96 protein-coding genes (2 of these 96 only partly in view) are annotated in these 115,343 nt (G+C 43.5%); 58 read left to right on the forward strand and 38 right to left on the reverse strand.

Features of this window, described 5'->3' with window-relative positions; translation table 11 throughout:
* The 15 genes from KI659_RS01320 to KI659_RS01390 all read left to right on the forward strand — a co-directional run.
* Nucleotides 1-649, forward strand: partial view of a COX15/CtaA family protein gene (locus KI659_RS01320; RefSeq protein ID WP_213943536.1) — the 3' portion only. Its footprint begins 428 nt before the window's first position; 649 of the gene's 1,077 nt are visible here — the last part of the coding sequence; its start codon lies beyond the left edge, outside the window; its stop codon occupies nt 647-649.
* On the forward strand, nt 646-1,551 hold the full coding sequence (gene cyoE / locus KI659_RS01325; RefSeq protein ID WP_213943537.1) for a heme o synthase: 906 nt from the start codon (nt 646-648) through the stop codon (nt 1,549-1,551). The genes KI659_RS01320 and cyoE overlap by 4 nt, the downstream gene beginning before the upstream one ends.
* Nucleotides 1,551-2,132: a cytochrome c oxidase subunit 3 gene (locus tag KI659_RS01330; RefSeq protein ID WP_213943538.1), complete on the forward strand. Its 582-nt coding sequence runs from the start codon at nt 1,551-1,553 to the stop codon at nt 2,130-2,132. Before cyoE ends, KI659_RS01330 begins: the two co-directional genes overlap by 1 nt.
* Before the next feature lie 28 nt (nt 2,133-2,160).
* Entirely contained in the window at nt 2,161-2,937 is a 777-nt protein-coding gene (locus tag KI659_RS01335) for a cytochrome c oxidase subunit 3 (RefSeq protein ID WP_213943539.1), read from the forward strand.
* A gap of 20 nt (nt 2,938-2,957) precedes the next feature.
* Nucleotides 2,958-3,287: a cytochrome C oxidase subunit IV family protein gene (locus KI659_RS01340; protein WP_213943540.1), complete on the forward strand. Its 330-nt coding sequence runs from the start codon at nt 2,958-2,960 to the stop codon at nt 3,285-3,287.
* Between the two features lie 98 nt (nt 3,288-3,385).
* On the forward strand, nt 3,386-4,051 hold the full coding sequence (locus KI659_RS01345; protein WP_213943541.1) for an SCO family protein: 666 nt from the start codon (nt 3,386-3,388) through the stop codon (nt 4,049-4,051).
* Nucleotides 4,038-4,592 carry a DUF420 domain-containing protein gene (locus KI659_RS01350; protein ID WP_213943542.1) on the forward strand — a complete coding sequence of 185 codons (555 nt, stop codon included), beginning with the start codon at nt 4,038-4,040 and terminating at the stop codon, nt 4,590-4,592. Before KI659_RS01345 ends, KI659_RS01350 begins: the two co-directional genes overlap by 14 nt.
* Before the next feature lie 49 nt (nt 4,593-4,641).
* A complete protein-coding gene (locus KI659_RS01355) occupies nt 4,642-4,908 on the forward strand; it encodes a hypothetical protein (RefSeq protein WP_246535248.1) in 267 nt (88 codons plus the stop codon).
* Between the two features lie 67 nt (nt 4,909-4,975).
* Complete coding sequence (locus KI659_RS01360) at nt 4,976-8,692, forward strand: sensor histidine kinase (RefSeq protein WP_213943543.1); 3,717 nt, start codon at nt 4,976-4,978, stop codon at nt 8,690-8,692.
* Nucleotides 8,693-8,712: 20 nt separating this feature from the next.
* Complete coding sequence (locus tag KI659_RS01365) at nt 8,713-12,171, forward strand: hypothetical protein (RefSeq protein ID WP_213943544.1); 3,459 nt, start codon at nt 8,713-8,715, stop codon at nt 12,169-12,171.
* Between the two features lie 125 nt (nt 12,172-12,296).
* The gene (locus KI659_RS01370) at nt 12,297-13,001 is read left to right on the forward strand and encodes an SDR family oxidoreductase (protein WP_213943545.1); all 705 of its coding nucleotides are present in this window, start codon (nt 12,297-12,299) and stop codon (nt 12,999-13,001) included.
* A gap of 6 nt (nt 13,002-13,007) precedes the next feature.
* Entirely contained in the window at nt 13,008-14,993 is a 1,986-nt protein-coding gene (ispG, locus tag KI659_RS01375) for a (E)-4-hydroxy-3-methylbut-2-enyl-diphosphate synthase (RefSeq protein ID WP_213943546.1), read from the forward strand.
* Nucleotides 14,994-15,019: 26 nt separating this feature from the next.
* A complete protein-coding gene (locus KI659_RS01380; RefSeq protein WP_213943547.1) occupies nt 15,020-15,211 on the forward strand; it encodes a DUF6728 family protein in 192 nt (63 codons plus the stop codon).
* 50 nt (nt 15,212-15,261) lie between these two features.
* Entirely contained in the window at nt 15,262-15,612 is a 351-nt protein-coding gene (locus tag KI659_RS01385; protein WP_213943548.1) for an MmcQ/YjbR family DNA-binding protein, read from the forward strand.
* Complete coding sequence (locus KI659_RS01390; RefSeq protein WP_213943549.1) at nt 15,609-16,577, forward strand: ABC transporter ATP-binding protein; 969 nt, start codon at nt 15,609-15,611, stop codon at nt 16,575-16,577. The genes KI659_RS01385 and KI659_RS01390 overlap by 4 nt, the downstream gene beginning before the upstream one ends.
* 8 nt (nt 16,578-16,585) lie before the next feature.
* Here the strand turns inward: KI659_RS01390 and KI659_RS01395 are convergent, their stop codons facing one another.
* The gene (locus tag KI659_RS01395) at nt 16,586-17,194 is read right to left on the reverse strand and encodes a Uma2 family endonuclease (RefSeq protein WP_213943550.1); all 609 of its coding nucleotides are present in this window, start codon (nt 17,192-17,194) and stop codon (nt 16,586-16,588) included.
* A gap of 249 nt (nt 17,195-17,443) precedes the next feature.
* Nucleotides 17,444-17,962: an FKBP-type peptidyl-prolyl cis-trans isomerase gene (locus KI659_RS01400; RefSeq protein WP_213943551.1), complete on the reverse strand. Its 519-nt coding sequence runs from the start codon at nt 17,960-17,962 to the stop codon at nt 17,444-17,446.
* A gap of 198 nt (nt 17,963-18,160) precedes the next feature.
* On the opposite strand from KI659_RS01400, the gene KI659_RS01405 reads away from it, so the two are divergent.
* Nucleotides 18,161-18,355, forward strand: a complete 195-nt coding sequence (locus KI659_RS01405) for a hypothetical protein (protein ID WP_143962245.1) — start codon at nt 18,161-18,163, stop codon at nt 18,353-18,355.
* Nucleotides 18,356-18,413: 58 nt separating this feature from the next.
* On the opposite strand, the gene leuS is transcribed toward KI659_RS01405, so the two are convergent.
* The 5 genes from leuS to KI659_RS01430 all read right to left on the reverse strand — a co-directional run bounded on the left by leuS (nt 18,414) and on the right by KI659_RS01430 (nt 25,490).
* Nucleotides 18,414-21,188, reverse strand: a complete 2,775-nt coding sequence (gene leuS / locus KI659_RS01410; protein WP_213943552.1) for a leucine--tRNA ligase — start codon at nt 21,186-21,188, stop codon at nt 18,414-18,416.
* 49 nt (nt 21,189-21,237) lie between these two features.
* Entirely contained in the window at nt 21,238-22,416 is a 1,179-nt protein-coding gene (locus tag KI659_RS01415; RefSeq protein WP_213943553.1) for a hypothetical protein, read from the reverse strand.
* A gap of 68 nt (nt 22,417-22,484) precedes the next feature.
* Nucleotides 22,485-23,057 carry a TlpA family protein disulfide reductase gene (locus KI659_RS01420; RefSeq protein ID WP_213943554.1) on the reverse strand — a complete coding sequence of 191 codons (573 nt, stop codon included), beginning with the start codon at nt 23,055-23,057 and terminating at the stop codon, nt 22,485-22,487.
* A gap of 60 nt (nt 23,058-23,117) precedes the next feature.
* Nucleotides 23,118-23,972: an alpha/beta hydrolase family protein gene (locus KI659_RS01425; RefSeq protein WP_213943555.1), complete on the reverse strand. Its 855-nt coding sequence runs from the start codon at nt 23,970-23,972 to the stop codon at nt 23,118-23,120.
* Nucleotides 23,973-23,996: 24 nt separating this feature from the next.
* Complete coding sequence (locus KI659_RS01430; protein ID WP_213943556.1) at nt 23,997-25,490, reverse strand: amidase; 1,494 nt, start codon at nt 25,488-25,490, stop codon at nt 23,997-23,999.
* A gap of 292 nt (nt 25,491-25,782) precedes the next feature.
* Between KI659_RS01430 and KI659_RS01435 the strand changes: the two genes are divergently transcribed.
* The gene (locus tag KI659_RS01435) at nt 25,783-26,937 is read left to right on the forward strand and encodes a zinc-dependent alcohol dehydrogenase (protein WP_213943557.1); all 1,155 of its coding nucleotides are present in this window, start codon (nt 25,783-25,785) and stop codon (nt 26,935-26,937) included.
* Nucleotides 26,938-26,949: 12 nt separating this feature from the next.
* Nucleotides 26,950-27,435 (forward strand): hypothetical protein, encoded by a 486-nt coding sequence (locus KI659_RS01440; RefSeq protein ID WP_213943558.1) that lies wholly within the window; start codon nt 26,950-26,952, stop codon nt 27,433-27,435.
* Between the two features lie 175 nt (nt 27,436-27,610).
* Here the strand turns inward: KI659_RS01440 and KI659_RS01445 are convergent, their stop codons facing one another.
* The 11 genes from KI659_RS01445 to KI659_RS01495 form a co-directional block, all read right to left on the reverse strand.
* Complete coding sequence (locus tag KI659_RS01445) at nt 27,611-28,024, reverse strand: hypothetical protein (RefSeq protein ID WP_213943559.1); 414 nt, start codon at nt 28,022-28,024, stop codon at nt 27,611-27,613.
* A 167-nt stretch (nt 28,025-28,191) separates the two neighbouring features.
* Nucleotides 28,192-28,863, reverse strand: coding sequence for a 3'-5' exonuclease (locus KI659_RS01450; RefSeq protein WP_213943560.1), 672 nt, complete (start codon nt 28,861-28,863; stop codon nt 28,192-28,194).
* Entirely contained in the window at nt 28,860-30,809 is a 1,950-nt protein-coding gene (locus tag KI659_RS01455) for a DUF294 nucleotidyltransferase-like domain-containing protein (protein WP_213943561.1), read from the reverse strand. The genes KI659_RS01450 and KI659_RS01455 overlap by 4 nt, the downstream gene beginning before the upstream one ends.
* Nucleotides 30,810-30,885: 76 nt before the next feature.
* Nucleotides 30,886-32,778 (reverse strand): acetate--CoA ligase, encoded by a 1,893-nt coding sequence (gene acs, locus KI659_RS01460; protein ID WP_213943562.1) that lies wholly within the window; start codon nt 32,776-32,778, stop codon nt 30,886-30,888.
* Between the two features lie 23 nt (nt 32,779-32,801).
* Nucleotides 32,802-33,158, reverse strand: coding sequence for a response regulator transcription factor (locus KI659_RS01465; RefSeq protein WP_213943563.1), 357 nt, complete (start codon nt 33,156-33,158; stop codon nt 32,802-32,804).
* The gene (locus KI659_RS01470) at nt 33,133-35,847 is read right to left on the reverse strand and encodes an ATP-binding protein (protein ID WP_317195902.1); all 2,715 of its coding nucleotides are present in this window, start codon (nt 35,845-35,847) and stop codon (nt 33,133-33,135) included. The genes KI659_RS01465 and KI659_RS01470 overlap by 26 nt, the downstream gene beginning before the upstream one ends.
* 34 nt (nt 35,848-35,881) lie before the next feature.
* Nucleotides 35,882-36,088: a hypothetical protein gene (locus KI659_RS01475; RefSeq protein WP_213943565.1), complete on the reverse strand. Its 207-nt coding sequence runs from the start codon at nt 36,086-36,088 to the stop codon at nt 35,882-35,884.
* 157 nt (nt 36,089-36,245) lie between these two features.
* Complete coding sequence (locus KI659_RS01480; protein WP_213943566.1) at nt 36,246-37,949, reverse strand: sodium:solute symporter family protein; 1,704 nt, start codon at nt 37,947-37,949, stop codon at nt 36,246-36,248.
* Nucleotides 37,950-37,988: 39 nt separating this feature from the next.
* A complete protein-coding gene (locus KI659_RS01485; RefSeq protein ID WP_213943567.1) occupies nt 37,989-38,276 on the reverse strand; it encodes a DUF4212 domain-containing protein in 288 nt (95 codons plus the stop codon).
* A 12-nt stretch (nt 38,277-38,288) separates the two neighbouring features.
* The gene (locus KI659_RS01490; RefSeq protein WP_246535249.1) at nt 38,289-39,734 is read right to left on the reverse strand and encodes a porin; all 1,446 of its coding nucleotides are present in this window, start codon (nt 39,732-39,734) and stop codon (nt 38,289-38,291) included.
* Nucleotides 39,735-39,874: 140 nt separating this feature from the next.
* Nucleotides 39,875-40,294, reverse strand: a complete 420-nt coding sequence (locus tag KI659_RS01495; protein ID WP_213943568.1) for an IS1/IS1595 family N-terminal zinc-binding domain-containing protein — start codon at nt 40,292-40,294, stop codon at nt 39,875-39,877.
* A 357-nt stretch (nt 40,295-40,651) separates the two neighbouring features.
* On the opposite strand from KI659_RS01495, the gene KI659_RS01500 reads away from it, so the two are divergent.
* The 3 genes from KI659_RS01500 to KI659_RS01510 all read left to right on the forward strand — a co-directional run bounded on the left by KI659_RS01500 (nt 40,652) and on the right by KI659_RS01510 (nt 41,822).
* The gene (locus KI659_RS01500) at nt 40,652-41,083 is read left to right on the forward strand and encodes an SRPBCC domain-containing protein (protein WP_213943569.1); all 432 of its coding nucleotides are present in this window, start codon (nt 40,652-40,654) and stop codon (nt 41,081-41,083) included.
* Nucleotides 41,084-41,157: 74 nt separating this feature from the next.
* Complete coding sequence (locus tag KI659_RS01505) at nt 41,158-41,412, forward strand: DUF6364 family protein (protein ID WP_213943570.1); 255 nt, start codon at nt 41,158-41,160, stop codon at nt 41,410-41,412.
* Nucleotides 41,409-41,822, forward strand: coding sequence for a type II toxin-antitoxin system VapC family toxin (locus KI659_RS01510; protein ID WP_213943571.1), 414 nt, complete (start codon nt 41,409-41,411; stop codon nt 41,820-41,822). Before KI659_RS01505 ends, KI659_RS01510 begins: the two co-directional genes overlap by 4 nt.
* Before the next feature lie 19 nt (nt 41,823-41,841).
* Here KI659_RS01510 and KI659_RS01515 read toward each other — a convergent pair whose 3' ends face one another.
* Complete coding sequence (locus tag KI659_RS01515) at nt 41,842-42,774, reverse strand: DUF6089 family protein (RefSeq protein WP_213943572.1); 933 nt, start codon at nt 42,772-42,774, stop codon at nt 41,842-41,844.
* A 245-nt stretch (nt 42,775-43,019) separates the two neighbouring features.
* Between KI659_RS01515 and KI659_RS01520 the strand changes: the two genes are divergently transcribed.
* The 4 genes from KI659_RS01520 to KI659_RS01535 all read left to right on the forward strand — a co-directional run bounded on the left by KI659_RS01520 (nt 43,020) and on the right by KI659_RS01535 (nt 47,738).
* Nucleotides 43,020-44,561 carry a bifunctional GNAT family N-acetyltransferase/carbon-nitrogen hydrolase family protein gene (locus KI659_RS01520; RefSeq protein ID WP_213943573.1) on the forward strand — a complete coding sequence of 514 codons (1,542 nt, stop codon included), beginning with the start codon at nt 43,020-43,022 and terminating at the stop codon, nt 44,559-44,561.
* A gap of 1 nt (nt 44,562) precedes the next feature.
* Nucleotides 44,563-45,129, forward strand: a complete 567-nt coding sequence (locus tag KI659_RS01525; protein WP_213943574.1) for a KdsC family phosphatase — start codon at nt 44,563-44,565, stop codon at nt 45,127-45,129.
* 17 nt (nt 45,130-45,146) lie between these two features.
* On the forward strand, nt 45,147-45,992 hold the full coding sequence (kdsA, locus tag KI659_RS01530; RefSeq protein WP_213943575.1) for a 3-deoxy-8-phosphooctulonate synthase: 846 nt from the start codon (nt 45,147-45,149) through the stop codon (nt 45,990-45,992).
* Between the two features lie 135 nt (nt 45,993-46,127).
* Nucleotides 46,128-47,738: a L,D-transpeptidase family protein gene (locus KI659_RS01535; protein WP_213943576.1), complete on the forward strand. Its 1,611-nt coding sequence runs from the start codon at nt 46,128-46,130 to the stop codon at nt 47,736-47,738.
* Nucleotides 47,739-47,888: 150 nt separating this feature from the next.
* Here the strand turns inward: KI659_RS01535 and KI659_RS01540 are convergent, their stop codons facing one another.
* On the reverse strand, nt 47,889-48,617 hold the full coding sequence (locus KI659_RS01540) for a murein L,D-transpeptidase catalytic domain family protein (protein WP_213943577.1): 729 nt from the start codon (nt 48,615-48,617) through the stop codon (nt 47,889-47,891).
* Nucleotides 48,618-48,887: 270 nt separating this feature from the next.
* On the opposite strand from KI659_RS01540, the gene KI659_RS01545 reads away from it, so the two are divergent.
* The 7 genes from KI659_RS01545 (at nt 48,888) to hemL (ending at nt 56,853) form a co-directional block, all read left to right on the forward strand.
* Nucleotides 48,888-49,304: a 6-pyruvoyl trahydropterin synthase family protein gene (locus KI659_RS01545; protein WP_213943578.1), complete on the forward strand. Its 417-nt coding sequence runs from the start codon at nt 48,888-48,890 to the stop codon at nt 49,302-49,304.
* On the forward strand, nt 49,258-49,959 hold the full coding sequence (gene folE, locus KI659_RS01550) for a GTP cyclohydrolase I FolE (protein WP_143960078.1): 702 nt from the start codon (nt 49,258-49,260) through the stop codon (nt 49,957-49,959). Before KI659_RS01545 ends, folE begins: the two co-directional genes overlap by 47 nt.
* A gap of 115 nt (nt 49,960-50,074) precedes the next feature.
* Nucleotides 50,075-50,761, forward strand: a complete 687-nt coding sequence (locus KI659_RS01555) for an SDR family NAD(P)-dependent oxidoreductase (protein WP_213943579.1) — start codon at nt 50,075-50,077, stop codon at nt 50,759-50,761.
* Nucleotides 50,761-51,771, forward strand: coding sequence for a ligase-associated DNA damage response exonuclease (locus KI659_RS01560; RefSeq protein ID WP_213943580.1), 1,011 nt, complete (start codon nt 50,761-50,763; stop codon nt 51,769-51,771). Before KI659_RS01555 ends, KI659_RS01560 begins: the two co-directional genes overlap by 1 nt.
* A 434-nt stretch (nt 51,772-52,205) precedes the next feature.
* The gene (guaA, locus tag KI659_RS01565; RefSeq protein ID WP_213943581.1) at nt 52,206-53,735 is read left to right on the forward strand and encodes a glutamine-hydrolyzing GMP synthase; all 1,530 of its coding nucleotides are present in this window, start codon (nt 52,206-52,208) and stop codon (nt 53,733-53,735) included.
* A gap of 151 nt (nt 53,736-53,886) precedes the next feature.
* Nucleotides 53,887-55,554 (forward strand): ABC transporter substrate-binding protein, encoded by a 1,668-nt coding sequence (locus KI659_RS01570; protein WP_213943582.1) that lies wholly within the window; start codon nt 53,887-53,889, stop codon nt 55,552-55,554.
* 9 nt (nt 55,555-55,563) lie between these two features.
* On the forward strand, nt 55,564-56,853 hold the full coding sequence (gene hemL / locus KI659_RS01575) for a glutamate-1-semialdehyde 2,1-aminomutase (RefSeq protein WP_213943583.1): 1,290 nt from the start codon (nt 55,564-55,566) through the stop codon (nt 56,851-56,853).
* 66 nt (nt 56,854-56,919) lie between these two features.
* On the opposite strand, the gene KI659_RS01580 is transcribed toward hemL, so the two are convergent.
* Nucleotides 56,920-57,969, reverse strand: a complete 1,050-nt coding sequence (locus tag KI659_RS01580; RefSeq protein ID WP_213943584.1) for a DUF3667 domain-containing protein — start codon at nt 57,967-57,969, stop codon at nt 56,920-56,922.
* 112 nt (nt 57,970-58,081) lie between these two features.
* On the reverse strand, nt 58,082-58,504 hold the full coding sequence (locus KI659_RS01585) for a DUF4168 domain-containing protein (RefSeq protein ID WP_246535250.1): 423 nt from the start codon (nt 58,502-58,504) through the stop codon (nt 58,082-58,084).
* Between the two features lie 162 nt (nt 58,505-58,666).
* Between KI659_RS01585 and KI659_RS01590 the strand changes: the two genes are divergently transcribed.
* Complete coding sequence (locus KI659_RS01590) at nt 58,667-59,023, forward strand: Spx/MgsR family RNA polymerase-binding regulatory protein (RefSeq protein WP_213943586.1); 357 nt, start codon at nt 58,667-58,669, stop codon at nt 59,021-59,023.
* A gap of 10 nt (nt 59,024-59,033) precedes the next feature.
* On the opposite strand, the gene KI659_RS01595 is transcribed toward KI659_RS01590, so the two are convergent.
* Nucleotides 59,034-59,495, reverse strand: coding sequence for a copper resistance protein NlpE N-terminal domain-containing protein (locus tag KI659_RS01595; protein WP_213943587.1), 462 nt, complete (start codon nt 59,493-59,495; stop codon nt 59,034-59,036).
* Between the two features lie 3 nt (nt 59,496-59,498).
* On the reverse strand, nt 59,499-60,455 hold the full coding sequence (locus KI659_RS01600) for an NAD-dependent epimerase/dehydratase family protein (RefSeq protein ID WP_213943588.1): 957 nt from the start codon (nt 60,453-60,455) through the stop codon (nt 59,499-59,501).
* Between the two features lie 165 nt (nt 60,456-60,620).
* Between KI659_RS01600 and kbl the strand changes: the two genes are divergently transcribed.
* Complete coding sequence (kbl, locus tag KI659_RS01605; protein ID WP_213943589.1) at nt 60,621-61,817, forward strand: glycine C-acetyltransferase; 1,197 nt, start codon at nt 60,621-60,623, stop codon at nt 61,815-61,817.
* Between the two features lie 100 nt (nt 61,818-61,917).
* Here the strand turns inward: kbl and cdaA are convergent, their stop codons facing one another.
* Both cdaA and folP read right to left on the reverse strand, forming a co-directional pair.
* Entirely contained in the window at nt 61,918-62,784 is an 867-nt protein-coding gene (gene cdaA, locus KI659_RS01610; protein WP_213943590.1) for a diadenylate cyclase CdaA, read from the reverse strand.
* Nucleotides 62,781-63,656 carry a dihydropteroate synthase gene (gene folP / locus KI659_RS01615; protein WP_213943591.1) on the reverse strand — a complete coding sequence of 292 codons (876 nt, stop codon included), beginning with the start codon at nt 63,654-63,656 and terminating at the stop codon, nt 62,781-62,783. The genes cdaA and folP overlap by 4 nt, the downstream gene beginning before the upstream one ends.
* Nucleotides 63,657-63,670: 14 nt before the next feature.
* On the opposite strand from folP, the gene KI659_RS01620 reads away from it, so the two are divergent.
* From KI659_RS01620 to KI659_RS01635, 4 genes are read left to right on the forward strand one after another with little or no spacing between them, the layout of a single operon-like run.
* Nucleotides 63,671-64,222 (forward strand): DUF1599 domain-containing protein, encoded by a 552-nt coding sequence (locus tag KI659_RS01620; protein WP_213943592.1) that lies wholly within the window; start codon nt 63,671-63,673, stop codon nt 64,220-64,222.
* Nucleotides 64,215-65,330 (forward strand): BT_3928 family protein, encoded by a 1,116-nt coding sequence (locus tag KI659_RS01625; RefSeq protein ID WP_213943593.1) that lies wholly within the window; start codon nt 64,215-64,217, stop codon nt 65,328-65,330. The genes KI659_RS01620 and KI659_RS01625 overlap by 8 nt, the downstream gene beginning before the upstream one ends.
* A 5-nt stretch (nt 65,331-65,335) precedes the next feature.
* A complete protein-coding gene (locus KI659_RS01630) occupies nt 65,336-65,860 on the forward strand; it encodes a shikimate kinase (RefSeq protein WP_213943594.1) in 525 nt (174 codons plus the stop codon).
* A gap of 48 nt (nt 65,861-65,908) precedes the next feature.
* Entirely contained in the window at nt 65,909-66,655 is a 747-nt protein-coding gene (locus KI659_RS01635) for a thioredoxin domain-containing protein (protein ID WP_213943595.1), read from the forward strand.
* 81 nt (nt 66,656-66,736) lie between these two features.
* On the opposite strand, the gene KI659_RS01640 is transcribed toward KI659_RS01635, so the two are convergent.
* Together KI659_RS01640 and KI659_RS01645 are read right to left on the reverse strand one after the other, a co-directional pair.
* Nucleotides 66,737-68,221, reverse strand: coding sequence for an OmpP1/FadL family transporter (locus KI659_RS01640; protein ID WP_213943596.1), 1,485 nt, complete (start codon nt 68,219-68,221; stop codon nt 66,737-66,739).
* 127 nt (nt 68,222-68,348) lie between these two features.
* A complete protein-coding gene (locus KI659_RS01645) occupies nt 68,349-69,749 on the reverse strand; it encodes a hypothetical protein (protein WP_213943597.1) in 1,401 nt (466 codons plus the stop codon).
* Nucleotides 69,750-69,883: 134 nt separating this feature from the next.
* On the opposite strand from KI659_RS01645, the gene proS reads away from it, so the two are divergent.
* The 3 genes from proS to floA all read left to right on the forward strand — a co-directional run bounded on the left by proS (nt 69,884) and on the right by floA (nt 73,153).
* The gene (proS, locus tag KI659_RS01650; protein WP_213943598.1) at nt 69,884-71,365 is read left to right on the forward strand and encodes a proline--tRNA ligase; all 1,482 of its coding nucleotides are present in this window, start codon (nt 69,884-69,886) and stop codon (nt 71,363-71,365) included.
* 348 nt (nt 71,366-71,713) lie between these two features.
* A complete protein-coding gene (locus KI659_RS01655) occupies nt 71,714-72,142 on the forward strand; it encodes an NfeD family protein (protein WP_317195903.1) in 429 nt (142 codons plus the stop codon).
* A 3-nt stretch (nt 72,143-72,145) separates the two neighbouring features.
* Entirely contained in the window at nt 72,146-73,153 is a 1,008-nt protein-coding gene (gene floA / locus KI659_RS01660) for a flotillin-like protein FloA (RefSeq protein ID WP_213943600.1), read from the forward strand.
* Nucleotides 73,154-73,182: 29 nt separating this feature from the next.
* Here the strand turns inward: floA and KI659_RS01665 are convergent, their stop codons facing one another.
* Both KI659_RS01665 and hemA read right to left on the reverse strand, forming a co-directional pair.
* Nucleotides 73,183-74,757, reverse strand: coding sequence for a WG repeat-containing protein (locus tag KI659_RS01665; RefSeq protein ID WP_213943601.1), 1,575 nt, complete (start codon nt 74,755-74,757; stop codon nt 73,183-73,185).
* A gap of 230 nt (nt 74,758-74,987) precedes the next feature.
* Complete coding sequence (gene hemA / locus KI659_RS01670) at nt 74,988-76,256, reverse strand: glutamyl-tRNA reductase (protein ID WP_213943602.1); 1,269 nt, start codon at nt 76,254-76,256, stop codon at nt 74,988-74,990.
* Nucleotides 76,257-76,515: 259 nt separating this feature from the next.
* On the opposite strand from hemA, the gene KI659_RS01675 reads away from it, so the two are divergent.
* The gene (locus tag KI659_RS01675; protein WP_213943603.1) at nt 76,516-77,211 is read left to right on the forward strand and encodes a ComEA family DNA-binding protein; all 696 of its coding nucleotides are present in this window, start codon (nt 76,516-76,518) and stop codon (nt 77,209-77,211) included.
* Between the two features lie 5 nt (nt 77,212-77,216).
* Here KI659_RS01675 and KI659_RS01680 read toward each other — a convergent pair whose 3' ends face one another.
* Nucleotides 77,217-77,687, reverse strand: a complete 471-nt coding sequence (locus tag KI659_RS01680; protein WP_394370078.1) for a type I restriction enzyme HsdR N-terminal domain-containing protein — start codon at nt 77,685-77,687, stop codon at nt 77,217-77,219.
* Nucleotides 77,688-77,717: 30 nt separating this feature from the next.
* Between KI659_RS01680 and KI659_RS01685 the strand changes: the two genes are divergently transcribed.
* From KI659_RS01685 to KI659_RS01695, 3 genes are all read left to right on the forward strand, one after another.
* A complete protein-coding gene (locus KI659_RS01685) occupies nt 77,718-79,361 on the forward strand; it encodes an amidohydrolase (protein WP_213943604.1) in 1,644 nt (547 codons plus the stop codon).
* Nucleotides 79,362-79,479: 118 nt separating this feature from the next.
* Nucleotides 79,480-79,959, forward strand: coding sequence for a (2Fe-2S)-binding protein (locus KI659_RS01690; protein ID WP_213943605.1), 480 nt, complete (start codon nt 79,480-79,482; stop codon nt 79,957-79,959).
* A 9-nt stretch (nt 79,960-79,968) separates the two neighbouring features.
* Nucleotides 79,969-82,173, forward strand: coding sequence for a xanthine dehydrogenase family protein molybdopterin-binding subunit (locus KI659_RS01695; protein ID WP_213943606.1), 2,205 nt, complete (start codon nt 79,969-79,971; stop codon nt 82,171-82,173).
* A 7-nt stretch (nt 82,174-82,180) separates the two neighbouring features.
* On the opposite strand, the gene KI659_RS01700 is transcribed toward KI659_RS01695, so the two are convergent.
* Nucleotides 82,181-83,218 carry an AI-2E family transporter gene (locus KI659_RS01700; RefSeq protein WP_213943607.1) on the reverse strand — a complete coding sequence of 346 codons (1,038 nt, stop codon included), beginning with the start codon at nt 83,216-83,218 and terminating at the stop codon, nt 82,181-82,183.
* Between the two features lie 46 nt (nt 83,219-83,264).
* Entirely contained in the window at nt 83,265-84,353 is a 1,089-nt protein-coding gene (locus KI659_RS01705; RefSeq protein ID WP_213943608.1) for a bifunctional 3-deoxy-7-phosphoheptulonate synthase/chorismate mutase type II, read from the reverse strand.
* 127 nt (nt 84,354-84,480) lie between these two features.
* Between KI659_RS01705 and KI659_RS01710 the strand changes: the two genes are divergently transcribed.
* The 7 genes from KI659_RS01710 to KI659_RS01740 all read left to right on the forward strand — a co-directional run bounded on the left by KI659_RS01710 (nt 84,481) and on the right by KI659_RS01740 (nt 95,551).
* Nucleotides 84,481-85,674 (forward strand): proline dehydrogenase family protein, encoded by a 1,194-nt coding sequence (locus tag KI659_RS01710; RefSeq protein WP_213943609.1) that lies wholly within the window; start codon nt 84,481-84,483, stop codon nt 85,672-85,674.
* 24 nt (nt 85,675-85,698) lie between these two features.
* Nucleotides 85,699-87,417, forward strand: coding sequence for a lysine--tRNA ligase (gene lysS, locus KI659_RS01715; protein WP_213943610.1), 1,719 nt, complete (start codon nt 85,699-85,701; stop codon nt 87,415-87,417).
* 257 nt (nt 87,418-87,674) lie between these two features.
* Nucleotides 87,675-89,612, forward strand: coding sequence for a sialate O-acetylesterase (locus tag KI659_RS01720; protein ID WP_213943611.1), 1,938 nt, complete (start codon nt 87,675-87,677; stop codon nt 89,610-89,612).
* A 30-nt stretch (nt 89,613-89,642) separates the two neighbouring features.
* Complete coding sequence (locus KI659_RS01725) at nt 89,643-91,193, forward strand: glycoside hydrolase family 43 protein (protein WP_213943612.1); 1,551 nt, start codon at nt 89,643-89,645, stop codon at nt 91,191-91,193.
* 22 nt (nt 91,194-91,215) lie between these two features.
* Nucleotides 91,216-92,586, forward strand: a complete 1,371-nt coding sequence (locus tag KI659_RS01730) for a family 43 glycosylhydrolase (protein WP_213943613.1) — start codon at nt 91,216-91,218, stop codon at nt 92,584-92,586.
* Between the two features lie 37 nt (nt 92,587-92,623).
* A complete protein-coding gene (locus KI659_RS01735) occupies nt 92,624-94,336 on the forward strand; it encodes a glycoside hydrolase family 43 protein (RefSeq protein WP_213943614.1) in 1,713 nt (570 codons plus the stop codon).
* 117 nt (nt 94,337-94,453) lie between these two features.
* Nucleotides 94,454-95,551 (forward strand): glycoside hydrolase family 43 protein, encoded by a 1,098-nt coding sequence (locus KI659_RS01740; RefSeq protein ID WP_213943615.1) that lies wholly within the window; start codon nt 94,454-94,456, stop codon nt 95,549-95,551.
* Nucleotides 95,552-95,693: 142 nt separating this feature from the next.
* Here KI659_RS01740 and xylA read toward each other — a convergent pair whose 3' ends face one another.
* The 5 genes from xylA to uxuA are packed head-to-tail and all read right to left on the reverse strand — an operon-like array spanning nt 95,694 to nt 104,291.
* Nucleotides 95,694-97,007, reverse strand: a complete 1,314-nt coding sequence (xylA, locus tag KI659_RS01745) for a xylose isomerase (protein ID WP_213943616.1) — start codon at nt 97,005-97,007, stop codon at nt 95,694-95,696.
* A gap of 44 nt (nt 97,008-97,051) precedes the next feature.
* A complete protein-coding gene (locus KI659_RS01750) occupies nt 97,052-98,551 on the reverse strand; it encodes a xylulokinase (protein WP_213943617.1) in 1,500 nt (499 codons plus the stop codon).
* Nucleotides 98,552-98,566: 15 nt separating this feature from the next.
* Entirely contained in the window at nt 98,567-100,210 is a 1,644-nt protein-coding gene (locus KI659_RS01755; RefSeq protein ID WP_213943618.1) for a sodium/sugar symporter, read from the reverse strand.
* 29 nt (nt 100,211-100,239) lie between these two features.
* A complete protein-coding gene (locus KI659_RS01760; protein WP_213943619.1) occupies nt 100,240-103,101 on the reverse strand; it encodes a glycosyl hydrolase 115 family protein in 2,862 nt (953 codons plus the stop codon).
* Between the two features lie 11 nt (nt 103,102-103,112).
* Nucleotides 103,113-104,291, reverse strand: a complete 1,179-nt coding sequence (gene uxuA, locus KI659_RS01765) for a mannonate dehydratase (RefSeq protein ID WP_213943620.1) — start codon at nt 104,289-104,291, stop codon at nt 103,113-103,115.
* Between the two features lie 428 nt (nt 104,292-104,719).
* Between uxuA and KI659_RS01770 the strand changes: the two genes are divergently transcribed.
* The 6 genes from KI659_RS01770 to KI659_RS01795 all read left to right on the forward strand — a co-directional run.
* Nucleotides 104,720-105,745: a LacI family DNA-binding transcriptional regulator gene (locus KI659_RS01770; protein ID WP_213943621.1), complete on the forward strand. Its 1,026-nt coding sequence runs from the start codon at nt 104,720-104,722 to the stop codon at nt 105,743-105,745.
* Between the two features lie 25 nt (nt 105,746-105,770).
* On the forward strand, nt 105,771-107,897 hold the full coding sequence (locus KI659_RS01775; RefSeq protein WP_213943622.1) for an alpha-glucuronidase family glycosyl hydrolase: 2,127 nt from the start codon (nt 105,771-105,773) through the stop codon (nt 107,895-107,897).
* A 12-nt stretch (nt 107,898-107,909) separates the two neighbouring features.
* Nucleotides 107,910-108,656: an SDR family NAD(P)-dependent oxidoreductase gene (locus KI659_RS01780; RefSeq protein ID WP_213943623.1), complete on the forward strand. Its 747-nt coding sequence runs from the start codon at nt 107,910-107,912 to the stop codon at nt 108,654-108,656.
* Nucleotides 108,657-108,700: 44 nt separating this feature from the next.
* A complete protein-coding gene (locus KI659_RS01785) occupies nt 108,701-109,825 on the forward strand; it encodes an endo-1,4-beta-xylanase (RefSeq protein WP_213943624.1) in 1,125 nt (374 codons plus the stop codon).
* A 998-nt stretch (nt 109,826-110,823) separates the two neighbouring features.
* Nucleotides 110,824-114,249: a SusC/RagA family TonB-linked outer membrane protein gene (locus tag KI659_RS01790; protein WP_213943625.1), complete on the forward strand. Its 3,426-nt coding sequence runs from the start codon at nt 110,824-110,826 to the stop codon at nt 114,247-114,249.
* Nucleotides 114,250-114,307: 58 nt separating this feature from the next.
* On the forward strand, nt 114,308-115,343 hold the 5' portion of the coding sequence (locus tag KI659_RS01795) for a RagB/SusD family nutrient uptake outer membrane protein (protein ID WP_246535251.1). It continues 830 nt past the right edge of the window; only the first 1,036 of its 1,866 coding nucleotides appear in the window; it begins with the start codon at nt 114,308-114,310; the stop codon falls past the right edge of the window.

Below are 115,343 nucleotides of genomic sequence, written 5' to 3' on the forward strand. Positions count from 1 at the left end.
TAAGGCCTTGCCGATACTATCCTTTGCCAACTTGCTTCTGGTTATCTTCCAAGGCTGGATAGGTTCGATAGTGGTGTCGACTAATCTGTTGGAGTGGATGATTTCACTTCACATGGTATTGGCCTTGGTGATTGTCTGTTTGCTGCTGTATATACATTACAGGGCTTACCGACTGGCTTATCCGATAGTGTTTAAGACCGAAAAGCCCAACAGGCTGTTTTACCTGCTTGGGGTTGGCTTTATCCTGATGATTATCCAAATCGTATTGGGTACGCAGGTGAGGGAGGAAATAGATGCTATAGCCTTTAGGTTTGGGAACCTGTTCAGATCTGAGTGGGTTGAACACCTAGGAATCAATTTCCTGATCCATCGGTCCTTTTCTCTGGTGTTGTTGGGAATTCATTTGGTATTCATTTATAAGGTTTACAAGTATTCTGTAAGGTCTGCAAGTATCTTTAAATGGTCCCAAATATTAATTTTGCTCATTCTATTCGTGATTATCACAGGTGTGGGATTGGCATATTTTGGAATACCTGCATTTTTGCAGCCTTTCCATTTGTTGCTAGGCTCCTTGATAGTGGGGCTGCAGTTTGTGATTCTTCTCTTATTAAATGATCAAAAGAAAATAGTAGAAAGCGTTAATTCATGAGAACAGTAAATCTTAGTGAAAACCTGCTTTTAGATTTAATTACATCTAGAAGCAAGGCTTATTACGATCTAATCAAATTCAGACTATCGGCAGTAGTCACATTTTCTGCCGGCTTTGGGTTCTTCCTAGGCGATAAAGGTTCAATTTTCTCCTGGTCCGCCTTCTTTGCGTTGGTCTTGGGAGGATTCCTAATCAGCGGTGCCTCCGGTGCCTTCAACGAAATCCTCGAAAGGGATTATGACAAGCTGATGAAAAGAACCCAAAATAGACCACTTCCCCTCAATAGCATTTCCTTGCAGGAAGCCATCTGGTTTTCCAGCATTATTGGCATCTTGGGCATTTGCATTCTTTGGGTTTATACCAACCCATTGACCACCGGCTTGGGTGTGCTTAGCATGATTTTATACGTGTTGGTTTATACTCCTTTGAAAAGAGTAGGACCGATAGCCGTATTCGTGGGAGCCCTGCCTGGAGCTATGCCACCACTGTTGGGCTGGACTGCTGCTACCGGGACGATAGGTTATGAAGCCATGATTCTTTTCGGAATTCAGTTTATCTGGCAGTTTCCCCACTTTTGGGCGATTGCTTGGGTAAGTGATGAGGACTATAAAAAGGCCGGATTCAAATTGTTGCCTAGTGGAGGGAAAAAGGATTTGAACACAGCTATTCAGATTATGATTTACACCCTGTTCTTGTTGCCATTGGGCTTGTTGCCTACCTACTTTGGCTTGACGGGTTTAAATTCCGGAATTGTAGCCACTATCTGCGGCGCTTTGTTTTTGGCGCAAACCTTTTCTCTGATGAAGGATTGTTCTAGAAAGTCGGCCCTAAAGATCATGTTTGGTTCTTTTCTTTATCTGCCGATAGTTCAGATTGCTTATATGCTTGATAAAATACCATAATGGAAGAGAGATTAGAATATATTGAGGGGGCTGAACAACCCATATCCATGCATCCCAAAAAGTTTGCATTGTGGTTGTTCATCGTGAGTACTGTGATGGTGTTTGCTGCATTGACTAGTGCTTATATAGTGCGTCAGGCAGAAGGCAATTGGTTGGAGTTTAATCTGCCATCTGTGTTTTATTGGACTTCAGCGATCATTGTATTGAGTAGTGGCACCATGCATTGGGCATACACTGCTGCTCAAAGGGACGATATGAAAATTCTTAAACTTGGGATGGTGTTGACCTCCATTCTCGGAGTGGCGTTTTTGGTCGGCCAATGGTATAGCTGGGTGGCACTTGTGGATAGGGATGTCTACTTTGTCGGAAATCCAGCCGGATCATTTCTGTATGTTTTTACAGGTCTGCATGCATTACACTTGATTAGTGGTGTGATATTTCTGATTATTGTGTTAATTTCGTCCTTTAAATATAAAATCCACTCCAAAAGCATGACCCGAATGGAGATGTGCGCCACTTATTGGCATTTTCTTGGAGGCCTATGGATTTACTTGTTCATGTTCTTGTTATTGAATCATTAAAATATAATTTTAGTTAATTTTAAAATTTATGTCTACAGCGACAACATCGATTAATTTGAGTTCCAAGAGAGGAATTTGGGGTGGTGGAAACGAGCCACTTAAAGCAAGTTACGGGAAACTGATGATGTGGTTTTTCCTGCTTTCTGATATTTTTACTTTTGCTGCATTCTTGGTAGCTTATGGAGCAATCAGGGTAAGTTACCCTCCCTATGCGGGACCAGCTGATTCCTTCGTAGGATCAAATGAATATTGGCCAGTACCGGAAATGGTGTTTGACGCTATTCCATTTGTACACGGCATCCACGCCCCGTTGGTGTTTGTTGGTTTGATGACCTTTATCCTTATCATGAGTTCCGTGACTATGGTATTGGCAGTGGAAGCTGGACATAGAAATGACAGGAAAGATGTTACCAAGTGGTTGCTTTGGACAATTGTAGGTGGTGTTACCTTCCTTGGCTGTCAGGCTTGGGAGTGGGGTCACTTCATCCATGGAACTGACGGTGGAGCCACCATCACTTTCATCGGTAACTTTGGTAATATGATCACCGAAACCGTTTATGGAGCAAACCTAAGTGTGAACGAATATGGCCCGGCAGCTTTTGCCCAACTGTTTTTCTTCATCACCGGATTCCACGGATTCCACGTGACCATTGGTGTTTTCTTGTTGTTCCTTGCCTTTTATCAGGCTGCTGTAGGGGTATACGAAAGAAGAGGCCATTATGAAATGGTAGAAAAAATTGGATTGTATTGGCACTTTGTTGATTTGGTATGGGTATTCGTATTTACCTTCTTTTACCTTATCTAACCTTAAAATTTTAGAAGACTATGGATATTCAAGATAACAAAAGCACCTTGGAAGTAGCTCCACGTAATGCGGAGAAGATCAAAAAAATCTGGAAGATTGCGGCCATCCTATTGATCGTAACTTTGATTGAATACGTTTTTGCCTTCAACATGGAAAGAGGCATATTGCTTTATTCTATCTTCATCGGCCTTACTTTGGTGAAAGCCGGTTATATCATGATGGAGTTTATGCACCTTAGAGATGAAGCTAAAGTTTTGGTTTGGTCAATCATGTTGCCACTGATCTTTTTGATCTGGTTGGTGATCGCTCTTTTGAGAGAAGGAACTGACATCTTCTTGCTAAGATGGTAAGCGTCCATTTGCTATAGAGATTTACAAAAGTTAGGTTGGAGGGGAATCTTCAACCTTCTTTTTTGTTAAAGAGTAAACAATAGAAGTGCAGGATTAAAATGAAACCAGTTCGCGTCTTACAATTCATGGTATTAATGTGCATCCTGATGATACCGGTGTTGATCATCGTATTTCTCAGGACCTTTGGTACCAACAACTATGAAATCCCAGTATATTATGAAAATGGGGTAGATAATGCTTATGCAGAGTGCCCAGTTTCTGATGAGCAGCATTACATTCCAGAATTCACCTTTACTTCGCACTTGGGAGAAGCCATAGGCAGAGAGGATATGAAGGATAAGGTTACCATCGTGGATTTCTTTTTCACCAGCTGTCCCAGCATATGTCCTGCGATGAGCAATGAAATGGAAAGGGTGCAGGATGCTTTTAGAGATAATGATGATGTCCAAATCTATTCCATCAGCATTGACCCTGAATATGATCAGCCTGAGGTTTTGGCTGAATATGCAGAGAGGCATTTGGCCAAACCAGGCAAATGGCATTTTCTTCACGGCGATAAAGACCAAGTGTATGATCTGGCAAAGTGTGGTTTTATCTTGCCCACCATTGACGGGATGGGCGAGCCTGATGACTTTGTTCACAGCGATAAGTTTGTGCTGATAGACGGGGAAGGCAGGATCCGCGGGTACTACAGCGGTACCACACGAGAGCAAGTGGATGAATTGATTTTAGAAACCAAGATTTTATTAAATGGAAGCAAATAATATTACATCTCCAGCCGGGGAAAAGAAAGTTTACGGCTGGATTGTTGCCATATCTATAGCGGTTCCCATCGTGGTAGCCATCCTGTTGTTCATGCCGGCCAAGCTGGATCTGGCCCAGGACTGGGTCTATTTCCTTCCTCACCTCAATGCGGTGATCAACAGTGCTGCTACAGTGGCGTTGCTGGTGGGCTTATATTTTATCAGGCAAAACAATATTCCAGCCCACAAAGCTTCCATGACCACAGCCTTTGGATTGGGTGCGGTGTTCCTGGTGTCATATGTAGTCTACCACGCTAGTGCCCCCAGTACCACGTTTGGCGGAGAGGGTGTGATTAGGACAATATATTATGTAATATTGATTACCCATATCCTTTTGGCGGCGATTGCCCTGTTCCCGATTTTGCTGGCTTACTATTTCGGTATGGCCGGCAATTACGTGAGACATAAGAAGGTGGTGAGGTACGCCTATCCCATCTGGCTGTATGTCACTATTAGCGGGGTGGTGGTGTATCTGATGATCAGCCCGTACTACGGGGGATAAACTAATTTTAGAATTTCAGCGTTTTGATACTGATTGACCAAAAGTTGCCATGTTAGCAAAAATCACAAAGAAAATATCCATACTTACAGGCGTCATCTTTCTCTTGGTGGCAAAAGCCAACATTGCCTTTGCCCAGTGTGCCATGTGTAGGGCCACGGTAGAAAACAACGTGAGCTCAGGGGAGACTTCAGTGGGCGCTGGCCTGAATTATGGGATCATGTACCTGTTTGCCGCCCCCTATATATTGGCAATGGTTATTGGGTATTTTTGGTATAAAAATTCAAAAAAGAGGAAGCTGCAAACCTCGAAATTTTAACATTCCTAGATAAAATTGAAAAGCAAAGTTTGAAAATCAACTTTGCTTTTTTACTTTTAGCGAAAATATGCTAAAGAAAAGACGTTTAATCTTATTTATAGCCATCGCCTCCCTGGCTGTATTACTGGGAGTAAATTTTTTTACTACTACGGACAAGACAGACGAGGAGCAGGCCGCTTTCGTCAACGCCCAAATGAATAAGGTGGTTGACGAATTCGACGATGACTATATTACCCTGTTGATGAATAACCGTCCTGATAAGCAGGTTTCTTTCAGGACACTTAATATTCCCACAAAACACCCCTTTTACTTATTTACTGTAAACGGAGGGCTCCTCTATTGGTCTTCTATCACCATGATCCCTGAGATTGATGGGTTGGACCTGACACGAAAATATCAGCTATACGAAAATCAAAAAGGCATTTATTTTATCAAGCTCAGAAAAATCAACCGTCTCGGGCAATTGTTTTGGATGGTGCAGGTATACACACTATATGATAAAATAGATATCAATAATGAATACCTGGACAAAGGTGAAAACCCTGATGTCTTCGGGAATGACCGGTTTATTCTTTCCTCAACTCCAAAAGAGGGCTATCAGGATCTCTATAAGGATAATGGTGAGTATTATTACTCCATACTTTTCAGAACCGGCTACCAGCATGTGAGCTATCAGACGGGAACAGTAGTTCTGGTGTTTTTCTTTTCTATTATGGGCTTGGTGATCATTCTAGGGAGTGATTTTGTGAGGACTTTATGGAAAAAAGGGAAGCAAAGCCTGGCTATCATCTATTCAGCTATTATTTTGATCAGTATCCGGGCGATAATGATATTCTTTCATTTCCCCCAGGAATACTTTGATACGCAACTTTTCAACCCGTCTAAATATGCCTCTTCCCTGATTAACCCCAGCTTGGGAGACTTGTTGCTGAATGTGCTGACAGGGGCCATATTGCTCTTCCTGATGATTGCCATGCTGAGCCGGAAGGTCTATCTTGTCCAGTTTTTCAAATTCAAGCGGCAGTATAAAGAGTGGTTTTTCCACTACGTGAGCTTCTTATTGTCCACTATCTTATTGATGCTGTTTTTTAGATTATTCACCAATATTGTGAATAATTCCCAATGGGAGCTCAACATACTTACCGTGCCAACCTTTACCTATTTTCAGGGCATTAGCCTGTTCATCATCTTTTTGGGTGGTGCGGCATACTTGCTTTTTACCCTGATAGCGATTACGATGGTATTGTATAAAAACAAAACCAGCCGAAGGTCTGTACTCACGCATCTGATGATATTTTCTGTACCAATTGTGGCTTACTTAGGGTACGATAACCTGACGCTTCTGGTGGTTTACCTGGCCCATGTCATACTATTGGTGTCCATCATCACCTTTGAGCTTCACAAAAATGTTTTCAAACTGGATTTCAATACATTCCTGACCTTTTTCTATGGATGCCTTATAGGTGCCATCATTACCGGAGCGGGAGCATACCAAGATAATCGTAAAAAGGAAATACAGTCCAAGATCAAATATGCCAACCAGCTGATGGTTGAAAACGACATCATGGCTGAATTCCTGCTTTCTGAGGCCATGAATAACATTGAGGAGGATTACTTCATCAAATCCAGGATGAGCGATCCTCTGCAGTCTAAAGATCCCATAGAGCAAAAGATTCGTCGGGTGTTCATGAGCAATTATTTCGACCAATATGATCTCACGGTCAAAATATTCAACACCCGCGGCGAACTGATTTCCCAAAGGGAAACGGAGGAAACCTTGGAGGATTACCGCTTCCAGCATATGAAGAGTGATTATGCCACACCGTTTAGGAATCTATACTTTATCAGAAATACGGCAGAAACGGGCAGCAACAGGTTTTATTCTTTTGTCAGCCTTTACAGTGATGACCAGTTTTTGGGGACCATCTTGCTGGAACTGGTTCAGAAGAGTGTACAGCCCTCGAGTGTATTCCCCAAACTACTGCTTGACCGGGAATATGCCAACAATCTCTATGCGGAAAAGTATGATTATGCGGTCTTTGAGGACGGGATTTTCAAAATGAGTGTGGGGATCTATAATTACAGAAATCCCGAGAACGAGAACTTGATTGAAAATCCGGCTCTGTACACCACTGGAGTGTATAAAAACAACCACCATCATTTTGGGGTAAAAGGGCCCACCAAGACCATAATTGTGACCTCACCTATATACCCGTCCAATTATGTACTGGCCGATGTGTCGCTGTTCTTTGTTGCCTATTTGCTTTTTACGCTGATCTGTATCTTGGTGTACTCCTTGTTCCAGGGTTTTGGCCGTCTGCAATTCAACTACACCACCCAGTTGCAGTTTTACATCAACTTTGCCTTCTTCTTCCCGATGTTGATCATCAGTATCATTTCGATTGGGCTTTTGACCAATAGCTATACGGATGACCTGCACCGTCAATACTTCAACAAGGCGACCATCATCCGGAATAACCTGGCCTCTTACCTGGAGGAACAGACCAAGGGCGCTATGGATAGGGAGCAATTCCTAGAGGAGGTGCACCGACTGGCAGGTACCACGGGCACGGATATAAATGTGTACATGCCCAATGGGCGATTGATGGCAACCAACCAGCCCAGCATTTTCGAGAAAAAAGTATTGACCGACTACCTGCACCCATTGGCAGTAGGGGAGATTTTGGAAACCCAGAATAACCGCCTCATCTTGGATGAACAGGTGGGGAATCTGAATTATAAGACCGTTTATCTGGCATTAAGGGATAATGAAAGGCAAAGGATTCTGGGTATTATCTCCATACCGTTCTTTGAATCGGAGAGTGAATTGAACATGGTGATTGCTGATGTGTTCAGTAACATCTTGAATATTTTTGTAGTCATTTTCGTCATATTCCTCGTGGTATCATTCTTCGTGTCCAAGCAGTTGATCTTTCCATTCCGTTTGTTGACGGAAAAATTGAAGGCGACAAATTTGGAAAGTAACGAGCCTATGTACTGGCCCGGTAAGGATGAGATTGGCTTGTTGGTCAATGAATATAACAACATGCTATACAAGCTGGAATCCAGTAAGAAGATCCTGGCAAGCACGGAAAAAGAATCCGCTTGGAGAGAAATGGCCAAGCAAGTGGCGCATGAGATTAAAAATCCGCTAACTCCGATGAAGCTAACGCTTCAGCATATGCTAAGGCTGCAAGCTGCAGGACAGATAGAAGATACAGTCCAGATCGTGCGGCCTGTGGAAAGTTTGATCCTTCAGGTAGATACTTTGAGCGATATTGCTACTTCCTTCAGTACATTTGCCAAAATGCCTTTGCCTCAGAGTGAGCCGATCGACTTTAAGTTTGTGGTTCACGAGGCGGTGGAGTTATTCAAAAATAATGAGAAAGGCAAGGTCTGCTTCCAGGATGACACCGTTGAAAAGATCATATCCATTATTGGGGATGAAAAACTCTTCAGCCGTATTATTTCCAACCTGATCATAAATGGTATGCAAGCCGTACCAGATGATAGGGTGCCAGAAATCTTTGTGCACTTGACTTCCAAAAACAGCTATGTGAAGCTGGAAATCAGGGATAATGGTAAAGGAATACCGGAAGAGCTCAAGGATAAAATATTTGTTCCTAACTTCAGTACCAAATCAGAGGGCTCTGGACTCGGCCTGGCCATCGCCCGAAGAGGAGTGGAGACAGCAGGTGGAAAAATTTGGTTTGAAACAAAATTGGGAGAAGGAACTTCTTTTTACCTATCATTCCCTAAAATATCCATGAAATTACTACATTAGCGGTGAGTTAGTGTAGTAATATGATTTGGGCAAGGCATTTTTTTAAAGGGTGTGCGCTTCTGCTTTTGGTAGTTTTTTCGGCGACAGCTCAGGACAATTCCTGCCGTTGGTTGGGTAAAGACGACCTGCTGATAGGGGTGCGTTTGGACTCCCTCACGGTGATGCCCGAAAGTATCGCTTTTCAACATGCCGATTCCGCCCAATTTGCCCATTCTTATAATCTAACTACGGGGATTCTTAAGGTTGAATCTCTTCGTGGCCAAGACTCCTTGCAGGTCTGCTATCAAACCCTTCCCTTTGATTTGGGTAAAAAATTTGCCCATAGGACACTGGCTGAACATTATGATTCAGCTGCCTTATTTAAAGACAATAGGATAAAGGCCTCGGAGGTGTTTGACTTCCGAGAGGAGATTTTCCCAACGTCCAACCTTCAAAAGTCAGGAAACCTTACCCGTGGTATTTCATTTGGCAACACCCAAAACGTATTTGTAAACAGTGCCCTCAATCTTCAGATGGACGGCCAGCTTGCCGACAATCTGTATGTCAGGGCCAGCATTACCGACCAAAATGTGCCCTTCCAGCCCGAAGGCAATACCCAGCAGCTACAGGATTTCGACAATGTGTTGATTGAGCTGTATAATGATAAAATGAGCCTTGCAGCTGGAGATGTGGTGCTGCAGAACAGGCCCTCAGATTTTTTGAGGTATTACAAGAACGTGCAAGGGTTACAGTTTACAACCGGCTATGACGTGGGCGAAAATTGGAAAGCATCCACCCAGGTAGCTGCTTCCATTGCAAAAGGGAAATTTGCCTCAAGCGAAATCCCCATCTTGGAGGGTGTGCTTGGCCCTTATAGGATTCGAGGACCCCAAAATGAACGCTTTGTCATCATCATGGCCAATTCTGAAAAGGTTTTTTTGGATGGAAGGCAATTGAAACGAGGTTTCAACTACGATTATGTGATTGATTACAACCAAGGAGAAATAACTTTTACCACCAATGTCCTCATCACGCAATACTCCCGGATAAGGATAGATTTTGAATATGCGGAGCGGAATTTTCAGCGCTCCATTTTGTCAGCCAACCATACTCAGGAAAACAAACATGTGATGTTCTACCTCAATTATTACAAAGAGGAGGATAACCGAAACCGCCCCTTGTTTTTTGAATTTTCAGATCAGGATAAGCAATTGCTTTCCTCTGTCGGTAACAACATTGCCCAAGCCGTAATCCCAAGGGTAGACAGCACTGCCTTTGATCCAAACAGAGTGATGTATGAACGCCGAATGAGAGAAAATGGGGAGGTATTCTATGTCTATAGCACCGCTGCGGAGGAAGCACGATTTATTCCCAGCTTTCTGCAGGTTGGCAGGGGCAATGGGGATTACGTGAGGCGCCAGCAATTGGCCAATGGGGTAGTTTATGAATTTGTGGAGCCGATCAATGGGGTGAGGCAGGGGGATTATTCCATTCAAGCGCCGCTGCCTGCCCCAAGCAAAAAGGAAATGGTTACTGCCGGTACCGTGGTGAAATTGGGTTTGTATGAGCAATTCTATTCAGAGGTTGCCCTTTCTACCAATGATCAAAACCTGTTTTCGGAAATTGATAACAATGAGAATAAAGGGTATGCCTTTAAGTCTGGGCTAAGGTCTCAAAATAGAAGGCTGGGGTTACTCCCTGATTATTCGTTCAAGGGACAGGCGGAAGTAGAATATAATTCGGTAAACTTTTCATTTATAGACAGGGTCAGGTATATTGAATTTGACAGGGATTGGAGTTTGCAACAAGAAGATTTGATGTTTGCCGCTTCCGAAAAACTGTTTTCTGCTCAGGCTGAGGTGGTGAAGGATGCGGATAATCTATTATCGTATAGGGTTAACCTCCGAAACCGTGGTGAGGTGCTAAATGGATACCAGCAATTGGCCCAATTCAATCAGCAGATTGGGAACAGAGTGTTTTTGAGGAATGAATTTTTCAACCTCAACAGCCAGATCAGGCAGTTTCAATCCGACTGGATCCGGTACCGGGGGGATGTTTCCTATAGAAGCAAAATCTTCGTTCCGGGTTATAGTTACCATGTGGACAAAAATGCGGTTTCGGCAATTGAAAGTGACAGCGTGGTATCCACAGCCATGAATTTTGAAGAGCATAAGTTTTTCATTCGCAGCAATGACACTTTGCCCTATACTTTTTTTGCCGACGCTTCTTGGAGGGAGGACTATTTTCCGATTCAGGGAGAAATGTTGCCTGAGACAAAAGCTTTTACTACCCAGTATGGGTTGCAGCGAAAATTTGGGGTACATGACCTAAAGGGGACCTTCACTTATAGGCAGATGGAATATGTGAGTCGGGACTTGCCAATGGAGACCACTATCATGGGCCGATTGGATTATTTGGGAAGTGCCTTTGCCCACAACCTGCGAAATGAACTGAGCTATGCGATAGGCAACGGTAGGGAACTGAGAAGGGAGTTTGTATTTGTGCCAGTACCCCCTGGCGAAGGGACCCATACCTGGCGGGATGATAATGGGGATGGAATTCAACAATTGAATGAATTTTATATAGCCATCAATCCAGAGGAGAAAAACTTTGTGAAAATCTTTGTGCCCACAGATGAGTATATTCAGGCCTATAACACAATTTTTAATTACCGGTTAAACGCCAAATTTCCTGATGCATGGAGAAAAACCGCTGGGGCCAAGAAGTTTCTTTCCAGATTTTCGAATAACACAAGTTGGAATGTGGACAAGAAAGTGACGGCCAATGATTTACGCAGCCGTGTAATTCCCCTGGCCAATGGCATCGCTGATGAAGACCTGGTGAGTATCCGTCAATCCATCCGGTCATCTGTGTTTTTTAACCGTGCGGTGACCAAATATGGATTTGACCTTTCCTTGTTCAATAGCCAGTTTAAGCAATTGTTGTCTGGGGGATTTGAGGATATGATACAGCAGGATCTGAGGCTGAATTCACGTTATCAGTTGAGTTCGCTTGTCAATTTGCGGATGATGGCCAACAGGGGGCAAAGGGCCGCTGCCTCGGACTTTTTGGATAACCGCAATTACACGATTGCCCAGCATGGGTATGGGCCGGAATTGGCCTTTCAGCCCTCTTCGGTATTCCGTACGACTGCCAATTATACCTTTACAGGGAAAAGAAATCTGGAAAATATGGAATTTGAGGAGGTAGCCTCCCTGCATCAGATGGGGCTGGATGTAAGATTTGCAAGGGCCATCAAAACAACCCTGAATGCCAATTTCAATTATACTTTTATCAATTATAATGGGGAGGCAAACTCGCCCGTAGGGTATGAAATGCTACAAGCCCTGACTCCCGGCAACAACTTTATCTGGAATCTCAATTGGCTGCAAAAGATCGGGGAGGGGCTGCAGCTGAACATGGTGTATGAAGGCAGAAATTCTGAGGGATTGGGGCGGATTATCCATGTGGGAAGAATGCAGGTGTCTGCGTTGTTTTAAAAGTGTGGATGGGTAGATTAAGTCATTTTTTCTTTCTCCATGATCAGGATGATCTTATTCCCAAAAAAATGATAACTTTGCCTTCTGCAAATAGTTAGTACACTAACAGTTAAAACAACAACAAAATGTCCAAAAGCATACTGGTGACCGGTGGTACCAAAGGCATTGGCAGAGCCATTATTTTTAAATTTGCAGAAGCGGGTTTTGATATTTACACCTGTTCTAGAAACGAATCCGAGCTTCAGCAGCTTAAGGAGGAGGTTGAAGGGACGTTTTCGGGCATTAAGTTAAGGTATCAGCAAGCCGATTTTTCAAATATGGAGGAAGTGGCCAGATTTGCTGACTGGGTAAAAAGCCAAACCATCCCGGATGTGCTGGTGAACAACGCCGGTGTTTTTCTGCCTGGGTCCATTCACAACGAGCCGGAGGGCAATTTTGAGTTGATGATGCATACCAATCTTTTTTCAGTGTATCATTTAACCAGGGCGTTTACCCAGGAAATGATGGAGCGAAAAAGTGGGCATATTTTCAGTATGGGGTCCATTGCCGGGTTGACTGCCTATGCCAATGGAGGAACTTATGCCATTTCAAAGTGGGCACTATTGGGTTTTACCAAGTGTTTAAGACAAGAGTTGATGGAATACGGCATCAAGGTGACTTCTGTGATGCCGGGAGCCACCCTCACGGCAAGCTGGGAGGGTGTTGACATTCCGGAAGAGCGATTTATGAAAGCTTCTGATGTAGCAGAGGCCGTGTGGTCAGCCTACAACCTTTCCCCGCAGTCAGTAGTAGAAGAAATAGTGATCAGGCCTCAATTGGGCGACATTTAAAATAAGATGGATACGAAGAATTTAATTGAAAAAATAAGGTACTGCAACAGCCTTACTTCTTATTCAAGAAGAAAAACAATCCCCGTAAGTGTAGGAGATGTGATGATAGGAGGGGATAATCCAATCGTGGTGCAGTCTATGACTACTGTGGATACCATGGATACAGAGGGCTCAATAGAGCAGTGTATCCGCATGGTGGAAAGTGGCTGCGAACTGATCCGCATCACGGCCCCTAGTATGAAGGAGGCCGAAAATCTAAAGAACATTAAGGATGGACTAGCCAAGAGAGGGTATCACGTTCCTTTGGTAGCGGATATTCACTTTACTCCCAATGCCGCCGAGATAGCTGCCAAGATTGTGGAAAAAGTCCGTATCAACCCGGGAAATTACGCAGATAAAAAGAAATTTGAGGTTCTTGAGTATACAGACGAAAGCTACCAAGAAGAGCTAGACCGTATCAGGGAGCGTTTTTTACCTTTGGTGCGGATCTGCAAAGAGCATGGTACGGCCATGCGTATCGGGACCAATCACGGGTCTTTGTCGGATAGGATAATGAGCCGTTATGGGGATACTCCCCTTGGTATGGTGGAGTCGGCCTTGGAATTTTTGAGAATCTGTGAGGATGAAGGATTTTACCACATTGTAATTTCCATGAAATCCTCCAATACGCAGGTGATGGTTCAAGCTTATAGACTTTTGGTGCAAAAGCTGGAAGAAGGCGGGTTCAAACCCTATCCATTGCACCTGGGGGTGACTGAAGCCGGTGACGGTGAGGATGGCAGGGTGAAGTCGGCCGTGGGCATTGGGACGCTTTTGGAAGATGGTCTTGGAGATACGGTTAGGGTATCTCTTACAGAGGATCCTGAATTTGAAGCGCCTGTAGCGCAGGCATTGATAGACCGCTACCAAGCCAGAGCTGAGCATGAAGCCATTTCTGATATTGAGGGATATCCAATAAACCCATTTGAATACACTCGTAGAGTGACCAAGGAGGTTTTTAATATCGGAGGAAGCAATGTGCCAAGGGTTTTGGCGGACCTGTCTTCCTTTTCAGAAGTGACCATTAAGGATCTGAAAAACATTGGACATTTTTATCTGCCTGAGCTGGATAAGTGGAAAATGAATGACCAGGGGGCTGATTTTGTATTTACATACAAGAATCCAATTCCATTTATGCTTCCCAATGGCTTAAAGGAAATCCAGCATTTCAGTAATTGGAATAGCCAGGATTCTAATAAATTTCCAGTTTACTCCCTTCAGGAGTTTAAAGTCGCCGAAAAGCTTCATCCTTCTCTTAATTTTCTACTAATTGAAGATAAAGAAACGGCGACGTTAGCACAGGATTTAGCTGGAAACACGAATATCGTATTGATCCTTTTCACCCAGAATAGGCACCAAATGCCTGCACTGAGAAGAGCGATGGTAAACATTATCGAGCAAAACCTTCAATTGCCGGTGATTTTCAAAACCGATTACCAAGGCCTGGATAGTGACCAAACGATGCTATATGCCGCCACTGATTTTGGGGGCTTGCTAATTGACGGGCTTGGTGATGGTGTGATGATGGGAATGAGCGAAGTAGGTGGAAGATCCCGTGAAGAAAGTCTTTCTCAGGTCAAATTGCATAATTCGGTCAGCTTTGGAGTATTGCAGGCTGCTAGGACGAGGATGTCCAAAACTGAATACATCAGTTGCCCTTCCTGCGGACGTACCCTATTTGACTTGCAAGAGACCACTGCCATGATCAGGAAGCGCACAGATCACCTGAAAGGGGTGAAAATCGGGATCATGGGCTGTATTGTCAACGGGCCGGGTGAAATGGCTGATGCCGATTATGGGTATGTTGGATCCGGAAAGGGCAAGATTACCTTGTATAAAGGCAAGGAGGTCATGAAAAGATCAGTCCCTTCAGAAAAAGCGGTAGATGAGCTAATCAACATTATCAGAAAAGATGGACAGTGGATTGAACCTGAAACAGAGCGCTTGGGTTAATAGGTAAATAGAAGACATCGGTAATTATGGCTAAAAATAGAATTCAGGAGTTCTTTCAGCTTGGTGAAGTTGGGAATTACTTCTTCAGAGTATTCAGAAAACCTGATCCCAACCAAAAGTCCAATTTCAACCTCAGGATGATGCATGGAATTAATAAAATATCCATTCTTGTGTTTCTCTTTGCGGTGATATTTTGGATCATTAAGCGATTAATGTAGTTAAAATATTATAAGGCAGGGATGCTCTCCCTGCTTTTTCCTTTATTTATATGCATATCGAGTTTTTTAGGGATTACTGTCTCAGCTTGCCCGGAGTGACCGAGGACACCCCGTTTGATGAGGATACCCTTTGCTTCCGAGTCGGGGGTAAGATTTTTGCCATAACCGACATATCATCATTCGAAAGTGTAAACCTTAAGTGTGATCCCGAGTGGGCTGTGGAGTTGCGCGAAATGCATTCCGGAATAGTACCCGGATATCATATGAACAAAAAACACTGGAATACCGTGTCATGTGATGGATCTGTCCCTCAAAAGCTGTTTGTCGAGCTTACCGATCATTCCTACTTTCTAGTGCTCAAAAGCCTTCCCAAAAAGACCCAAGCAGAAATATCCAAATGAGTTACCTCAAAATAGACAACATATCCAAGCAATATGACGAGAAGAATATTGCCTTAAGGCAGGTAGGGTTTGCCCTCAAAAAAGGGGAGGTGGTGTCGGTTTTGGGTGAAAGTGGCTCCGGCAAAAGTACTTTGCTAAGGATTATCGCTGGGCTGGAAATCCAGGATGAGGGTAGGGTGTATCTGGAGGATGAGAAAATCTTAAACCCTGCGGAAAAGCTGGTGGCAGGCTATGATGAAATCAAACTTATCCACCAACAATACAAACTTTACCTCAACTCCACGGTGGAGGAAAATATAGGTAGGCCACTTTTGCTTTATGACAAAGATTACCGGCGGGAAAGGGTTGAGGAAATTCTGCAAATGTTGAATCTCCATGCCTTTAGACATAAATTGCCCAAACAGCTTTCCGGAGGGCAGCAGCAGAAGGTAGCCATTGGCAGGGCACTGAGTATTGAGCCGGAGGTACTGCTGCTGGATGAGCCCTTCAGCAGCTTGGATACCATTCAGAAAAGGGAGCTGATCGAAGAGTTGAGGCATATTTTTGAGGATTCCGACATGACGGTGATCTTTGTGACGCATGACCTGGATGATGCCCTTTTGATGAGTAAAAAACTTTTCATCCTGAAAGATGGGGAATTGGTGCAGAAAGGTGCTCCTAGGGATATCTTCAGGAAGCCCAAAAACCTATACACAGCCCAGCTTTTCAGCCACCTCAATCCCATACCAGGCAATGGTGAGGCTTTTATAAGGCCCTCAGATGTGAAAATTGAAAAGGTGGACGGTAGGCTTGAGGCGGAAATTATCTCAGCCCAGTATTTGATTCATTATACCCAGCTGACGGTGCGGCTGAAAGATACGGATGTGATTTGGAAAGTCGAGGACCAAAATAGGCTGTATCAAAAGGGTGACAGCATCGGACTTTCATTTCATGAAGAAAACATTATTTCTTTTTCTCCCCAATAACTTTAACGTTAATCCAGGTCACGAAAAACATATTCCAAATCCAAATAAAATCCAGGCAGAGACCTGCATTCCACCAAGTCCCCTGTGGTCTGAAGCCTGGACGGTACATATTTACCGTTGATTAATGTATAGGTCAAGAGAGTTTGCTCAGCGGGTTGAATGATCCAATATTCTTTTACCCCGGCCTCTTCGTAAACTTCATATTTGTACTTAAGCTCTTTTTTATTGTTACCGGGGGAAAGGATCTCGATGATTAAATCTGGAGCGCCCACACAGCCCAATTCATCCAATTTATCTGGGTCGCACACTACACAGATGTCCGGTTGCACTACGGTGTCAATGTCCTCATGTTTTTTTGATTTAACCGGAAGCCGAACATCAAATGGGGCAGCATATGCCTTGCATGGGAGGCTTTCAAGAAAAGTAAAAAGTTTGTTGAATACTTTTCCTGAAATTTCCTGATGAACCCTTCTTGGTGCCGCAGCATTTCGAAACAACCTGCCTTTAATAAGCTCCACCATTTCATCATATTGCCAACTTAAATAATCCGCATAGGTGTACCTTCTATATTCGGTAAATGGCTCTCCGGCCTGATCCTTGATTTCCTCTTTTTCCATTATTCAATTTACTATTTATTGCCCTGATTTTCAACTAAAAAAGCCAAGACACAAACGAGGTCTTGGCTTTTTATCTTCATATTTGCAAATGGGTACTAAGTACCAGGTACTAAGTACATCGCAGGACATGACGCTCCGAGGAGCAATTGAAAGGTTCTTTTGTTATTTAATTGTTCTTCCTCTCGTGACCCTCGCTCCGGGCTTTGCTCTTTGGATGGGGTATCAGAATAACGAGAATTTTCGTACTTATCAATGCTGGTGTCCATGTTCGCCATGAACATGCCCATGGGAAATCTCCTCGTCAGTGGCTTCTCTTACCTCTTGAACTTCCCCCTCAAAATGTAGGTCAAATCCTACCAGAGGATGGTTGAAGTCCAACAAAACTTCCTCTCCAAGATCCTTTACAACTTTAGCCTGCATGGAATTGCCTTCCTCATCCGCCAAGGGAAGGAAATTGCCTTCTTCGAGCATTTCCGGAGTGAAACCGTTTTGGGCAGAAAACTGGTTTTTCGGAATGGACATGATCATCTCGTCATCAGCTTGGCCATATGCCTCTTCAGCCTTCAAGGTAAACTGAAAGGAATCGCCCTGTTGCTTGTTTTCCAATAAGGTCTCAAACTTCTCTGGAAGACCGCTAAGGCCGAAGATGAAATAAAAAGGATCCTCCTCATCTCTTACTTCCACACTGAAAGGAGCAGATTCCTCTCCCTCTTTGGTGACTTTAAGTTCATAAGTAAGGCCTACGATGGTTTTTTCTGTGATTTTCATATAGGTTGGTTTAAGGGAGGGTAGATCGGCCTCCAGTTTTTATTGATTTTAGTATAAGGTGTATAAAGATTAACTTCAGATTGGGCCCATTCGTTCGGTATAACAATTCATTTCTTTGGCTGTTTAATAATATTGATCCCTAATAAATAAAGTGGGGATCCTGTTTTCATTTGTACAACCCTAAACAACCTTTAAGTTATGCCTTACGATTTGGATAAATATTACAAAAAAGGAGAGGTCTTTTCGGCCAAGGATTACTCAATTCGGTCCAAAAGATCCGAGCAAGAAGTGAATACCGATTTCAGTACGTGGATGAAGGAAGGACGGATCAAAAGAAGTGAAAGAACCACTGACAAGATCAATGATCAAGGCCCTTTCTTTGAGTTTTTTTAGGGAAATATAAACCTGCCAGGATTCCTTTATTTTGAAAGATCCTGGCAGGTTTTAAAGTTTAAACCACCACGTTAATAATTTTACCAGGCACCACTATGACCTTTTTGGGCTGGTTGCCCTCTAGCCATTTTTGCACCACCTCGTTTTGCATGGCTGCTTCCTCAATTTCAGCCTTATTCAAACTCAATGGTAAGGCAAGCTTGGTTCTCATTTTGCCATTGATGGAAACAGGATATTCATGGCTGTTTTCCACCAGGTGCTCTTCCTTAAATTCAGGATATCCAGCTTCTACCACTGAAGTGGTATGACCCAACCTAGACCAAAGCTCTTCAGCGATATGCGGGGCATATGGCGCTACCACAATGGCCAACGGTTCCAAGATCTCCCTTTTGTTGCATTTCAAAGCTGTGAGCTCATTCACGCAGATCATAAAGCTGGATACGGAAGTATTGAATGAATAATTTTTCATGTCCTCCTCAGCCTTTTTAATCGTTTTATGAAGAGACTTCAATTCTTCTGGGCTGGCCTTTTCGTCCGAAATGGCCAAATTTCCATTATTGTCATGATAGAGATTCCAAAGTTTCCTCAAGAACTTGAAGACCCCGTCAATGCCGTTTGTATTCCATGGCTTAAACTGCTCCAATGGCCCTAAGAACATTTCATAAAGCCTCAAGGTGTCAGCACCATATCTTGAAATAATATCGTCAGGGTTGACCACATTGTATTTAGACTTGGACATTTTTTCCACCTCTGACCCGCAGATGTATTTGCCATCTTCCAAAATGAACTCGGCATCCTTCAGGTCTGGTCTCCAAGCCTTAAATTTATCCAGATTCAATTGATCATTGTATACAATATTGACATCCACATGCATGGCGGAGGTATCGTATCCATCCTTCAGTCCGTAGCTTACAAATTTATTGGTGCCTTTCACCCTGTAAACAAAATTTGATCTTCCTTGGATCATGCCTTGGTTGATCATTTTTTGGAAAGGTTCTTTCACATTTACCAAGCCCAAGTCATAGAGGAATTTTGTCCAGAAGCGGCTGTAGAGCAGGTGCCCCGTGGCATGCTCGGCTCCGCCAATATATAAATCCACATTGCCCCAGTAATCAAGCTTGACCTTATCGGCAAAAGCATTTTCGTTTTTTGGGTCCATGTATCGGAAGAAATACCAGCTAGAACCCGCCCAGCCAGGCATCGTGCTTTTTTCCAATGGAAACTCCCCTTCAGAAGTCTTGTAGGTCCAGTCCGCAGCACGTCCCAAAGGCGGTTCACCGTCCTCAGTTGGCAAATATTTATCCACCTCTGGCAAAACCAAAGGCAGGTCTTTTTCATCAATCAGGTAAGGAAGGCCATCCTTGAAATAAACTGGCAAGGGCTCGCCCCAGTACCGCTGGCGGGTAAAAATCGCATCACGCATTCTGTACTGGATTTTGGCCTTACCTAGCTTTTTGTCCTCGAGGTGCTCTATGCCTTTTTTCATGGCTTCCTTGACAGAAAGGCCGTTTAAAAAGTCAGAGTTGATGATATTTCCATCTTTGGCAGAAAAAGCCCCATCTTCCATGCTGCCTTCCACTACCTGACGGATTTCCAAGCCAAAATGCTTGGCAAATGCATAGTCCCTGTCATCATGCGCAGGGACGGCCATGACGGCCCCGGTGCCATACCCGGCCAGTACATAATCCGCAACCCAGATGGGCAGCTCTTCCCCGTTGAAGGGGTTGACGCCATAAGAGCCCGTGAAAACACCGGTGATATGCTTTACATCGGTCATTCGGTCTCTTTCTGAGCGGTTTTTAGCCACAGCCACGTACTCATCCACTTCTTTCCTGTGCTCCTCTGTAGTCAAAGCATCCACAAGTTCGCTTTCCGGAGCTAGGGCCAAATAGGTGACTCCATAAATGGTGTCAATCCTGGTGGTGAAAACTTTAATTTTTTCAGCCTTGCCTACTACTCTAAAGGTCATTTCAGCACCAATGGATTTGCCTATCCAGTTACGCTGCATTTCTTTGATTGGCTCTGCCCAGTCCACAGTTTCCAGGTCCTGAAGCAATCTTTCCGCATAAGCAGTGATCCTCATGCTCCACTGCATCATTTTTTTCCGCTCTACAGGGTGGCCGCCTCTTTCCGAATACCCATCCTTTACCTCGTCATTGGACAAAACAGTTCCCAAAGCCGGGCACCAGTTTACGGTGGTTTCAGCCAAAAATGTCAGGCGGTATTTGAGCAGCATTTCCTGTTGTTGCTTTTCCGTAAATTCATTCCACTCATGGGCAGTAAAAAATGGGGTGTCCTCATCACAGGCTGCATCTACATTCAGGTTTCCCTCTTCTTTGAACTTTTGGATCAAAGACTGGATGCTTTTGGCCTTTCTCTCCTTATGATCATAGTAGGAGTTGAAGATCTGCATGAAAATCCACTGGGTCCACTTGTAATAGCTGGGATCGGAAGTCCGTACCTCTTTAGACCAGTCAAACGCAAACCCGATGTTTTTCAACTGCTGGGTGTAGCGTGAAATATTTTCCTCGGTCGTGAGAGCAGGATGCTGGCCAGTCTGGATGGCATACTGTTCCGCGGGAAGTCCAAAAGAATCGTACCCCATCGGGTGGAGAACGTTAAAGCCCTTCGCTCTTTTGAATCGGGTAACTATGTCAGAAGCTATGTATCCAAGTGGGTGTCCCACGTGCAGCCCTGCCCCGGAAGGGTAGGGAAACATGTCAAGGGAATAAAACTTTGGTTTGGAAGTGTCTGGTTGGGCATTGAAAACCTGGTTTTGCTCCCAGTATGCCTGCCACTTTTTCTCGATCTCTTGAAAATTATATTCAGCCATTTATAAGCGGATGTTTTCGATTTTGGAATAAGTTGCAAAATTAAACAAATTATTGGAAGGATTGGGAGGAAGTGGCGTTACCTTCTTTTAACTGATAAATGCTGTATTTTGTAAATTCTTCTTCTACATCTTCATTGGCCTCATCGAGTACCAAAAGACGGTCACCGGGTAAGGAGAATAGCATGGTGCCTGAAGGGAGATCGATTTCCCCTTCAAGCTGCTTTCCGTCTTTAAAAATCAGCAGTTTGTTTTCATCCCGAAGATTCTTGGGCATAAAAGAGGTGCCCTCCGATCGAAAGGTTTCATATTTACTTTGAGATATGCCTGTATAATAACTCAGCAAGAAGGTATTTTCATTTATAGGATACAGGGATTTATTTCGGCCAGAAGTGTGGAAGATGGCATTTACTTTATCCATATCACTATTGCTGCCTAGAGGCAATGGAGTGGCTTTTTTCCAGTTTTTATGGGAAATCGGAATTTGGCGGGAAAGTTTAAAGTCATTTTTCAGATCATATACCTGGATTGAACTTCCCAGGTTTTGGGCCACAAATAATTCATCGTCTTGGATAAAATATGATTTTCCCATAAGATTGTAATAGATATGGTCGGTTTCTTTGTATACACCTTCCGGTCCATAGGGAACTGCGCTTTGTAATGCTCCAGTTTCAAAATTCAGCACCAGGAAGTTTTGAAGTGTATCTCTTCCTTCTTCATCATGGATAAGCGCGTGGTTTGATAAATAAGTAGAAGGGCCTACTAGGTAATGGTAGTCCCCATCCAAGTTGAAAAATTGATTTTTGCCCAAAGGAACATTTGCCCTAACCGGCAACATATTCCTGATGCCGCTTTTATGGGTTTGCTGGTAATCCTGGTCGTAGCTGATCAATTGAAAAGAGGTTTGGACCATTCGTTCTCCATGTGGGCCAAAGCTCAGTGCTACAGGATTGCGGGCGCCAAAGGTGTCGGGTCCTTCTCCTTTTCTATTCACGGTTTTGAGGATTTTTCCATTTGGATCCAGTTCGATAAAATTATCATCTCCTTCTGAAAAGGCCAAAAATATATCCTCCTCTGGGCTATAATCAAGGATTCTCACATGTGTGAGATAATCGACCTGGAAAGAATCGACTCTTTCCAATGTGAAGGAAGTAGCTTCACTTTCTGCCTCATTTTCATTTTCACAGGCCAAAATGGCAATGCAAAAAGGGATAAGTAATAGGTTTTTCATAACTAATAGTTTTGTTAAAAATAAATAAAAATTAGTTATGAATCAAAAAGCTTTGCCGGATGTAATGCTTAAAGGCCTAGCAAAAACTCTTCAAACTCCCTAGTGTTAAAATTGCTCATACCTTCCTGGTAGAAGACAATTTCTCCAGCGGGGCTCACCACCAGGGTGGTGGGGATGGATTGGCTTTGAAGTGCCCCATTTAAGCCATGGCTGGCATGGTAAACAGGAAAACTCCAAGTTTTCTTCTCAATCAAATTTTTGCTCTTTTGGAAATCATCATCCAAGGCAATCATCAAAAACTCAATGTCCTCGCGATGACTTACTTTTTTGTAAAGTTCAGCAATATGTGGCATTTCCGCCCTGCACGGCGGGCACCAGGTAGCCCAAAGGTTGATAAATAAGGTTTTGCCTTCGAAATCCTGTAAATTCACCACGTTGCCCTCAATATCGGTAAGCCTGCCCCTGAAGTCAAAGGATTCATTTTCTTTATTCTCCAGCAATACTTTCGGTTTAATCAGCCTGGTGGACAACATCACCGATTGAAGTCCTCCCACAATTGGGGTAATCAAGCCAGTAAAATAAAGTGCTGCAAATACAATGAGGATAATCCCCCAGCTTTTGATCTCTTTCTTCCAATCCATTTTAATCTATTTCAGAAACTCAAATTTAGAGGAAATTTCTTGGCCCTAAGGTGACCCAGGTCACTTAGGGAAACTTTCCAGCCACTCAATGGGGATTTTCCACAAGCTGTCGCTGAATTTTTTCCGGAAAAAGTTGATGTGCCCAATGGATTTTGTATCATGATCTTTGGGGTTAACATGGACGCGTTTTACTGATGCATTTCTTATAATCGATTCTGCAAAGCGGTCCACAGCCTTTTTGGGAGCCATTAGGTCATCATCAATGCTGATGGAAAGGAAAGGTTGGCTGATGTCGGCGTAATGGTTTTCTGACATGGCCGCCAGTTCCATGATGGAATTGGGATGCGTGATTAATATCCGCCAGTCCTTGGCTACCCCATAAGGCAGGGGCTCTCCAAGATTGACATAATGGGAGGGAAAATAGCCATAAAGCTTGTTGAAAGTCGGGAGAATCACATGAAAGAGCGACAAGACCAAAGGTTTATAGTGAAAGTCAAAATGCTTCCAATAGCCATGCTGGGCCGCCACGGTGATAAAACCGTCATAGGCCTGATAAGCATCACTCAACCCCATAAAAATGCCTCCGACACTATGTCCAATCATGAATTTGCTAAAAGAGGGATGCTGGGCGTGGATGTATTCAGTGATCCCCTTGAAGTCCTTGGAAGCCCAATCTCGCATGGTCGCGTCAAAGCCTTTGAGTTTTTTGGGGGAGCTTTTCCCTATTCCTCTGTAATCGTAAGTATATACGGTATATCCCAGATCCGCCAAGTGTGAGGCAAATGGGCCGTAAAATTCCTGTCTTACGCCCGTGGCAGCGGAAATAACCACCACCCGCTCATTTGGGGTGGTGGGGGAGTACCAGCAGGCTTTGATCAGGAAACCATCTGTGGCCTTAATATCAATGGATTGCATAAAATCATCTCAAGTGTTCAATCCTTAAACACTCATTTCATCCGCAATTGTTTCTGTTTTGAACAGCCCTGTTGGCTGGATAAATCCTTTGGTCAGGGAGGCCACTTTTTTTGCAAATTCCAAAAGTTGTGGCTCACTCCAGTGAGGGCCTACAATTTGGACTCCCACGGGCAGGCCTTCCTTACTAAGTCCCAATGGGATGGTAACGGAAGGGTTTCCAGAGGCATTGAAACAGGCCAAATACGGGAATACATAATCCAGATAATTCAGCTCCTTGCCTTCATATTTCAATTTGCTCCCAAGTTTGCAACGCTCATAGGCGGGGCCAAAAGCGACCGGGCAAATTAGAAACTCATATTCCTTAAAATACTCCTCCCATTTTTGGGTAAGCTTGCTCTTGGTAAGCATCACTTCGGCATAATGGTTGACATTTAGTTTGAAGGCTTTTTTCAGGACATCCCAATATCTCGGACTTCTTTTGAGCAGTCCTTTTTTGAGTTGGAATTTGATTATGGCCCTTACAAACCAGGGGGTCCCGTTACTGATCACATAAGGAAACAAGCTCATAAAGAGCCTCAGACTGTCTTCATGTAGGTTGCCTACTGGGGGCTGATTGTGGGTTTGGGTGCCTTCTTTCTCCAATTTGCCGATCAGGTCCTTCAGCTTAGATGAAACCTCATTGCTGGTTTCATACCCAGGCCATGAGTCCGTCCATGCTATTTTGTATTCAGAAAGAGGTTTTTCCACCGGCTTTTTCCAATCGATCAAGGGGATGTTGCGGTCGCTTTCATGAGGTCCTTTGATAATGTTCCAAAGCGTTTCCACATCATCCAAGTTTCTGGCTAACGGCCCCGCCTGTGCCATATGGATCAAGAAGGTGTTGGCACCTTTGGGGAGGGGAAGGTTGCCGTGCAAGGGAACGGTTTTGTCTGTAGGTTTCAGACCATAAAGCCCACAGAAACTTGCCGGGATCCTCACCGAACCTCCAAAGTCGGTGCCCAATTCCAAGGGGGTAAATCCTGCTGCTAAGGCCGCAGCACCGCCACCTGTACTGCCTCCAGGCGTGTGGACAAGGTTGTAGGGGTTTTTCCCTTCAGGGTAAAGATCTCCCCAGACCTGAAAATCCAACAGATTTTGAGGCACATTAGTCTGGCCCAAGATCACGGCCCCGCTGGCCTTGATCCGCTGCACAACCACCGCGTCTTCAGGGCCCACGAAATCCTTCAGCATTTTGAAGTTTGCCGTGCTGCTTTTTCCTTTAATCCAAAACTGCTCCTTAATCGTAACTGGCACGCCATGGAGTGGACCCAAAAACTGTCCATTTTTCGCCTCAACATCGCGGCTTCTGGCTGTTTCCAGCGCCTCTTCCTCAAAAATACTGATGAGGGCGTTAAATTTATTATTGGTGGATTTTATATAATCCAGGTGTTCTTTGACAATTTCCTCACTACTAGCTTTTTGTTCACGAATGAGGCTTGCCAATTCAGTGGCTGATTTAAAAATAAATGAATACATCATAAGGGCGATAATTAAATTATGTATGCTAAGCTAAAGCTATTTTATCGAATCGCAATAAAGAAATATAAAATAGATAATTTGGCAAGGTTAAAAAATCAATTCAGTTATCCATATGCTAAGTCTTGTAAATGTGGCAGTTGTGGAACTGCAAATGACTGATTAATAAATTTATATAGGAAGTCGGCAATTCCATAAATGTTAGGTGGTGGCATGGTTTTGCTTTAAGTTTTAAAGACTTGCCTTTCAAATAGGGAAGGATTTTCAATTTTTCACAACCACAAAACCAACCGCCATGTTAGCAATGAATTATAGGGGCCCCAAAAGGGTCCGAGTAGACAAAAAACCGGAGCCTACAATCCTACATCCCGAAGACGCCATTGTCCGAGTGACGAGATCATGCATCTGCGGCTCTGATTTGCACCTTTATAATGGACTGGTGCCTGATACAAGAGTAGGCTCTACGTTCGGCCATGAGTTTGTAGGCGTGGTGGAGGAAATCGGCAGTGATGTTACCAACGTGAAAGTGGGGGACAATGTGCTGGTGCCTTTCAATATCGCCTGCGGCAAATGTGCTTTCTGCAAGCAAGGCCTTTTTGGCAATTGCCATGAAGCCAACTCCCAGGCCACGGCTGTGGGGGGTATTTTCGGGTATTCTCATACAGCAGGGGGATATGATGGCGGGCAGGCAGAATATGTCCGCGTTCCCTATGCCAACGTGGGGCCCACGGTAATTCCCGAAGGAATGGATCCGGATGATGCCGTATTGTTGACCGATGTGGTGCCTACCGGCTATCAGGCAGCCGAAATGGGAGGGATCCAAAAAGGCGATACCGTAGTGATTTTCGGTGCCGGGCCCATTGGCATCATGGCGGCAAAGTGCTCATGGCTCTTCGGAGCGGGAAGAGTGATTGTCATCGACCATATAGAATACCGGTTGGAATTTGCGAAAAATTACGCCCAATGCGAGGTCTATAATTTTAAATCCATGGATGACCCTGTGCTTTTCATCAAAAAGGAAACCGACTGGATGGGGGCCGATGTATGTATTGATGCCGTGGGTGCAGAGGCGGCTGGAGATGTGATGCAAACGATCACGGGCAGAAAATTACTGCTCCAAGCCGGGTCCGCTACCGCACTACATTGGGCTATCAACGGTGTAAAGAAAGGTGGTATTGTTTCAATAGTCGGTGTATATGGGCCTACGGACAACTTGGTGCCCATAGGAAATGTGGTGAACAAAGGTATTACCATCCGCGCCAACCAGGCTTCGGTAAAGAGGTTGCTGCCCAAATTGATCAAACATGTACAAGATGGGCTGATAGATCCAAAAGCGCTCATAACCCATCGGGTGCCCTTGGAGGAGATTGCCGATGCATACCATATTTTCTCCGAAAAACTGGACAACTGTATCAAACCTGTGCTCATTCCACCATCCGCTAACAGATAAAATAGAACCGTCATGGAACATAAAATTAAAGATTACACACGTATCAAGGGTTGGGGGGTAGATGCCGATCCTGAAAATGATCCAACTTATCCATTAAAAAATCGAACCAATGAGGAACACAAAGGTTACAGTTGGGAGCGGCCACCGCAGCAGGTGGTCAACATGGAAATATTGAAGTCGGTAGAAAGGCCAAATGTATCTGCAGTTTTCGGAACATCCATGCCGCCAAGCGGATTGAGCGGAAAACTTAGGCGATTTGCCTATCAGTGGAGTGAAAATACTTACACCAGATGGCTTACCTTGATTTTTGCCGATCGGGTAAATGAATATGAGGGAATAGTTGAGGATATAAAAAGCGGAAACATTCCGAACTTATTTGCTGAAAAAGGTTGGAAAGCTGAGTGGCGGCTTAAACCGGAAAGGTTAGCTATTAAAATAGGTACAACGGCTGCAATAGTTACAGCTCTGTTGACAGTAATGATAAGGAAAAGTAAATAACAAAATTGACCAGGCCCGAGGCTTCCATCTACAATTTAGGTGGGGGCCTCAATTTTTTTTACCCAATTGAAAGCCAAAAAGCTGACTTATGCGCTATGGCTTTATTTTAGTCTCTTTTAGATATAAAAAAAATCCCGAATCTGAGGAGATTCGGGATTTGCGTTTGTTTGTTTAATTATTCGCCAAACTGTTTTTCCCACTGAAGGAAAGATTGATAAGAAACATTGTTCTTTTTGCTGAAATCAGCTTTGTTAGCATATTTCTTTTGATTGTCATGCCAGTCTTTGATCAACTCTCTTTTTTCATCATCAGTCAATCTTTTTCTTTTACCGCCTGTCGCAGAACCGCCACCAGTTACAGCGCCAAGAAGTTTGTTTAGTTGATTTAACTCCTTATTGTCTGACAAATCAATACCGAAAGCATTTTTGAATGAAACAAGTGCTGAGTTTTTAGAAGAAGTGATAGTAACATTCACACCTGCTTTGCTAGCTTGCTCTAAGGTGTATTTTTTGCCTTGGGCATCCACTGCCATCATTTCATCACTTTCTAAATCAGCTGTGATTTCTTTTAGTTTTTCTAATGTGTTCATTGTCTGTAATGGTTTTAAAAATATATTCTAATTAATCTAATTAATTTGAGTTTACCAAATCTATTAAATAAAAAAATATAAATCTATAAAAAATCATTTTAAATCTAGTTAAAAAACTTATTTGAGAAGCGTAGTTGGACTCTTGTCAATAGTTTTTTAATACAAAATTAAAGGTGTGATAATTTTGTAATGCTCTTGTTTTCAGCTGATTTCAGCAGTTTCATAAAAAGTATCGCCGTTAGCATGGCGTCCCCAGATGCAGTATGCCGGTCATGCAATGGGATTTTATATCTTTTGCAAAGTGCGTCTAGACTATATTCTTCATTTCTTATTAATTCTGGATTAAAGTGATAACCCTTCTCAAGTCTTACGGCCAATTCAAAAGTGTCTATGGTTTTATTCAAAAGCTTTTTTAAGCCAAAAGGGCGGTAAGTCTTTTGTAACATTTGAATATCAAACCCCACATGGTGCCCTACCACTATGCTGTTTCCGATATATTGTAAAGAATGTTGTGCAAATGAGGAAAGCTCTTCCGCATCATTTTTTTGAACAATTTCATGAACGGATAAAGCTTCACTTTTAACCAAAGGGGCCTTTACATATATTTCTAAAAGATCACTTAAATGGATGTGATATTTTTTGACCTTTAAAGCCCCAAAAGACAAGATGTAATCTTTATTTACATTTAACCCGGTAGTTTCCGTGTCAAGAATACAAAAAGTGAGTTGGTCTAATGGAGTATCAGGATTGGTTTTTGAGCGGAATTTATCTTCATATTCCTTTACAAAATCAGTTTTGGTAAATTCGTCTTCCCATATTTTTTTCCACCAGCTACTCATCCCTTAAAATAGTCTAATTGGAATCTCACTCGGAGCAAGGCCTGCAGCTCATCGATGGGATAAAACGCATTCTTTAACAATTGCCTTTGTAGTTTTCCTAGTTTGTTTGGCTCTATATATCTTCCTGATGATTCGGACTTCAGCCCCTCGATGGCACGAATCCTCATCAGAATCTCGTATGCTTTGGCTGCCTCTAGATATATCTCTTTGTTCTGGGGCTCTACTTCTGCCAATTTTTCAAATCTTTTAAAAGTGTTGTTAATATCAACCATTTTATGACTTAAGACCAATAGTCGGGCAATATCTGTCAAAGGCATCATAGCCCTCATTTTGATATCAAATTTATCACGGTGCTCCCCTGATTTTTCTACCACAAAATTTCTAAAAAAACCCAAGGGAGCGGGATTCATATTGGCATTTTTTGCTAAAAAATTTAAGAAAACTGATTTGCCTTCTATTTCCTTATAGATATGTTTGGCCATGGCCTCTGATAATTTTTTCTGGCCATATATGGGTCTGAAATCAAAAAATATGGCCGAATGCATTAGCGACTCTTCGGTGGGATTGCTTATCCATTCCGAAAAATATTTCTTCCACTGGTCCAAGGGCTGACACCATTTTGGATTATTGGCCATCATCAGGGCTGGACAGGGATGAAAACCACAGGCCAAGAGAATGTCAATGACAGATTGGGCAAGTTCTGCCAGAAAAGGTCTGGCCGCCATATCAGCCTCAGGATCCAGGTCTTCGTAAACAATCGCATTGTCCAGATCAGTGCGCAGCAGCTGCTCTTCTCTGCCTTCGCTTCCCAAGGAAATGAAGCAGAATTTGATTTTCCTGACTTCCTCGGGGTACTTTTTCTCTAGATTCCTTTTTGATATTTCTATTGCCCTTTGGATGATCAGGTCATTTATCTCAGAAATGATATTGGCCACAAAGTCCATGGAGACTTCATTCTCCAAATAATACTTAAGCAACCTCTCTGCACGGTTCCTGATTTTTGCCATCTCTTTAACCTCTGAGGTGTTCTGTAGGCCATGGATCAATACCGCTGGACTGTTTCCCTGAGCGAGCAAAATGTCATGGTCAGAGATGATGCCCACAACCTTTGAGCTCGCTGTCCCATCTTCTGTGAATATTAAATGGTGAAGCTTTTGCCTTACCATGGTCAGGTACAGGTCTGGGAAGTTCGCATTTGGTTTCATGGTGGTAAGGGGACTGCTCATGATACGCTCCACGGGTGTCTCAAATGGGAGCTTCTTAGCCACCAATCTATTGCGAAGGTCCTTGTCTGTAATTATCCCTAGAGGCAGCTTTTCATTGTCTACAATGATGATGGAACCTACGTCTCTCTCTGCCATTTTTAATGCGGCGGCATGACAGCTTTCACCGATTTGACAGGTGAGCACTTCATGCTTTATCCGCACGTCAGATTGTCCGGTAAACAAGAGTAGGCCAATATCCTTGGTGGGGGAACCCAAAATGCTTCGGGCTTGCTGGGATTTGGAAAGGTCATTCCTGACTACCACCTGACCGGAGGCAAAGCCTGCCGCAAAGTACAGTGCTACCCGGTTGTTTTCCTTTAGAATGCTTTCAAAAGTTTGCACGGGTATAGCATAAACCAGGCTGTTTTCCGCTGCTTGGGCATTGAGCCTGTAGGGCCGTTTGCCCATCAGGGCCATCACGCCAAAGACATCCCCCTCATCGCATTTCTCATAGATTTCCTGCCTTCCGTCAATACTTTGGGTAAGATGGATTTCGCCTTCCTTTAGGACAAAAAAGCAATCTTGGGCTGGTTCTCCCTGTTCGAAAAGGTATTCCTGCGGGGCAAAAAAACGTATCTCCACAGCGGTGGCTACCGCCTCTAAGGCGGCCTCATCCAAAAAAGAAAAGGGTGGGTAACTCTGCAGGAATTCCCTGACCCTATTTATGATAACATTGGCCATATTACGGAAGTTAAAGAAAGTTTTAAGCAAAAAAAAAGAGGCATACCGGACTTTTTGGTATGCCTCACTAGTCGAATTATTTCCTGCCGTCAATAATCTCGGTCACTACCTCAGGATCAAGTAGGGTGGAGGTGTCACCCATATTATCCAAGCTTCCTTCGGCCACTTTTCGCAAAATCCTTCTCATTATTTTGCCCGAACGGGTTTTGGGAAGTCCAGAGACGATCTGGATTTTATCCGGTTTGGCTATTGGGCCAATGATCTTGGAAACAGTGTCCTTGATTTCGTTGACCAGGTTTTCCTCGGTTCTGTTTTTCATGTCGGAAATCACGTAAGCGTATATTCCCTGACCTTTCACTTCATGCGGATAGCCAACCACTGCTGATTCGATCACAAGTGGGTGCTCGTTGATGGCATTTTCCACTTCGGCAGTGCCCATTCTGTGACCGGAAACGTTGATTACATCATCCACTCGGCCGAGGATCCTGTAATAACCGTCATGGTCTCTTTTTACACCATCCCCTGTAAAATACATGCCTTTATAAGTGGAGAAATAGGTCTGCTTGCAACGCTCATGGTCCCCATAAGTCGTTCTCAGCATGCCTGGCCAAGGGAAGCAGATGCAAAGGTTGCCTTCTACCGAATTGCCGGTCATGATTTTCCCCTCATTATCCACTATGCATAGTTGAATACCCGGCAACGGTAAAGTAGCATAAGCAGGTTTGGTCGGGGTGATGCCGGCAATTGGAGAAACCATGATCCCGCCGGTTTCCGTCTGCCACCAGGTATCAACAATGGGGCAGCGAGTCTTGCCGATATGTGTATGGTACCAGTGCCAAGCCTCCTCGTTGATTGGTTCACCTACCGAACCCAGCACCTTGAGACTGCTTAGGTCATACGGTTCGATTGGGTCAGTGCCATGGGCCTGAAGTGCACGGATGGCGGTAGGGGCGGTGTAAAATTGGTTGACCTTATATTTTTCACAGACCGCCCAGAACCGGCCCGCATCCGGATATGTCGGCACGCCTTCAAACATTATGGATGTGGCCCCTGCCAACAATGGTCCGTAGACAATATACGAATGGCCAGTGATCCAGCCAATGTCTGCTGTGCACCAATACACATCACCGGGTGAATATTGGAATACGTTCTCGAAAGAGTATTTTGTATAAACCATATAGCCGCCAATCGTGTGGACCACTCCTTTAGGCTTGCCGGTGGAACCTGAGGTGTAAAGGATGAAGAGCATGTCTTCGCTATCCATCACCTCAGCTTTGTTGGTGTCTTCTTCCCCTTCGATTACCTCATGCCACCAGTGATCACGACCTTCCTTCATGGTCACTTCTTGCCCGGTTCGCTGGTAGACGATCACGGTGTCGACGGAGGATTTTTCCAAGGCCTCATCCACCACGCTCTTGACGCCTATTTTCTTGTTGCCCCGGTAATTGCCGTCGGAGGTCAGGATGGCTTTAGCCCCACAGTCATTGACCCGGTCGGCCAAGGCGGAGGAGCTGAATCCGGCAAAAACCACCGAATGGATGGCTCCGATCCTGGCACAGGCTAGCATGGCCACGGCGGCTTCCGGCACCATGGGCATATAGATGATTACCCGGTCGCCTTTTTTTATACCTTTGGCCTTTAGCGCATTTGAAAATCTACAGACCTCATGGTAAAGTTCTCTGTATGTAATGGTCCGGCCCTCCTCATTGGGGTCGTTTGGCTCCCAAATGATTGCCGCTCTGTCACCCAGGGTATAAAGGTGTTTTTCAAATATGTTTTCGGTGATGTTGAGTTTTGCATTGACAAACCATTTAATATCCGGCCCTTCAAAATCCCACTCCAGGACCTTGTCCCATCTTTTCTGCCAATGAAAGGAATCAGCTATTCTGGCCCAGAACTTTTCAGGCTCGGTCACCGATTTTTGATATTCATGGAAGTATCCGCTCAGCGTGTGGATTCTATCGCTCATAAGTTATCTAAAGTTTATATTGGTTAATTGATTAATGCTTTTACTTGGTTAAGCAGGTTTTTGGTGGAAAAAGGCTTGGTCAAATAGAGGTCTGCACCCAGTTCCTTGCCCTTTTCCACATCCTGCTGCTTGCTCTTGGCGGTAAGGAAAATAACCTTTACCTCCTGATGGTTCTTTTTGAGATGAGCGCAAACTTCATATCCATCCACCTTGGGCATCATGATGTCCAAGATCACCACTTTAGGTGTGGATTGCTCAATCAAATCCAGCGCCTCCTCACCATCTCTGGCAATTAAGACCTGAAAACCTTCTTTTTTGAAGAGAAACTCCAAAGAAAGCAGGATGTTGGGTTCGTCATCTACTATGAGTATTCTGTTCATTTTCTGAATTTATATTCGGTAATGTCAACTTATTTATTTGAGGGAAAACCAGTTGGAAAGCGGTGTAGGTGCCTTTTCTTTCGATTTTTATTTTCCCTTGATGGTAGTCCATGATTTTTTTGGATATCGCCAAGCCCAGTCCGCTGCCCAGCGGTTTTTTGCTGGTCTGGTTTTTAGCCTGGTAGAATTTGTCAAAAATGTAAGGGATATCTTCAGCCGGGATGCCCTTGCCATCATCCAGGATTTCCACAATGGCCGTTTTGTCCTCCAGATGTGCTTTTAGGATTACTTCACTGTTTGCAAACTTGGCGGCATTGCTCAGCAGGTTCAATACCACCTGCTTAATCCTGTCCTCGTTGGCTAGGATAAAGTAATGGTTAATATTCAGCATCAATTTGAATTGGATGTTTTTATCCTTAAATACCTGACTCATGCTATCGGCAGCTTCCAGAAGTAGTATGCTGAGGTCTACCTGGGATAGTTCCAGTTGCTGTTGGCCTGAGTCAAATCTTTCCAGGTCCAACACTTGATCTATCATTCTGGTCATACGGTCCGTCTCCTGGATGATAATGCCCAAAAACCGGTTTCTATCCTCTTCTGGCAAGTCCTCGTCCTGCAAAATTTCGGAAAAAGCTCTAATGGAAGTGATGGGAGTTTTCATTTCATGAGTGACGGTGGAAATGAATTCATCTTTCAGTTTGTCATTTTCGAGTAAGGTTTCATTCATTTTTTGAAGGGAAGCAGTGGCATTTCTCAGCGCTTCGCTGGTTTGCTGAAGTTCCTCGTTGAGGTGTTTGAGCTCTTGGGTTTCCTTTAAAATATCAAGGACTTCTGCCATGGAGATTTCTTCTTCTTTCACCACTGAGGCTACCATGATTCTGGCGGAGGCGGCTCCGATTATTCCGGTCAGCAGTCTTTCTGCATAATTGACCAATTCGGGGTCGGCTTTCATCTTTCCATCAATCTTGGAGCCTTTGAAGTCAACATATTGCTGCAGGGCGTCCTTCGTTTTTTCTTCCCCCAGGAAATTCTCCAACAAGCTCTGTATGTCCCGTATATAAGCCTGGCCTTTCCAGATAATGGAGGTGTCCAAAATAGTGCTGTACTTGAAAATATCCACAAAGACTACAGCCTGGTTGTGCTCTTTCGAAGTTTGCCTGCTGAACAATGAAATAACCAAGTAGCAGAATAGATTTGGCAGGAGGCTGAAAACCAGTCCGTGGGTGATGTAGCTAAGTTCGCCAAACCCAAACAGGGCATCGGGTTTCAAAAAGTCCAGCCCGAAAAGCCCTTCGGTCAAAATGCTTTCAGGCAAATAACCTGCGTAGATCATAGTGGGCACTACTAAGGTGAAAAACCAAAGCACAAAACCCACCAATATTCCCGTAAGCGCTCCGGCTCTGCTGCCTTCTTTCCAGTAAATTCCCCCGATGATGGCGGGGGCCAGCTGGGCAATGGCTACAAAGGAGATCAATCCAATAGCCACCAGGCTGAACTGAGGCCCTACCATTCTATAGTAAATGTAGCTGAGAAGTATGATGGCCAATATGGCGAGCCGTCGGGACCAGATTAGAATATTGCCGATTCTGTGCTGGTGGCGTAGTTGGAAGTTTTTGCTGAGCAGCAAAAGTGGCATCACCAGATTATTGCTCACCATGGTGCTCAAGGCAATCGAGGCCACAATGATCATGGATGTGGCTGCAGAGAAGCCACCGAGATAAACCAAGAGGGCCAGCCAGCTTTTGTCGGCTATGATGGGCAATGCCAAGACAAATGAATCGGCGTTCACATTTCCCCACCCAAACATTACCAGACCGCCCAAGGCGATGGGCAATACAAATATATTAATCAACAGTAAATAGAGTGGGAAAAGCCACATTGCGGTATTGAGATGCCTTTCGTTGGTGTTTTCAATTACCCCCATTTGGAATTGGCGGGGCAAAAATAGTATGGCCATCATGGAAAGCATGGACATCCAAAACCACTCCGAGACGCCATGTTCGCCTTGCAGGACAAACAAGTGGTCTAGCCCACTGCTGGAGGCTTGCTGGAAAATATCCGCAACCCCGTCAAACATGAAATAGCAAACAAACACCCCGACTACCAAAAAGGCCATTAATTTGAACAGAGATTCAAAGGCAATTGTCATCACCAGGCCTTCATGTTGGGCGGTGGCCTCTATGTTTCGGGTGCCAAATAGAATGGTGAAAAGTGCCAAGCCTAAAGCCAAATAGAAAGCAGTGTCCTGGAAAAATGGCAGGGCTGATTCCTGGATGTTGTGGAGGGGAGATTGTAAAATGTCAAAGGAAAGCGCGACCGCCTTGATCTGTAAAGAAATGTAGGGGATGATGCCCAAAAGGCAAAATACTGTGACAATGCTGCCAAGAGAAATGTTTTTGCCATACCTGCTAGAAATGAAATCCGCAATAGATGCAATGCGTTGGACTTTTGAAATCCGGATGATTTTTCTCATCACCAGCCACCACAGCGGGGCTATCAAACTTGGGCCTATGTAAATGGTGAGAAATTCTATACCACTAGTGGCCGCTCGGCCAACGGAGCCGTAATATGTCCAGGCGGTACAATAAACTGCCAGGGACAGCGAATAAATGATAGGGTTGGAGGAAAGTTTTTTGCTGCGAAAGGAAGAGCGCTCGCTTAAATAAGCAATTGCGAATAGCAGCGCCAAATAGCCAAAGGTGAACGATATGACGACCGCATTGCTAAACATCCTTGGAGGAATATCTTGAGATGATCAATAAGGTAAATCCAATAAGCAGGATCCAGTTGGAGAAAACCATGAAATATAGTACAGGTATTCCCGCAAGGGTGGACTGCACATTGTAAATAGATAGAACCGGATAATTCAGCGCCACCATTCCCATGAGGAACAATACCACTAAAAATTGATTTTTTCTGTTGGTTTTCATAAGCTCAAAAGACTTTAAACCTAATTTACTTAAATAAATCGGTAATTCTATTGCTGACTGATCCGGTCAGAAATGAAGTTAGTTTAATTTAAGCAGGTATCCCCCGATGATTACATCACCGGAAAGATACCTGTTTAGTTATGTGGGGAAAATGATATCAATGATCATGCGCCTGGCCGGCACCTCTTGGAATCCGGATCTCCTGGATCATATCCTGCACTTTTTGGGGAGGTGCAGGGGTGGATTTTGAAACCGCATAGCAAACCACAAAATTGATCAGCATACCGAAGCTTCCGATTCCCTCAGGAGAAATGCCAAACCACCAGTTGTCGGAGCTTACTGCCGCCTCGGAAAGTCCGAAGAGGTTTTGTCCAAATTTGAAGTAAATGATATAGGCTAGGGTGAATACCAGTCCTGAAACCATTCCCGCTATGGCTCCCTCCTTGTTCATTCGGGTGGAGAATATCCCCATGATGATGATCGGGAAGAAGGATGCTGCGGCAAGTCCGAACGCAAAGGCGACCACTTCTGCCACAAAGCCTGGAGGATTCACCCCGAAATACCCTGCAAACAAGACAGCTCCTGCTGCCGCTGCTCTGGCAATCCTAAGCTCATTTTTCTCCGACATTTCTGGTCGGAAGGTTCTGAATAGATCCCTCGAAACAGAGGTGCTGATCACCAACAACAAACCTGCTGCGGTTGACAAGGCCGCCGCCATACCACCAGCCGCTACCAGACCTACAACCCAGTTTGGTAAATTTGCTATTTCGGGATTGGCCAATACCATGATGTCTTTATCAATGTACAGTTCGTTATCCATGGCATTTGCAGAATAATGGACGATGCCGTCTGCATCCTTGTCATTCACCATGATCAGGTTGGTCTTGCTCCAGGTGTCCACCCAAGCCGGCAATTCATCGACAGGTTTGTTGGCCACGGTTTCAATGGTGTTGTAGATTCCAAAGGCAGCCACAGCAGGGGCCGTGGTGTATAGGATGGCAATGAATACCAGTGCATATCCTGCAGATAGTCTGGCGTCTTTTACTTTTGGCACAGTAAAGAACCGAACAATCACATGGGGAAGACCAGCGGTACCCACCATCAGGGCTAAAGTGATGGCGAAAATATCAGTCATGTCCTTTTGACCACTTGTATAGGCCGTAAAGCCAAGTTCGGTCAAGACACCATCCAGCTTATCCAAAAGGTGCGTGCCATCAGCAACGGTGTCCCCTAGTCCCAACTGTGGGATAGGATTGCCTGTCAGCTGCATGGAAACAAAGATTGCGGGAACCATGTAAGCGAAAATCAACACGCAATATTGGGCCACCTGGGTGTAGGTGATGCCTTTCATACCGCCCAAAACCGCATAAAAGAATACTATACACATCCCGATGATCACACCGGTATTGATATCCACTTCCAGGTATCGGGAGAATACAATCCCCACACCCCTCATCTGACCGGCCACATAAGTGAAGGAGATGAAAAGCGCACAGATTACAGCCACCACTCTGGCCTTGTTGGAGTAATAGCGGTCCCCCACAAAGTCAGGGACAGTAAATTTCCCGAATTTCCGCAGGTAAGGAGCCAGTAAAAGTGCGAGTAGCACATAGCCTCCCGTCCAGCCCATGAGGTAAACTGAGCCGTCGTAACCTGCAAATGCGATGATGCCGGCCATTGAGATGAATGATGCCGCCGACATCCAATCAGCTGCTGTGGCCATTCCGTTGGCCAGTGGGGATACGCCGCCGCCGGCTACGTAGAACTCCTTTGTAGATCCGGCTCGGGACCAAATGGCGATCCCGATGTAAACGGCGAAGGATATCCCCACCAAAATGTATGTCCAAGTTAATATTTCCATGATTTCTTGTAATTAGGTTATTTCAGATTGGGTTAGGGACTATTTTTCGTTTACATCAAATTCTTTGTCCAGTTTATTCATGCGGTAGACATAAATGAATATGAGGACGACAAATGCGTAAATGGAGCCCTGTTGGGCAAACCAGAAGCCCAGTTTGAACCCACCCATGCGGATTTCATTGAGCGGTTCCACGAGTAGGATGCCGAACCCGAAGGATACCACAAACCACACTGCGAGGAGGTAGAGGAGGGTTTTGAGATTCTTTTTCCAATAAGCCTTAGCGGAAAGGTCTTTTGGAGTTTCTTTTTCGATTGTTTTAGGTGTCATGCTATTTTGGGATTAGAGGAAAATATGTGTTTGAAGGATCCATTCGCCGGCGGCGCTGGATTTCCTGTAATTTTCAAATATGGGTCTTTGGCTGTATTGAAGCGTGACCTTGGCCTGATGGGCATTTATATAATAGTTGAGCCCCAAATCATATTGCCAGGTAGTATCTTCAAAGTATTGGAAATTTTTGTGGGTCAAAGCCCCGTAAGGCTGGAGCTTGCCTTTATCGCCTAGTAATTGTTTTGGTAGAAGGAAGCCTGCATTGGCGTAAAATATATTGCCGGTACCGATTGTGGGTTGGGCGTTTCCGGGGCCATTTTGGGAGGTGCCTCCAAATCCCACGTTCATTATCCCAACGTTTCTCATGTAGTTGGGGCCAAAATCATAATTGTAATATACTGCATAGGCAGTTAGGGCTGTTCCGGAGGCGCTGGAAAAGGGCAAATCCAGAAAGACATCTAAGCTGGCCAAGGAGATGTCGTGAAACTGCTGCTCACCGCTGCCATTGGCCGAACTGGTCGCCTTGGGGTGGTGGTGCCAGCCCGCTCCGATGTTGAAAACCTTTTTGGTGCCCAGGTAGCTGCCTACAAAAAAGGGCAGCTTGTTGTTTTCCTTTTCAAAAAACTGGTAAGCAATGTATCCCTGCGTGGCCCAGTGGTCATTGGCGATATTGGCGGCAATGGGTCTTTGGGTGGCTTCATCGTATCGTCCCCCATTTCCCACCGAAAATGGCTTGTTTAGCGCCAGTCTATAGTCCCATTTTCCAATCTGGCCCTTAGCATAAAAACCAAATTGGCGGGCAAATTGGTCAGTAAGTTCAATTAGGGGCCAGTTGAAAATCGGGGCGTCAATGGTCATGAAGTTTAGGGTGCTTTGGCTGGTCATTCTGGATATGCCGTTCCAATAGTGCAACCCCATGCCCATGTAGAGTTGGTCGGTGATTTTGTATTCGGTCCAGATGTCGTGAAAAAACAGCTGTGGCTTCTTGGCCGATAAACCGATGGCGCTGCCTTCCCCGGTTTCAGGGTTGACCGATACAGGAATGTTGCCGGGATTGCCGGTCATGCCGCCACCAGGCACTCCGCCGTTAATAAAAGTCTGGTTGTTGATGCCCCAATGGGTGAGGATCAAGAATCTTGGAGAAATTTCGGCATAGGCCAAAACTCTAGCTCTGCGGATACCGATGTCGGTGGATTGTCTGGATGGTCGCCCATCTACGGAGACTGTGCCCGGATTGTTTTCCGTCACTCGGGCCCACATCTGGTTCCAAAATAGGAAACGGATGTATTTGGAGCCATCATCGCTCAGTTTTAAGGTTAGCGGCTTGTAGGTGTGATCCACGAAATCCCCGGACTTGATGTACTCGGTCGGAAGTGGAAGTGTGTCCTGAGCCTTAGTGGTAAGACATAGCCCGAACATGAATACCATGCCGCTAAGCAGGTATTTGATAGGTATCATTGTATTTTGGGTTTTTGTATTACGCTTTGCCCGGGCCCGAACAATTCGCTTGAACTAATTTGAGAAGTTGGAAAGAGAAAGAAAAACTGTGTGTATATTTCTGTTAAAAAATTATATATAAAAGTATAAAATTCTGAATTTTAATTTTTAAAACGCTCCCATTTAATCACCATAAATTTGTCTCCAAGCTCTGTGATCAACATTCCTGTATCGGTCAAATTGGCCTTGTCGCTCATGAAATTGATAAGTTCTTTATGATTTAGCACTTTGTAAGTGGGTCTGTAGTCGGTATTTTCAGGAGCTTTAATCTTGTACTGCTTCACCCAGTTCATGACCGAAACATGGCTTACTCCCAATATTCTTTCGATTTCCCTATAGCTGATGCCCTCAATGTAAAGCTGCAAAGCTTTGACGACATAGTATTTGTCAATGGATTTGCCGATCTTGTTAACGGAGAAATAATAATTGCATTTCTTGCACTTATAGCGCTGTCTGCCTCCTGAAAAGCCACTTTTGACGACTTTTTGGTTTTCGCATTTAGGACACTGGGGGTTTTTCATCAATCGAATTATTATAGATATACTAATTTAGCGAAAGTATGCTATTTTAGCAATAAGTTAAGGGTGTTTTTAATTTAAGAGATAAATACCATATAAAAATCTGTAATTCGAGCTAAATGTTTCCTTATTGAGAAGGTAAGTTGAAAGGCTGCAAAATTTAAACTTAATGGTTGATTTTAAAGGTATGTTGAAAAATTATTAATGGATATTTTACTTCTGATTATGGTGGAAAGAGTAGGGGCTTAGGGAGGATGAATATTAATTTTACGGTGCTTAGATTTTTGATCGTCAACTTGTTGTATCTTTAATAGGGGTTGCTGAAATTTGGTAGTCAACTCCAGTGAACTTTAATTTTGCATGACAATACGAACCGAAATTTTGATTAATGCCTCCAAGGAAAAGGTATGGGATGTCTTGACTAATTTTGAAGGGTATAGCATATGGAATCCTTTCATTATTGAAAGCCATGGGAAACCTATTGAGGGGAGCTATCTTACCAATACCATGGTAAGTGGTGATGGAACTATGACATTTAAACCCAAAATACTCAAGATGGAAAAGTATCGCTATTTTGATTGGATGGGGAAGCTGATTTTTAAAGGCTTATTTGACGGTCACCATTATTTTGAAATAGTAGAGCTCGGAGCAAATCAGGTAAAGGTTGTTCATGGGGAGAATTTTTCCGGATTGCTGGCAGGTTTGATTTTGAAGAAGATCGGAAATGATACTCGAGACAATTTTATAAAAATGAACTTGGCCTTAAAAGCTGAAGCCGAAAGTTTGGTGTAATATAATGATTTACATATGCTTGTGGTTTACGTATAAAATAAATAAATTTGTAGTATGACTTAGCCAGATGTATTATGGATTCCAAAATCACACTTTCTTTTAACAAAAGTACTATCGAAAAAGCCAAAGCTTTTGCGGAAGCCAATAACATAAGCCTTTCAAGGCTTACTGAGTTTTTGTATGCCCAGATTACCTCAGGGGACTACAAAAGTCTTGATGACTTGCCAGTAGCCGATTGGGTAAATATGTTATCGGAAGGCCAAGCTGAGTATCATACTAAAGCCAATCGCAAATCGGTCAAGGATGAGTTTTTTAAATCCCGCAAATGAAAATCTTTCTTGATGCCTGCGTTCTTGTTTCAGTTTTAAATCAGGAGTATCCATTGTATAGTTATTCCTCACGGATTCTTAGCCTTCAAGATAATCCTAGGTTTCAAGTTTATACTTCCCCGATTTGCCTGGCTATAGCATTTTATTTTTCAGAAAAGAAGAGTGGGAGGATTATTGCCAAGAGAAAGCTTGCGTTGCTTTCCTCCAAGATCAAAATTGCTGGTGTAGATCATGATGTGGTAAGGAAGGCAAGTGAGGATAAATCGGTGGAAGATTTTGAAGATGGTTTGGAATATTATGCAGCTTTAAAAGCTGGGTGCAAAGTTATTGTGACCGAAAACCAGAATGATTTCTATTTTTCAAAACTGGAGATTGCTGGGAGTAGGGAGTTTTTGAGGAATTATTTTTGAAAACTTTGAGGAAATTTGATTACCAATACCTATAGCTTCTCCTTCTATGTCTTAACAACCAGTTGTCCCAGATATCGTGGGTGAGGTAGATCTCCATGCCTAGATTGAAAGTCATGAAGCCGTCATACCGGTTTTCCAGACCGCTACCTCTCCTGATGCGCCCTCCATTTGCCTCTATAGCCTCCAGATCGGGTTCTCCAAACCTGTTCATGAAATTAGGGTTGCGGATAGACATTATAAGCCGCATTTCGCTTCCGTTTTCACCAGCTCTATAGTCTTCAATAAGTTCTTCGTAAAAGCCGCTTACATTATAAGCACTTACGTCGTCAAGATAATCAGTGAGGGTAAACCTATAATTGGCCTCCAAAAACATATCCACCCATGGGGTAATTTTGTATTTTACCCCTACACCCATCGGAAATGTTAGCACGGCAGCAGGATAAGCCTCTCCCTCAGTTCGCAAGGGCCGAAGGGCGACCCATTCGTTGCGGTAATAACCGTATGGATTATTACTGCTGACTCCCAGGCCTGCGAAAATATAAGGGTTGAGAAAAGATCGGTTATGGCTGTATAACTTTACGGGCTTGAGGTAATATTCCACTAAGGCGGCCCCTTCAAAATTCCTCGCCCTGAAGTTGAGGTTTCGGGGAGTCCGCATGCTTCGGGGGTCGGCAAGCTTGTCATCACCGGAGATCTGGTAGAAAGTAAGGTCGAATCTGGCCCTTAACCTGGTGCCAAAGGTATATTTGGCCGATACGGCAACATTGTAGTCCGGCTGAATGCCTTCATTGTATTTCCACAAGGAATAAAGCTCTCCGAAATATTGCGTGGGACCGGCATGGATGGCTATAGACCATGGGTCTTCAAACTTGAAGCGGTAAAGGCTTTGCCCGAATGCATCCTGTAAACAGAGAGGAAGCAGCAACAAAAAAATAGCTAATGCCCTTTTCATTCTCTTAAAAATTTCCACCCACTTCAATGACAAACAATTGTTAATAAAGATATTATATAATTCTGAAAGTTGCTCGAAAATATGAACAAAAATGGATTAAAAGCTATTACCAATGATAAAATTTGGGAAATAATTTAAAATATAATGGAAGGTTGTTGAAAGGCAGGATATTTGAATATTTGCTTCCTGCATGTACACTTTTCAATTTTTTCCAAATATCCTTAAGATTTACTTAATTTTGAACCATGAGTAAGCAAAAAGAAGAATTAGAACATCGGCTTAAACTCCGAAATATTAAGCTTTCTGATTATAATGATATCCGGGACATCATGACCTCCATCTACAAAAACCAGGGTGGGGCATGGACAAAGGAAGAACTTAAAAACCAACTGAAGGCCTTTCCGGAAGGCCAAATTTGTATTGAGGACAACGGGAAGGTGGTTGCGGCCGCCCTCAGTCTAATTGTGGATTATTCCAAATTCGGGGATAACCATACTTATGATCAAATCACGGGTTATGGGAAATTTGATACCCATGACGACAATGGGGACACCCTTTACGGGACCGACGTTTTTGTAGACAAGGAATACCGAGGAATGAGGCTTGGACGAAGGCTTTATGATGCAAGAAAAGAGCTTTGTGAAAACCTGAACCTTCGCTCCATCATTGCGGGTGGCAGAATCCCGGGCTACAGTAAATATGCTGATCAGATGACTCCAAGGAAATATATCGACTTGGTCAAAAACAAGGAGATATTCGACCCAGTGTTGTCTTTCCAAATCGCCAATGAATTTCACGTAAGAAAGGTGATCACCAAATACCTTCCCGAGGATACCGATAGCCGGGCCTATGCGACTTTGCTCGAGTGGATCAATATTTATTACGAAAAGGAGGAAAAACTTATCGGTAATAAAAAGTCCATCGTAAGGCTCGGTCTGGTGCAGTGGAAAATGCGTCGTTTCAACAATGTGGATGACTTGATGCAGCAGGTGGAGTTTTTTGTGGATACGGTGTCGGGCTACAAATCTGATTTCTGCCTTTTGCCGGAATTCTTCAACGCACCGCTTTTGGCTGAGTTTAACGACATGGATGCCTCTGAGGCCATCCGTAACTTGGCCGATTACACGGAGGAAATCGTCACCAGAATGCGGGATCTGGCGCTATCCTACAATGTTAATATCATAGCAGGTAGTATGCCTGAATATGACGGTAAGAAGCTTCGGAATGTGTCCTACCTCTGCCGTCGTGACGGTACGGTGGATAAACAGTATAAATTGCATATCACTCCGGATGAACAGGCCTATTGGGGGCTTCAGGGGGGTAATGGGATCAAGGTTTTTGATACAGATGCCGGAAGGATCGGGATTCTGATTTGCTATGATGTGGAATTCCCGGAACTGGGAAGGATATTGGCCGAGCAGGAAATGGATATCTTGTTTGTGCCATTCTGGACGGATACCAAAAACGCCTTCCTCAGGGTAAGCACCTGTGCGAAAGCCCGTGCTGTGGAAAATGAATGTTATGTAGCCATCACCGGTTCGGTGGGTAACCTGCCAAGAGTGGAGAATATGGATATACAGCACTCGCAGGCTTCCATATTTTCACCTTCAGATTTCTCTTTTCCCCATGATGCGGTCATTGCCGAGGCATCTTTGAATACTGAAACCACCATCGTGGCGGATGTTGATCTTGATTTGCTTACTAAATTGAGAAAAGCGGGGAGTGTGAGAAACCTGGAGCAAAGAAGGCTGGACTTATATTCCATCCATTGGAAGAAAAACAAATAACATGAAGGAATATTTTGGGCATGTGCCCGCAGAGGTATTTGAAAAAGCCTCCAAGATAAAATTACTGGTAACGGATGTGGACGGGGTGCTGACCGATGGGGGCGTGATCTACGATGATCATAAAACCGAATTTAAGCGCTTCCAGGTCAAAGATGGCCAGATCGTCCAGTTTCTCAAGGCCCATGACATCAGAATCGGTGTAATTACGGGAAGAAACAGTTTGGTGGTGAAAAACAGATGTGAGGAGCTGGGTTTTGATTTTCATTTTCATGGAGTGAAGGAAAAATCACTGGTTTTTCTTTCCCAGCTGAAAGCGATGGGCTTGACTTTGGATCAATGTGCCTATATTGGCGATGATATTATTGACCTTCCTATTTTGAAAAATGTGGGTTTTTCGGCCTGTCCCAAAGATGCCATGAGCTATGTCAAGGACAAAGTTGATTTTGTCAGCGAATTTAATGGCGGAGACGGGGTCTTTAGGGAAGTTGCCGATATCCTGTTGGAAAGCCAGGGCAAGCTTGAAAGTGTAATTGGGCACCTGATTTCCCAAAAACTCCAAAACCCTTGAGGATTTAAGCAAAAGTTATGAACAAGTTTACAAATAGTATGAAGATAACCGATCAGGTTATTTTAGGGGAGGACCGTCCCGTTCTTTTTGCCGGTCCATGTGCCGTAGAAAGCTTTGATATCTGCATGGAGATTGGCTCAAAAACGAAGGAATGGGCAGAAAGAAATGGTTTTTCCTATGTCTTCAAAGCCTCTTTTGACAAAGCCAACAGGACCAGCTCCAATTCATTTAGGTCAATTGGGATGGATAAATCCTTGGAGGTTTTGCAAAGAGTGGGCAAAGAACTGGACGTTCCTTTGGTAACTGATATCCACGAAAGCTATCAGGCTAAAGATGTTGCTGAAGTGGTGGATGTGCTCCAAATACCTGCGTTTCTTTGTAGGCAAACGGACCTTTTGCTGGCTGCAGCTGAAACAGGAAAGGCTGTTAAAATTAAAAGAGGGCAATTCATGGCTCCTGAGGATATGCAATATGCCGTGAGCAAAGTAAGGGCTGCTGGAAATGATAACGTCTGCCTCACTGAGAGGGGGTATTCCTTGGGGTACCATAACTTGGTAGTGGATATGCGTTCACTGCCTACGATGCGCCAATATGCGCCTGTGGTGTTTGATGTGACCCATTCCGTACAGCAGCCGGGTGGCCAAGGCGGCAGCAGTGGAGGGCAACGTCAATTTGCTCCTTTTCTGGCCAGAGCAGCGGCAGCCACCGGTATTGACGGGTTTTTTATTGAAACCCACCCTGAGCCTTCCAAAGCCTTAAGTGATGGGCCTAATTTGGTTCCACTGGATAAGATGGAGGGTTTCTTGGAAATGTTGAAGGAGGCATGGGAAATGGGCAGAAAGTATGCGGATTTCTCAGTTTAAAACCTTATAAAATCTTAAATTTATTTAATCCCCGTCAAAAAAGGCGGGGATTTTTGTGTTTAATGGGGAATAATTCCACAAAATTTTTTTTCGGCATAAGCTTTGCCATCCGATAGATGTAGTAACATTGGATTTATGTCTAGTTTAAAATATCTCGTATTTGGCCTGTTAGTTCTCCTGGCCTTTTCCTGTAGCCAATATCCCAAAAATGAGGATATCGCTGAACAGTTGAAGGAGATGTCAGGAGATTTCAATAGGGATTCCTTATATCAAAAAGTTTATTCACACAACGAGTTTCAGCCAATCTGGGTGAAAGCGCAGGGCGTAAATAAAAAAGGGGAGGCTCTTTTGTCTTACTTGGATGAAATTCACCTGGAGGGTCTGGATAAAAAGGATTATCTCTATGATGAGATTGAATCGCTGGTATCAGAAATCAGAGAAACCACTGATCCTGAAATCCATGCGGTGCTCGATATGATGATGAGCAACTCTTACTGGCGTCTGGCCCGTGATATCGATAGGGGCAGAGTAGACCCTTCCAAAATCAATATAGATTGGAAAATTGATCCTGAAGCAAAGAAAACGGATTACTATGCCCTGTTACTTGATCTTGACGCCAACAAAACCTCGGTTCAATCAAGCCTTGATGAGCTGAAGCCTGAAAATTTCAGATATGATGAGCTCAAGGTCTTATTAAAGGAAGCCCTTGAAAACAATAATGGCAAGAATACTAAAATAACTTTTGCCGGAAAAATTGAGCCTGGCGATCAACATGAGGCTATTCCTCAGATTCGTAAGCGGATGATCCAGTTTCAGGATCTGAAAGATTATAATCCGGAAGACTCCTTGTTATATGACAATGATTTGGAATATGGGATTAGGAGTTTTCAGGCCAGACATGGATTGAATCCTGATGGAGTGTTGGGAAAAGATTTTATTGAGGCGGTAAACTATCAGCACGATGACTATATCACAAAGCTAAAAGTGAATCTGGAGAGATTGAGATGGTTGCCTAATTTTGTGAATGGAAAAGATGATAAAGTCATTGTAAATATTCCTGACTTTTACCTTTACTACTTAAGCGGCGAGGATACAGTATTCCAGTCGAAGGTAATCGTCGGCAAGGAATACCGTCAGACGCCTGTTTTTCACTCTAAAATGTCCTACTTGGTGTTTAGCCCAACTTGGACTTTGCCACAAACCATTCTTTGGGAAGATGCCATCCCTGCCATACAGACCGATATGAACTATTTGGAAAAAAATAGAATGCAGGTGCTCACCGCTGATGGGGAGGCTGTGAACCCTGAGGATATTGAGTGGAAAGATGTAAAGGAGGGTGAATTTCCTTACATGATTCAACAGGAACCTGGTGACCACAATTCGCTAGGCCGCGTCAAATTCATGTTTCCTAATGATTACAGCATTTATATACATGATACCCCTGCGGAGGCTTATTTTGAAAAAGATGAGCGGACCTTTAGTTCGGGATGTATCAGAATTGAAAAGCCAGTAGAGTTTGCTTCCTTGTTACTTGAAGATTCAGATTGGGGCGAAGAAGAGATTACCAAGGCTATGAAGCTGGAGGATGAAAAAAACGTAAATCTGAATAAAAATCCGGAAGTGTGGATCCTTTATCTCACCGTGTGGAAAGACCGAAAGGGAGTGCAGGTAAGGGAAGATGTATATGAAGGTGACAGAAAGTTAGCAGAGGCAATGGGATTGCCTGTTTCCAATGACTTTTTGTAAGGATAAAAAGTGGATGAGAACTTTTATTTTTGGCTCTGAGAGGGTTATTTTTTGAAAAGGCATTTTTTGTGGAATAAGCTGTAACTCTCCGATTTTTTTCGAGTTGGGTAACAAAAGGTAGTTCGAAGGGACTACCTTTTGCCGTTTCTATCAGCCTTTTGAGGATAGCAATGGGGAGTTGTTTAAATAGTTGTCATCATTTCCATAAATAAACAGACAGCTTTTGTCCTTTATCTGGTTGATAACAGTTTCGCTCAAATCAAGCGGAAGCGCTGGACATCCCAGGCTCCGGCCCAAGCGGCCAGTTTGGGTGATGAAATCCTCATTGGCATAAGCTGCGCCATGAATGACGATGGCACGCTGTCTGGCGAGGTCATTAAAGCCTTTTTCCATACCATCAAGTCTGAGGCTGAAGCCATGCTTTCCGTGGTAGGTTTCACCGGTCACATAAAACCCCAGGCTGCTCATATAACTGGATTCTACATTTGAAAAAGTTTCCGCCATCAGGTCACCCGAGTTTCTTCCATGCGAGACGACCGTCTGATGAAGAATTCTTCCATCTTCCACATCGATCACCCACATCCTTTTTTCAGTGCTTGGCAAGCTGAAATCCACGATTGTCAGGACTTTTCCAGACTCAATGCTTCCTTCAGCAAGCAATTTAAGATACCCGCTCACGGCATGGTCCAACACCTGGCCTTGCGGAAGTGTAAATTCAGAATTTTCAGGATGTGCCAAAATGGAGTTAGTCAATATTTCTTCCTCTGAGACACTTTTGTCCAATAAATCATCATTTTCCAGGATCGGAGAATTATAGGAGTTCGAGGAGAAAATAGGGGCGATGGTGAATACAAGTAATATACTAAGGGCTCTAATCATATTCATACAAGGGGGAAAAAGCGATTTTAGTTCCATGGCCATTTTTTGTTTGCTTGAGAAAAAACTGAACAAAGCGGTTTTACAAACGGTTCTGCCTTCAGTTTTGGCAGTAATGAACTGAAATCAGGGAAAAGTATGTTGTACCGATGATTTTGGAACGTTTCGCCACAGCTCAATATTGTGGGTGGGAGGCAGGTAAGCCGCCTAATGCCCACGTAAATACAAAAAATGTTTAGCTTTGCGGAGTTTTGAGAGATTGACCCAGATTAAATGAAAGTAGCCGTTTATAGAAAAGAGCATTTCAATGCTGCCCACCGATTGCATAATCCCGATTGGTCTGATGAGAAAAACGAAGAAGTGTTTGGCAAGTGCAACAACCCCCATTACCATGGACATAATTATGAACTGATCGTGAAACTGGTGGGTGAAATCGACCTCCAGACCGGCTATGTTTACGATATGAAAAAACTCAGCGACCTGATCAAGGAACATGTGCTGAGAAAGTTTGACCATAGAAACCTTAACCTCGACACAGATGAATTCAAAAATCTTAACCCCTCCGCTGAAAACATTGCAGTGGTTGTTTGGAATATTCTGAGAGAAAAAATAGATACGAAATACGAGTTAATTATTCGATTATATGAAACAGAAAGAAACTTTGTTGAATACGACGGGAATGGATCTTGATCGAGAGATGGACGAGATGGGTGATGATCACGCAGGTTCTTCCCAAAAGACTCCCCTAAGAGAAGATGCATTTGAAATGGACGATGAGCTGAAGATTGAGCTTATCGAGAAGCATTTCAAGGAAATCATGCACATCATGGGGCTGGACCTTTCTGACGACAGTTTGAAAGGCACGCCTCATAGAGTGGCCAAAATGTATATTAAGGAAGTTTTTAGCGGCTTGGATCCGAAAAACATGCCCAAGGCAAAGCTTTTTGAAAACAAGTTCAAGTACAACCAGATGCTGGTGGAAAAGGATATCACTTTTTATTCCCATTGCGAGCATCATTTCGTGCCCATCTTCGGAAAAGCCCACGTGGCCTATATTTCCAGTGGCCATGTAATCGGATTGTCAAAAATTAACCGTATTGTGCAGTATTTTGCAAAAAGACCTCAAGTACAGGAGAGGCTTAACATGCAAATAGGGAAAGCGTTCCAGGAAATTCTGGGCACTGAAGACGTAGCTGTAATTTTGGATGCGCACCATATGTGTGTTTCTTCACGGGGCATCCAGGATGTGAACAGTAATACTGTAACCTCTTTTTATGGCGGTAAATTTGAAAAGGACGAACAAACCAGAAACGAGTTTTACAAATATCTTTCCTTGGACAAGTAGTTTCTATCGCTGATATATGACACAAGAAGCCGGGCGTAAATGCCCGGCTTTTTTTTGTTTCATTTCAAACATTCCCCTTAATCAAAAGCTTGAAGAAGTAATAATCAAAAAAAGCATGGAAGAAAAGAACATTGTCATCATCGGAGGCAACAGTGATATTGGAAAGGCAGTCGCCAAGATCCTGAAGGATCAGGGGGCAAATATTTTTTCCTACAGCAGATCTGGGGAATCAGGTGAAAAGCTGGATGTATTGGGCGACTGGGACTCAATTGAAGAGCTGCCTGAAGAGGTTCATGGGCTGGTTTATTGCCCTGGATCCATCCAGTTGAAGCCCTTTCACCGATTTTCAGTGGAGGACTTCCAACGGGATATCAATGTGAATTTTTTAGGTGCGGTGAAAGTACTGCAGGCCGCATTGAAAAGTCTCAAGAAATCCAAAAATGCCTCCGTGGTGCTGTTCAGTACCGTGGCTGTGCAGACAGGCATGGGTTTCCATAGCAGTATAGCCAGTGCCAAGGGTGCGGTGGAAGGGTTGGTCAGATCGCTGGCAGCAGAGTGGGCTCCTTCTCACATCAGGGTTAATGCCGTAGCCCCTTCTCTGACCGATACCAAATTGGCCGAGCAGTTACTTTCTACTGAAGATAAGAAAGAAGCCTCCGCCAAGCGGCACCCCTTAGGTAGGTACGGGAAGCCAGAGGATATTGCAGAGGCGGTTGCATACCTGCTTTCTGATAAATCGGGCTGGGTGACTGGGCAGATCTTGCACGTAGATGGCGGGATGTCAACGATAAAGGGTTTGTAATGAGTGGGATTTTGGAGCTTTCCCCATATGGGCTGTACTGCCCCCAGGCCGATATTTTTATCGACCCTTGGAAACCTGTGGACAAGGCACTGATCACCCATGCTCATGCCGACCACAGCCGATGGGGCATGAAACACTACTTGGCCCATCACCATTCCGAAGAGGTGATGAAGCGGCGATTAGGGGAAGATATTTCCATTGAGACGATTCATTACAATGATCCAATTACGATCAATGGGGTGAAAATAAGTTTTCATCCCGCAGGGCATATTCCCGGATCTGCCCAAATCAGACTTGAATATAAAGGCAAAGTTATAGTGGCCAGCGGGGATTACAAAGTGGAGGATGATGGACTTTCCGAACCCTTTGAACCTGTAAAATGCCATGAATTTATTTCCGAATGTACTTTTGGGCTGCCAATTTACAAATGGGAAAGCCAAGAGGAGATTTTTGCAGGGATCAATAACTGGTGGAGAAAGAATGCCTCCCAAGGCAGGAATTCTGTTTTGTTGGGTTACTCTTTGGGCAAAGCCCAGCGAATCATAAATAACCTTGATCTAACGATCGGGAAAGTATATTGTCACGGTGCCATCTACAATATGAATCAAGCTTTGATTGCCAATGGCGTCAAAGTAGTGGATGTGCCCAAGGTGGATGCTGATATGGATAAGAGTTTTTTTAAAGAAGCATTGATAATTGCCCCTCCCTCTGCCTTGGGGACACCCTGGATGCGGAGGTTTTCCCCTTATCGCACGGGAATCTGCTCCGGCTGGATGAACGTGAGAGGGACCCGTAGGAGAAAAGCTGCCGATGCAGGGTTTGTGTTAAGTGACCATGCTGATTGGAACGGACTGATTCAGGCCATTCAAGCCACAGAGGCTGAGAAAGTTTACCTGACCCACGGCAACACTGCAGTTTTTGCCAAATATTTGGAGGAAGAAATGGGAATCGATGCTGTGGAGCTGGAAACACTCTATGAAGGGGAGAATTCGAACCTTGAGGACAGTTGATGTTTGTTGCTGAGCAAAATTTCAGGACTATAGGGACCTTACAGGGAATTTATAGGGATCTTATAGGGACCTTATAGGGATATTGAGTTAGGACTAAGCTAGGTTTCCTCCCATGGCCTGTTAGTTTAAATTTACAGTTTGTCCATACCTGATCCATAGCTTATTCGAACCATGTATAGGGGGTATATAGAGAAAATATGAGTGCGTGGTGAACTTCAGTAGATATGCCAGCGACTAAAGTTCCGGTATCATTGGTTGATACTGTAATCCTAATTCGAGGGCTTAATGACTATTTGGGGGAAATTAAGGTTCTGCACGCCACACAATTTATCATCTTGATTTACTGAGGGGTTATTTGAAGTCCAATCCAAATAATATTCCGAAATTTTTACAGAGTATTTTTTTCCTTTCTAGAAGCTTGCTTAACTTTGCGCATGGCAGAACAGATTTTGATCCTCGATTTTGGTTCTCAGTACACACAACTTATCGCCCGACGAGTTAGAGAACTGAATGTTTATTGTGAAATTCACCCTTTTAATAAGATTCCGGAGATTACTCCCGATATCAAAGGCATTATCCTTTCAGGCAGCCCATGCTCTGTAAAAGATGAAGGCTCCCCTGATATTGACGTGGACCAGTTTAGAGGCAAACTTCCGGTATTGGGGGTTTGCTATGGCGCCCAACTGATGGCCCACAAATATGGCGGCTCCATCGCTCCATCTGAAATTAGGGAATATGGCAGGGCCAACCTCAACCATATTGATACCCACATCGATTTATTTAAAGAAATCACCCATGGCTCCCAAGTTTGGATGTCCCATGGAGATACCATCAAAGAATTGCCCGAAGGATTTGATGTGATTGCCAGCACGCCGTCAGTTCGTGTGGCTGCATATAAAATCCAAGGAGAGGAGACCTACGGGATACAGTTTCACCCAGAAGTTACCCACTCTTTAGAAGGAAAAAATCTTCTTAGAAATTTTGTTGTTCAGATTTGCGACTGTAGCCAAGACTGGACTTCAGACGTGTTCATCGACATTTCAGTGGATGAGCTGAGACAAAAAATAGGTGATGACAAGGTGGTAATGGGACTTTCAGGTGGAGTGGATTCCTCTGTGGCCGCTACTTTGATCCACCGTGCGATTGGCGATAACCTGACCTGCGTTTTTGTAGATAATGGTTTGCTTCGCAAAAATGAATATGAAGAAGTATTGAAATCCTATGAAAACATGGGATTGAATGTGATCGGAGTAGATGCCAAGCAGCGTTTTTATGATGCTTTGGCAGGGCTTTCTGATCCTGAAGATAAAAGAAAAGCCATTGGGAAAGCCTTTATCGAGGTTTTTGACGACGAGGCACACAAAATCGAAGGTGTAAAGTGGCTAGGGCAAGGTACCATCTATCCAGATGTGATCGAGTCTGTGTCGGTGAACGGACCTTCGGCTACCATCAAGTCACACCATAATGTCGGCGGACTGCCTGACTTTATGAAACTTCAGGTGGTAGAGCCTTTGAATACCCTATTTAAAGACGGTGTAAGAGAAGTGGGTAGAGCTCTTGAAATTCCTGAAAACATTGTAGGTAGACATCCTTTCCCTGGACCGGGATTGGCCATCAGAATTTTGGGAGATATCACACCAGAGAAAGTAAGAGTTCTTCAAGAAGTTGATCACATTTTCATCCAAGGATTGAAAGACCATGGTCTTTATGACCAGGTTTGGCAGGCTGGGGCGATTTTGTTGCCGGTACAGTCTGTAGGGGTGATGGGAGATGAGCGTACCTATGAAAAAGTGGTTGCCCTTCGTGCCGTAGCCTCAGTAGATGGCATGACGGCTGACTGGGTTCACTTGCCTTATGAGTTTTTGGGACAAATCAGTAACGATATCATCAACAAGGTGAAAGGTGTAAACAGAGTGGTGTATGACATCAGCTCCAAGCCGCCTGCTACCATAGAATGGGAATAAGCTTCAAAAGCCTGATACTTAACATCAGGCTTTTTTTATGCGATTAAATGCATTAAATTCGTGGACTTTCATATTGAGGTATAATATTTGAATTTCCTTAATGTCCTTACCCCCGGACCATTCAGAGGTCCTAATATACATTACGATATTTATGAAAAAACTTTTCTTGCTCTCGGTTTTCCTGATTTCCTTCACGGCTTTGTTTGCACAGGAACAGCGTGATCTGCAAAATTACAACCGAGGAAAACAGCTGGTTTCCTATGGCAACTGGGAGGAGGCGATGGAAGTCCTGCGTCCTTATCTTGACAACCGCCGCTATGGCAGTCTTTCAAATTATGCCCATTTTCATTTTGCCCGTGCGGCTTATGGAAATGGACAACATGAGCTGGCCAAAGGTACTCTTCAAACCCTGCTGGATAACCGTTCTTGGCAGCATCAAGATGAAGCCAGGTACTTGCTGGCCTTATCTCTGTTTAGCCAAAATAAGAATTCCGAGGCATTAAATGAGATTGATAAAATCCAGGATCCCTCCATCAGGCAAGAAGCTGAAAGGGCAACTTTTGATTTCCTTCAAAATGCCAATTTGAGTTGGATGGTGTTGAATCTTCGGAACTTCGGGGAGAAGAATAAAGGTTTTGCTTTGGCACTGCGCAAGCAGCTGGAAGAAAAAACCGTGATGAGCACTGAGGAGAGAAGGGTTTATAATGAAGTGAAAAGCGTAAGAGCTCAAGAAGGTGAAAAATCGGACCGCAAGCGGCAGGTCAACCAGGTTTTGGAAGTTGCCGTGGTGTTGCCATTCAACTATAACGGTGGCTCAGGCGTGAGCAGGCTTCAGGGAAATAACTTCGTATTTGAGTATTATCAAGGTTTGAAACTGGCCGTCGAAGAAGCCAAAAAAGAGGGGGTGGACATTTTGATCCGGACTTTTGATACCGAAAGAAGCGAGGCGGTGACTGAAAGAATATTGGAAGACCCTTTTTTCAGAATGGCCGATGTGATAGTAGGTCCTATTTATCCAGAGGAGGTAGCTGTAGTTTCTCTTTTTGCGGAGCAGCAGGGTATCCCTCAGATCAATCCACTTTCAAACTTGGATGACAACCTAGAGGTAGCCGAAAAATCTTACCTTTTCCGTCCGAGCACCCGCTCGATGAGTAAGGGGATTTTGGACTATGCCCAGAGGAAAACCCCAGAAAAGAAAATTGCAATCGGATATTCCGCGTCCTCAAAAGATGAGTTGCTGGCCAAGCAACTTACCGAGGAAGCTAGGAGAAAAGGTTTTCAGATAGTGAAATCCGAAAAAATTGAGGGCCGAAATACCCGCGATTTCTTCTCAAGTTTGGGAATTGAAAGAGGCGGATCCCCATCGGCTAATTTGGTGATCATTTTAAGTGATGACCCAAATGTCGCTTCTCCTACCTTTGGAGTGGTGGAGTCAATCAATTCGAGAGTTCCGATCTTGGTGCCGGACAGCTGGCTATACTTTAATTTTGCCAGTTTTGAAATGCTGGAACATCAGAACATCCATTTTATTGGGAATAATACGCTGGATTTTGAATCCCCTGATCTGGAACCTTTCAGAGAGGAGTTCTTTGAAAAATATCAGGTTTTCCCAGGGATATTTGCCCACTTGGGATACGAAACTATTTATTGGATTCAGGAGAATTTAAATCCCGACAAGGGGTTTGACTTTGCCCAAAATCTGAGAAGAGCGGGATTCCAAAAAGGAAAACTGACTTTCGGGTTTGATTTCTCCAACGAAAGAGCTAATCAGTATGTACCGATCATGCGATTGGAAAAAGGTACATTGGAAATAGAATAAAAAGGAAGCATGCAGATTTCAAGAAGCAAAGACCTTTTCGCAAAGGCACAAAATTCCATTCCTGGCGGGGTAAATTCCCCTGTAAGGGCATTTAGAGCCGTCGGTGGAGACCCTTTATTTATCAATAAGGCTAATGGGCCATATTTATTTGATGAGGATGGAAACCAGTTTATTGAATTGATCAACAGCTGGGGACCAATGATATTGGGGCACAATCATCCCCAAATTAGAGAGGCGATCCTTAAAGCCGTTGAAACAGGTACCTCTTTCGGAGCCCCCACAGCTAGGGAAATTGAGATTGCTGAACTGATCGTAAGCATGGTGCCTTCAGTGGAGAAGGTAAGAATGGTGAACAGTGGTACAGAAGCCACGATGTCTGCCATCCGCCTTGCTAGAGGCTTTACAGGTCGTGATAAGTTCATCAAGTTTGAAGGGAATTACCATGGGCACGGGGACTCATTCCTTATCGCAGCGGGCTCTGGCGCCGTTACCATGGGGCAGCCTGATAGTCCTGGGGTTACTAGGGGAACCGCGAAAGACACCCTTTTGGCTCCGCATAATGACCTGGAGGCTGTTAAAAAGTTGGTGGAAGCCAACCCAAATGAAGTTGCTGCAATCATTCTGGAGCCAGTGGCAGGGAATATGGGTTGCATCTTGCCTAAGGAAGGCTTTCTGCAAGGTCTAAGAGACCTTTGTGATAAGGAAGGCATTGTCTTGATCTTTGACGAGGTGATGACCGGCTTTAGGCTTGCAAAAGGAGGTGCTCAGGAGCATTTCGGCGTTACACCAGACATTACAACCATGGGGAAAATTATCGGTGGAGGTATGCCTGTGGGGGCCTATGGAGGGAAAAAGGAAATCATGGATTTCGTTTCGCCGGCAGGGCCGGTTTACCAGGCGGGAACGCTCTCTGGAAATCCTATTGCCATGGCGGCGGGTATGGCCATGCTAACCTACCTGAATGAGAATCCATCCGTGTACAGCACGCTGGAAGCGAGTGGCAACCGTTTGTTAAAAGGGTTTCAGGCTACCCAGGAGAAATTGGGCTTGAATTATACCATGACCCATTTGGGAAGTATGTTTAGCCTGTTCTTTACCGATAAGGAGGTTTATGACTTCGAATCGGCCAAGACATCGGATACAGGATTATTTGGCCGTTATTTTCAAGCCATGTTGCACAGAGGGATTTACTTGCCACCATCTCAGTATGAGAGTTGGTTCCTATCCACTGCACTTACCGAAGAGCATATCGACCAAATCATTGATGCGAATGAAGAATCTCTCAGAGAGGTTTTATAAAATTCCTAAAAATATTACTTGTAACTATACTTCAAAAGCTGTCCCGTTGGGTCAGCTTTTGTTTTTTTAAAATACCAACAAGGAAATATACAGCTCCATTAGAACACCTATGATAAGGAGATTGAGGTACACCAACCCAAGTATATTGAACTTCACAAGTGTTTTGAACCAGCCCTGCCCGTGCAGGTTTAAAAGTGAAATGTAGGCATAGGTGGTCACGACCAAAAAGCATATGAATATGGTATATCCAAAATCTGCAAAGTGAAAAGCCATAATACTGATCCCGAGCCCATAAATTAAGTAGGCGAAAGCATGTAATACTAGGCTGTGAATCAGGTGCTCCACATAGAATTTCTTGTGGCGGATGTAAAGGATCTTCAGTAATAAAGCAAAAAAAGGTAGTAACACAAACATCATGATGGGCAAATTTCTTGCTGAATTGCTTACATAGAGATTTGAATTCCCAATAAATTTTCTCTGCTGGGTGATGCCTAAATAGGGAAGGTTGAAATTGAAATCTGTGGTCTCCATAGCTCGGTAAAATGAACTGTCGCTGATGTCAGTATCCTGCGCCATCATCTTGATATCCCGCCACTTTAGCTTCACCGTACCCAATGTGTCCTGGGCGTTCTTTCCCCCTAATGACCCCAAGCTATAGCTTCCGACTATATTGAGCATGCTATCCAGTTCTTGCCTATCCTTTTCGGGGATTTCATCCAGCTTCATTTTAACACGATCGTTGTCTTCAATTGTCATATCCCATAGACCTGCCGACATTAGCTGGTCAAATAAGTTTGGCGGCACTACCGCGCTGATTGCAAAGAAATAGAAAAGGGACAGGATAAGGTATAATCGGATGGGATGAAGATATCGCCGACGTTTTCCTTCATTGAAAGCCTTGGTAATCTTGCCCGGCTTCAGTAAAAATGCGGGGATAGTTCTGTACAGTGAACTGTCAAAACTTAAATAATTGGTTATGAAATCATTTAAAAATACGAATAGGGAAACATTTTGGTCATGGTTTTCCTGGCCGCACTGGGGGCAAAAGTTATCTTCAAGTTTTAAGGGAAGCCTACAATTGAGACAGATATCAAGTTTCCGCCTTTGCTTTATCATAGTGTATCTGAAAAAAGTGAATTTACACCAATTTTTCTATAAAAAGCTAGGTTTATGGGCATAAAAAAAGCCACTCTTTTTAAGTGGCTTTTTTTGTCAGAATGATGACTTATTAATTTTCGTCATCCATCATGCTGTCGATTTTGGTTCTTACCTTTTCGCTCTGCTGGTAAGCCATCATCATTTCTTGGAATTTCTGCTGATCCATATCGTTTTCAGCCATTTTTTCCTGATAAGCCTGTCCGATTTCCTGGTTCATTTCAACCACTTTCTGACCTGCCTCATTGAATTTCGCTATTTCATCTGGGTCTTGAGAAACCTCTTTAATGTTTCCTGCCTGCTGTGCCTGTGCTAACTCATTGAATCTGTTGACATCAAGTCCGGTTTCTTCAATGGTTTCCATCATCTTCGACTGCATTTCTTCCTGCAGAGGAATGATTTCTTTGTTGATTTTCACAAACTTCTCATATTCTTCGTCAGTGAAGTTATCATTCACCTGCTGCTGTTGTTGTGGCGGCATTTGTTGCTGAGCCATAACACCCAAAATAAGCGCAAAAGAAAAGATGAAGGATAAAGTGAAAATTTTCGATAACTTTGAATTAATCATAAGTTTGGGTTTTAGTTTTCATTTAGTGTAACGCTAATATACAAAAAATAACCCTGAATTAGAGGTTTTGTTCTATTAAATAAAGTTAATATGATAAAAATTTATGGGATCAAAAATTGCGATACCATTAAAAAAACATTGAAAATGCTCGATTCCGAGGAAATAGGCTATGTTTTTCATGATTATAAAAAACAAACCCCATCACGGGAATTGCTGAGCGAGATGATTCAGGCACTTGGGCTTGACACTGTCGTCAACAAGAGGGGAACGACTTTTCGAAAGCTTGACGAGAGTCAAAAAGGAGCCTTGGATTCCCAAGAATCTGCGATTCCCGTGCTAAAGGAAAACAGCAGCATGATCAAAAGGCCTATAATCCAACTAGAAAACGGCACATGGATAGCCGGCTATGATGCATCATTGCCAGAGCAAGTAAAAGGGGCCCGCTAAGGCCCCTTTCTTATTTTCGTTTTAAGCTGTAATTCAAACTTGATTCTATTTTTTGGCCTTCTTGATCGAGAAGGGTTAGATCTCCATTATCCTCCAGTGAAAGCCTGATGAGCCTGTTGTTCTCCGTGTTCAATACAATCATTTGATCCTCCGAATCCGGCAGACGCTGGATTTCATAACTTCCGAAACTTTCCACCGTGCGGTCCCCATCTCTGGTGCCCACGTAGGTTTCGTAAAGGTCAAATTCACCACTTCTTTCCTGCTCATAGTTTTCCAGCCTGATCTCAATTTCAATCCGCTCACAGTCGGCACAGGGGATGGATCCCTGATATGTAACCCAATTGGATTCCTCTAAGCCCCCAAGATTGACTTCCTCTCTTTGCCTATCGGCAGGGGATGTGTGGTGAGTTTCCTTGGATTCACAGGCCAGAAGACCTAAAAGAATTACTGTCGACGTGAGTGCAGTTTTCATAGGCTATTTAAAATTGACCATATACTCCGGTAAATTGGCTAGAATATCTGAGGTCATTTTCTGAAGGTCATATTCATGCCGCCATCCCCAGTCGGCCCTGGCCGCACTGTCGTCTATACTGTCCGGCCAGCTGTCGGCAATTTTCTGTCTGAAGTCCGGCTGATAGCTGATTTCAAAACTAGGGTATTCCATTTTGATGGCTTCAAAAATCTCCTTTGGGGAAAAGCTGATAGCGGCAAGGTTATAACTGCTTCTTACCTTGATCTGTTCAGCCGGCGCATGCATTAAATCCAAAGTGGCCTTAATGGCATCGGGCATGTACATCATGGGAAGATAGGTATTCTCGGAAAGGAAACACTCAAACTTTTCACCATCGATGGCCTTATGAAAGATATCCACTGCATAATCAGTGGTACCTCCTCCGGGAAGAGACTTGTAGCCAATCAAGCCTGGGTATCTCAGGCTTCTTACATCCACGTTGTATTTCTGGAAATAGTATTCACACCATCGTTCTCCGGCCTGCTTGCTGATCCCGTATACCGTGTTTGGATCCATAACGCAGTTTTGAGGAGTGTTTTGCATAGGGGTGTTGGGACCGAAAACCGCTATAGAAGAAGGCCAATACACTTTATTCAACTTAAACTCTTTGGCTAATTCCAGTACGTGTAGAAGGCTGTCCATGTTGAGGTTCCAGGCAAACAATGGGTTTTTCTCCCCCGTGGCCGAAAGAATCGCCGCCAGGTGGTAGATTTGGGTGATGTTTTCATTTTTTACCAAGCTCCTTAGCCTATCCTTATCCATCACATCTAGGACCTCGAATCTGCAGTAATCAAATTTTACGGCAGCCGACTGATTGATATCCGTAGCGATGACCTGCTCCCCGCCGTACATGTTGCTCAAGGAAAGGGTGAGTTCTGAACCAAGCTGTCCGGCAGCGCCAATAATTAATATTTTCTCCATTTTTGTCTCATTTTCAAAGCCTGGATAAACCTGATGGCTCCAGGAATTTTGATTATATTTGGGTATTCGTTGCACAAAATTAACAAAATCAATGAATCCTTAGAGGGTTTCTGAGGATAACATTTTCCAATTTTTAAGAACCATAACCAATTAAAAATCTTTAATATGTACGATACCTTAAAGCCAAAACTGGAAAAGGAAATCCAGGACATCAAGGATGCCGGATTATATAAGACAGAAAGAATAATCACTTCCCCCCAGGCTGCCGAAATCACCATCGAAGGCGGCCAGAAAGTACTGAACTTCTGCGCCAACAATTACCTCGGCCTTTCCAGCCATCCCAAAGTTATCGAAGCGGCAAAAAATGCCATCGATACCCACGGTTTTGGATTGTCCTCCGTCAGGTTTATCTGCGGGACACAGGATATCCATAAAGAATTGGAGAAAAAGATTTCTGAGTTTTTGGGGACTGAGGATACTATTTTATATGCTGCTGCATTTGATGCCAATGGGGGTGTGTTTGAACCTATTTTAGGTCCAGAAGATGCTATTATCTCCGATGCGCTGAATCATGCATCTATCATTGACGGGGTGAGGCTTTGCAAAGCTATGCGATTCCGATACAAGCATAATGATATGGAAGATTTGGAGGCTCAGCTTAAGGATGCCGATGCCAAGGGAGCAAAGCAAAAGATCATCGTAACGGACGGGGTTTTCTCCATGGACGGCACAATCGCCCAATTGGACAAAATCGTGGAACTTGCCGAAAAATACCAAGCCTTGGTGATGTCTGATGAGTGCCATTCCACAGGGTTTATGGGCAAAACCGGAAGGGGAGTACATGAGCTGAAAGGGGTAATGGGAAAAATTGATATTATTACAGGTACCTTGGGTAAAGCACTTGGTGGAGCGTCAGGAGGATTCACATCTGGAAGAAAGGAAATTATTGACCTGCTCAGACAGCGTTCCAGACCGTATCTGTTCAGTAACACCTTGGCTCCATCTATTACGGGAGCATCGATCATGGTGTTTGACCTGCTGTCCGAGACTACTGAATTGAGGGACAAATTGGAGGAGAATACCAACTATTTCCGCTCAAAAATCAAAGAAGCCGGGTTTGATATCAAACCGGGCACGCATGCCATTGTACCTATCATGCTTTATGATGCGGTATTGTCACAAAAGATGGCAGAAAAACTTTTGGAAAGAGGTATTTATGTGATTGGGTTTTACTACCCTGTAGTGCCAAAAGGAGAGGCGAGAATCCGCGTTCAGATCTCTGCTGGACATGACAAACAGCACCTTGACCAAGCTATAGAAGCCTTTATTGAAGTAGGAAAAGAGCTAGGCATAATCGACTGATAATGCGTCAGCATTCATTTTACAATGGAAAGGGCCATGAAGCGGAAGCTTCATGGCCCTTTCTTTTTCACATCCGACATCCGTCACCCGACATCGTCCATTAATCCAGCTCCTTTGCTTTCCTGATTTTTTTCCTTTCCGACACGCTTACCGCTTCAAACTTGTCATCTACATCGATTCCGGATAAGTAGTCATTCAATATTTCTCTGACTTCCTGGAAGGAAAGGTTGTGCAAGATCTTGCCGTTTTTTGCCAAGGATACCTGGCCCGTTTCTTCTGAAACAATCAAAATAAGAGAATCGGTCGCCTCGGACATCCCGATGGCCGCTCGGTGGCGTAGGCCAAACTGTGCAGGGATTTCCCTTTCGGTGACAGGCAGGATACACCTAGCAGCTTTTACACGGCCGTTATAGATGATGACCCCACCGTCATGGAGAGGACTGTATTTGTTGAAAATGCTTATCAATAACCTTTTGGAGACCACCGCATCGATCAAATCACCACTTTCCGCATAAAATTTCAACTCGGAGTTTCTGGAAATTACCATCAAGGCACCTGTGCTGGTTCCGGCGAGAGACTTAGACGCTTCAAGGATGGGAGTAATGTTAAACGCCTGGGTTTCTCTTTTTTTCCAAAACAACAACTCACGAAACACATTTTCATTGGAAAAAATGGAAGACCTGCCTATTATTAAAAGAAACTTACGGATCTCAGGCGCAAAGAGAATAATGGCCGCAATCACACCTACACCCATGAATTGGCCCAGAATAATGGATAAAAGCTCCATTCGGGCGGCATTCACCACCAGATAAATCAAATAAAGGGAAAGGAAGCCCAAGAAAATCTTAATCGCAACGCTACCCCGCATCAGCTTGTAGATCTGATACAATAGAAAGCTTACCAGGGCAATGTCAAGAACATTGACCAGCGAGATTTCTAGAAATCCTATTCTGAAAAGTAGACTCAAGGGTAAAGTTGTTTATATAATTGGATCGTTTCTTTTGCTTCTTTTACGTCATGGACCCGGAGAATGTCTGCGCCATTGATTAAAGCAGCCATATTTAGGGCGGTAGTCCCATTTAGGGCATCCTCTGGGCTGGTCTTCAAAAGCTTGTAAATCATGGACTTTCTTGAGATCCCAACTAAAATGGGCGTATTCAAAAATTTAAAATAACCCAAATTCCTCAGCAATTGAAAGTTTTGTTCTAAAGTCTTTGCAAAACCAAATCCAGGATCAAGTACTACATCATTAATGCCAGCTTGGCGACATTGGTTCAGTTTTTGTTGAAATCGGGCAAATATTTCTCTCTCCAAGTCTTGATAATCGGTTTTGGAGGCCATATCCTGAGGTGTGCCCCTCATATGCATGCAGATAAAGGGTGTTTTGAGTTTGCCCACCACCTTCAGCATGTTGGGGTCTAGATCGCCACCCGAAATATCGTTCACCATGTCAGCCCCTGATTCCACTGCTTTTCTGGCCACCTCAGACCTAAAGGTGTCCACCGAAATCAGAATATCCTGATTCTGCTTTTTAACCTCTTGAACCCCTTTTAAAACCCGCTCCGTTTCTTCCGCTTCGCAGACCTCTGCAGCACCCGGTCTGGTACTGTAGCCACCGATATCAATAATATCGGCTCCCTCGGTAATCAATTTTTTTACGGCACTTTCCAAGGAATCCACTGATCTGCTTTCAGAAAAAAATGAATCGGGAGTTACATTGAGAATGCCCATCACCCAAGGGGTGTCCAACGTCCAGAGCCTCCCATTGATGTTAAGGGTTATTTTTTTTGGGGGAAATAAATTATCTTCGATGCCAGAAGAATTAAAATTGTCGACCATTAAATAAAAATACTTTGAAAACGGAAACCGTGAGCGAATATAATCAAGTTATTCACCTTTGTAAAGAACTTTTCAAGAAGAAAACTTTAGATTATGGAACTGCTTGGAGAATTTTGAGGCTTCCTTCTATTACAGACCAGATATTCATCAAAGCCCAACGCATACGGTCCATACAGGAACTTGGAAACCAAAAAGTGAATGACCCTATTCAGGATGAGTTTATCGGTATCATCAACTATTGCATTATAGCTCTGATGCAGTTGGAGCTGAAAGATGACAGCAACCTTGAAATTGAATATGAAAAGCTTGAGCCGCTTTACGACAAGTGGGTAAATGCCACCCGTGCCTTGCTCGAAAACAAAAATCATGACTATGGCGAGGCCTGGCGGGACATGAGGATTTCTTCCATAACCGATATTATATTGATGAAGCTGTATAGGGTTAAGCAGATAGAAGATAATCAAGGGCAAACCTTGGTGTCTGAAGGCATAGAAGCCAATTATCAGGACATGATAAATTACTCCGTTTTTTGTTTGATAAAATTAGGATTCCATAAAAATGATTAAGCAAATCTTCCTTTTGATAGTCCGCTTTATAGTTGGCGGTCTATTCATCTTCTCGGGCCTCATTAAAGTAAATGACCCCATCGGGACTTCCATCAAGTTGGAAGAATACTTTGATGTGTTCAGTTATGATATTGCCCCTTTCTTTGCCAATCTTAAGGCTATTTCCCTTCCGCTGGCTGTCTTTCTAGTAGTGGTGGAAGTGGTGCTTGGCATCATGCTTATCATTAATTATCGCCCCAAGTTTACCACCTGGGCCTTGGCAGTAATCATTGTGTTTTTCACATTTTTGACCTTCTACTCGGCTTACTTCAATAAAGTCACAGACTGTGGCTGTTTTGGCGACGCCATTAAACTTACCCCGTGGGAAAGTTTCTCCAAAGATGTATTTCTATTGGTGCTCATAGCCATATTGCTGATCTTCAACAAAGATCTTAAGCCAAACAATAGTTTTCCGGCCATGTTGGTTTCAGTCTTTTCCCTTGTAATTTCCACCGGGTTGGCAATCTACGCCATCCAAAATCTGCCATTTCTGGATTTCAGGGCTTTTAAAGAGGGTACCGATATACCTGCAGCCATGCAGCCCTCTGCCAATCTGGAGTACAGCTATGTGATGGACAGGAATGGGGAAAGGGTAGTAATGGATGTTTATCCCACAGGGGATGAATATGAGTTTGTGGAAATGAAGCTTAAAAACCCAGAGGCGCTTCCCAAGATCTCGGATTTTGCCATTTGGAACTCTCAAGGCGACTTCACCGACGAGATTTTAAGTGGCAACAAAGTCCTGATTATGGTAAGCAACATCAGTAAAATCAACGAAAGTAATATTGACAGGATTACAGAATTGGTCCGTGGATTTAGAAGCACATCCGTAGAAGTGGTATTTGTTTCTGCCTCTTCTGAGGAGGAAGCGGAGGCATTAGTTGCACTTTACGGTTGGGATATAGATTATTACCTTGCGGATGCCACAGTAGTAAAAACCATCCTGCGTTCAAATCCTGGGATCATGGTGCTGGAAAATGGGAAGGTCAAGGGGAAATGGCACCACAACAATACTCCAGCAGTATCGGAAGTCGAAAAGCTGTTCAATGATAATCCGGTCAGTTCTTGATTTTTATGAATAAGGAAAAAATAATCTTAGTAGGGATGCCAGGTTCCGGAAAAAGTACTTTGGGAAAAGCTGTGGCAGAAGTGCTGCAGCTTTCTTTTTTTGACCTTGACCAGGTGATCGAGGAAGAGGCCGGCAGGTCTATTCCTGAGATTTTTGAAGAGCTTGGAGAGGAAGAGTTTCGGATGCTTGAAAGGAGGGCATTATCCAAAATGCTAAATACACCACATGGCTATGTGCTTGCCACAGGGGGAGGGGCACCCTGCTTTTTTGACAACATGGAAGAAATCAATGCTGCAGGCCTTTCGATTTTCCTTGACCCACCGTTGGAGCAGATTTTAATCCGGTTGTCCCATTCCCAAAACCGGCCCATGTTTGCTGGATTGGACTCAGAAGCGCGGTTGGCCAAGCTCCGAATGATATATGGCCAAAGACAGCCTTTTTATAGAAGAGCGCATTTCAGGTTAAATAACATAGCTGTAGTGTCTGATATCCTTGCTTTGGTCGATAAAAGGGAAGGCGATGATGAATAGTTTGTAAAGAAGACTAAACTGTCTTATTTTTGACGCAAATCACTTAATATGAAAAAAATATTATTCGTTCTCGCTTTATCCACCATCCTAAGTGCATGTGGTGAAGGCCAATTAAAGGTACAAGATCAAAATGTTTCTGATTTTCAGGTTCAGGATGTGAATGCCACTAATTTCAAGGAAGTTATAGAGCAGGGAGAGGGGATTATCTTGGATGTGCGTACTTCAGAGGAAGTGTACTCTAAAGGGTATATTCAAGACGCCAGCCTTCTGGATTATTATGATGAAGATTTCAGGGAAAAAATCAGCCTGATGTCAAAAGATAAGGATATTTACCTGTATTGTGCTTCAGGTGGAAGAAGTATTGAGGTAGTCAAGATGATGGAAGAGCTTGGGTTCAAGCGGGTTTATCATCTCAACAATGGATTGATGGATTGGGAGAATGCCGGCTTTACCTTGGTTAAAGATGCCCTTGCCAAGGATGATAAAATTGAAGAGTTGAGCTTGGATGAGTTTGAAGCCATGTTAGTGGCAGATAAACCGATATTAATAGATTTTCACACCGTATGGTGTGCACCTTGCCGCAAAATGGCTCCAATAATTGACAAAGTGGAGGAGGACCTAAAAGATATGGCAATTATCAGACGTATTGATTTGGATAAGAGCAAAGAGGTAGGTAAAGCTTACAGTATCCAAGGGGTGCCCGTTTTTGTGATCTTTAAAGACGGCAAAGAAGTTTGGAGGCACAATGGGATTATTTCTGAGGAAGAATTAAAAGTCCAGCTTAATAATATCTAAGATGGTTACTTCCTCAGTTTCAGGAGGGAAGTTTAAAATAAAAAGAGAGGCTGTCTTTACAAAGGCAGCCTCTCTTTTTATTTAGAAGTTGAACCCTAGGGTTAGGATCCCTTGAGTAATTGTATTTCTGATATCCGCAACTGGTCCCAATTCTCGGCCAGCTGCATCAATAAGTGAATAGCTTCTATAAGTTTGGTCGAATTGCGTGTGGTTGATGCCAAGGTCCACATAGAATTTCGGCAACCTTACCCCTATACCGCCCGAGATAACGGATTGGTGTCTTTGAGAGTTGGGGTCATCAAATGGGTCTCCATAGTAAGCATAGCCAGCTCTTACACGAAACATTTCGTATCTAAATTCCCCACCTCCTCGGAAGTTGAAGGTTTGTCCGTAAGTTTGCTGAATCGCCTGATTGTCCAATTGAGGGTTGAAATCCCTGGAGTTTAAGAACATTGTGCTGTAATCCACATAATCGATATCGGCTGAAATGAAACCATTTTTTCCTACAAAATAAGTCGCACCCGCATTAAATTTCATTGGGGTTCTCAGGTTGTATGTGCCCAGCAAGATGTCTGTACGTGCGTCAAAAGTCTCAGTAGGGTTGGCAAATTCGGAAATAATGTTGGCATCATATTCTTCATTTAGCCTGTACCAGGTTGGACTTTGAAAATTAAGTCCCAGGTTTAATTCATCTACCGGTTTGTAAATGGCGCCCAAATTTAAATTTACCCCAGTGCCGTTAATAAAAAGGTTTTCTCTTAGGTCATAGCCAACCAAATCTCCAAACTGCGGATTAAAGTCTTCCGTAAATAACTTAAATTGAGAGTAGCTGATGCTTGATACCCCTAATGATCCCCCAAGGAAAAGCTTGTTTTCAAAATTGGCACCGTAGGCGAAAGTAACCTGGGTAACACCGCCTTCGGTTATAACTTCTTCATACATTAATGGGTCAGAACTGTTTGTGGAGACATATTCTGTTCCACCTGGAGAAGTAGGGGCTATAAGTGCTGTACTGAAGCCCAGGCCGGTTAAACTGTTTTCCTGATCCAAAACGGCTCCCTGGGCGCCAAATGCATCTGCAGCAAAGTAATCCGTCAGGGAAGTTGGGGTTACATTTCGGAAGGCAAATTCACTGTTGAAGTTGGCAGTTCTGTTAATACTTACCCCAAAGGCTCCTCCTTTAAAAGAACCGGGAGTCAAAGGATCTCTCGGGTTGGCTATTACCAAACTCAGATTGGGTAAGGCGAAGTTAGTGGTTGGAATATTTCCAAACTCAGAAGCATTGTTCAAATAAGAATCGGTATTCCAGCCCCCATAGGATGGGGAAAGGCTGAATTCTGATCTTCTGAAGAATCCCAGACCTGCGGCATTACCATGAATATTGGAAATGTCGCCACCTAGGGAAAACTGCGTTCCCGAGAGGCCCATCACCCGGGCTGAACCTGTAGAGTTGAACTGACTGAATCTTAAAGCATCTTGATAATACCCGCTTTGGGCCATAGAGGATCCTGTTCCCAGCACACTAAAAGCAGCAATCCCTAAAATCCACTTGTTGATTGATTTCATCTAAATCGGTTTATTTTTAACATAGCAACCCAATGCCATTATTAATGACAAATGTTATGCCTTTTGAAAATTTGATAGTTTACTATACGGAAGGGAAGAAAAAAAGATGAAAAAAAAAGAGGGGAAATTATCTCCCCCCTCTTCCTCCGCCACCGCGGGATGCTCCTCCGCCGACGCTACCGCCGCCTCTGGAACCCCCGACACTACCACCGCCTCTAGAAGGGGAGTAGGATGGGCTTGATGACCTATTCGATGGACTGTAAGTACTTCTAGAAGGTTGTGCGCCTCTGTTATAAGATGGCGACGCACTTCTGGAAGGCGCTGTTCTGTAAGATGGAGAACCCCCTCTGTTGTAAGAAGGAGAGGAAGTTGTACCTCTGCTTGGCGCCACAGTTCTGTTAGAAGGAGTGGCACCTCTTGTTGGAGCCATTCTTCCGGTATTGCTAGGAGCTGTGTAAGCACTTCTGCTTGTAGGGCTACCTGCTCTGTTCATGGCAGGGGAGTTAGCCGCCCTTCTACTTGGAGAAGCTGACGCTGCTGGAGCGGTTCTGCTTCTTGCACCACTATATAATTCATTTTGAGATCTGCTGAAATCATTTGTTCTAGCTGCTCTAGAAGTAGGAGTGGAAGTTCTGCTTACGGCATCTCTTCTGGCAGAAGCTCTTGATGCCTGTGGAGAAGCAGCCGTAGCTCTAGTAGATGGTGTTGCCACTCCAGCACCTCTGGTAGGTCTGGCGCCTCTTACCGCTTGTCTAGAAGCGAATTCACCGCCTGGCACTACGAAGATTGGTCGGCCCCAGCCGCCCATTCCCCAGCCTCCCCAGCCCATCATGGGTCTCATGCCCCATGGGCCCCAGAAAGGATCGTAGAAACCACCCATGCCCCAGCCCATTCCCATGCCGAAACGTGGTCCCATCATCCAAGGACTGCCAAAACCAAGGGCAAATCTGGATCCCATGCCGAATCCCATGCCCATGCCAAATCCCATTCCGAAACCTGGTCTGAAGCCCATTGGCCCCATACCCATCATCCAAGGATCATACATGCCCATCATCATCGGATTCATCATCCAAGGATCCATCCACGGGTTCATCATACCCATGCCCATGCCGCCCATCATCCATGGGTTCATCATGCCACGGTTCATCATAGGGGCAGTGCCTCCTCCGTAGAAATTGTTATATACGTTGATATCGCCTTCGCCTTCAGCAGCTTGTCCAGACTCGTCGAAATATACAGATCCTTCTTCTTCAGGGTCCTGACGTTGATAGCGCGCTAAATACTCTGGATTCACATTTTTGGCAGAAAAGTTTTCCTGCGCCAAGTTTTCCGGGTTTGCTTGACGGATTTCCCGGAAGTTGTCCGCTCTATTGCCGGCTACGGCAAACTCAGTGGCCACTGCTGCATCGGAAGCCATGAAATACAGGTCATCCGACTCGCCGGACATACTCGTATATCCCGGACTACAAGAGGCCAGCCCAAGTGCTGCTATCACTCCAAGGTACCGAACTGAAATTAGGTTTTTCATAAGGATCTGGTTTTAATGCTATTAACACTATATACGTGTTGAGGTCAAGAGGGTTATAAATTTTTGATTTATATTTGCCCTCGTAAACCGAGTAACGAATATAAAGAGTTTTTACAAACTAACAAATAAAAATAATGAGCAAAGGCCTTCCAAAAAGAAGTGAAGATTATTCATTGTGGTACAACGAGTTGGTCAAAAGGGCTGATCTGGCTGAAAATTCGGCCGTGAGAGGCTGTATGGTCATCAAGCCTTACGGCTATTCCATCTGGGAAAAAATGCAGGCCCAACTGGACAAGATGTTTAAAGACACCGGTCACAGCAATGCCTATTTTCCGCTTTTTATCCCCAAATCTTACTTGTCGAAGGAAGCTAGCCATGTGGAAGGTTTTGCCAAGGAATGTGCAGTAGTCACCCATTACCGATTGAAAAACTCAGAGGATGGGAAAAGTGTTGTCGTCGATCCAGAGGCCAAGTTGGAGGAAGAGCTCATCGTGAGACCAACATCCGAAACTGTCATTTGGAGTACCTATAAAAACTGGATCCAGTCTTACCGTGACCTGCCCCTTTTGGTCAACCAGTGGGCCAATGTGGTAAGATGGGAAATGAGAACCAGACTTTTCTTGAGAACCGCCGAGTTTCTGTGGCAGGAAGGCCATACTGCCCACGCTACCAAGCAGGAAGCCATAGAGGAAACCGAGCAGATGCTGGATGTCTACGCCGAATTTGCTGAAAAACATATGGCTATGCCGGTAGTAAAAGGGATAAAATCAGCCAATGAGCGTTTTGCTGGAGCCGAGGAGACTTATTGTATTGAAGCCATGATGCAGGATGGCAAAGCGCTTCAGGCAGGCACTTCCCATTTCTTGGGGCAGAATTTTGCTAAAGCTTTTGACGTAAAATTTGCCACCAAGGAAGGTGGTTTGGATTATGTTTGGGGGACTTCATGGGGTGTGAGCACCCGATTGATGGGAGCCCTGATCATGGCCCATTCTGATGACAATGGGTTGGTGTTGCCGCCAAAACTTGCCCCGATTCAGGTGGTTATCGTACCGATTTTCAGGAGCGAGGAAGAATTGGAAGCCATTTCTGTCAAGGCCAAAGAGATCATGAAAAAACTCCGCGCATTGGAGATTTCCGTGAAATTTGACAACCGCGACACCCATAAGCCAGGCTTCAAGTTTGCTGAATACGAACTTAAAGGGGTTCCCCTGAGAATCGCCTTGGGGCCAAGAGATTTGGCCAACAATACCGTGGAACTTGCCAGAAGGGATACTTTGAGCAAAGAAAGTGTGAATCTAAATGAGGTTGAAATCGACCAAAAGATCAAAGGTCTGTTGGAAGAGATTCAGGAGAACATTTATAAAAAGGCGTTCGATTTTAGAACTGAAAAGACTACCGAGGTAAATTCGTGGGAGGAGTTTCAGGATGTACTGGAAAATAAAGGTGGATTTGTATCTGCCCATTGGGATGGTACTTCCGAAACGGAAGAGAAAATCAAAGAACTGACCAAGGCTACCATCCGATGCATACCTTTGGACCAGGAAAAAGAAGAAGGCAAATGCGTGCTGACGGGGAATGTTTCCCAAGGCCGGGTTTTATTTGCCAAGGCATATTGATAGATTAGGCCCTATATTGAAAAGCGCGGTAGGATACTTTTTCCGCGCTTTTCTTTTTTTGCACCCTTCCTGCCCTTTTTTTTTCCTTTGTGCCCATTGTGTCCTATTTTCCTCCGCAAAGAGGGTAACTCAGCGAAACTCCTTTTGAACTCCGCGTCACTCTTTGTCCCATTTGTCATCGTAATCGGACATCGGATACCCCCCATCGGACACTCGACATCATTTATCCTCACATTATTTTCCTCTCTAACACCCCCAATGCTTTAAATACTGGGAAAAAAGCTCTATTTTCAGCATGTAATTGTCGGAAATCACATGACTTGGTTAATTTTAGTAACCTTATTGAGTGTGGGATTGATCCTTGTACTCACTGAAATCATTTTTGTGCCCGGCACCACCGTGGTAGGGGTGCTGGGGGTGGTTTTTACCGCTGCTGGAGTAATTTACTCATTTGCCACACTTGGTCCTGAATCCGGATACTGGGTGTTAGGAGTGGCCTTATTGGCAAATCTGATCGTCCTGGTATTGGGGCTTCGCTCTGGAGTGTGGAAAAAATTTGCCCTAACTTCGTCCATTACCAGCAGAAGCTTCGACGACAGGCTGCTTGGACTTGAGGTGGGACAGGTTGGGAAGACCATTTCCGATATCAAACCTTATGGCAAAGCCGAATTTGGTGATAAAATTTATGAGGTAAAGTCTGAAACTGGGTTTATCACGCCGAATACCAAAGTTGTAATCACAAAATTAGAAAGCAATCGAATTATTATTAAACAATAAATTATGGAAATAGACAATTCAATGTTCATTTTAATATCGGCCTTTGCAGGTCTGATATTGATTTTTATCTTCTTATACTTTGTGCCGGTCAACCTGTGGATCACCGCCATTTTTTCCAATGTGAAAGTCGGTATAGGTGAGCTGATTGGGATGAGGATCAGAAAGGTGCCCCCAAGCATTATTGTTAACTCGCTGATTACGGCCACCAAAGCAGGTTTGGAGCTTACCACCAATGATTTGGAAACACATTATCTTGCTGGAGGAAATGTTCCCAATGTGATTCGGGCATTGATTTCAGCGGATAAAGCGAATATTAGTATCACCTTCAAACAAGCTACCGCCATCGATCTTGCGGGAAGAGATGTGTTTGAAGCGGTTCAAATTTCGGTAAATCCCAAAGTTATCAATACCCCAAACGTGGCAGCAGTTGCCGCCGATGGTATCCAGCTGATCGCTAAAGCAAGGGTGACCGTAAGAGCAAACATCGCCCAATTGGTCGGGGGAGCCGGTGAGGAAACCATCCTTGCAAGAGTAGGGGAAGGTATTGTAACCTCTATCGGTTCGGCCCACAACCATAAGAGTGTACTTGAAAACCCAGACAAAATCTCTAAACTGGTTCTTGAAAGAGGCCTGGATGCAGGTACGGCATTTGAAATTCTTTCAATTGATATTGCAGATATTGATGTGGGTACCAACATCGGAGCCAAGCTTCAGATCGATCAGGCCTCTGCCGACTTGAAAGTGGCCGAAGCTAGAGCTGAGGAAAGAAGAGCTATGGCCGTGGCCTTGGAGCAGGAAATGAAAGCCAAAAACGTGGAAATGAGAGCTAAGGTGACAGAAGCTGAAGCTGAAGTCCCAAGAGCAATTTCCGAAGCCTTCAGAAACGGGCAGCTGGGGATTATGGACTATTACAAAATGGAAAACATTAAGTCCGATACATCCATGAGAGACTCTATTGCGGGATCGGATACCGGAAAGGACAGTTCGAAATCAAAAGGCGATAAGAAATAATTTCACCAACGAGTATAAAAAAGGGAGCTTTAAGCTCCCTTTTTCTTTTTCTTCTTGCTGTCTTCTGCTATTTCCACCACCGGTGGGATGTATTCGTCTTCAGCCAAAATCAACTCGTTTGAACGGTCGTAGATGATATTCTTATAATAGATTGGCAAGCTATACTCTCCAGACTCTCTCATCAACCCATATTTGTTGCCTCTTCTCACCAAAATATGGTCGTAGTTTTCACGTCTGATCTCATCAAATTTAGGGATTGAAATTTCACTCCCCATGGCATTCACCAACCCGAACATTTCCTCGTCCTCGGTGAGGTAATAATTATCGTCTGTCAAGGAGATTCTCCTGTAATAGTTGCTCAAAAGCTCCTTTCCGTCCTTATCAATCAGATTTGCCTTTCCGTTTTTCTTGACAATGGCAATTCCTCTGTAAAATTCGCCTACTTCCTCAAACTGTGGCTGGATGGCGATGCGGTCGTTTTTGTCCAAGTATCCCCAGCGGTTATCGATTTTAATCGGCGCCAAGCCTTCTGAGTATTTTCCCACACTGTCATAGCGGTTTGCAATTCTCAGCTTTCCGGCTTTATCGACAAAACCGTATTTTCCATCAATTAGGGCAGCGTAAAGACCTTCGTTTCCAGGCAAGATTTTGGCAATGTTTTCCGAAGGAGCCACATCCCATTTGCCCTGGGCATTCAGTAATCCTACCTTATGGTCTCTGAAATATACGTTATAATGGTTTTTATCCATCCTCCGCACAGAGTCCATTCCTACTATGTCCAACAGGATGCCGTCATTCTTCATGACTCTGCGAAGTTTTCCGTGTATATATTCCAGCATCACGTCATTTTCGATGGCTATTTTATGGTAGCTGGTATATTTGATGTCTGCTTTCTGTTCGGTCGCCTTGATCAACATGTATTGGTTGGCATCATATCCGAAGTAATAATCTCCTTCCACATGGTTTAGCCTGTCGATAACAGGATCAAGGATGTAATCACCTTCTCGGTTGATCAATCCCAAGCCGGTGCCCTCTTGGGCAAGGATGGTTTTGTCATTGACCACCTCAAGTTTTTGGTAAATCTTGTTGGGGTTGCTGCTAAGAGGTAGGAAATATCCTTGCGGAGTCTTGGCTATGATTTGCCCATTGTCGGCAAAAAAGGCATCTTCAAATGCGCCAAGCGTTTTGACCTTTTTCTCCCCCCTGTCATAATAGTAATAGGCATTCCCCTTCTTGGCCAAAAGCTGGCTATAATAGGTTTGCACATCATCAAAATCAGGCGTCAATATTTCCTCACCGTATTCATGGAAAACACCATATTTATCTCCTTCGGAAACAATTATCCAAGGCTCCAGAAACTGATATATTTTGTTGCCCTTAAGCGTATAAAACGGCTTGTATTGGGGGTTGAGGAGTTGCAGTTTTTGATCTACAATGCTTACCCTTACCGACTCGCTTAAAAGTTTGATGTTGTCGTTCTCGATTTTCCTGGTCATGTTGAGGTTGTGGTCATAGACCTCCCAGGTTTGCGCCATTGAAACTGACTGTATTCCCAAAATAAATCCAGCCACCATGGCCCCCCTCTTGCAAACTTCTACTAACATTTAGGTTGTTTTAAAATTCAATAGTAAAATAACAGTTTTCGGCGTGTATTTCAAAAGGTTAACGACCAATAACTGTGAAATTTTGTTAAGTAAAAATTAAAATTTTTTGGCTTTAATTGGAGGGCTTGAAAATTTGCTATTTGTTATGGGAATGTAAACAAAAAGTACTAATGTAATGGCATAAAAAAAGCCATTCGATTTGTCGAAAGGCTTGATTATTAATGTTTTAATTATTTCTTGGAAAATTCCTTATCCAGATCAAACAAATCAGATAGGATATCGATCATCTGATCGGCTTCCTCCCGTTGACATGCTGCCTTAAGCTGCACTACCGGGATCTTGATGATCTTTTGCATCATGCTTTTGGTAATTTTTTCAATGATCGCATACTCCTTTGGGTCGGCATTTTTAAGGTGCCTTTCGATCTCCTCTTTGCGAATCTGTTCCAAAGCATTTTTTAACTTATTGATGGTAGGTGATACCATCGCTTCCTTCTTCCAGCTGAAGAACTCAGTGATGCTTTCCTCAATGATAGCTTCCACCTGAGGTACAGAGGCAAGTCTTCTTTCCAAAGTCTCTGAAGCCTTGCTTCGGATATTGTCCACATTATAAAGCATGGCTCCAGGTACATCTTCCACGGAGGTCTCAATGCTTCTTGGGACAGAAAGGTCTACAAATAGTTTGTAGCTCTGAATGTCAAAAGTTTTGACCAGTTCTTTGGTGATAAAAGGTCTGGATCTGGTAATCGAAGAAACAATTACATCGGCCTCTTTCATGGCTTCAATGCAATTTTCAAAAGGAATCACTTCATATCCCAAGGATGAAGCCAATGCCTCGGCTTTTTCATAAGTCCTGTTGGTGATGGTGACTTTTGCTTCAGGAACATGTACCATGTTTTTGGCCACATCTTCACCGATTTCCCCCACCCCGATCAGTAATACTCGTGGCTGGTAGGTGTTGGAGGTAAGTTCCTCTATCAATTCAACCGCAGCATAGGAAACCGATGCGGCGCCATCTCTGAAAGCGGTTTCCTGCACCACTCTTTTGTTGGTGAAGAAAATGGTGTGCATCAGTCTGTGAAGAAATGGCCCCGCCATGTCTAGGTCGGCAGCGGTTTGATAAGCACGCTTGATCTGGTTGGAGATCTGCATGTCACCCACTACCTGCGCTTCCAATCCCATTGAAACCTTGAAAAGATGCTGTATAGCTTCCCTGTCGTTGTTGAAGATGTTGAAATATTCAATGTAGGAAACCACATCTTCAAGACCTTTTTCCAGCCCGATCAATTTGATGATTTCGGTGCTTAGGTCTAGTTCGTGGGCATAATAGACTTCCGTCCTGTTGCAGGTGGAAACGATGAGGGTATCCGTAAGGCTAAAAAAGTCCTTGAGTTTAACCAAAAGGGACTGAATGGAAGTGTCATCTAAGGAGATTAACTCCCTGATTTCCACTGGTGCACTTTTGTAGGATAAACTTAAAGCTCTAAATTTATTTTGCATTACAGAATAAAGGTTTCACTCCACAAATTTAAATCAGAAACTTAAGAGATGGAATATTTTGGACATTCTTATCTTAATTTGGAATCCGTCTAAATAACCTTTTAGACTGATTCTTCTGATTTCGGTTACAATAATCGTGATTTTTAGAAAATAATTCCAATTTTTTGTAACTTATTGGTCCTAAGTTTTTTCAAAATAAGACCATAATGTCTCTTATTGCTTAACGGGGGTTTTCATTCAGGGTTTAATTTTTTTTGGAATGTTCAAGCGTGTCAATTTCTATCTGCGGGTATATTTAGGATTCAGCAAGAGGGAGGCCAGGGGTTTTGCCTTGCTTATCCCTTTTTTAATTGGCTTTTATATTTCCCCCTTGATTTATCAGCGAATTGTCATGGGAAGAAGCCCCGATTTATATGGCTCCATGTTGGAGGCAAAGCTGCCGCAAATATATCCGGATAGCTCATCTATAAAAACAAATGCATCCAGAGTGCAATTGACAGCTATTGCCGATAGCGTACCGGCACAAAGGCAAAGGAAAGAGCTTGACTATAGCAACTTGAAACTGGATTTTGGCGAGGCAGATTCGGTGACACTTCAAATTGTGCCTGGCATAGGCAAAGTGATGGCAAGTAGAATCATCAAATTCCGGGATGGCATGGGAGGGCTGTATTCAAAAGAGCAGCTATTTGATGTTTACGGGATGGAAGAAGGAGCTTATGAAAAGATCTGGGACTTTTTTGACTTCAAGCCGCAGAGAGTCAATAAGCTTCACATTAACTCCCTCTCGGTGGAGGATTTGGCCAAGCATCCCTATGTGAGTTTTGGACAGGCAAAGGTTATCGTGGCCTATCGGGATCAGCATGGAGGCTTTTCCGGTGGAGAGGATTTACTCAAGATCAAGATCCTCAACCCCAATTGGGTGGAGCGCCTGAAGCCTTATTTGGCCTTTGACTGAGGGATTTAGGTAAAATCAGGGAAATGCCGCAACTGCTTAAACTGCCCCAAATTGTCATCCCAGGCCAGGCAGATATGTTGAATTCCATTGCTGATGGAGAGATTTGGGGCGCCTATGATTTTGTTGTAAACGCTCACCTGCTCAACTGTCTTTTGGGTTAGCTTGATGTCGGGGGCTTTGCATTCCACCAATAGGAAAGGCTTACCATCCCTGTCCATGACCAGCACGTCAAACCTTTTCTGGAGGGTATTGTATTTCAATCCTTTTTCCAATGCAAAAAGGGACCGGGGGTATTTTTTGTGCTCTACCAAATATAAAATAATATGTTGCCTCACCCACTCTTCAGGCGTAAATACCAAATACTTCTTTCGAAGTGAATCAAAAATGCTTATTTTACCATCTATTTCATCCACCTGTACCTCTACTGGAGGAAGATTCAGTCTCGGCATGGAGTAGTTGACTTGGGGTTCCATCATCTTGCAAACTTAAAGAAACAATCTATATATATGAATAAAATAATACTCAATACCCTTCTTGCCTTCGGTATCACTACCACGGCACAGGCCCAAATGCAAAAGGCCGATCAGATTTTTCTCAATGGGAAGATTTTTACCGTAGATGAGGCCTTTAGCAAGGCAGAAGCTTTTGCGGTAAAAGATGGCAAATTTGTAGGTGTGGGCACCAAGGCGGAGATCCAGGGAGCTTTTCAGGCCGATGAGGTTACTGATTTGGAAGGGAAATTTGTCTACCCGGGATTCATTGACAGCCATGCCCACTTTTACCGATATGGGACCGGGCTACAGGTGGCTGATTTGGTAGGTTCCAAAACGTTTGAGGAACTGCTGGAGCGGGTTCAAAGGCACCGTGAAACGCATCCTCAGCAGGAATGGCTCTTGGGCAGGGGGTGGGACCAGAACCTTTGGCCGGATAAAAGTTTTCCTTCCAAGGAAAAGCTGGATGAGCTCTTTCCCGATACGCCGGTTTTGCTGACCAGGGTTGATGGGCATGCGGCATTGGCCAATCAAAAAGCATTGGATATCGGCGGGGTGGATGCCAGTACGGAAATCCTCGGTGGGAAAGTTATTCTAAAAGACGGCCAACCTACAGGTACTTTGATCGATAACGCCATAGGTTTGGTTTCCAAAAACATCCCCGATGCAACTGAAGAGGAAAGCAGGGAAGCACTGAAAGCTGCCCAGGAAAACTGCTTTGAAGTGGGTTTGACCACGGTAGTTGACGCTGGTCTTGACCGGTCTACCATAGAGTTGCTGCATGACATGCATCAGGACGGATCTTTGAAAATGAGGGTTTATGCCATGGTGAACCCAACCGAGGAAAACCGTAAGCATTATTTTGAAAAAGGAACTTTTCAGGATGACCATTTGACCGTCAGAAGTTTTAAAATTTATGGGGACGGTGCCTTGGGTTCAAGAGGGGCGGCTTTGTTGGAACCATATCATGATGATCCGCACGAGCAGGGCTTTTTGCTAAACACCCCTGAAGAATTTGAAAAGTTGGCCTTTGAGATGCATGAAAATGGTTTCCAGATGAATACCCACTGTATTGGCGATTCGGCTAACAGGACTTTGCTGGATATTTATGCCAAAGTGCTTAAAACTGAAAACGACCTGCGCTGGAGAATTGAACATGCACAGATTGTGAGCCGTGAGGACATCGGCAAGTTTGCCAAATACAGTGTAATCCCGTCCGTGCAGCCTACACATGCTACATCTGACATGTATTGGGCTGAGGACAGACTGGGGCCCGACAGGATCAAAACTGCCTATACTTTCCAGGATCTGCTTGATCAAAACGGTAAATTGGCCTTGGGAAGCGATTTTCCAGTGGAATTCATCAACCCGCTGTACGGATTCCATTCCGCTGTTGCCAGAAGAGATGCGAACAACTGGCCTGAAGAAGGTTTTCAAATGGACAACAAGATTAGCCGTGAGGATGCCATGCGGGGAATGACTATCTGGGGCGCTTTTGCCAACTTTGAGGAAGATTATAAAGGTAGCATCGAGGTTGGCAAACTGGCCGATTTTGTAATCCTCAACGAAGACCTGATGGAGGCGCCGGAAGAGTCTCTCAGGGAGTTGATAATACAGGAGACATACATAGGGGGGCAGCGGGTTTTCGAAAGAAAATAGTAAAAGATAGAAAGTGAGAAGTAAGAAGTTAAGTCACCTCTTACCTCTCACTTCTTACTTTTCTGTCCATAATTTTTTATCTTGGGGATATTGTTGTTTCTCACCTAACCCACTTCCCATGATCAAAGATGTCCGCCTGAATGTAAATGGCAAGGAGCATACCCTGCAAATAGACCCCGCCACTCCTCTGCTGTACCCTTTGCGAAACGAGCTTGAACTCAACGGTCCCAAATTTGGCTGCGGCCTTGAGCAATGCGGAAGCTGCATGGTGTTGCTGGATGGTATGGCAGAACCAAGTTGCATGCGGACCTGTAGTAGCCTAGAGGGTGTGGAAATCAGGACGATTGAAAGCTTGGCTGATGGAGAAAAGCTCGATCCTATTCAGGAGGCCTTTATTGAACTTCAAGCCGCCCAGTGTGGCTATTGCGTCAATGGAATGGTGATTTCGGCAAAATCTTTATTGGAGAAGAATCCCAACCCTGCCGATGAAGAAATAAAGGAAGGGCTACAGCGGGTTTTGTGCCGCTGTGGTACACATTCCAGATTTATCAAAGCTGTCAGGCTTGCTGCCGAAAAAATGAAATCCACCACCCTCTAATTTTCCTCCATGAAACTATCCGATATTAACCGCCGCAAATTCCTAAAACAGTCCGGACAGGTGCTGGTAGGCTTCAACCTGCTTCCCCTCGCATTTTGCACTCCCAATGAGGCCAACGTCATGTCCGATTTTGCGGATAAGGGCAAAAACGCAGTGGATTCCTGGATCCGCCTGAATCCGGACGGTAAGGTCACCGTGCTTACGGGGAAGATGGAGTTGGGGCAGGGGATAAAGGCAGCTTTACGCCAGATTGCCGCGGAGGAACTGGATGTGGGGATGGACATGGTCGAAATCGTCATTGCCGATACGGGCAAAACCCAAGATGAGCGCTATACCGCTGGAAGCAATTCCATTGAGGGGAGTGGCAAAACCATCCGCAATGCAGCCGCGGAAGCTAGGCGTATTTTGCTTGAGAAAGCAGCAGGAAATTGGAATACCTCTCCAGAAGAACTTTCAATTGACAAGGGTATGATCTCCCAACCGGGAGGCAAATCGGCCTCGTTTTGGGATGTGCTGCAGGGGAAATCATTGGAAGGAGAGATTACCGAAAAGGCACCCAAAAAAGATCCAAAAGACTATAAAGTCATCGGTCAGCCTGTACCCCGGGAGGATATACTCGCCATGGTGACCGGTAAGTCCCTTTATGTTCAGGATTTGAGGTTGCCGGGGATGATTCATGCCAGGGTGATGCGCCCGCCATCGTACGGGGCAAAGCTGATTGATTTTCCGAAGGAAGAAGTCGAAGGATTGCCAGGGATTATCAAAACAGTTAGGGATGGAAGTTTTCTGGCCGTATTGGCTGAAGGGGAATTTGATGCTGTTAAGGGGCTGCAGCGTCTTCAGATGGGGTCCCGCTGGGAGGAAAAAACTTTGACTCCCCCACAGGAAGAACTTTTTGGGAAAATGTTCAACTCTCCCGACAAAGGTGATTCTATAGAGAATAGTTTGCCGTCCAACTGGCAAGAAAGAGGCGAAATATTGGAGGCAGCCTATACCCGGCCCTTTCAAATGCACGGTTCGATCGGCCCTTCGTGTGCGATTGCCCAGATGGAGAATGGAAAACTGACTGTTTGGTCACATACCCAAGGCGTTTATCCCATGAAGAGGACCATTGCTGATTTGCTCGGTATGAGTGAGGACAATATCCGCGTGATCGGAGTTCCTGGCTCTGGCTGCTATGGCCACAATGGCGCCGATGATGCCGGGGCAGATGCGGCTTTGCTTGCAGCTGCACATCCCGGTCCGCCCATCCGCGTGCAATGGATGAGAATGGATGAGCACAGCTGGGAGCCTTACGGTTCTGCGATGGCTTTCAAAATGAAAGGGATAGTAGACAGCGCAGGGAATATAGAAGCTTGGCGGACGGAATTATGGTCAGATGCACACAGTGCCAGACCGGGAGGAAAGGCCGGCCATTTTATAGCTGCCAATACCCTGGAAAATCCCAGGAATTTTGAGCCGGGAGGCTTTTCGGCGGGAAGTTACAGAAATGCCGTGCCACTTTATGGCTTTCCAAGGGAAATCGTCCATCATGATTTTTCCACCCCCTTGAGAACTTCGGCCATGCGTGGGCTCGGGGCTTATGGGAATGTGTTTGCACTGGAATCTTTTATGGATGAGCTTGCCCATAAGAGTGGGGCGGACCCTTTGGAGATGAGGTTAAAGCATCTTCACGATGAAAGGGCAAAGGAGGTGTTGGAAATGCTGGCTGAAAAAATCAATTGGTCCTCAAACCGTAAGAAAGGCAACCAAGGCTGGGGTTTGGCCTTTGCCAAATATAAAAACGCCGCCAGTTACTTTGCGGTAGCGGCATTGGTGGAAGCTGATCCGGGAAACAAAGACTTCAAGCTCAAAAAAATGGTGGGTGTAATAGATGCAGGGCAAACCATCAACCTTGACGGGTTGAAAAACCAGACGGAAGGTGGCATGATCCAATCCGCAAGCTGGACGCTTTTTGAGGAGGTCAAGTATGACAGTCAGGGAATAGTAAGCAACACTTGGGCGAGCTATCCGATAATGCGTTTTTCCCATGTGCCGGAAATTGAAGTACATGTCATTGATAGACCGGAAGAAGAGCCGTTGGGGGCTGGTGAGGCCGCCCAGGGGCCGGTGAGTGCGGCAATCGCCAATGCCATATTCGAAGCTACTGGTTCCCGACTTAGGGATTTGCCATTAAAGGCTGAACAGATCAATTGGGATAAATTGCAAAGCTGATTGATCCTTATTTGTTGCTAATGAGTTTGGCTATGGGTTGCATTTTGGGAGTGTGCTCCGCAATGATGCGGAAAATGGCAAAAAGAGGTACAAAAAGAATCATTCCCAAAATTCCCCATAGCATACCGCCGATGATTATCGCAATGATAATATACAAGGGAGCAAGGTTTACCTCATCCCCGATGATGAGGGGTTCCAAAATATAGCTTTCTATCAACTGGATCACCAGCACGACTGCGGCAAAAAATAGGATATAAGAATAATCTTCCCCTTCCACCAGGGTAAAAGCCACGGGAATCACCCCGCTCAGCAGGGGGCCAATGTAGGGTATGATTGTGAGCAATGCTCCCACAACCGTAAATAGCAAAGCAAAACGAACGTCGAAGGATAAAAATGCAACCAAGTACAGGCCACCCAAAATGGACATTACCTTTATCCTTCCCCACAGATAATGATGTGAAACAGTAGCAGACTTGTTAATGACGGATTTGGCCTTTTCCTTTTTCTCCCCGCTATAATCTAAAATGAAAGTTTTGATCCGGCTTCGGTTGGTAAGTAAAAGGAATAGGTAGACATTGGTAAGAAAGAAGTGCCCCAGGGTGGTGAAAAAACCTGTCAAGAAACCTTGAACAAATGCCTGGATCGTTTCGGCAAGGCCTTCAGACCTCTCTTCAAACAAACTGGCCTGTCTTTCTGGAGAGATGCCCGTCATGTTTGCTACACTTTGCTGCAGGGCTGCCAAGAGTTCTTCAAGTTGATCCCCGATTTCAGGAAGGCTTTCTGCAAACTGCCCGAGCTGGGAAACCACCAATACCAGCAAGCCTGAAACCGTCAAATAGACAATTGAGGCACAAATTAATGCGGCAAGCATTCTTGGAAGTCCTTTCTTCTCCAAAAAAATAGCAACAGGCCACATCAGTGTGGCAAAGAAAAAACCAAACACCAAAGGCTTAAGAAACCCAGCGCCCAGGTAGAAAATGGCTACTGTTGCAATGATTAGAAAAAGTATACTGTTTATTTTAAAAATGACCGCTTTCATCATCATATAAAGATGAAAACGGCCATTTTGTTTTTATCCCCACATTGAAAGCTTACTCACCCTCCATTACTTCGGTTTGCTTTTTGATCGATTCGGTATGGATAAGCTTGAAAAGATCCTTGGCAAAAGATTCCTTCAGGTTCAGAGATTTTGCCCATTCAGGACGTGTCTGGAAGACCTTGTTCCACCTTTCCATTTGCAGAATCGCCACGTTGTTGAGCTTTTTATACTGCCCTACTTTTTCCACCAGACTCATCCTTTGACTCAAAAGCTCCAATATTTCCCTGTCAACATGGTCAATCTGCTCCCGGATCACTTCCAACTGGGATTGCAGTTCCGGGTCATCCAAGGCCACTTTCCTGGTTTTTAAATGCTGGAGTAAATTACCCAAACTGCCAGGGGTGAGCTGTTGTGCGGCATCTGACCAGGCCTTGTCGGGCTGGTAATGCGATTCTATAATCAACCCGTCAAAGCTCAGATCAAGTGCTTTTTGGGCAATGTGTTGGATCAGGTCTCTGTTTCCGCAGATATGGCTGGGGTCACATAGTAGCGGTAAATCCGGGAAGAGGGATTTCAACTCTATCGGTATCTGCCAAGTAGGTGAATTACGGTATTTGGTGTCATTGAAATTGGAAAAACCACGATGAATGGCTCCAATGGAAGACACACCCGCTTGGGCGATCCTTTCGATGGCCCCAATCCAAAGGGCAAGGTCCGGGTTGATCGGGTTTTTGATGAGCACCGGAATATCTACTCCCTTGAGGCTATCGGCAATATCCTGTACGGTAAAAGGGTTGACCGTAGACCTTGCGCCGATCCACAAGACATCCATTTCCGCCCTAAGGGCTTCATCCACATGTGCGGGAGAGGCCACCTCGATGGCAAATTTTACCCCATATTTGGCTTTGACTTCCTGGATCCACGGCAGGGCTATTGCCCCTACGCCTTCGAAGCTGTTTGGGCGGGTTCGGGGCTTCCACACGCCCGCCCGTATGGTGCTGATTCCTTGCTCCACCAGCTGCCCGACGGTTTGGTCCAGCTGCTCAGGGGTTTCCACGCTGCAGGGGCCTGCAATGAAGAGGGGGTAGCTGAAATCTTGGTTCCAGTCGCCTATTTTCTTAAGGATCAAATCTTTGTTCATGTATGCTCAAGGGTAATAAATCAATTAACAATTATAAGGCAGTAGGGGTTTTTTTGATATATTTGCATGCGGATAGGGGAGCACCCATGCTACCGGTCCCACCCAAATATACTTTAGAGCATCATGTATGAAAACAGAACCCAAAATTTCCTTTGATGATCTTCAGGTAGCATTTGAATCCAAGACAGACGCAGATTTGAGGAAGATGTACGCCATTTTCGCTACCATGAATAATCAGACTGCCGTCAAGCTGGGCATTAAGATGACAAATTTAGCATTTAAGCTGAAATTTCCAGTAAAGGGCTTGATGAAGGCTACCATGTTTGGCCACTTTTGCGGTGGTGAAACCATTGAAGATTGCCATGGTACCGCCCTGGATCTGGGCAAGTACAACATTGGGTCGATTTTGGATTACTCTGTGGAGGGTGAAGGCGATGAGCAGAGCTATGAGAGTACCAAGATTGAAATCCTCAAGACTATTGAAAAGGCAGCCAACTCCATGCATATTGATTTTGCGGTATTCAAGGTGACGGGCCTGGGGGATTTTGACATCATGACCAAGATTCAGGATAAAGAACCGCTTACCGAAGAGGAGCAGGCGTCTTTTGACAGGCTTAGGGGTAGATTTGACGAACTTTGCAAAGCCGCACATGATGCCAAGGTGAGGATTTTGGTAGATGCCGAGGAAAGCTGGTTCCAGGATGTGATTGACGATATGGTTTATGAAGCCATGGAGAAATACAACAAGGAAACCGCTATCGTGTACAACACCTACCAGATGTACCGTCACGATATGCTCCAGAGACTGAAAGGCGCACACTTGGACGCGGTGGCCAAGCAGTATTACCTGGGTGTGAAGTTGGTGAGAGGCGCCTACATGGAAAAAGAAAGACAAAGGGCTTTGGATATGGGCTACGAAAGCCCAATTCAGCCGACAAAAGAAGCTGCGGATAAGGATTATAACGATGCCTTGCAGTTTTGCATAAATAATAAACAAAGGGTGTTTCTTGTAAGCGGGTCACACAACGAACTAAGCAATATCATGCTGACCGAGTTGATGTCCCTGCACGGCTTGAAGCCCAATGATGAGAGGATTTACTTTGCGCAATTATTTGGCATGAGTGACAATATCTCATACAACCTGGCCAAGGGCGGCTATAATGTAATGAAGTATGTTCCTTATGGGCCTGTGGAAAGCGTGATGCCCTATCTGGCACGTCGGGCGGAGGAAAATACGAGTATTTCGGGCCAGTCTAGCCGGGAATTTGATTTGATCAAAAAGGAAATTGCGCGTAGAAGAGCGATTAAGAATAATAAATAAAGCAGTAAAAATTCACCTATATCAATGCAATTATTAAGCGAGCAGGAATTAGAGCGAAGAAAAGACCGTGAAGAATTGATGAAGCTGGGGATCAATCCCTATCCGGCCGAGTCTTTTCCTATCAATGTCACCGCGAGCGATATTCATAGAAACTACGAAAATAGAAAGAACGACTATAAAAGCGTATCCATTGCTGGCAGGCTGATGAGCCGCAGGATAATGGGTTCGGCCTCATTTGCCGAAATCCAGGATTCCACGGGCAGGTTGCAGATTTACATCAGAAGGGATGATATCTGCCCAGAGGATGATAAAACTTTCTACAATACGGTGTTCAAAAAGCTTTTGGGCATCGGGGATTTCATCGGGGTGAAAGGGTATATTTTCACCACCCAAACCGGCGAGATTTCACTGCATGTTACAGAATTGAAAATTCTTTCCAAATCCGTAAAACCGCTTCCAGTGGTGAAAAGAGATGAGGAGGGCAATGTATACGATGGCTTTACCGATCCTGAACTTCGATACAGACAGCGGTATGTGGACCTTACGGTAAATCCTGAAGTGAAGGATGTGTTTGTGACCCGCTCAAGGATCATTTCCAACATGAGAAGGTACTTTGACGATCACAACTGGTTGGAGGTGGAAACCCCTATCCTTCAGGCCGTCCATGGTGGAGCAGCGGCCCGTCCGTTCAACACTTTTCACAACACTTTGGATATGCCTTTGTATCTAAGGATTGCCAATGAGTTATATCTTAAGAGGTTGATCGTTGGCGGTTTTGATGGCGTGTACGAGTTTGGGAAAATGTTCCGTAATGAAGGTATGGACAGAACGCATAATCCTGAGTTTACCTCCATGGAAATCTATGTAGCCTACAAGGACTACATCTGGATGATGGAAATGGTGGAAGACTTGTTGGAAAAGGTTACTGTATCCGTTCACGGAAAGTCTACCGTCAAGGTGGGCGACAAGGAAATTGATTTTGCCGGGCCTTACCGCAGATTAAGCATGTACGATTCCATCAAGGAATACGCGGATGTGGATGTAAGCAAGATGGATGAAGAAGGGCTACGCAAGGTTTGCGCTGACTTTGGAATCGAAGTGGATGATACCATGGGCCGTGGAAAACTTATTGACGAGATTTTCGGTGATAAGGTGGAGGCACATTTGATCCAGCCAACTTATATTACAGATTATCCAATTGAGATGACGCCTTTGGCGAAAAAGCACAGAACCGAGGAAGGCCTCGTAGAAAGGTTCGAGCTTTTTGTCAACGGTAAGGAAATAGCCAATGCTTATTCTGAGCTTAATGATCCGATCGATCAGCGTGAAAGGTTTGAGGAGCAGTTGAAGCTGGCTGAAAGAGGTGATGATGAGGCCATGGCCATGGATGAGGATTTCTTGAGATCCTTGGAGTATGGTATGCCACCCACATCCGGTTTGGGTATCGGTATAGATAGGTTAACCATGTTGCTGACCAACAAGTCGACTATACAGGAAGTGCTTTTCTTCCCTCAGATGAGACCTGAGAAGAAAGTTAGCATCGCCACCGACGAGGATTTCATCAAGCGCGGCATAGATCCCGCCCTGATCCCGGCAATTCGCGATCTGAACATCCATACCATTGAGCAATTGAAGGAGCAAGACGTAAACAAACTCTTCAACGACGTATGTGGCAAGCGCAAAAAACTGAAACTCGACGCCAAAAACCCTTCCAAAGAGGAAGTGGCCAAATGGGTTGAATAGAGGATTTATATCGTACTAAATTCAAGAACACCTTTCGGAAAAATCCGAGAGGTGTTTTTTTTTGTCCAATTTTGACACTGGAAATACGATGATATTTTTGATTTCCTTAAGTGTCAAAATGACAATATTAAAATGAAATCGGTTGCATTTTATAATTTTTTTTATGAAGTTTAGTTTCTGGATGGTTTGGAGAAGGAAGTTACTTCTGATTCAGCTGACTATTAAATCCTTATTTGCCCAAAATACCCTTATCAAAAATGAAAATCAGGCTATACCTCATTGTAGTCGCCTTATTGTCTTCTGCACTTACCTCAGTAAGAGCAGAACTAAGGCTGCCCAAGCTTATCAGTTCCAATATGGTGATCCAGCGGGATGTTGAAAACCGAATTTGGGGATGGTCTGATGCTGGGAGCCAAATGCAGGTGAGTTTGAATGGACTGATAGAGAAGACCACCACCAATGAAAGTGGCGTATGGCAGGTTCAATTACCCCCAATGCCACATGGTGGGCCCTATGATTTGGAGGTTCTGGGCATTGATGAAAAAATCGTTCTGAGCAATATTTATGTAGGGGATGTGTTTTTTGCCTCAGGACAGTCTAACATGGAAACCACCATGGCACGCGTAGAGCCCATGTTTCCAGAGGAGTTTGAGAATTTTAAAAAGTCAACCATTCGATATTTCAATGTTCCAGATGCTTATGATTTTGATGAAGTAAGAGATGATCTACCTGGTGGGGAATGGATTGAAATAACTAGTGAAAACCTTCGGTCTGTAGCCGCAGTCCCGTATTTCTTTGCCAAAAAAATACATGAGCAACATGACATACCTATCGGGATTATCAATTCCAGCGTGGGAGGTTCACCTATTCAGTCTTGGCTTAGGGAGGAAGATTTAGAGCGTTTCCCAGAAGATCTTAAAGAAGCAAGACACTTTAAAAATGATAGTGCTATTCGAGCTGTTGAAGAGCATGACCGCGAACAAAGAGAAAAGTGGATCAGTGATTTAAATTCAAGAGATAAAGGGTTGTCTGAGGATAAGGAGGCGTGGCTTAATTTCGACTCAGAAGGTTGGCATCTTATGGAAGAGTTGGACTTATTTCCTCAAGAGGATGGTCGATTTGGCCCAGGTGTATATTGGTTTGCCAAAAGAATAGAAATAGAGGGAAAAGATATCGAAGAGCTGACCGGTAAATTGCTTTTGGGTACTATTATCGACCGCGATGAGGTCTATATAAACGGCCATTTTATTGGAAGCACAGGTTATAGATACCCTCCAAGAAGGTATGATGTCCCCGCAGGAGTACTCCATTCAGGAAGCAATTTAATTTTGGTTAGAGTAATAAGTGATAAGGGTAAAGGTGGTTTTGTTACCAACAAACCTTATTCGCTAAAAATCGGAGAGCAATTAATTGATTTGAGCACTTCTTGGAAGTTTAAAGTGGGTGCTGAAATGCCGCCGTCCCCCGATGAAACGAACATCAAGCTTAAGCCTTTGGGCCTCTACAATGCCATGGTTGCCCCTGTTCATTTTTTTAGGATTTCCGCAGTTCTTTGGTACCAAGGGGAGTCTAACGTAGGTAAGGAGGATAAGTACAAATTACAATTTGAGGCTTTAGTCAACGGGTGGAGGAAGGAATGGGAAATGGATGAATTGCCATTTTTATACGTCCAATTGCCCAACTACATGGAAGCAAAAGATAAACCTCATGAAAGCAGCTGGGCAAGTTTTCGGGAAATGCAAAGAAAGAGCCTTTCAATTGCAAATACTGGGATGGCCATTACAATTGATGTAGGCGAAGCTAATGATATACACCCGCTGGATAAAAAATCAGTGGGCGAAAGGCTAGCACTTCAGGCCAATAGGCTGGTTTATAAAAAGGAGGAAAGGGTCTTTTCGGGGCCACTTGTGAAAGAAGTAAAAAAGAATGATAACCAGTTGCTTATTTCTTTTTTTGAGGCAGGAAATGAATTAAAAACCTTTAATGGGGAAAAATTGGGCGGGTTTTCATTGGGCAATGAAACTGGAGATTTTTTCTGGGTGAGTGCCGAAATCAAAGGGGAGAACGTGGTAATAGACCTTGATGGTTTGGAAAATGTCTCAAGGTTACGATATGCTTGGGCGGATAATCCTGCAAATGCAAACCTAATCAATTCGGAGGGCTTGCCTGCCAGTCCTTTTGAGATTGAATTTTAATTGAAGATACTATCTAAATAATACGAGGGAATGAACATTTTTAGATACCTATATATACTATTGGTTTTTTTTACATCAACTACCATACTGTATTCTCAGTCTGCAGCCAATCCTGTCATTTATGCTGATGTGCCGGATATGTCAATAATTAAGGTAGGCGACAACTACTACATGAGTAGTACAACGATGCATTTGAGCCCGGGTGTGCCCATAATGAAATCAAAGGATTTGGTCAATTGGCAACTTGTAAATTATGCCTATGATATTCTTGAGGATAATGACGTATTAACTTTGGAAGAGGGGAAAAACGCATATGGCCGCGGTTCTTGGGCCAGCTCTTTGAGATTTCACGAAGGGAGATTTTATGTGAGTACATTTTCACAATCCACCTCCAAAACACACATTTTTTTCACTGATGACATTGAAAATGGGCCTTGGGAGCGGGTTGAATTTTCTCCGTCTCTTCATGATCATACACTGTTTTTTGACAACGGAAAAAATTATATAATATGGGGAAATGGGGTCATCAAAATTGCTGAACTGCAGGACGATTTATCCGATGTCAAGCCTGGATCGGAAAGGATTCTTCTCAAAAATGCCTCATTACCGGCAGGAGACGAGTTTATTTTGGAGGCAGAAGGGTCTCAAATATTTAAGATTGACAATAATTATTACCTGATGAATATCGCTTGGCCAAAGGATGGGATGAGGACGGTAATAATTCATAAATCGGATAAACTGGAAGGTCCATATGAAGGCAGATTGGCTCTACAAGATAAAGGAGTGGCCCAAGGAGGTTTGATCCAAGCTCCAAATGAGCAATGGATGGCGTATCTGTTTCAAGATAATGGTGCCGTCGGCCGCACCCCATATTTGGTTCCCGTTACTTGGGTAGATGGGTGGCCTGTATTTGGAATTGATGGAAAAGTCCCTCTTGAGCTTGACCTTCCCGAAAACGAAGGATTAATTTCAGGAATAGTGGCGTCAGATGATTTTAAGAGATCTCAAGACGAGCCAGATCTACCTTTGGTGTGGCAATGGAATCACAATCCTGTGGAGAAGTTATGGTCAATAGATCGAGAGTTGGGAGTTTTGAAAATGCAGACAGATAGAGTTGACTCATCGATATATTCTGCCAGAAACACTTTGACACAGCGGACTATTGGCCCTGAAAGTATGGCAACTACCAAATTGAATATTTCTGGAATGAAAAACGGGGATGTTGCCGGGTTAACCTTGTTTCAGCAAAACTATGGTTTTATAGGCGTCAGGAAAACAGATGATGATTTTTATCTAATTAATCAAAATTGGGATGCAGAAGAAGTGTCAGTCAAAATTAACACTCCATCTGTTTGGGTTCGGGCCAGATGTGACTTCAAAGACAGGAATGATATAGGTTATTTTGATTATAGCCTGGATGAAGGCGAAAGCTGGGAACAATTAGGCGAAGCTTTATCGATGAAATATACTTTGCCGCACTTCATGGGCTATAGATATGGGTTGTTTTACTACTCCTCCAGTACTCCTGGAGGTCAAGTGGAGTTTGGTTTTTTTGATATTAAAGATTCAATTGAATTATAATAAAATTTAAGAAAGAGTAATAATGGGAAGAAAAATCCTTTGCTTCATTGTACTAAATCTGATTATCAGTTTAGCCTGTTTAGGGCAGAATCCTTTAATTAGAGATCAGTTTACTGCAGATCCCTCAGCAAGAGTAATTGGTGATAAAATTTATGTTTTTCCATCTCACGACATCAAATGTGAAAGCACCCAAGGCAGACCAAATTGGTTCTGTATGGAGGATTATCACGTTTTTTCGTCTGCTAATTTAACAGACTGGGAAGACCACGGGGTTATCGTGAGCCAATACGATGTGCCATGGGCTGATTCGGAATCCTTTAGTATGTGGGCTCCAGACGCGATTGAAAAAGAAGGTAAATTTTATTTCTATTTTCCCAGTAAATATAAAGGTCATCAGGAAGTAGAAAATAATCCAAATATTAACGGTTCAAGTTTTAAGATAGGAGTAGCGGTTGCTGATAATCCAGAGGGGCCATATAATGTGGAGGAACGACCTATTGCGGGTGTTGACGGCATTGACCCGAATGTATTCATTGATAAAGATGGGCAAGGATATCTTTTTTGGTCGCAACACGACTTTTTTGGAGCCAAGCTAAAAGATAATATGATAGAATTGGAAGGGGAGCCCAAGACATTAAAATCATTTCCAGCGGAAGGCCTAAAGGAAGGGCCGTTTATTTTTGAACGTAATGGTGTTTATTATATGACATATCCCCATGTCGAAAACAAAACTGAAAGGATTGAATATGCAACTGCAGAGCACCCGCTTGGACCTTACACTTATAAAGGAGTCATCATGGATGAATCACCTACTGGATGCTGGACAAACCACCAATCAATAGTGGAATATGGGGATCAGTGGTATCTTTTTTATCATCATAATGATTACTCTCCAGACTTTGATAAAAACAGGTCCATTAGGGCGGATAGTCTATTCTTCACCGATGATGGGCTGATTAAGAAAGTAAAACCCACCTATAGAGGAATTGGATTGACTTCAGCAAGTAGTATGATTCAATTAGATAGATACAGCGAGAAAAGTGCAAATGGCTATAGCTTTTCATTTTTGGATGAAAACAATCCTTTTCAGGGATGGAAATCTGTCTTTTCTTCCGGTGATTCCTGGGTACGGTATAATAGTGTAGATTTTGGTAAAAGTAACCCTAATCATATAAGTGCCAGACTAAAATTCCAAAAAGCTTCAGGAGAATTGGAAATTAAGGCTGTCGGTGATAATGGTGAGGTTGTTCTCTCCTCCTTGCAAATTGACAACCAAAGTGATTGGACGATCAAAACTAGTGATTTAATAACTAGCGTGGTGGGCCTACAAGATATAATAGTGACTTACAAGGGCGAGGGGCATGTCGAGGTTGACTGGATTACATTTAATTGATTTTGGAAGTATTAAAACAAAAAACAATATAAGGTTTATGGAAAATAGATTCTCAATTTTATTTCTGATTCTGCTAAGTTTTGGTTTTCTAAAAGATGCCAATGCACAATCAGCACAAAACAAGCCTGTTTTTGCTAAAGCAGTGTATAAGGGGTTAGATGAAGTATATGAAAAACACCCTTTGAGTGAGGGAGAGTTTTATAGTCCCATTTTACAAGGTACTTACCCCGATCCTGCCATCACAAGAAAGGGCGATGATTATTTTATGGTAGTATCCTCTTTTGCGATGTTTCCGGGTGTTCCCATTTTTCACTCCAATGATTTAGTCAATTGGAAGCAAATAGGGCATGTTCTAGATAGAAAATCCCAATTGAAAGTACATGATACTGGAATCAGTATGGGGATTTATGCTCCAGATATAAAGTATAACCCTTCCAATGATACTTTTTATATGATCACCACTCAGTTTGCTGGAGGTTTTGGGAATATTGTTGTCAAGACCCAGGATCCTTTCCAGGGGTGGAGTGATCCGATTAAGTTGGATTTTGAAGGGATTGATCCGGGGATGTTTTTTGATGACGACGGCAAGGCCTATGTGGTCCACAATGATGCCCCCAATGAAGGGGAGGAAAGATATCAAGGCCATAGGGTGATCAAAATCTGGGAATATGACTTGGAAAATGATCAAGTTGTGAAAGGTTCGGATAAAATAATCGTAGACGGAGGAGTTGACCCTTCCGCGAATCCGATCTGGATAGAGGCACCGCATATTTACAAAAAGGACGGGAAGTATTTCCTCATGTGTGCTGAAGGTGGTACAGGTGGCAATCACAGTGAGGTGATTTTTAAGGGAGATGCACCCATGGGACCCTATGTTCCGGCCTCAAACAACCCCATCTTAACACAGAGGTACCTCAAAGATAACAGAGAAAATAAAGTGGATTGGGCCGGACATGCAGACCTAGTTGTTGGGCCAGATGATGAGTATTATGCGGTATTTTTGGGCATTAGGCCTAATGAGAAAAATAGAGTCAACACGGGTAGAGAAACCTTTATTCTTCCAGTAGATTGGTCTGGTGAGTTCCCGGTTTTTGAAAACGGTTTGGTCCCCCTGAGGCCCAAATTGAATATGCCTGACGGTGTTACCGAAAATAAACAAGGACAAGATGGCTTTTTCCCAAATGGAAATTTCACCTATGAAGAAAATTTCGATTCAGAAAATCTAGATTATAGATGGATAGGTTTGAGAGGCCCTCGTGAAGACTTTATCCAAATGAATGGGCGTGGTTTGGAGATTGACCCATTTGAGGTCAATATAAAAGAAGTGAAGCCTACCTCGACACTGTTTTATAGACAACAACACAAAAACTTTGAATTCAATACAGAGCTTGCTTACGAACCCCAAAACCAAAATGAGTTGGCGGGAATCTCTGCAGTTCAAAGTGAAAAATTCAACTATGTTTTTGGAGTTACAAATGTAAACGGAGAGAAATATATTGTTTTGGAGCGGACTGAAGATGGGGAATCCCAAATAGTAAAGAGTGAACGAGTAAATTATGATGGCACTATAAAGCTTCAGTTAAAAGCTACTGGTGATGATTACTCCTTTGGGTACGCTTTGGCAGATGGGGATTTCAAGTTTTTTGATGTTTCGGGTGATATTTTATCCACCAATGTAGCAGGTGGTTTTACGGGTAACATGATAGGACTTTACGCCACTACAGCAAATGACGCCTTGCCAATTGAGTGATTAAAACTATCACTTGCAAAAAGTGGATATGTTTTTTTATACAATAATGAAATCGATTTCATTATTGTTTTGATTGAATCGGTTTTTAATTAATTTTGATTTAAAAGAAATTTACGTATGAATTATTTAAAGTTGTTAATAAGGTCCAGTCTAGCATCGGGCATGATAATATGCTTTTCTTGTGAATCCCAAGAAGGCACGTCCGAAAATGTAGAAAGTGACAACAGGTATTATTTAAATGAGCCATTGATAACAGATAACTTTACCGCAGACCCTTCTGCTCATGTTTTTGATGGAAGATTGTACATCTACCCATCTCATGATGTAGAGTCTGTAGTAGAAGAAGATGATTCGGGAGCCCATTTCAATATGCGTGATTACCATGTTTATTCCATGGCAGAAGTCGGGGGTGAGGTGGTAGATCATGGAAAGGTCTTGGATGTCGATGATGTGCCTTGGGCTAAAAGACAAATGTGGGCTCCTGATGCAGCCAAGAAGGATGGGAAGTATTATTTATATTTTCCAGCCAAAGATCACGATGATATATTTCGCTTGGGAGTAGCGGTGGCAGATTCGCCTGAAGGGCCATTTACACCCCAGCCAGAACCGATGGAGGGAAGCTACAGTATTGACCCTGCCGTATTTGAGGATGCAGACGGGCAACATTACATTTATTGGGGTGGAATTTGGGGTGGACAGCTACAAAAATGGAGGACTGGTGAGTATGTATCCACCAGCTCAAACCCTTATGCCGATGAGCCTGCCGGGGACAAACCTGCTATTGCCCCAAAAGTGGCTAAGTTAAGTGATGATATGCTGCAATTTGATGAGGAGCCTAGGGATGTGAAAATCATCGATAAGGATGGTAACCCTATTTTAGCTGGAGATCATGAAAAGAGGTTTTTCGAAGCTGCTTGGGTTCATCACTATAATGATAAATATTATTTCTCGTATTCAACAGGGGATACACATAATATAGCTTACGCAATAGGGGATTCTCCATATGGTCCATTTACTTATCAGGGGGTTGTACTTAAACCTGTAGAGGGGTGGACAAACCACCATTCTATCGCGGAGTTTGACGGTCAGTGGTATATCTTTTATCATGATACAGAGCTCTCTGGGAAAACTCACTTACGAAACATTAAAATGGCTGAGCTAAACCACAGGCCAGACGGGACAATCGAAACCATCGATCCCCAAAGAAGAAACTAATTTTGGGTTTAATTAAAAAACTGGTTTTCATTGAAAGCCAGTTTTTTTTGACAAAAAAAGCCAAGCTATTTTTGAAATTGCTTGGCTTTTTAATTAGTTGTAAATCCCATTTTAGAAAGATAACTAATATGGGTATGTTATATTAGATGTATTGATTTAATAGATTTTCATACATTTCTTGCTTACCACTTTTTGATGTCGGTTCGCCGGTATCAATTGCATGCTGTCGCAGGTCCTCAAGGGTCAAATTACCAGCTTCAAATTCTTTACCTTTTCCTTCATCAAATGATGCATAGCGGTCCTTTCTCCAAGATTTGTATGCTGATTTTTCCAAGATGTCATTGGCTATAAGCAAGGCTCTAGCAAAAGCATCCATGCTGCCAATGTGGGCGTGAAACAGGTCTTCTAAATCTGTAGAGTTTCTTCGAAGTTTAGCATCAAAATTAACCCCACCTCCTTGAATTCCTCCTGATTCCAGGATTACAAGCAATGATTCCGTCAATTCTTGTAGGTTTAAAGCAAATTGATCGGTGTCCCAGCCGTTTTGGTAATCACCTCTGTTGGCATCTATGCTACCTAGCATATCTGCATCTGCAGCCACTTGAAGTTCGTGTTGGAAAGTATGGCCTGCCAAAGTCGCGTGGTTGACTTCCAGGTTAAGCTTAAAGTCTTTTTCTAAGCCATAATGCCTCAAAAAGCCAATCACAGTAGCAGCATCATAATCATATTGATGCTTGGTAGGCTCCATTGGTTTAGGTTCGATCAGGAAATTACCATTGAAACCTTGCTTGCGGCCATAATCTCTAGCCATTTTAAGGAATTGTGCTAAATGCTCAGTCTCCCTTTTCATGTCTGTATTGAGCAAGGACATATATCCTTCTCTTCCTCCCCAAAACACATAATTTTCTCCACCAAGTGCGATAGTAGCATCAATGGAGTTTTTGACTTGTGTAGCGGCCCAAGAAACCACGTTAAAATCCGGGTTTGTGGAAGCTCCGTTCATATAGCGAGGGTTGCTGAACACATTTGCAGTTCCCCAAAGAAGCTTAATACCAGTTTCTTTTTGCTTTTGTTTGGCATACTCGGTGATTGCCTTCATTCTGCTTTCGTACTCAGCAATGGTGGATGCCTCATCTACCAAATCTACATCATGAAAGCAGTAATAAGGAGCTCCCAGCTTTTGGATAAACTCGAATGCCGCGTCCATTTTGTCCTTTGCCCGCTGAATTGGGTCTTCGGCTTTATCCCATTCAAATTCCTTGGTGCCTGGCCCAAATGGGTCGTCACCTTTTGCATTGAATGAATGCCAATAAGCAATTGCAAACTTAAAGTGGTCTTTCATGGTCTTGCCTGCCACCACTTTGTTTTCATCATAGTATTTGAAGGCAAATGGATTATCGGAATCCTTGCCCTCAAATTTGATTTTGTCAACAGTTGGGAAATAGTTTTTAGACATATTATTAAAATATTTTAAGTTTTGAATATTTGGCGGTTGCCAGTTTATAGGTTGTTTTTCAATTTGTTTAGATATTGATTCCAAGTACTATATACTTCCTGATAAGCTTGAGTATCTGATGCATTGGGAGTTATCAAGGCTAGTCTTTCCAATCCATGAAAGGCATCCTCTTCATTTCCATACAGCCCAATTCCAATTCCGGCTCCCCTTGCTGCTCCTTGGGAGCCATCAGTATCATAGAGTTCCAGATCCACATCATTCATGTTGACAAAGGCTTTTCTAAATAGTGGGCTCAAAAACATGTTGGCATTCCCCGCTTTTACTGTTTTAAGATTCAATCCCATGTTTTTCATGATTGAAAAGCCATAGGTTAAAGAGCAAACTATGCCTTCTTGGGCAGCACGTAACAGATGCCTTCTGTCATGCTTTAGAAAGTTTAGTCCATTCAAATGTGCGTCAACGGGCTGGTTTTCCATGATTCTTTCTGCGCCGTTGCCAAATGGAATGATGGAAAGTCCTTCTGATCCAATAGGAATTTCGCTAGCGAGGTTATTCATTTCCTCATAGTCCAAACTGCTGTTGCCTAGGTTTTTCTTCATCCAGGAATTAAGGATTCCCGTCCCATTGATACATGCTAACACCCCGTAACTTGGGTTTTCCGGGCGGTGATTAACATGGACGAAAGAATTGACGCGCGATTTGGGGTCATATACCGGTTGGTCGATCACGCCAAAGACAGTGCCTGAGGTACCGGCCGTGGTGGCTATTTCCCCAACTTTTAAGACATTTAGAGAAAAGGCATTGTTCGGCTGGTCTCCTGAGCGATAGGCTATGGGAACACCGGCCTCAATCCCAAGCAGTTGTGCCGCCTCTTGGGTTACCTTGCCTTGAAATGAAAACGATGGTACGGCTTCGGGTATCAAAGAGCTGTCGATCCCATAATGGGATAATAGCTTTTCTGAGATGCCGTTGCTTTTAAAATCCCAGAAAATCCCCTCTGATAATCCTGTCTCTGAAGTCAATATTTCACCAGTTAGCTTCATGGCAATGAAATCTCCAGGAAGCATTATTTTGTGGATTTTGCTATAAAGGGATGGCTCATTTTCTTTGATCCACTTCAGTTTGGACGCTGTAAAATTACCTGGAGAGTTTAATAGATTCTTTAGACAGTATTCTTCTCCCAGCTCATTAAATGCCTTGTTGCCAATCTCAACGGCTCTGCTGTCGCACCAGATAATTGATTCCCGGAGGATAATTTGATCCTTGTCCACTACCACAAGCCCATGCATCTGATAGGATATACCTATAGCCTTCAGTTCCCCATTTTTTATATCTGCCATTTTAGTGACAGCATGTGTCGTCTCGATCACATATTTCCACCATGTCATGGGGTCCTGTTCTGCCCAGTTTTTTTGCGGGGAATGAATGGCCATTTCTTCCTTTGGAAGACTTTCCGTTGCCACTACCTTTCCGGTATCAGCATCTAGTAAAGTTGTCTTCACTGAAGAGCTCCCTATGTCGTATCCAATTAATAATCTTCTCATTATAACCTTATATTTCTACCAGAAAACAATATACAAAGCAGCCGTTATCCCTAGGATGATCACTGCCCCTATCTTGAATCCCATACTGGTTTTGAACAAATCTTTTTCTATTGTTATGCCCTTTGGATGATCTTTTCCTTTGCCCTCTAATAAACTAAGCACGATGATAAGTACTGATAAGCTTAGAAAAACTACTCCCATTCTATCCAAAAATGGTAGAAGAGGAAAGATAACTTTTAGCAATACTGACATTGGAATACTTAAAGCTGCTGCGGAGAGTGCGGCATTTGAAGTAGTTTTTTTCCAAAATATCCCGAAGAAGAAAATCGCAAATACCCCAGGGCTAATAAAGCCGGTGTATTCTTGAATAAATTGAAACGCTTGATCCAATTGGCCCAAGGCCGGGGCGACTACTGCCGCTACTATGAAGGCCACAGCAGCAGTAATTCTTCCTACCGTTACCTGTTTTGTTTGGGAAGCATTTTTTTCAAAGTACTTGTTATAAATATCCATGGTGAATATCGTAGAAGTACTATTGGCCATGGATGCAAGTGAAGATACAATGGCGGCTGTAAGTGCTGCAAAGGCCAAACCTTTGAGTCCAACAGGTAATAACTGAAGCAAGGTAGGGTAGGCCCTGTCTGATTTGATTATACCTGTTATGGGGTCTTTCATCGATTCCACAAAAGCTGGATCGATTTCATTCTTAACGATTACCAGCGCGGCAATACCAGGAATTACGACAATCAAAGGCATGAGCAATTTTAAGAATCCAGCAAAAATCATCCCTTTCTGGGCCTCATCCAAACTCTTCGCTGCCAAGGCTCTTTGGGTTATGTACTGATTAAATCCCCAGTAACTTAGATTGGTAATCCACATACCGCCTACTAATACACTGATGCCTGGAAGATCAAGATAGGCATCCCTGGTTCCGCCTTGGCCATCAGGGATCATCATTTCACCCTTGGATAAAATCATGGAAAAATGGCCTGGCACTTCCTTTCTTAGCAAGCCTATACCATCCCAAACATTACCTTCTCCTACCATCATTAGAGCGATGTAAGTAGTGGCCAAGCCTCCTCCAATGAGGAAAAACACCTGGACCACATCCGTCCAAGCCACCGCTTTTAACCCACCATAAATGGAGTAAATCATGGCAAAAAGGGCCAATCCTAAAATGCCATAGGTCATGGGGACATTTAAGATTGTATTTAAGCTTAGGGCTCCTAGGTAAAGAACTGATGTCAAGTTGACAAATACATAAAGCAATAGCCAAAAGATGGCCATAGTAGTTCTTACACGTGTATCATACCTATCCAAAAGAAAGCCGGGCATAGTGTAAATGCCTTTTTTCATATAGACAGGTAAGAAAAACACAGCCACCACAATCAAGGTAACTGCCGCCATCCATTCATAGGTGGATATAGCTAGTCCTAGGGCAAAGCCGGAGCCCGACATGCCTATAAATTGCTCTGCGGAGATGTTGGATGCAATCAAGGAGGCTCCCACTGCCCACCAGGGGAGGGCCTTTGAGGCCAAAAAGTAATCTTGAGAGTTTTTTACGTGCCCTTTCTTTTCCCTGGACACCAGGAGGCCCATTGCGATAATTAATAGACAATAGGCAATGAAAATTACCAGATCTAAGGTTTCGAATAACATTTGGATAATTTGGGTTTTATGTATTTTTATTAATTGACCATAAATTTGCTTTCCGGAGGTCCAAGATAACTCTCTTTTAGCCCGCCGATGTCCAGCACAAACTTTTGAAACACCACACCAGGGTCGATAAACCAAACCTTAATTGTATGTTTCCCTTTTTTATTTATGGTGTGTTCGCTAGTCTGAATATTGATGTTGTTGGCTACCCAATTATTCCACTGCTTTCCACTGCTGTCTTTGTTGATTGAAATAATTTGAGGGTTTTGGTCATTAATAGAAACGGCAAACCTTATCCCTTCTGGTAAGTCTAGGTAATTAAGTGTTGGAGACAAATAAGTATGCATCAAGACCTTTCCGTGTGTTTCCACATAGATATCATATTCCAAATAATTCATCATTTCTTCTGTATCGTCACTATTATCCGACACAGGAATCACGGCTGAGCCCGTACGGCCTAGGTCCGACACTGTTTGCCATCTAAAGGGTGTCACCTCATGTTTGGCTGTGAAATTCGGTGCTTCAATCGAAATTACCCCATTATTTTCCACAAACCCTTTAAAATTTTCAGGTAAATTCATTTGCTGCAATGGGACCGAAATTGTGGTTTGTTCTTCACCAGAAGCGATCGTAATCGAAGTTGAAGTTTGCCCTTGAGGAACCTTATCCCAATCCACTTCCAATTTGATCCGAGTCTGATCAGGTGTGATACCTTTTTTCTCCGACACCATTATCCAAGATTCCTCTGGCTTGATTTCAAATGATAAATTCTCATTGCCCCTATTGAATATTTCAAAATAGTGATTTTTGGGACCAAAAGGAGAAATTGAAGGAAAGGCTAATTGCTCAGCTTGTGGGTAAAATTCTTTCGAAAACGGTACAGCCACCCCAAGTGATGCATATTCTTGTGGCGTATGGCTTTTCACCTCAGGCATCACATTTTCTTCAGGTTGCTGCCAGTACGTATAGCCAATATGGGTTTGGTCCATCATATGGCTCCATTTCCCATCAGCGAGTTCTTCGTTATAATACCTGCTTAATTCAGCATCACGCTCAAATAGCTCTTTAGCCTTTTCGGCCATCTCATTGGTTAACTTTCGGCCCTGTAATTCATATAAGTGGTTCTTGGCGACTGTGAAGTAGAGCTCGTTCAAATTGGAACAAGCCAATATGGGGAACAACACCAATTGGTAATAAGCATCTCTGTATTCCTCAGGGATGATTTGATTAACCTCTTCTGCCAGATCAGCTAATGTATTATATTCTTCGACTACTCTTTCCCACTCATTGTAGTTTGCCAATGAGTAAGTGTGCTGGTCCAGTAGTTCAGGCTTGCGGCGCCCATTATATTTGGTGTATTTGTCAAGAAGGTGGCCGATTTCGGTGGCAAATTCAGGTCCGAATACTCTAGAAGCCCATTCTGTCGAATAGTTGGCCACTCTGTCTGCTGGATATGCGGAGGGATTCCAAGCATAATCCAAGAAAAATGTGGTGGGAAGCTCCATAGGTTTAATATCTCCCACGTTGACAATCCAAAGCTCTTCTACTCCATGGTTGTAGGTGAGCTGCATTTGCTCCCAAACCCGGCTTATGGGATTTGTGTTAAGCCATTTATAATTCCGAGGCCCCCCGACGTAATCAAAATGGTAATACATGCCAAATCCTCCTTTTCTGGTATTGTCTCCCATGGCAGGAAGCTTCCTTACATTGCCCCAGTTGTCATCGGCAAGAAGTAAGGTGACATCATCGGGAACCCGCATGCCTTGATCATAATAATCTTGCACTTCTTTGTAAAGAGCCCATACCTGTGGCGTTTCGGTAATGGGTTTATTGGTGACTTCAGAAATAATTTCTCGTTGGTCGGCTACAATTCTTTCCAACAGCTCAATGTTGTTTTCTTCAGACATCGGTTCGTCTCCATCGCCTCTCATTCCCAAAGTGACCACACTTTCATAGTCACCCATTCTCTCAATTCCCTCCCTCCAGAATTCTCTCAAAACTTCTGGGTTAGTATCATAATTCCAATCGCCCTCTCCATACCTGCTCCACTCCACATGCGCTCGCATGAGTGGTTCATGGTGGGAGGTTCCAATCACGACACCATATTGGTCTGCCAATTCAGGGCTGAGTGGATCATCGTCATATATGGCACGTCCCCACATGGCTGGCCAAAGGTAATTGCCTTTTAGCCGTAGGATCAGTTCGAACACATGTGAGTAAAACTTATGGTTAAAGCCACCGAATTTTTCTTCCGCCCATCCTGCCAACGCAGGCGCCTCATCATTAATAAAGATCCCTCGATATTTTACTGCCGGGGTGCCTTGAGAATGGCGTCCATTAACTACAAATAATTTTCCACTTTTGCGTACAGGTACATCTGCCCACCAATACCAGGGGTTCACACCGATTTGTTCGGAAATCTCGTAAATACCAAAAATTGTCCCTCTTTTGTCGCTTCCTGCAATGACTAGAGCCTCTGGGACATCTTCCATTGGGTTTTGAATGGTTTGAATAAGATAGGTCTCCCATTTGCCACCAACATCACTGATGTCCAACTTTCCATCCTTTATCAATTGGTCAATAATGCTGCTTTTTCCTATTGTCCCAACAATGACAATAGAAGAGGCCTTTTTTACCTCGGCAGTTTGGTCCAATGAAGGTTTCTTGCCGGTAACCCTCTCGATATCCTTTTGCAGGTTTTCAGCGGCAATCTTTACTCCATCATGTTCGTTTTGGGCCAATACAAGTATGGCAGGCTCCTCATCTACCAAAGGAAATCTATCCGGTCCTTTTTCTGAAAAAACAATCTTACTTCGTTGAAACCCTTGTGTATAGCTAGGTAATAAACATGTGAAAGCTAAAAAACAGGCAAGAGCTAAATGTTTTTTTATCATCTTGTCTGGGTTTATTTCTGGGATGATCCCAAAATTCCCAATTCAAGGCCCCGTAATTCAGCAAGACCTTTTAGTCTGCCTATTGCAGAATAACCGGGAATCGTCTCCTTGTTTAGGTCGTCAAGAACCTGGTGTCCATGGTCCGGACGGAAAGGAATTGGGGATTCGCTTTTTTGGTTTAGTGCGACCAATTTTTTCATCACTTGATACATATCCACGTCTCCATCAAGGTGGTCAGACTCATGGAAATTGCCCATTGGGTCTTTTGATACGTTTCTCAAATGGGCAAAATATACTCTTGGGCCAATATGGTCTAAAATTGCCGGTACGTCATTGTTTGCTCCTGCTCCCAATGAACCGGTGCAAAAACAAAAACCATTGAATTTAGCGTTTACCTGTTCGTATATATACTGGAGATCTTCAAGGTTAGAGGCTATTCTGGGTAAGCCCAAAATAGGGTATGGAGGATCGTCTGGATGAATTGTCATCAGAATTCCCTCCTCCTCACAGGTAGCTTCAATACTTCTCAAAAAGTGGAATAGGTTTTCAAACAGCCCTTCTTTTCCGAGCTCATTGTACACATCTAGGCTATTTTCTAATGATGAGATAGTTACCAACTCTTCGGTGGGTACGCCTAGTAATATGGCGTTTTTTAAATCTTCCAGCCCACCTTCAGGATAGGAACGGTATTGTTCATCGATCTTAGACCTTATATTCTCTGAATAGGAATCGAGCGCGTTTTTCCTTTTAAGAATATAAATGTCAAATATGGCCAAGTCCACCCAGTTAAAGGAAAGAGCAGTTCCTCCATTGTCAAGAGGCATGGCCAGGTTTGTTCTGGTCCAGTCCAAAACGGGCATGAAGTTATAACAAATGGTTTTTAACCCTGCTTTGGCTAGATTGCGGAGTGACTGGCGGTAATTGTTGAGGTAAAATTCGCTCTGGCTATTCCTTACTTTTATAGATTCATGGACTGGCAAGCTTTCTACTACTGCCCAAGTTAGCCCGCTTTCCTCGATTATAGATTTGTGCGTCAATATTTGGTCTAATGGCCATACTTCTCCATGCGGGATGTGGTGCAAGGCTGATACTATGCCTTTGGCTCCAGCTTGACGAATGTCCTGTAGAGAAACCGGGTCTTTTGGACCATACCATCTCCATGTTTGTACTAAGGGTTCACTGTTATGCATAAGTTTTTAATCTTTGTTCTCAAAAATGAAAGCCACTATTTGGGTGGTTAAAATAGTTTATGTTTTTTTAGAAACAGTAGAATAAAATGTGTCTAAATCCGAATATTTCATGTTTTACGCATTAACTTTATAATACCTGTAAAACATGTCTTCATTTTGTGTCCCTAAACTTCAAAATAATTTAACCAAAAAACAACCGATTTCATTTTAATTTTTAATTTGCAACTACGAATGGCTGGCTTTGGAGGGCAATAAGGCCCGAAATGTATGAAAAATGCAGAAATAAGCACCTTGAAACCGATTTCATTTATTGTCTTTGAACAGTCATTTTAATTTAATATATTTGAGCCACCTCATAATTCAAGTGTGTGTTCTGGCAGGATATAATTCCGTCAATTAATATATGTATTTCTATTTAATTTTAATATATGGAAAAAGAGATTACGATTTATGATATAGCAAAGGATCTTGGTCTGTCTCCCACCACTGTTAGCAGAGCACTTAATAATCACCCGGCTGTAAAAGAAAAAACTAGAAAGAGAATTCACGACGCCGCATTGGAATTAGGTTATCAATCCAATGTGTTTGCGTCAAATCTCAGGAGTAAAAAGACGAATAATATTGGGGTTATTGTGCCTAGGTTGAACGGTTCTTTCCAAAGTTCCGTCATTGCCGGAATGGAAAAGGTGGCCAACGAAGCCGGATTTAACTTGATTATTAGCCAGTCTCAAGAGTCTTATGATAAAGAGAAGGCTAATGCCCAAACCATGTTCAATAGCCGGGTAGATGGCTTGCTGGTTTCTTTGGCTTTCAATACCCCGAATATTGATCACTTTAATCCATTCATAAAAAAGGGAATTCCGGTATTGTTTTTTGATAGAATAATCGAAAATGACCAATATACGGGCGTTGTAATTGATAACATTCAGTCTGGATATAAGGCTACGGCCCACCTGATAGAGCAGGGGTGCAAAAAGATAGTTCACGTAATGGGACATTCTGATATTAATGTATATACCGACAGGTTGAAAGGATACAAATACGCCCTGATGGACAATGAGATTCCCTTCGATGAAAACCTGGTTTTTCGCTCCAATTTAAATGAGGAATCAGGAGAGGAAATCGTCAATAAAATTTTGACCCTTGACCCAAAGCCAGATGGGATATTTGTGTCCAATGATTCCTGCGCAGCCAGCTGTTTGTTGCACCTAAAGTTGAATGGCTTAAAAGTTCCAAGAGATATAGCTGTGGTTGGTTTTAATAATGACGTAATATCCAGATTGGTAGAGCCGGCCATCACGACTATAAATTACCCGGGTTACGAAATTGGAGAGGTGGCGATGAAAAACCTCATTAATCACCTGCGTGGAGGAGCGGACAGGGTTTTGGAAAATACGAATAAGATTACTTTACGCTCTGAATTAATTGTGCGAGAATCCTCGAAAAGAAAATAAAGTTTACCAATAATTACCCAAGTCCATGAAGAAATGGAGTTTTTTATTACTCTTCAGTTTTGTAGCGCTGCAGGCCTTTGCCAATGATGGTTATAAGTTATGGTTGCAGTATTATTCGATAAATAACAGCTCTTACAGAGAAATTTTCTCATCCGTCTACATTGAAGGGGAGTCCAGCACTATTGATGCAATTAAAGATGAGTTAGCTAGGGCGAGCAAGGGGATGTTTGATGAAGATGTTGTAGAGAGTTCGGATGAGGGTGCCAATCTCAGGATACAGTTATATGATCAGGGGTTGCGGGATGTCATTCCGGAGGATGAAATGAACAGTCTTTCTGAACAAGGCTTCTTTATTAAAGAAATTAACTATAATGGCGCTTCCCAGGTCTTAATAACCGCAAAATCTCAGATTGGACTATTATATGGAACCTTTCGTTTTCTTCAAAAAATCCAGAAAAATGAAAAACTTCCTACATATGGATTCAAAGATGCGCCAACTATAGAACATCGCATATTAAATCATTGGGATAATTTGGACAGGACAGTGGAGAGGGGCTATTCGGGTTTTAGTATCTGGAATTGGCACCGTCTTCCAAGACACATCGATCAGCAATATATAGATTATGCTAGGGCCAATGCGTCTGTTGGGATTAATGGGACAGTATTGACAAATGTTAATGCGAACTCGTTGATCCTCACACCTGAGTATTTGGAGAAGGTAGCTGCCTTGGCTGAAGTTTTTCGTCCATATGGAATTAAAGTTTATCTCACGGCCAGGTTTTCTTCTCCTATAGAGTTGGGCAAACTGGAAACTGCCGACCCGCTTGATCCGGAGGTCAAAAAATGGTGGGCTGATAAAGTAGAGGAAATTTACGACTACATTCCGGATTTCGGGGGTTTTTTGGTAAAAGCGGATTCGGAAGGACAGCCGGGGCCTCATAATTATAAAAGAACCCAGGCTGAAGGTGCCAACTTATTGGCCGATGCCTTAAAACCATACAATGGAATTGTAATGTGGAGGGCCTTCGTGTATAGCGAGGAGTCTCCAGAAGATAGGGCCAAACAGGCGTATAATGAGTTTAAGCCTTTAGACGGGCAATTTAGGGATAATGTGATCGTGCAAGTGAAAAACGGTGCGATTGATTTTCAACCACGAGAGCCATTTCATTCACTTTTCGGGGGATTGGAAAAGACTCCGCTAATGATGGAGTTTCAGATTACCCAAGAGTATTTGGGTCACGATACGCACTTGGCATTTTTGGCGCCAATGTATGAGGAGATCCTGCAAACAGATACTCACGCCAAGGGAGAGGGGTCAACAGTAAGTAAGATCGTTAGTGGGCAGTTATTCAATCATTCACTTTCTGCCATTGCAGGGGTATCCAATATTGGCTCTGACCGTAATTGGACTGGACATCATTTTCACCAGGCAAATTGGTTTGCCTTCGGTAGATTGGCTTGGAATCCAGAAGAAAAATCCAGCAACATTGCAGATGATTGGATTAAGCTAACTTTTTCCTCAAATGAGGAATTTGTGAGACCTGTGAAAGATGTTATGTTGGCATCGCACGAAATGGTTGTTAATTATATGACGCCTTTGGGGCTACACCACATCATGGCCTGGGACCATCATTATGGGCCGGGGCCTTGGGTGACAGGAAAGCATCGGGAAGATTGGAATAGCACCTATTACCATCAAGCTAGTGAATATGGGATCGGATTTGACCGGACTGCCGAAGGGAGTGATGCATTGAAGCAATATCATCCTGAACTGGAGAAACAATGGTCCGATCCCGAAACTACCCCTGAAAAATTCCTTTTATGGTTTCATCATTTGCCATGGGATTATACTTTGGAAAACGGCGAAATCTTATGGGATGGATTAGCCAAGCGCTATCAAGAAGGTGTCGATGAGGCCCGTAGCAATGTGGAGGTTTGGAGAAGTTTGGAAGGTTTTATTGATGCGGAGAGGTATGAGCACGTGCTTTCCTTTTTGAAAATTCAAGCGGAAGAAGCTGAATGGTGGAAAAATGCATGTCTCCTATATTTTCAGCAATACTCCCAAAAACCAATTCCTGAGGGTGTAGAAAAGCCTGAAAAAGATCTTGAATATTACAAAAGCATAGACCCCAAATTTGTACCTGGGATTTAAAATCTTACCAATATGAATGAAACACCAAAAGTGGCTATCGTAACAGGAGGAGCCTCAGGGCTCGGTTTGGCCACTGCCAAAAAATATACCTCTTCGGGGATTAAAACTATCATCATTGGTAGGGATAAAGAAAAATTGAAAATGGCCAAAGAAGAATTGGGGGACTTGGCCCATACTATCAGTTTTGACTTAAATGATATTGATCAAATACCTTCTTTGGTCCAGGACATAAAAAATGAGTTTGGCAAGGTGGACATCCTTGTAAATAATGCAGGGATCAACCTTAAGAAGGAAATGCTGGAAGTGTCAGCAGAGGAATTTGGAAAAGTCTTGCATATGAATGTGCTTTCTGTTTTTGTCCTGTCAAGAGAGGTCAGTAAAATAATGGTTGACCAAGGAAAGGGGAGCATAATTAACATTAGTTCCATGGCTGCCAAATATGGTATTCCAAAGGTGATCGCCTACACAGCCTCCAAGGCAGCCATAGAAGGCATGACCAAAGCTATGGCGGTAGAATTGTCCCCGTTGGGTATTCGTGTAAACTGTGTTGCCCCTGGGTTTATCGAAACGGCTATGTCCACGAAAGCATTTAAGGATGAGCCTCAACGAAAGGAAAAAATCCTGAGTAGAACGCCCATGAGGAAGTTGGGCCAACCGGAAGATATCGCGGAAGCTGTATACTATTTCTCCAACGGTTCGGCAGACTTCGTTACCGGTGCTGTATTGGTAGTGGATGGGGGGAACTCCATTGGGTTTTAACTGTCACACCGTAAACTGATTTTATACCTTTAAATTTTAAGCTAATGAATATTTTCTTCTTTTCTGGCAAAGCCCTTTTATTGACGGTGATTATTAGTTTGCTGGCAGGAAAACATGTAGAGAATGACGGGCTTAAAGATGCTTTTGAAGGTAATTTTACTATTGGTGCGGCATTGAATCACAAGCAGGTAAAAGAGTTAAACAGTCAGGAGGAGAAAATATTGTTCCAGCATTTCAACAGCATTACTGCTGAAAACCTGCTTAAGTGGAGCAACATGCATCCCGAGCCAAATACCTATAGGTTTGAGGCTGCTGATCAATTCGTGGCTTTGGGAGAACAGATGGATGCTTCCATCATCGGTCATACTCTGGTATGGCATCAGCAGGTGCCGGATTGGGTTTTTGAGGATGAGCAGGGCAAGGAAGTAGGAAAAGAAGCTTTGTTGGAAAGGATGAAAGATCATATTGTCAATGTGGCGGGCAGATACAAAGGGAGAGTTCATGGATGGGACGTGGTGAATGAGGCGTTTTTCGATAACGGGGAGTATAGGACCTCAAAATGGTACGAGATAGCCGGGAAAGATTTTATCAAACAGGCTTTTCAGATTGCCAACGAAGTGGACCCTGGGATGGAGCTATATTATAATGATTATAATATGTGGAAGCCTGAAAAGCGGGACGCTGCCATTGAGCTGGCAAAAGAAATGAGGGCTGAGGGGATTAGAGTTGACGGTATTGGTATGCAAGGCCATTACGGGCTGGAGTCTCCGAGTCTGGAGCAGATCGAAAATTCTATCTTAGCAATTGCTGAGGCGGGTTTCCAGGTGATGTTTACGGAAGTGGACATCGATGTGCTTCCTAACCCGGTAAACCGGCACGGTGCCGATATTGATGCTACTTTTGATTTTGAGGAAAAGTATAACCCATATAAAACTGGGCTTCCGGAAGAGGTGCAGCAAAAGCTAGCCGAACGGTATAAGGAATTATTTGAGCTTTTTCTCAAGCATGAGGATAAGATATCAAGAGTCACTTTTTGGGGATTGACCGACCAGGATAGCTGGCTGAATAATTGGCCCATGAAAGGTCGGACTGCCTATCCTTTGGTGTTTGACAAGGACGGTTTGCCAAAGGAGAATGTCATTAAGAAAATCAAAGAGGTGAAGAAGTAACGGCTAGTCAGCCTATTCTATTCCATGTTTATAATTTTTTTGCTCCTTGTTTTAACTGAAGGGCAATTGCTTTTCTTTTAAAATCGGTTGTGTATTACGTGTGTGTATTAATTCTCACTGCAATATTTTTTTAGACCTTAATATTTTATTATTCAGCCCTTCAGGCGCTTCTCTTTTTTCTAGTTTTTGTCTACTCAATTAATTTTTAATACTCAGCAGTTTAAAACACCCTTTGCTTTTGCGGATCCCACGTTCCTATTATTAATCTTGATATCAAGTAATAGCAAGTAGTTTTATGCCCGAATAATTTGAAGCATGATTACCGATACAATGATGCCAGTCGATCTTAGAGGTTATTCAAATAAAATTCCTAAAATATTATACGGAAATATATTTTGAATGTATAGGTAATTTTGTTTTATAGTTTCGTGGTAATTTTTAAGGAGAAATTAATTTCATGTTTTTTCAATTTTGTCGCAATTAAGTCTAAAATATGTGTAAAGTTTTTTGTCTTTAAGTAGTTGATATTCAGGTATTTCACTTAAGTGAAATAGGTGATTTATTAAATTTTTTCAAAAAACCCTGTTAATTCTTCCCAAATGCCATTTTTATTCAATTAATGCGTTTTGATAAACCGCAATTGAAAACTTAAAGAACTGATAATCAATCAATTGTAAAAAATAGTATTGTTCGGGTTTTTTGAATACTTATATATATTTGAGCTAGTTAAATTTCAATACAACCCAAGATAAAATGCTGTACTTATACCTTTGCCTATTGTCGGCGTGCTCCATATTTCTGTTTGAAAGTTCAGACCACTGGCCGAAATACTTTTTCAAAAATTTGGACACCGATTTTTTTCAGTGTCTACCTATCCATCCGAATCCTTCTCTTGTAGTTTGATTAAGAAGAAGTAATGGGTCCTGCCAAAACCTGTGATTTCCCGCATAAGGCATGGATTAAAACAGTAAATAGTTCAATAAACCTAATCATATCGTATGGAAAATATTTTACAAAGACAATCACTTTTTTTCTCAAGAAAAGTGAGGTATTTTCTGGTATTTCAGCTGATTTTCTCGGGGGTTTCACTTGCGGACACTGGAGAAACTGAAATGGCAGATTATGCCTATGGGAGTCCAAACTCTGGACTTGGAAAACTTAGCGCTGATGCTAAGTTAGATGGAAGGTCAGACGGGAGTTTTTCTGAAGATAGCCTTGAGAGAAACATCGATGTATTAGAAAGCCAAAAGTTTTTTCAAAGATCTAATCATTTGGGATTTGAAATCAACTCTACGAAAGTTGGTTTAGCTCAAAATCAGCACATCTCTATCATGGGAGCTTCTAAAAATGACCTAACGAAAGCTTTATTTATAGAAATAACTGGTGTGGTGAGAGATGCCGAAGATAATCTACCTCTCCCAGGAGTGACTGTTCAAGTTAAAGGAACAACTAGGGGAACAATTACAGATTTGGATGGCCAATACAGCATAAATGCATCTGTAGGAGAAACATTGGTGTTCAGGTTTATAGGGTTCAAACCTCTTGAGGTTCAGGTCACTGATAGCAGAACAGACTATAGTGTTATTCTGGCTGAAGATATGGCATCTTTAGATGAAGTTGTGGTTATTGGATATGGGGAGCAAAGAAGAGAAACCCTTATCGGGGCCGTAGCACAAACTGATAATCAGGTTTTGCAGCGGACTGGAGGGGTTTCCGACCTAGGGGCCGCCTTGACTGGAAACTTGCCAGGTCTAATCACCACTGCAAGTACTGGTATGCCAGGCGCTGAGAATCCCCAGATCTTTATTAGAGGAGCAAATAGCTGGAATGGCAATCAACCGCTAATATTAGTCGATGGAGTAGAAAGGCCTGAATTTTTTAACCAAATGGATATAGGTTCTGTAGAGTCTATATCGGTATTAAAAGATGCATCCGCAACAGCCGTATTTGGTTCCCGGGGAGCAAACGGCGTAATTATCGTTACCACTAAAAGAGGTAGAGAAGGTAAGGCTGAAATAGTGGCAAGAGTAATGACTACTGTTAAATCCCCTTCGAAATTGCCTGGTAAAATGGATTCTTATGATGCCATTGGTATCCGTAATCAAGCCATAGAGAGAGAATTATCGGTTAGTCCCCAATCTTGGTCACAGATCATCCCTCAGGGTATCAGAGAAAAATACAGAAACCCGGCTGACCTTGCGGAAGCAGAGCGCTACCCAAATATTGATTGGCAGGACTACCTGTTTAAGGATCAAGCCATGGCATATAATGCCAATGTTTCCGTACAAGGGGGAACTGATTTGGTAAAATATTATGCTGCAATTGATTTTCAACATGAGGGAGACTTGTTCAATGATATCGATGCTGACCGAGGTTATCAGCCAGGATTTAATTATAACCGGTTAAACTTCAGGAATAACCTTGATTTTCAGTTGACCAGTACCACCAAATTGGGAGTCAATTTGGGAGGGGTTTATGGAGTCAGGCAGACACCTTGGGGTGGTGGTGATGACGCCAGTTATTGGAGGGCTGCTTATAGAAACCCACCTGATGCCTTTGTCCCAAGATATTCGAATGGTCTTTGGGGGTATTTTCCACAGGATGATTACGGGGTTATCAACTCGGGAAGGCTTTTGGCCACCGCCGGAGTTGAAAATATAACCACAGCGAGCTTATCCACCAACTTGGTATTGGAACAGGATTTAGCAGTGATTACAAAAGGATTAAACTTTCGCGCTACCCTGGCGGTAGACAATACCTTTACAGAGATTAACAGGGGTGTCAATGATGAATTCAACACCACAGAACAAATCTGGGTTGACCCTTTAACAGGGCGGACCCAATACAGGGTGAATTTTGATAACAGTAATTTTGATTTTTTCCAGCCTATTGCATGGACTACACAAGGCGGAACTGTTCAAGGTGCTCAAAGAAGACTGTTTTACCAAGGGCAGCTGAATTATTCCGGTACTATTGCTAATGATCACAATTATACCATGATGGGATTATTTAGTAGGCAGCAGGATGCTATAGGAAGTATGATTCCAATGTATAGGGAAGACTGGGTGTTTAGGACTACTTATAACTACAAGCGGAAATACCTGGTAGAATACAATGGAGCCTATAATGGTTCGGAGAAATTTGGACCTGATTTTCGATTTGCATTCTTCTCTTCTGGGGGTATAGGTTGGGTAATTTCTGAGGAAAGTTTTATGCAATCGATTTCTGCTTTAGATTTTTTAAAAGTTACGGCTTCCTATGGCCAAGTGGGAGATGACCAGATAGGGGAAAGGTTCCTATTTATGAATCAGTGGGCATATGGAGGCGCTGGAGGCGACAATAGTGTTGGACGTTCCAGACTTGAAACTGTCGGATGGCAAGGGAACGAGAGTCCGTACACTTGGTATCGTGAGGCAGTAGTGGGGAACCCGAATGTGCGTTGGGAAACAGTGTATAAGTACAATTTTAAAACTGAGTTTAGTTTATTTGACGGATTAATAGATGGTAGTTTCGATCTTTTCCGTGATGATCGGGTAGATATTTTAATGACCAGCGGTCGTTCTATCCCAAGTTATTTTGGAACTGCTGCACCTGCCGCCAATCTTGGCCGGGTTACCACCTCCGGATATGAAATCGTATTAGGGTTTAATAAGGTTTTCAGCAGCGGGGTAAGGCTATGGGCCGACTTGATGGTTACCCGTGCTGTGGATGTGGTTGTCAATAGAGATGATCCCGAATTTTTGGTGGATTACCAGAAACAAGCGGGCTTTCAATTGGGGCAACACCGTTCCCATCTCAGCCATGGTTATTACAATACTTGGGATGAAGTTTATGCCCAAACTCCCCACAATACAAACAATGACGGAAGGTTGCCAGGAGGCTACAATATCATAGATTTTAATGGAGATGGCATTATCGATGCTTTTGACGCTGCTCCATATGGTTTTTCAGGAGTTCCTCAAAATACCTATAATACCAATCTGGGTATCGATTATAAGGGCTTTAGCTTTTTTGTACAGATATATGGGGTCAATAATGTCACTCGGGATGTGCCATTTACCAACCTTGCCGGACAAAGAAACCTTGTGTATGACGAGGGGACCTATTGGTCTATAGACAACCCTAACCCGGATACACCTTTACCGCCCTGGTTGACACCAGTGTCTTATTACTATGGTAACAGGTATTTGTATGATGGATCATACCTGCGCTTAAAGAATGCGGAAATCGCTTATACTTTCCGACCTGAACAGGTCAGGAAATTGGGTGTCGGAGGTTTGAGGGTTTTTCTAAACGGAAACAACCTTTTGGTATGGAGCCAGATGCCTGATGACAGGGAGTCAAATTTTGGTCCCGGAGCTGCTTGGGATGGTGCCTATCCAATGGTGAGAAGGGTGAACATGGGTATTAATATGACATTTTAAATTGTTTTTAGAAATGATAAATCAGGTATATAAAAATTTTAATCCAAGATTAATAATCTTGTCAGTTATAGTTCTTTTAACTGCTTCCTGTGAAGATTATTTGGAAAGAACTCCTGAATCAGTGATTTCAGAAGAAATTGCCTTCGTTAATTTTGAGAATTTCCAAGGTTATACAGAGGAACTGTATCAATGCATTCCAAATTTTACAACCAATTATTGGACAGCATCCTGGAATTGGGGTGAAGATGAAATGGTCTGTAATGCCGGTAATTTTCACGTGACCTTTATGTTTGACAGGGGTAATTTCTGGGGTTGGCAAGCAGAGCATAGTGGTCATGGAGGAATGGCAAGTTGGTTGGATAGGCATTCGAGAAATACTAATAATCATGCTCATACTAAAGGACTTTGGCCTTTAGCATGGTACGGTATCCGAAAAGCAAACCTTGGCTTGGAGAATCTGGCAAGAATGACAGAAGCAACTCAAGAGGAAAGAGACCTTATCGAAGGGCAATTGTTGTTTTTCAGAGGTTGGTTTCATTTTATGCTTATACAGTATGTAGGTGGACTACCTTATATCGATCGGGCCCTGCCCGGGGATGAACCTCTGCGTGAACCTCGCTTGAACTATCATGAAAGTGCTGAAAGGGCCGCTGCGGATTTGAGAAGAGCAGCTGATTTGTTGCCTATTAATTGGGATCATACTGTTGCTGGGAGAAGGACTTTGGGTAGAAATGAGTTAAGGGTCAATAAAATAATGGCACTGGCTTATTTAGGTAAGAACCTTTTGTATGCTGCAAGTCCCTTAATGAATTTCGAATCTACAGGAAGCAGGAATTACAATCAGGATTTTAGTATTAGATCTGCAGAAGCATTTGGAGAGTTGTTGGCTTTGGTAGAAGGCGGAGAGACCCAGTATAGTCTTATGCCTTTTGAAAGGTGGAATGATAATTTTTATACTACAGGTCAGAATTGGGCACTTTCTGGAGGGACAGAGGCAATATTCAGGTCTTTGTATTGGCATGGAGACCAATCTCTTTGGGGTGTTACAAGAACATTTTTCCCATCTGTAATAACGGACGGTGATCCTTCAAGAT

The organism is Litoribacter ruber (genome assembly GCF_018449405.1).
Classification (GTDB): domain Bacteria; phylum Bacteroidota; class Bacteroidia; order Cytophagales; family Cyclobacteriaceae; genus Litoribacter; species Litoribacter ruber.

Bases quoted from the DNA above. Each gene is read 5' to 3' on its own strand.
- cyoE (WP_213943537.1), top strand. From the start codon at position 646: ATGAGAACAGTAAATCTTAGTGAAAACCTGCTTTTAGATTTAATTACA.
- KI659_RS01330 (WP_213943538.1), top strand. From the start codon at position 1,551: ATGGAAGAGAGATTAGAATATATTGAGGGGGCTGAACAACCCATATCC.
- KI659_RS01335 (WP_213943539.1), top strand. From the start codon at position 2,161: ATGTCTACAGCGACAACATCGATTAATTTGAGTTCCAAGAGAGGAATT.
- KI659_RS01340 (WP_213943540.1), top strand. From the start codon at position 2,958: ATGGATATTCAAGATAACAAAAGCACCTTGGAAGTAGCTCCACGTAAT.
- KI659_RS01345 (WP_213943541.1), top strand. From the start codon at position 3,386: ATGAAACCAGTTCGCGTCTTACAATTCATGGTATTAATGTGCATCCTG.
- KI659_RS01350 (WP_213943542.1), top strand. From the start codon at position 4,038: ATGGAAGCAAATAATATTACATCTCCAGCCGGGGAAAAGAAAGTTTAC.
- KI659_RS01355 (WP_246535248.1), top strand. From the start codon at position 4,642: ATGTTAGCAAAAATCACAAAGAAAATATCCATACTTACAGGCGTCATC.
- KI659_RS01360 (WP_213943543.1), top strand. From the start codon at position 4,976: ATGCTAAAGAAAAGACGTTTAATCTTATTTATAGCCATCGCCTCCCTG.
- KI659_RS01365 (WP_213943544.1), top strand. From the start codon at position 8,713: ATGATTTGGGCAAGGCATTTTTTTAAAGGGTGTGCGCTTCTGCTTTTG.
- KI659_RS01370 (WP_213943545.1), top strand. From the start codon at position 12,297: ATGTCCAAAAGCATACTGGTGACCGGTGGTACCAAAGGCATTGGCAGA.
- ispG (WP_213943546.1), top strand. From the start codon at position 13,008: ATGGATACGAAGAATTTAATTGAAAAAATAAGGTACTGCAACAGCCTT.
- KI659_RS01380 (WP_213943547.1), top strand. From the start codon at position 15,020: ATGGCTAAAAATAGAATTCAGGAGTTCTTTCAGCTTGGTGAAGTTGGG.
- KI659_RS01385 (WP_213943548.1), top strand. From the start codon at position 15,262: ATGCATATCGAGTTTTTTAGGGATTACTGTCTCAGCTTGCCCGGAGTG.
- KI659_RS01390 (WP_213943549.1), top strand. From the start codon at position 15,609: ATGAGTTACCTCAAAATAGACAACATATCCAAGCAATATGACGAGAAG.
- KI659_RS01395 (WP_213943550.1), bottom strand. From the start codon at position 17,194: ATGGAAAAAGAGGAAATCAAGGATCAGGCCGGAGAGCCATTTACCGAA.
- KI659_RS01400 (WP_213943551.1), bottom strand. From the start codon at position 17,962: ATGAAAATCACAGAAAAAACCATCGTAGGCCTTACTTATGAACTTAAA.
- KI659_RS01405 (WP_143962245.1), top strand. From the start codon at position 18,161: ATGCCTTACGATTTGGATAAATATTACAAAAAAGGAGAGGTCTTTTCG.
- leuS (WP_213943552.1), bottom strand. From the start codon at position 21,188: ATGGCTGAATATAATTTTCAAGAGATCGAGAAAAAGTGGCAGGCATAC.
- KI659_RS01415 (WP_213943553.1), bottom strand. From the start codon at position 22,416: ATGAAAAACCTATTACTTATCCCTTTTTGCATTGCCATTTTGGCCTGT.
- KI659_RS01420 (WP_213943554.1), bottom strand. From the start codon at position 23,057: ATGGATTGGAAGAAAGAGATCAAAAGCTGGGGGATTATCCTCATTGTA.
- KI659_RS01425 (WP_213943555.1), bottom strand. From the start codon at position 23,972: ATGCAATCCATTGATATTAAGGCCACAGATGGTTTCCTGATCAAAGCC.
- KI659_RS01430 (WP_213943556.1), bottom strand. From the start codon at position 25,490: ATGATGTATTCATTTATTTTTAAATCAGCCACTGAATTGGCAAGCCTC.
- KI659_RS01435 (WP_213943557.1), top strand. From the start codon at position 25,783: ATGTTAGCAATGAATTATAGGGGCCCCAAAAGGGTCCGAGTAGACAAA.
- KI659_RS01440 (WP_213943558.1), top strand. From the start codon at position 26,950: ATGGAACATAAAATTAAAGATTACACACGTATCAAGGGTTGGGGGGTA.
- KI659_RS01445 (WP_213943559.1), bottom strand. From the start codon at position 28,024: ATGAACACATTAGAAAAACTAAAAGAAATCACAGCTGATTTAGAAAGT.
- KI659_RS01450 (WP_213943560.1), bottom strand. From the start codon at position 28,863: ATGAGTAGCTGGTGGAAAAAAATATGGGAAGACGAATTTACCAAAACT.
- KI659_RS01455 (WP_213943561.1), bottom strand. From the start codon at position 30,809: ATGGCCAATGTTATCATAAATAGGGTCAGGGAATTCCTGCAGAGTTAC.
- acs (WP_213943562.1), bottom strand. From the start codon at position 32,778: ATGAGCGATAGAATCCACACGCTGAGCGGATACTTCCATGAATATCAA.
- KI659_RS01465 (WP_213943563.1), bottom strand. From the start codon at position 33,158: ATGAACAGAATACTCATAGTAGATGACGAACCCAACATCCTGCTTTCT.
- KI659_RS01475 (WP_213943565.1), bottom strand. From the start codon at position 36,088: ATGAAAACCAACAGAAAAAATCAATTTTTAGTGGTATTGTTCCTCATG.
- KI659_RS01480 (WP_213943566.1), bottom strand. From the start codon at position 37,949: ATGGAAATATTAACTTGGACATACATTTTGGTGGGGATATCCTTCGCC.
- KI659_RS01485 (WP_213943567.1), bottom strand. From the start codon at position 38,276: ATGACACCTAAAACAATCGAAAAAGAAACTCCAAAAGACCTTTCCGCT.
- KI659_RS01490 (WP_246535249.1), bottom strand. From the start codon at position 39,734: ATGATACCTATCAAATACCTGCTTAGCGGCATGGTATTCATGTTCGGG.
- KI659_RS01495 (WP_213943568.1), bottom strand. From the start codon at position 40,294: ATGAAAAACCCCCAGTGTCCTAAATGCGAAAACCAAAAAGTCGTCAAA.
- KI659_RS01500 (WP_213943569.1), top strand. From the start codon at position 40,652: ATGACAATACGAACCGAAATTTTGATTAATGCCTCCAAGGAAAAGGTA.
- KI659_RS01505 (WP_213943570.1), top strand. From the start codon at position 41,158: ATGGATTCCAAAATCACACTTTCTTTTAACAAAAGTACTATCGAAAAA.
- KI659_RS01510 (WP_213943571.1), top strand. From the start codon at position 41,409: ATGAAAATCTTTCTTGATGCCTGCGTTCTTGTTTCAGTTTTAAATCAG.
- KI659_RS01515 (WP_213943572.1), bottom strand. From the start codon at position 42,774: ATGAAAAGGGCATTAGCTATTTTTTTGTTGCTGCTTCCTCTCTGTTTA.
- KI659_RS01520 (WP_213943573.1), top strand. From the start codon at position 43,020: ATGAGTAAGCAAAAAGAAGAATTAGAACATCGGCTTAAACTCCGAAAT.
- KI659_RS01525 (WP_213943574.1), top strand. From the start codon at position 44,563: ATGAAGGAATATTTTGGGCATGTGCCCGCAGAGGTATTTGAAAAAGCC.
- kdsA (WP_213943575.1), top strand. From the start codon at position 45,147: ATGAACAAGTTTACAAATAGTATGAAGATAACCGATCAGGTTATTTTA.
- KI659_RS01535 (WP_213943576.1), top strand. From the start codon at position 46,128: ATGTCTAGTTTAAAATATCTCGTATTTGGCCTGTTAGTTCTCCTGGCC.
- KI659_RS01540 (WP_213943577.1), bottom strand. From the start codon at position 48,617: ATGATTAGAGCCCTTAGTATATTACTTGTATTCACCATCGCCCCTATT.
- KI659_RS01545 (WP_213943578.1), top strand. From the start codon at position 48,888: ATGAAAGTAGCCGTTTATAGAAAAGAGCATTTCAATGCTGCCCACCGA.
- folE (WP_143960078.1), top strand. From the start codon at position 49,258: ATGAAACAGAAAGAAACTTTGTTGAATACGACGGGAATGGATCTTGAT.
- KI659_RS01555 (WP_213943579.1), top strand. From the start codon at position 50,075: ATGGAAGAAAAGAACATTGTCATCATCGGAGGCAACAGTGATATTGGA.
- KI659_RS01560 (WP_213943580.1), top strand. From the start codon at position 50,761: ATGAGTGGGATTTTGGAGCTTTCCCCATATGGGCTGTACTGCCCCCAG.
- guaA (WP_213943581.1), top strand. From the start codon at position 52,206: ATGGCAGAACAGATTTTGATCCTCGATTTTGGTTCTCAGTACACACAA.
- KI659_RS01570 (WP_213943582.1), top strand. From the start codon at position 53,887: ATGAAAAAACTTTTCTTGCTCTCGGTTTTCCTGATTTCCTTCACGGCT.
- hemL (WP_213943583.1), top strand. From the start codon at position 55,564: ATGCAGATTTCAAGAAGCAAAGACCTTTTCGCAAAGGCACAAAATTCC.
- KI659_RS01580 (WP_213943584.1), bottom strand. From the start codon at position 57,969: ATGATAAAGCAAAGGCGGAAACTTGATATCTGTCTCAATTGTAGGCTT.
- KI659_RS01585 (WP_246535250.1), bottom strand. From the start codon at position 58,504: ATGGCTCAGCAACAAATGCCGCCACAACAACAGCAGCAGGTGAATGAT.
- KI659_RS01590 (WP_213943586.1), top strand. From the start codon at position 58,667: ATGATAAAAATTTATGGGATCAAAAATTGCGATACCATTAAAAAAACA.
- KI659_RS01595 (WP_213943587.1), bottom strand. From the start codon at position 59,495: ATGAAAACTGCACTCACGTCGACAGTAATTCTTTTAGGTCTTCTGGCC.
- KI659_RS01600 (WP_213943588.1), bottom strand. From the start codon at position 60,455: ATGGAGAAAATATTAATTATTGGCGCTGCCGGACAGCTTGGTTCAGAA.
- kbl (WP_213943589.1), top strand. From the start codon at position 60,621: ATGTACGATACCTTAAAGCCAAAACTGGAAAAGGAAATCCAGGACATC.
- folP (WP_213943591.1), bottom strand. From the start codon at position 63,656: ATGGTCGACAATTTTAATTCTTCTGGCATCGAAGATAATTTATTTCCC.
- KI659_RS01625 (WP_213943593.1), top strand. From the start codon at position 64,215: ATGATTAAGCAAATCTTCCTTTTGATAGTCCGCTTTATAGTTGGCGGT.
- KI659_RS01630 (WP_213943594.1), top strand. From the start codon at position 65,336: ATGAATAAGGAAAAAATAATCTTAGTAGGGATGCCAGGTTCCGGAAAA.
- KI659_RS01635 (WP_213943595.1), top strand. From the start codon at position 65,909: ATGAAAAAAATATTATTCGTTCTCGCTTTATCCACCATCCTAAGTGCA.
- KI659_RS01640 (WP_213943596.1), bottom strand. From the start codon at position 68,221: ATGAAATCAATCAACAAGTGGATTTTAGGGATTGCTGCTTTTAGTGTG.
- KI659_RS01645 (WP_213943597.1), bottom strand. From the start codon at position 69,749: ATGAAAAACCTAATTTCAGTTCGGTACCTTGGAGTGATAGCAGCACTT.
- proS (WP_213943598.1), top strand. From the start codon at position 69,884: ATGAGCAAAGGCCTTCCAAAAAGAAGTGAAGATTATTCATTGTGGTAC.
- floA (WP_213943600.1), top strand. From the start codon at position 72,146: ATGGAAATAGACAATTCAATGTTCATTTTAATATCGGCCTTTGCAGGT.
- KI659_RS01665 (WP_213943601.1), bottom strand. From the start codon at position 74,757: ATGTTAGTAGAAGTTTGCAAGAGGGGGGCCATGGTGGCTGGATTTATT.
- hemA (WP_213943602.1), bottom strand. From the start codon at position 76,256: ATGCAAAATAAATTTAGAGCTTTAAGTTTATCCTACAAAAGTGCACCA.
- KI659_RS01675 (WP_213943603.1), top strand. From the start codon at position 76,516: ATGTTCAAGCGTGTCAATTTCTATCTGCGGGTATATTTAGGATTCAGC.
- KI659_RS01680 (WP_394370078.1), bottom strand. From the start codon at position 77,687: ATGATGGAACCCCAAGTCAACTACTCCATGCCGAGACTGAATCTTCCT.
- KI659_RS01685 (WP_213943604.1), top strand. From the start codon at position 77,718: ATGAATAAAATAATACTCAATACCCTTCTTGCCTTCGGTATCACTACC.
- KI659_RS01690 (WP_213943605.1), top strand. From the start codon at position 79,480: ATGATCAAAGATGTCCGCCTGAATGTAAATGGCAAGGAGCATACCCTG.
- KI659_RS01695 (WP_213943606.1), top strand. From the start codon at position 79,969: ATGAAACTATCCGATATTAACCGCCGCAAATTCCTAAAACAGTCCGGA.
- KI659_RS01700 (WP_213943607.1), bottom strand. From the start codon at position 83,218: ATGATGATGAAAGCGGTCATTTTTAAAATAAACAGTATACTTTTTCTA.
- KI659_RS01705 (WP_213943608.1), bottom strand. From the start codon at position 84,353: ATGAACAAAGATTTGATCCTTAAGAAAATAGGCGACTGGAACCAAGAT.
- KI659_RS01710 (WP_213943609.1), top strand. From the start codon at position 84,481: ATGAAAACAGAACCCAAAATTTCCTTTGATGATCTTCAGGTAGCATTT.
- lysS (WP_213943610.1), top strand. From the start codon at position 85,699: ATGCAATTATTAAGCGAGCAGGAATTAGAGCGAAGAAAAGACCGTGAA.
- KI659_RS01720 (WP_213943611.1), top strand. From the start codon at position 87,675: ATGAAAATCAGGCTATACCTCATTGTAGTCGCCTTATTGTCTTCTGCA.
- KI659_RS01725 (WP_213943612.1), top strand. From the start codon at position 89,643: ATGAACATTTTTAGATACCTATATATACTATTGGTTTTTTTTACATCA.
- KI659_RS01730 (WP_213943613.1), top strand. From the start codon at position 91,216: ATGGGAAGAAAAATCCTTTGCTTCATTGTACTAAATCTGATTATCAGT.
- KI659_RS01735 (WP_213943614.1), top strand. From the start codon at position 92,624: ATGGAAAATAGATTCTCAATTTTATTTCTGATTCTGCTAAGTTTTGGT.
- KI659_RS01740 (WP_213943615.1), top strand. From the start codon at position 94,454: ATGAATTATTTAAAGTTGTTAATAAGGTCCAGTCTAGCATCGGGCATG.
- xylA (WP_213943616.1), bottom strand. From the start codon at position 97,007: ATGTCTAAAAACTATTTCCCAACTGTTGACAAAATCAAATTTGAGGGC.
- KI659_RS01750 (WP_213943617.1), bottom strand. From the start codon at position 98,551: ATGAGAAGATTATTAATTGGATACGACATAGGGAGCTCTTCAGTGAAG.
- KI659_RS01755 (WP_213943618.1), bottom strand. From the start codon at position 100,210: ATGTTATTCGAAACCTTAGATCTGGTAATTTTCATTGCCTATTGTCTA.
- KI659_RS01760 (WP_213943619.1), bottom strand. From the start codon at position 103,101: ATGATAAAAAAACATTTAGCTCTTGCCTGTTTTTTAGCTTTCACATGT.
- uxuA (WP_213943620.1), bottom strand. From the start codon at position 104,291: ATGCATAACAGTGAACCCTTAGTACAAACATGGAGATGGTATGGTCCA.
- KI659_RS01770 (WP_213943621.1), top strand. From the start codon at position 104,720: ATGGAAAAAGAGATTACGATTTATGATATAGCAAAGGATCTTGGTCTG.
- KI659_RS01775 (WP_213943622.1), top strand. From the start codon at position 105,771: ATGAAGAAATGGAGTTTTTTATTACTCTTCAGTTTTGTAGCGCTGCAG.
- KI659_RS01780 (WP_213943623.1), top strand. From the start codon at position 107,910: ATGAATGAAACACCAAAAGTGGCTATCGTAACAGGAGGAGCCTCAGGG.
- KI659_RS01785 (WP_213943624.1), top strand. From the start codon at position 108,701: ATGAATATTTTCTTCTTTTCTGGCAAAGCCCTTTTATTGACGGTGATT.
- KI659_RS01790 (WP_213943625.1), top strand. From the start codon at position 110,824: ATGGAAAATATTTTACAAAGACAATCACTTTTTTTCTCAAGAAAAGTG.